Origin of the sequence: Micromonospora sp. NPDC005206 (genome assembly GCF_040608175.1) — a bacterium.
GTDB lineage: Bacteria > Actinomycetota > Actinomycetes > Mycobacteriales > Micromonosporaceae > Micromonospora.
The window spans coordinates 73,503-188,023 of the sequence record NZ_JBEXHU010000009.1 but is presented as its reverse complement, the minus strand read 5'-3'; the positions used below and the strand labels follow the sequence as shown (position 1 = coordinate 188,023).

The window sequence follows — 114,521 nt, the reverse complement described above, 5'->3', positions numbered from 1 at the left end:
TGGGACGCGACGGGAAGCGCCTGGGTGGTGCGGACGCTGCCCGCTAGAGTCGGGTCGTGGCGCTCGGTCTTCCCTCGGTACTCCCCAATCCGCAGCCGGCGATCGGGGAGCTCATCCGTGACCGTCAGCCGACCTTCTCGTTCGAGTTCTTCCCACCCAAGACCGAGGTGGGGGAGCGGCTGCTCTGGCAGGCGATCCGCGAGCTGGAGTCGCTGCGGCCGTCGTTCGTGTCGATCACCTACGGCGCGGGCGGCTCGACCCGGGACACCACCGTGTCGGTCACCGAGCGGATCGCCACCGACACCACCCTGCTGCCGATGGCCCACCTGACCGCGGTCAACCACTCCGTCGCCGAACTGCGGCACGTGATCGGTCGGCTCGCCGGGGTGGGGGTCCGCAACGTGCTGGCGGTGCGCGGCGACCCGCCGGGCAACCCGGGCGGCGAGTGGGTCCGCCACCCCGAGGGCGTGGACTACGCCGAGGACCTGGTGCGCCTCGTGCGGGACGCCGGTGACTTCAGCGTGGGCGTGGCGGCCTTCCCGTACAAGCACCCCCGCTCACCCGACGTGGCCAGCGACACCACGCACTTCGTCCGCAAGTGCCGGGCCGGCGCCGAGTTCGCGATCACACAGATGTTCTTCGAGGCCGACGATTACCTGCGGCTTCGTGACCGGGTGGCGGCCGCCGGCTGCGACACCCCGATCCTCGCCGGGGTGATGCCGGTGACGCAGATCGGCACCATCGAGCGGTCCGTGCAGCTGTCCGGGGCGCCTTTCCCGCCGGCGCTGGCGGCGCGCTTCGAGCGGGTCGCCGACGACCCGGAGGCGGTCCGCCGGCTCGGCATCGAGCAGGCCAGCGAGATGTCCCGCCGGCTGCTGGACGAGGGCGTGCCGGGGATCCACTTCATCACCCTCAACCGGTCCACCGCGACCCGCGAGGTCTGGCAGAACCTCAAGGCCGGCGTGCGGATGTGACCGCGGGGCCCGCGACACCTGATGCCCGGCACGACGGTTGATCCGTGGTGGGCACACAGCTGAACTGGGACCAGTACGCCACGGCGTGGGCGCGGTTGCACGGCGGGTTCGACCCCCGCACAGCCGCGCCGGTGGTGCGCGCCTGGCTGCGGCTCGCGTACCACGTCGGGTACGTGCTGGGCCGGCTGCGGGTCAGCCCCACGGCGGTCACCGTGGCCGGAGTGCTGCTCTGCTTCTGCGTACCGCTGCTGGTGACCCGGCCGGCGGACGGGCCGTTTCTCGGCGCGCTGTTCGTGCTGCTCGCCTCCGTGGCGGACAGCGTGGACGGGGCGGTGGCGGTGGCCACCGGCCGCACCACCCGGCTCGGCTACGTCTACGACTCGGTCGCCGACCGGCTCGGTGAGGTGGCCTGGCTGCTGGCGTTCTGGCTGGTCGGCGCGCCGGGCGCGCTGGTCGTCGCGGGCGGCGCGCTGTCCTGGCTGCACGAGTACACCCGGGCCCGAGCGGTCTCCGCCGGCATGCGTGAGATCGGCGCGGTGACCGTGGGCGAACGCCCCACCCGGGTCTCGGTGGCGCTGGTCGGGTTTTTGGTCGCCGGGCTGGCCGGGCTGATCGAGCCGGACCTGGCCGCCGGCACCATCACCATGGCGACCGCGGTGTGGGTGCTGCTGGCCGGCTTCGGTCTGGGGCAGTTGCTCTCCACCATCCGCCGCGCGCTGCTCGACGCCGGCTGACCCCCGCACCTACCAGGCTGGGCCGATCTCGTCGGCGACGATCTGCGCGGAGAGGGTCACCATCGGCAGCCCACCGCCGGGGTGGCTGGAGCCGCCCACCAGCCACAGCCCGTGCGCGGGACCCCGGTTGGCCGGGCGGAGCAGCCCTCCGGCGGTGCCGTAGATCGAGCCACCCGGCGCGCCGGTCGCCGCGTCCAGGTCGGCCGGGGTACGGACCTCCCGGAACAGCAGCCGGTCGCGGACGTCCACGCCACGTTCGGCCAGCACCGCCAGGATCCGGTCGGCGTACGCGTCGGCCAGCCCTGGGCGTCGCCAGTCGACCGCGCCCGTGGCGGTGCCCTGCCGGGCGGCGTTGACCAGCACGAACCACGCCTCGTGCCCGTCCGGGCGGGCCATCGGGTCGTCGGCCACGGTGACGAACACCGTCGGGTCGGCTGCCGGTCGGGCCCGTACGCCGCGCCCCGGATCGCCGAAGACCGCGTCGAACTCCGCGTCGTAGTCGCGCGGGAAGAAGACGTTGTGGTGTGCCAGCCCGGTGCTGCCGGAGACGCCGAGCAGCAGCACGAAGCCGGCCAGGCTGCGGTCGGCCAGCCCGGCCAGCCGACGCGCGTGCGGCAGCAGGTCGCGGTAGACGGTGAGCGCGTCCACGTTGGCGACCACCACGTCGGCGGGCACCGGCGCGGTGACGCCGGCGAGGCGTACCCCGTGCACCCGGCCGCCGGCGGCGTCGATCCGGGTCACCGTGGCGCCGGTCCGCACGACCACGCCGAGGTCCAGGCAGCGGGTCAGCAGCGCGTCGGCGAGCGTGCCCAACCCGCCGCGCAGGTACCAGCCGCCGAAGGTCAGCTCGGCGTAGGGGACCGCCACCAGGGCCGCCGGCGCCCGGCGGGGGTCGGCGCCGGTGTAGGTGGCGTACCGGTCCAGCAGCATCCGCAGCCGCGGGTCGGACAGGTGCCGGCGGCCCAGCCCGCGCAGGGTGCGGCCCGGGGCGATGGCGGCCAGGTCGCCGACACGCCAGGCCAGTGACGCGAGGTCGCGGGGGGAGTCGACGGTGCGTCGCAGGATGTCCCGCGAGGAGGCGTTCCACACCCGCGCCGCCCGGCGCCACAGCCGTTGCCAGTCGGCCGCCGCCCGGTCACCGAAGGCGGCCCCGATCCGGGCGGCGAACTCGACCGGGTCGGCGCAGGAGTCCAGCGCCGGGCCACCGTCTCCGAAGACGTGCCGGACGATCGGGTCCAGCGGCACCAGGTCCAGGTATTCGTCGAGCTTCGCCCCGGTCGCCTCGAACAGGTCGTGGAAGACCTCGGGCAGGGTGAGCAGGCTCGGCCCGGTGTCGAAGTGGAACGACCCGGCCGGGGTGTCGTGCACGTACCGGCCGAGCTTGCCGCCGACCGTGTCGGCCCGCTCGAGGACGGTCACCTGGTGCCCGGTGGCGGCCAGCCGGGCGGCGGTGGCCAGGCCACCCACCCCGGCGCCGACGACCACGATCCGCGCCATGCCGCGCCCTCCTAGCTGACCGGGCGGCCCCGCCAGGTCAGGCGGCGCTGCTTTCGCAGATGGTACGACCGCGAAGTCAGCCAACCGAGGACCACGACCGACACGGGGTGTGCGAGCGCGTCGGGCCACCACCGGCCGCCGGTAGCTCGGGCGGTGAGCACCCGCCCGGCCACCCCGAGCAGGTAGCCGGCCAGGCCCACGGCGGCCACCACCGGCGCGCCGGCCGCCAGGGCGATCACCGTGACCAGCGGCGGGGCGGTGTAGAGCAGCAGCAGCGACGCCACCACGGCGGCCGCCGCGCCCGGGTGCCCGAACGACGCCCAGAGCGACTTCGAGTACCCGTCGCGCAGCTGCGGCCAGTCGTCGTACATCCGACATGTGGCCAGCCGGGAGCCGTCGGCCAGGGCGATCCGCCCACCGGCCCGCTTGATCGCCCGGGCCAGCTCGACGTCCTCCAGGATCTTGTCGGCGACCGCGGCGTGCCCGCCGGCGGCGGTGTAGCCGGCCCGGTCCAGCACCAGGAACTGCCCGCCCGCCGCGGCCAGCGACGGCCGCGGCGAGCGCTCCATCGCGCGCAGCGGCAGGAAGGTCAGCCAGAGCCACTGCAACAGCGGCTGCACCAGGCGGTCGGCCGCCGTCGTCACCACGATCCGGGGGTACGGCGACAGCAGCGTCGCGCGGGCGGCGCGCAGCTCGGTGACGGCCGCTGCCACGGCGTGCGGGGCGAGCACCACGTCGGCGTCGACGAAGACCAGCGCGGTGGCCGCCGGGTCGGCCCGGGTGGCCAACTGCCAGCAGGCGTGCGGTTTGCCCAGCCAGCCCGGCGGCGGCGCGACCCCGGTGAGCAGGGTGACCCGGGGATCGCCGCCGGCCACCGCGCGGACCACGTCGGCGGTGCCGTCGGTGGAGCCGTCGTCGAGGACCACGATGCGGAGCCCGGGCACACCGCGCTGGGCGAGCAGAGCGCGCAGGCAGGGGGCGACCCGGGCGGCCTCGTCCCGCAGCGGCAGCAGCACGGCCACCGGCTCGCCGACCTCGTCCGGCCGGTCGGTGGGCCGGCGCAGCCAGCGCGAGGCGTTGACCCAGGTGTGCCCGGTCAGCGCGGCGACGGCGAGCAGCAGGGCGAACAGGACGATCATCGGGTCGCGTCAACGCCGGGGCGGTGCGGCTGGTGGCCCTCCCGGTGGATGTCGGGGGCCCGGCGGGCGCGCAGCAGGATCACCGCCAGCGGCACGGCGGTCACCGACATGCCGGCCGCGCCCCAGAGCGCCGAGGCGGGCAGGTCGAGGAAGACCGCGTGGGCCAGGATGCTGGAGAAGTACGTCCACAGGTAGAGCGCGATCATCGGGTGGTCCCGGTGGTCGGTGCGCTCGGCGTCCGGGCCGGCCAGCGGGCGGAGCGCGCTCATCAGCAGCACCGCGAAGAGCAGCCAGCCCAGGTAGTTGCTGACCGGGATGCCGGGCAGGCCGGGCAGCGCCGGGGTGGCGTCCCGCCAGACCCAGTACCCCTCGGCCACCATCTGCGGGTCGAGGAAGAGGTCCCAGGCGGCCAGCCCCAGCGTGGCCAGGGCGATGCGGCGTACCCGCCGCAGGGCCGGCGAGCCGGTGCTGCCGCCGGTCAGCCGGACCGCCGCCAGCCATGCCGGCCAGGCCATCCACGTCCAGGCCAGCGGGATGATCAGCGGCACCCCGGCCAGCTTGGGGCCGAGCTCGCCGGAGTAGTCGTAGCTGCCGAACGGTACGCCTGTGGCCACCCCGATCGCCTCGATCGCGAACCCGCCACCGGTGGCCACGGCGACCAGCGCCACCGCGGCCCGGGGCCCCCGGCTGAGCAGCGCGTGGCCGACCGACAGAAGGCAGCCGAGCACGACGGTGGCCACGGTGAGCCCGGCCCGGGTCGCGCCGGTGGTCAGCGGGTAGCAGATCTGGGCGAGCACCAGGACGGCGAGCAGCGTCCAGGAGATGCCCCGCCGGGTCATGACGCCGGGCGCTCGAGCGGCAGATCCCGGCCGAGCACGCCGAACGGCCGCTCGTCGCCGGGGAAGTGGAAGTCGCGCAGGACGTCGACGAAGCCGAACCGCCGGTACAGCCGCCAGGCCCGCGAGGTCTTCTCGTCGGCCTCCGGGGTGGACAGCAGCGTGGTGTCGCCCTCGGCCATGGTGAGCAGGGCGCGCAGCTGGCCGGCGCCCAGGCCATGCCCCTGCGCCGGCGGCCGGACGTGCAGCTCGACCACCTCGAAGCAGTGGGTGAGCCAACGCTGCCGGGTCGGGGCGTCCAGCGCCCGGTGCACCTGGTCGTGCCACCACTGCCCGGGGCCGCCCAGGTAGCCGTAGCCGAAGCCGGCGAGGTGACCCTCGCTGGTCAGGCTGGCCACGGCCCGGAACCCGGGCCGGCGGACGTGGGTGGCGATGTAGCCGCGCCGGGCCTCCAGCAGATCGGTGCGGTATCCCATCGCCTCGCCGTAGACGGTCACCACGTCGTCCAGCCGCCGGACGAGATCGTCCGGCGTCCAGCGCACCAACCTCATGCCCGTCCACCCTTCGCCGTTCCCGGGTCGCCGTCGGCGACCCACCCGAGCACCGTCCGGTCGCCGACCACGTCGCGCACCTCGAACCGTGCGAACAGCTCCTCGGCGTACCAGCCCGCGGTGGGGGTTCGCATGATCGCCGCCCGGTGCTCCGGGTGACGGTACGCGAACGCCACCAGGTCCGCCGGGTCACGCCACACGCTCACCGTGCCCTGCCAGCCCAGCGGCGCCTCGCCGACACCGAACCGGGCCAGCAGCCCCGGCGCGTCGCGCAGGGCGGCGGCGACCGGGGGGATCGCCCGCCAGAAGGTGGCCGCCCGGCGGGCCCGCAGCCGGGCCCGGGTCAGTGCCAGCACCGGGCCGGTGACCCGGCCGCCCGACGGCTCGCCGAACGGCCGTTGACCGGACCACTCGCCCCGGCTGCTCAGCGGCCGCAGGTCGACCCGGGCGTGGGCGCGGGCGATCCGCCCCCAGGCGCGGCCGACCGGCGAGTCGTCGAAGCCGTCCGCCGCGGCGGGGGAGTCCCAGACGGTCAGCGCCGCCCACCGGGTCAGGTCGGCGTCACCCGGCCCGAAGCCGGTGCCCGTCCCGGTGCCCAGCAGCTTGCCGAACCGGACGCCCGGCAGGGCGCGCAGCCGGCCCGGGTCCATCGCCATCCGGGTCAGCGCCCGGGGCAGCGCGCCGCGGGAGGTCCGCCACACGTGCAGGGTGACCAGATCCGGAACGGCGCTGCTCACGCCACCGCTTCGCGGCGGCGCGAGCGCATGGCTGCTGTGCCTGCTGGTTCGCTCGCTCCGCTCGCTCACGCCACCTCGGCCGGGGCGCCGGCGGTGACCCGCAGCAGCTCGGCGTAGGTGGTCGGGAAGACCGCCTGCGGTACGCCGCCCGCGGCCCAGATCTCCGGGTACGCCTCCAACGCGGTGTCCACCAGGGTGCGCAGCGGTCGGGGGTGCCCGAGCGGGGCGACCCCGCCGATCGGCTGCCCGGTGTGCGTCCGGACGAACTCCGGGGTGGCTCGACGCAGCCGGGTGACCCCGATCGACGCGGCCAGGCCGGCGGTGTCCACCCGGTGCGCGCCGGAGGTGAGCACGAGCAGCGGCGCGTCGTCCGCGTCGAAGATGAGCGAGTTGGCGATCTGGCCGACCTCGACGCCGAGCGCCTCGGCGGCCGCCGAGGCGGTGTGCACCGCGTCGGGCAGCAGGCGGACCGTGCTGGGCTGGCCGGCGCCGTCGAGCGCGCCGGAGCCGTCCAGCGCGTCCTGCACCGCCCGTACGTTCGGGTGTGGCTGCATGTCGCCATTCTTCCCGGTCCGCAGTGCCGGGTTCACCCCGGTGCACCGGGCCGGCGCGTCACACGTTGCATTTTCGTCGGAGGGGAGGTGTACTGTCAGCAGCAGTTAGAACGAGTGTTCGATTGCCTCGAACGCCCGTTCCAACCAGCCGGGGCGCGGTGTTTCGCGGCGCCAGCTCCGGCCGGTGCGGCTCCGCGGGCCGCACCTGGGTTTCCGGGCAGTCGCGAGCCCGGTCCCGACAGGCAGGAGCGTCGCCCGCCGCCCACGACCCCCGGGCGGCGGGCGACGAACCCGCCGGTACGCCGGCCGGGTGTGGTGTGGGGAAGCATCCACACCCGGCCGGCCACACCCGGTGCGTCTTCCTCCGCACCATCCGACCTCGGCATCCCATCGGCGGCACCAGTGCGCCGAGGTAACGCCCCGGCCAGTGGAGGAGACAGTCCATGCCGACCAACCCGGCTCAGGCACCGACGGTGCCGGCGCACGTGCTGCCGCACCGCACCCCCGCCCAGCTCCTCACGTTGGCCCGGCGCGGGCTGGTCGAGGCCGGCCAGACCCGACCCGACGGCCTGCGCTACGCGGCCGCCCACCTGGCGGCGCTGCGTGCGGCCGCCGCACTCCTCGCCGCCCGTGCCCGACCCGCGCCGAGCCGGCGCAACCGGATCACCAGCGTCTGGGTCCTGCTCTGTGCCGTCGCCCCCGAGCTCGACGAGTGGGCCAGGTTCTTCGCCGCCGGCGCCGGCAAGCGGGCCGCCGCCGAGGCCGGCATCCCCCGGGTGGTCAGTGCCCGGGAGGCCGACGACCTGCTCCGCGCGGCCGAACAGTTCGTCACGGTGGTGGAGACCGCGCTCGGCGTGGCTCACCAACCGGCCCTGGACGGCCTCGCCGCATGATCCCGCCGTGACGCCGACCGCCCGGCGGGGGGAGTCGGGCGGCCGGCGTCACGGCGTGCCGGTCCTGATCTGATCCACAGCAACGACGGGGGGTTGGTCCGATGGCGGGCCGCATGGTGGTCGGTTCCGCCGCACTGGCCGATCTGGTACGCCCGGCGAGCGCACCCGACCCGGTCGGCGGCGGCCACCGGGTGCTGCCGGTGGCGCCCGAGCTGACCGGCCTGCTGCCCAACCGGGGCCTGCGTCGGGGCAGCACCATCGCGGTCGCCGTCGGCCAACCCCGGCGCAGCGGGGACACCTCGCTGGTGCTGGCCCTGCTCGCCGAGGCGTCCCGGGCCGGCTCGTGGTGTGCCGTGGTCGGCGTGCCGACGTTCGGCGCGGGCGCGGCCGCCGAGTTGGGCATCGCCCTGGACCGGCTGGCCCTGGTGCCGAATCCCGGCCCCGAGTGGGCCACCGTGGTCGCCGCGCTGATCGACGGGGTGGACGTCGTGGTCACCGCCGTGCCGGCCGCGGTCTCCGCGTCGGTCGCCACCCGGCTGGCCGCCCGGGCCCGGCAGCGCGGCAGCGTGCTCGTCCCGTACGGCCGGTGGGACGGCGCGGACGTGACGTTGCAGGTGGTCCGTGGGGTCTGGGAAGGGCTCGGGTCGGGCCGGGGTCGGCTGCGCCGCCGGGAGGTCACCGTCTCGGCGCGCGGGCGTGGGGCGGCCGCCCGACCCAAGGAGATCAAGGTCTGGCTTCCCGGTGACGAGCTCACCCGGGTGATTCCTCGTACGGTGTCGACCGCGACCCGTCCGGCGCTCACTCTGGTCGGCGCGGGGTGACCGACTCGCCGACACGGACCCTGCTGCTGTGGTGCCCGGACTGGCCGGTGCTCGCCGCCGAGATCGTCGACGGGGTGCCGGCCACCGGCCCGGTCGCCGTGCTGCACGCCAACCGGGTGGTCGCCTGCTCCGAGCGGGCCCGTGCCGAGGGGGTGCGCCGGGGGCTGCGCAAGCGGGAGGCGCAGGGCCGCTGCCCGCAGCTCACCGTCGTGGAGTACGACCCCGGCCGGGACGCCCGGGCGTTCGAGCCGGTGGTCGCCGCGGTGGAGGAGCTGGTCGCCGGCGTCGAGGTGGTCCGCCCCGGAGCCTGCGCGGTGGCCGCCCGGGGCCCGAGCCGTTACCTCGGCGGCGAGGAGGCGGCCGCCGAGCGGATCATCGAGCACATCGCCCAGTCGTGTCTGGTGGAGAGTCAGGTCGGCATCGCCGACGGGGTATTCGCCGCGGGGCTGGCCGCCCGCGCCGGCCGGGTGGTGGCGTCGGGCGGGACACCGGAGTTCCTGGCCGGGCTGCCGGTCGAGGCGCTCGGCCGGTCGGCGCTGGCCGACCTGCTGCGCCGGCTGGGGGTGCGGACCCTCGGCGACTTCGCCGCGTTGCCGGCCGGCGACGTGCTGGCCCGGTTCGGGTTCGACGGCGCACTGGCCCACCGGCTGGCCGCCGGGCGGGACCACCGCCCGCTCGCCGTCCGGCGGCCGCCGGCCGACCTGACGGTGACCGCCGAGCACGACGAGCCGATCGACCGGGTCGACGCGGCGGCGTTCGCCGCCCGCGCGCTGGCCGAGCAGCTGCACGACCGGCTGGCCGGGCACGGGCTGGCCTGCACCCGGCTCGGCATCGAGGCGGTCACCGCGCACGGGCAGGAGCTGCACCGGGTGTGGCGGCACGACGGCCTGCTCACCGCAGCGGCCATCGCCGACCGGGTGCGCTGGCAGCTCGACGGTTGGCTCTCCGGCAGCAACGGCCGGGCCGGTGCCCGAGCGGTCCGGCCGACGGCCGGCATCATCCGGCTGCGGCTGATCCCGGACGGGGTGATCGCCCAGGCCGGCCTGCAGTCCGGCCTCTGGGGGGAGGCCGGCGAGGAGCGGGAGCGGGCGCACCGGGCGTTGAACCGGGTGCAGGGCATCCTCGGCCCGGAAGCGGTGGTCACCGCGGTGCTCGGCGGCGGGCGGTCCCCGGCCGACCAGGTGCGACTGGTGCCGTGGGGCGACGAACGGGTCCCCGCCCGCGCCGGCGCCCCGCCCTGGCCAGGCCAGCTTCCCCCGCCCGCGCCGGCGGTGGTGCTGGCCAGCCCGCTCGCGGCGACCGTGCAGGACGCTGCCGGCGAGCCGGTGGTGGTCAACGCCCGGTTGGCGGTGAGCGCCCCACCCGCACGGCTGCTGGTGGGCACCGGCCGGCCGGCGGAGATCGTCGGCTGGGCCGGGCCGTGGCCGGTGGACGAGCGCTGGTGGGTGCCGGCGGAGGCCCACCGCCGGGCCCGGTTCCAGATCGGCCTCGCCGACGGTACGGCCCTGCTGCTCGCCGTCGAGGCCGGGCAGTGGTTGGTGGAGGCGATCTATGACTGAGCTGGTCCTTGTCCGCTCCAGGCCGGAGGCGGATGCCCCGGTGAGCGATATGACTGTGAGGCATATTTATGACTCTCAGGTATATCGCTCACCGCCCCTCTCGCCGCCGGAGCCAGCCGGATGAGCTTCCACAACCCGAAGATGCCCTGGTCGGAGCTGGAACGGGTGCTCTCCGGCCGGGCCGACGACAAACGGGGGAGCCGGGGCGAGCGGCACCTGCACGTGGTGGACCCGCTCGCCGTGGACGCCGACGGCGGGGACTCCCCGGCCTGGAGCCGCCGGCGCGAGCAGTACCAGCCGCCGGAGCTGGCCCGCCCCGACGGTGTGGTGCCCTACGCGGAGCTGCACGCGCACACCAACTTCAGCTTCCTCGACGGCGCCAGCCATCCGGAGGAGCTGGCCGAGGAGGCGGCCCGGCTGGGGCTCACCGCCCTCGCCGTCACCGATCACGACGGCTTCTACGGTGTGGTCCGCTTCGCCGAGGCGGCCCGCGCGCTGGCCCTGCCGACCATCTTCGGCGCGGAGCTCTCCCTCGGGCTGCCCGGTCCGCAGAACGGTGAGCCCGACCCGCACGGCGCGCACCTGCTGGTGCTCGCGCACGGCCACGAGGGGTACGCCCGGCTGGCCACCACCATCGCCCGCGCCCAGCTGCGCGGCGGGGAGAAGGGCCGCCCGGTCTACGGGGAGCTGGAGGAGGTCGCCGCCGAGCTGCGCGACCACGTGCTGGTGCTGACCGGCTGCCGCAAGGGCCACGTGCCGGCGGCGCTGCTCACCGAGGGGGTGGACGCGGCGGCCCGCGAGCTGGACCGGCTGACCGCGCTCTTCGGCGCGGAGACGGTGGCGGTGGAGCTGACCGACCACGGCCACCCCGTCGACGCCGACCGTAACGACGCGCTCGCCGACCTGGCCGCCGCGGCCGGGCTGCCGACGGTGGCCAGCAACAACGTGCACTACGCCAGCCCCGGCCGGCGGCGGCTGGCCACCACGGTCGCCGCCGTCCGGGCCCGGCGCAGCCTGGACGAGATCGACGGCTGGCTGCCCGCGGCGGCCACCGCCCACCTGCGCAGCGGCGCGGAGATGGCGGCCCGGTTCGCCGCGTACCCGGGCGCGGTGGCCCGGGCCGCCGAGTTCGGCGCCGAGCTGGCCTTCGACCTCCAACTGGTCGCGCCGCAGCTGCCGGCGTACCCGGTGCCGCCGGGGCACACCGAGATGAGCTGGCTGCGCAAGCTGACCGCCGACGGGGCGCGGGAGCGCTACGGTCCGCCGCAGGCGCACCCGACGGCGTACGCGCAGCTCGACCACGAGCTGAACATGATCGAGGAGCTGGGCTTCCCCGGCTACTTCCTGGTGGTCTACGACATCGTCGCGTTCTGCCGTGCGCAGGACATCTACTGCCAGGGCCGGGGTTCGGCGGCCAACTCGGCGGTCTGCTACGCGCTGCGGATCACCAACGTGGACGCCGTCCGGCACCGGTTGCTCTTCGAGCGTTTCCTCGCCCCGGAGCGGGACGGCCCGCCGGACATCGACGTGGACATCGAGTCCGACCGCCGGGAGGAGGTGATCCAGCACGTCTACACCCGCTACGGCCGGGAGCACGCCGCCCAGGTCGCCAACGTCATCTCCTACCGGCCCCGGTCGGCGGTGCGGGACGTGGCCAAGGCGTTCGGCTTCTCACCCGGCCAGCAGGACGCCTGGAGCAAGCAGATCGACCGGTGGGGTTCGGTCGCGACGGTCGACGTCGAGGACATCCCCGAGCAGGTGGTCGAGTACGCCAACGAGTTGCAGACGTTCCCCCGGCACCTGGGCATCCACTCCGGCGGCATGGTGATCTGCGACCGGCCGGTGATCGAGGTCTGCCCGGTGGAGTGGGGGCGGATGCCCGGGCGCAGCGTGCTCCAGTGGGACAAGGACGACTGCGCGGCGGTCGGTCTGGTCAAGTTCGACCTGCTCGGCCTCGGCATGCTCTCCGCGCTGCACTACGGCTACGACATGATCGGCATGAGCCTGGACCTCGGCGACATGACGCTGGACGACCCGGAGGTCTACGACATGCTCTGCCGGGCGGACTCGGTCGGGGTGTTCCAGGTGGAGAGCCGCGCCCAGATGGCCACCCTGCCCCGGCTCAAACCCCGCGAGTTCTACGACCTGGTGGTCGAGGTGGCGCTGATCCGGCCCGGCCCGATCCAGGGCGGCTCGGTGCACCCGTTCATCCGGCGCAAGAACGGCCTGGAGCCGGTGACCTTCGCGCACCCGCTGATGCGCAACGCGTTGGAGAAGACCCTGGGCGTGCCGCTGTTCCAGGAGCAGCTGATGCAGCTCGCCATCGACCTGGCCGGCTTCGACGCGGCCGAGGCCGACCAACTGCGCCGGGCGATGGGCGCCAAACGCTCGGTCGAGCGGATGACCCGCATCGCCGACCGGCTCTACGCCGGGATGGCCGAGCGGGGCATCACCGGCGAGCTGGCCGACGACGTCTACCGCAAGCTCACCGCGTTCGCCAGCTACGGCTTTCCGGAGAGCCACGCGATGAGCTTCGCCTACCTGGTCTACGCCAGCTCCTGGCTCAAGCGCTACCACCCGGCGCCGTTCCTGGCCGCGCTGCTGAACGCCCAGCCGATGGGCTTCTACTCCCCACAGACCCTGGTGGACGACGCTCGCCGGCACGGGGTGGAGGTACGCCGCCCGGACATCAACGCCAGCGGGTCGAAGGCGGTGCTGGAGTCCACCCCGGACACCCGGTGGGGCAGCGGCCCGGGGGAGCCGCCGCACGCCTGGGGGCTGGGCGGCCCGGCGGTCCGGCTCGGGCTGTCCGGCGTGCGGACCCTCGGCGCCGAGGTGGCCGAGCGGATCGAGGCCGAACGGGCGACCGGTGGACCGTACCGGGACATGCCGGACCTGGCCCGGCGGGTCGGTCTCACCGCCGCGCAGCTGGAGGCGCTGGCCACCGCGGACGCGTTCGCCTGTTTCGGGCTGACCCGGCGGGAAGCGCTCTGGGCTGCCGGCGCGGCGGCCCAGGACCGGCCGGGTCGGCTGCCCGGCACGGTGACCGGCGCGGCGGCACCCACCCTGCCCGGGATGGAGGCGGTGGATCGGCTGGTCGCCGACGTGTGGGCCACCGGGCTGTCGCCGGAGAGCCATCCGGCCCGGTTCATCCGGGGTCAGCTCGACGTGCTCGGCGCGGTGCCGATCGCCCGGCTCGGCCGGGTGGAGCCCGGGCAGCGGATCCGGGTCGGCGGCATCGTCACCCACCGGCAGCGCCCGGCGACCGCGGGCGGGGTCACCTTCCTCAACCTGGAGGACGAGACCGGGATGCTCAACGTCACCTGCTCGCCGGGGCTGTGGCAGCGCTACCGGCGGGTGGCCCGGACCAGCGCCGCGCTGGTGGTCCGTGGGCGGCTGGAGCGGAACGAGGGGGTGACCAACCTCGTTGCCGACCGGCTGGACGCCATCGAGCCACCGGTCAGCCCCGCATCCCGTGACTTCCGCTGATTCAGTGATCCACATTACGGTTTCCGGCGCCGCCGAGCGGGAGACTCGTGCCGAGCGGGCAGAGCGGCCCGTGAGCCATGAGGGGAATGAACAGCGATGGGGAATCACACGTACACCGGTGGAATCGCCAACTCCCGGCGGACCCGGCTCGGCGCGGGCTGGATGCCGTCGCACCTCGCCGACCCTCGCGAGTACGAGGTGACCAACGGTCCGGTCGCCAACGAGCGGCGATCCCGCGCGGAGGACGAGGTCGAGGGCGGCGAGTCCTGACCGATGGACCGGGTGACTAGGCTCGACCGGGTGGAGCAGACCCGAGGCCGGTTCACCGGGCCGCCGCTGACCCCCCGTACCGCCGTGATCTGGTCGGTGCTCCGCGCCGAGCTGGACCGGCGCGGCGACGCCGAGCTCACCGTGCTGGACGTGGGCGGCGGCACGGGTGGCTTCGCCGTCCCGCTGGCCCGCGCCGGGCACCGCGTCACCGTGGTCGACGCCAGCCCCGACGCGCTGGCCGCGCTCACCCGCCGGGCCGCCGAGGCCGGGGTGGCCGACCGGATCGCCGCCGTGCAGGGCGATGGGGACGCCCTCGCGGGGCTGGTCGAGCCGGCCGGCGTCGACCTGGTGCTCTGCCACGCCGTGCTGGAGGTCGTCGACGACCCGGCGGCGGTGGTGGCCGCGCTGGCCACCGCGCTGCGCCCGGGCGGCGCGGCCAGCGTGCTGGTGGCCGGCCGGGCCGCCGCCGTGCTGGGCCGGGCGATGAACGGTCACCTGGACGTCGCGGCGGCGCTGGCCGCCGACCCGGCCGGCACCGCCGGACCACGGGACACGCTGCGCCGTCGCTACGACGCCTCGGGCGCCGCCGCGCTGCTCGGCGCCGCCGGGCTGGTGGTCGAGGAGATCCACGGGGTACGCGTGCTGGCCGACCTGCTGCCGGCCGCGGTGGCCGACGGGCAGTCGGCCGCGCTGGTGGAGCTGGAACGGGTGCTCGCCGCCCACCCCCCGTACCGGGATCTGGCCGCCCAGCTGCACCTGTTCGCCCGCCGGCCGGCATGACCGCCCTGCCGGGTGGGGCGCCGGCGCCGCTGGCCGTCCTCGATCCGGGTCACGGCGGGGGGCGCCTCGCTGACGTGCTGCCCAGCGCGCTGGCCGTGTTGGGCGTGCCCGGGTCGGCCGATCCGCTCGGGCTGGTCCCCGCGCTGGCCGGGGTACGCCGGGTCGCCGTGCTGCTGGTCGACGGGCTCGGCTGGTATCAGCTGCCGACCGTCGCCCCGTACGCGCCGATCCTCGCCGGGCTCGCCGCGACGGTGGGCCGGCCGCTCATCGCCGCTTTCCCGTCCACCACCCCGACCAGCCTGGCGACCCTCGGCACCGGCGTCGCCGCGGGCGCGCACGGGGTGCTCGGCTTCACCGTGCGGGTGCCCGGCACCGACCGGGTGCTGACCCACACCGACTGGGCCGCCGACCCGTCGCCGCTGCGCTGGCAGCCGGTGCCCACCCAGCTGGAACGCGCCCGCGCCGCGGGGGTGGCGGTGACCGTGGTGAGCCGGCCGGAGTTCGGCGGCAGCGGGTTGACCCTGGCCGCCAACCGGGGTGGCGACTTCCGGGGTGCAACCGGCGTGGACGCCGTGGCCGCCACCATGCTGGCCGCGCTGGCCGCCGGCCCCGGGCCCACCCTGGTCTCCGGCTACCACCCCGACCTCGATCGGCACGGCCACCTCGGCGGGGTCGACTCGGCGCCCTGGCGGATCGCCGCCAGCGAGGTGGACGCCCTGCTCACCCGGCTGGTCGACGGGCTGCCGCCGGACGCGGCGCTGCTGGTGACCGCCGACCACGGCCAGCTCAACGTGCCCATCACGCACCGCTTCGACCTGGACACCGATCCGCGGCTGCGCGCCGGTGTGCGGCTGGTGGCCGGCGAGGCCCGGGTGCGTTACCTGCATGTCGTACCGGGTGCGCTCGACGACGTGGTGGCCGCCTGGTCGGCGGTGCTCGGTGGCGCGGCGCGGGTCCGCACCCGGGACGAGGTGGTGGCCAGCGGCTGGTTCGGGCCGGTGCCCGAGGAGCACCTGGGTCGCATCGGTGATGTGGTGGTGAGCTGCAACGACACGTACGCGGTCCTGGCGACCCGCACCGAGCCGCCGATGGCGTCCCGGCTGGTGGCGTACCACGGGTCGGACACCGCCGCCGAGCTGACCGTGCCGCTGCTGGTGGTCTGCGGCTGAGCGACGGGTGGCACGCCCCGTCGGTCGCTGGTGATGTCGTACCCCCGGGTTAACCTGCCGGGATGGGCCGCAGCCAATCGTTGCCCCGGGGCGGCGATCCGCGCTTCGGGCCGGACGCCGACGACTCCGGCAGCCCGATCCTGCACGTCGACATGGATGCCTTCTTCGCCGCCGTCGAGGTGCGTCGCCGGCCCGAGTTGCGGGGCCGACCGGTGGTCGTCGGCGGCGTCGGGCCGCGCGGCGTGGTCAGCTCGGCCAGCTACGAGGCCCGCCGCTACGGCGTCCGTAGCGCGATGCCGACCAGCCAGGCCCGGGCCCGCTGCCCGAACGCGGTCTATCTGCCACCGGATTTCACCGCCTACACCCCCGCCTCCCGCGCCGTCATGCAGATCTTCCGGGACGTCACTCCGCTGGTCGAGCCGCTCTCCCTCGACGAGGCGTTCCTCGACGTGACCGGAGCCCGTCGGCTGTTCGGCTCCCCGGCCGCCATCGCCCGGCTGATCCGCCGCCGGGTCGCCGACGAGCAGGGGCTGACCTGCTCGGTCGGGGTGGCGCCGAGCAAGTTCGTCGCCAAGCTGGGTTCCACCCGGGCCAAGCCGGACGGCATGCTGGTCGTGCCCCCGGGGCAGGTGCTCGACTTTCTGCACCCCCTGCCGGTGGACGCGCTCTGGGGGGTGGGGGAGCGCGCCGCCGAGTCGCTGCGCCGGCTCGGCCTGTCCACCGTCGGCGACCTCGCCGAGGCCCCGGTGGGCATGCTCCGCCGGGCGGTCGGTGCGGCATCGGCGGCGCACCTGCACGAGCTGGCCTGGGGGCGGGACCCCCGCCGGGTCAGCCCTGAGCATGTCGACAAGTCGATCGGCGCCGAGGTGACCTTCGACGCCGACGTGGCCGACCCGGTGGAGATCCGCCGCGCCCTGCTCGCGCTCAGCGCGAAGGTCGGCGTCCGGTTGCGCGGCTCCGGGCAGGTGGGGCGCACCGTGACACTCAAGGTGCGGCTGGCCGACTTCCGCACCGTCAACCGCTCCCGCACCCTCGGCGTCCCCACCGACACCGCCCGCGAGATGTTCGACACGGTCTGGGCGCTCTACACCGCGCTGGACCCGGGCGAGCGGATCCGGCTCGTCGGTGTCCGGGTGGAGGGGCTCGCCCCGGCGCTGGGCGCGCCCCGCCAGCTCACCCTCGGCGCGCCCGAGCGTGGCTGGCGTGAGGCGGAAGCTGCCGCGGACGCCGCTGCTGCCCGATTCGGGCGGTCCGTCATAGGTCCGGCCAGTCTCCTGGGCGACCGTGACCCCCGTCGAAACGAAAATCCACCCCACCGGTAGGTCGTCCCGCTTTCCGACGCGCGACCCCCCTCGTAGACTTGCGGGTAAGCAGCCGGTTGGCTGCCACGGTCTGTCGGCCCGAGTGGGCCCGACCAACGTGACCGGGGAGGAGTGCCGTGCCGCTCTCGGAGCACGAGCAGCGGCTGTTCGAGCAGATCGAGCGGTCGCTTGCCGAGGACCCCAAATTCGCCTCGGCCGTGCGCGCCAGCGATCCGCGCTTCCACGCGCGGCGTCGCCTGCTCGTCGCTGCTGGCGTGATAATCGCTGGCTTGGCTCTACTGGTCTATGGCGCGGTGATCAAGACTCCACCGCTGGCGGTGGCGGGCTTTGTCGTCATGCTGGCCTCGGCCGCGTTCGCGGTGCAGTCGCACCGGCGGGCGCAGTCACCCGACCTGCACGTGGTGGGTGGCACGACCAGTCGTCGCCGTCCCCGCGGCGGCCGATCCGGTCGTCGGCCGTCGATCCTGGACCGCATGGAGGACAGGTGGCGGCAGCGCCCGGAGGGGCACCGCTGAGCCGGTCCCGCCGCTGAGGCGGGCCGTACGCCGCGACGAGCGGGTCGCCGGGATCAGTCCCGGCGACCGCTGACGTATCCGTGTGCCCATCGCACCGTAGGCGAAGCCGTGCGGCTTCCGGCGACCACCCGAAATCAAGTGACCATGAGGGCACCGCGGGGCGGAGAGCCCGGATGGCCCGGGACGACGGCCGATGGACCGCCACCCCGAGCCGGACGGACGTCGCTCAGCGGGCCGCCCGGTCGGCCAGCAGCCGACGCGGATTCCAGCGGAGCAGCCGGTACCGGGCCCGCCCGGTCAGCGCCACCATCCGGCCGGAGTTGTCCGCCAGGGCGGTCCGCCAGCGCAGCAGCACCGACGGCGGCAGCACGGTGGCGAGCAGTCGGGTCCGGCGGTTCGCCCGGGCGGCGAGCGCACCGCGGACCGCGCGCAGCGCCGGCACCAGCGGTTCACCGGTCAGCGGATCCCGCGCGTAACGGGCCCGCTCCTCAGCCCGGCCGAGCAGCCGCGCCGCGCCGACCGCCGCGGTGTCATCGCTGAAGGTCTCCCGGACCAGCCGGTCCGCGGTCGCCCGGGGTGTTTCGGTCCGGTCGACCCGGACCTGGAAGTCCACCAGCGTGTCGAGCAGCTCCGCCCAGGCGGCGTGCGCGTCCGCGCGAGCCCGGTTGGCATCCGGCCCGACCACCATCACACGCGTCCCGTCCACCGACGCGGTGTCGTTCGGAGCGGCGGTCATCGCAGCGTCCGCCGCCCGGCCACCCCGCCGTCGGCGCAGCGCCAGCCGGCGCAGTGCCGGCACCGCCAGCAGTGCCAGCAGGGCCAGCAGACCCGCCGTCCACCACGGCCACACCGGCGGCTGATCGGCCGGCGTCTCGCCGGCGACGGAGAGCCCCGAGTCGAGGTCCCGATCGGCGTTGTCCGGACCGGCCGGGCCGCCCGACGCGCCGGGGTCCGCCGTGGCGCCCGAGGTGCCGGGGTCTGGGCTGGATGGTTCTGGCGCGTCGATGTCCGGTGCCCAGGCCGACCGGGTCGAGCCCGGCACACCGTACGACGGCGTGGCGTCGAACGGCACCCAGCCGACCCCGTCGAAGTAGACCTCGGTCCAGGCGTGCAGGTTGAGGTTGGTCAGCGTGTAGGTGTCGCCGTCCCGCTTGCTGCCGTTGGTGAACCCGAACGCCACCCGGGCCGGGATGCCGGCGCTGCGCACCAGCCAGGCCATCGCCGCGGCGTACTGCTGGCAGTAGCCGACCTTGTTGGTCAGGAAGTTGACGATGTCCTCGCCGCTGCTGCCGCTCTCGGTGCTGAGCCGGTAGCTGAACCCGTTGTCCGCCGAGAAGTGCTGGTAGATCGCCAGCACCCGGTCGTAGTCGGTGCGCTTGCCCTGGACCAGGCCCTTGACCAGCTCCTCAACCTCGGGCACCGCCCCGGGAGTGGCGGTCAGCTGCCGGCGTACCGGATGGTCGGCCGGCAGCGGCTGTGCGGCCCGCAGCGCCGCCGGGGTGTACGTCGAGCGGATGTAGTCGAAGGAGTACTTCTTGCCCCGGGAGTTGTCCCGGTTGGAGAAGACGACCTGCTGGTTGGGGTCGTAGAGCCAGTTGCCGTTGAGGTCCTCGGTGCGCACCGGCTCGGCGTACACCGGCATCAGGGACATGCTCAGGCTTTTGGTGACCTCGACGGTCGCCTGGTAGCGGGCCTGCTGGACGCCCGGGCCAACCCGCTCGGTCGGGTCCGGCAGGTCCCGGTTGACCGGCCGGCCAATGGGGTTGCGCGCCTGGAACCCGTTCGTGCGCAGCTCGTCCGCGACGGCGTAGCGCAGGTAGAACGGACTCGGCTCGGACGTGGTCACCTTGACCAGGTCGGCCACCTCGGACTGGTTGAGCTGGCCGGCGAGCGAGGCGAACAGGTCGATCCGGCCCGATGAGCCCGCACCCGCGCGGCCGTTGCCGTTGCCCGTGCCGCCACCGAGCGTGTCGAGCAGCCCGCCCGTCATGCCCGGCACGGCCAGCGGCAGCGCCACGGCGATGGCCACCCCGACCACCGCGAGCCGGCGGCCGGCGGCGGCCAGGGGCGAGGCCTCCCACACGTCGACGTCGCGGCCGTCGCCGGTGAACCGGCGGCCGAACCGGCGGACCCGGTCGACGTTGTCGGTGACCAGCAGCCAGAGGTACCCGGCGGCGCCCACCACGAACGGCACCGGGGGGACGCTGTCGACGTAGACGGCGACCGGCACCGAGTAGATCGCGAGCATCGGCAGCCCGGCCAGGGCGGGCCGGCGCAGACCCACCGCCAGCACATCGACCAGTACGGCCACCCCGCCGACGCCGAGCACGGTGATGAACAGCAGGGGGTCGGTGTCCGGTACCTCCACGCCGTACGAGCGCATGTCCTGCATGGAGCCGGTGAACAGCTCGGCGAAGTACCCGAACGTGCCCGGCGTGGGCAGGAAGGTGAGCAGCTCCCCGCCGCTGGGGAACAGCCAGGTCAGGGCGAGCACCAGGGCGGCCAGCATGCCGAGGACCTGACCCCACAGCGGCGCCCGGACGAGCCGGGTCAGCGCGGCGACCCCGGCCACTATCGCGACCGCGATCGCGGACTGGACGAGCCACGTCCAGCTCTGGAAGATGGCCGACAGCGGGGCGGCGGCGAGAAGGGTGGCGGCGGCCGCCACCGGACCGATGTTCCGACTGGCGATCATGAGGGGAGCCTTCCGTTCATCGCACGCCGCCGGCGACCGTCTCGGCCAGCGCGGCGCGCAGGGCGAACCCCTGCGGGCCCCGGCCGGCCTGCGGCCAGAGCGCCGGCAGTCGGCTGCCGTGGTCGACGCCGACCACCCGCCAGCCGCTGTGCAGCATGGCGAGCGCGGCGGCGCCGTGCACGTGCTCCGCCTCGGCCCGGGCCTTCTCGGGCAGGCTGAGCCAGGTGGAGCTGTTCAGCAGGAAGCCGACGCAGGTGGCGCCGTTGCCCCGCAGCCCGGCCAGCAGCTCGGCCTCGGCCACGCTCACCGCGCCGAACAACCCGATGATCAGACCGCCGTCGGCGCGCTGCCGGACCCGCTGCACCAGGCCGGCCACCTCGGCCCGCTGGTCCAACCGGACCTCGGCGAGGTGGTCGAGCAGGGCACCGTCGCCACCGGCCTCCGAGGCGTCCACGTCGACCCCCGAGCCGGTGACCAGCCGCAGCTTGTAGCCGGCCTGCCGCAGGTGTACCGCGATGCTCGCGGCTGCGGAGACGGCCCACTCGAAGCTCGCCGTCGGCCCGTCGCCGCGGTGGCCGTACGCGCGGGTGTCCAGCACGACCGTGGCCCGGCTCTCCCAGGGCTGCTCCTCGCGGCGCACCATCAGCTCACCGGTGCGGGCGGTGGACTTCCAGTGCACCCGGCGCAGGTCGTCGCCGCGCCGGTACTCCCGGGTCGCCGCGTCGTCCTCGCCGTGCACCGCCACCGAGCGGGCCCGGCTGTCGCCGCTGCCGGCGTACTCACCGGGGAGCCGGACCGACGGCAGCGGAGTGACCTGCGGGATGACCGTCAGGTGGTCGGTGCTGGGGAACGCCCGGCTGAGCTCACAGAGACCGAACGGGTCGGTCATCCGGACCACCAGTGGGCCCACGTCGTAGCGGCCCCGCACGTCGGCCCGCACGGTGTACGCCACCGAGCTGGCCTGGTGCGCGCCCAACCGCTCCAGCACCACCCGGGGCCGGCTGCCCAGGGCGTACGGCAGCCGGTCCTCCAGCAGCAGGGTGCCGGTCGGCAGCCGGGAGAGGTTCTGCAGGCGCAGCACCACCCGGGAGTTGGCCCCGACCGGCACACGGTGCGGATCCAGCGATCGGTTGCAGGCCAGCTTGTAGCGGCTGCGCCCGACGTAGGCGGCGGCCAGCAGCGGCAGGATGCCCAGCAGCACGGCCACCCGGAGCAGATCCTTCTCGCCCAGGATGCCGGCCGAGATCGCCGCCGCGACCGCGGCGGCGAGGAACGAGCGCCCGCGGGTGGTCAGCCCGCGCAGCCCGGCACGCACGTCACGGCCTCCGCGGCTCGTAGGGCGCGCGACCGTTGCCGGTGGCGGGCCGGGTGTCGTAGGGGGAGCGCTGCCGGTCGTGTGGCAACGGCAGTCGGTGCACCAGCTCGGAGACGATCGCGTCGGTGGTGCGGCGGGCGAGCTGGGCGTCGGCGGTCGGGATGATCCGGTGCGCGAGCACCGGCACCGCGAGAGCCTGCAGATCGTCGGGGAGGACGTAGTCGCGCCCCTCGAGGGCGGCGACCGCCCGGGCGGTGCGCAGCAGCTGCAGGGTCGCCCGGGGGGAGGCGCCCAGACGCAGGTCGGGGGCTTCGCGGGTGGCGGTGACCAGGTTGATGGCGTACTGCTTTACCGCGTCCGCGACGTGCACCTTCCGGACCGTGGCGATGAGCTGCCGGACGATGTCCGCGTCGGAGACCGGACGCAGCTCGTTCAGTGGGTCCGTGGCGCCGTGCCCGTCCAGCATCGCCAGCTCGGCGCCGGCGTCCGGGTAGCCCATCGCGATCCGGGCGGTGAACCGGTCGCGCTGCGCCTCGGGCAACGGGTAGGTGCCCTCCATCTCGATCGGGTTCTGGGTGGCGATGACCATGAACGGGGTCTGCAGCTGGTATGTCACCCCGTCGACCGTGACCTGCCGCTCTTCCATGCACTCCAGCAGCGCCGACTGGGTCTTCGGCGAGGCCCGGTTGATCTCGTCGCCGACGACCAGGTTGGCGAAGACGGCACCGGGGCGGAACTCGAAGTCGTGCGTCTCCTGGTTGTAGACGCTGACGCCGGTGACATCGCTCGGCAGCAGGTCGGGGGTGAACTGGATCCGCCGCACCGTGCAGTCGATGGACCGCGCGAGGGCCTTGGCCAGCTTGGTCTTGCCGACGCCGGGGACGTCTTCGATGAGGAGGTGGCCCTCGGCGAGCAGGACGGCCAGGGCCAGCCGCACGGTGGCGGTCTTACCCTCGATGACCTGCTCGATGTTGGCCACGATGGCCTCGCTGGCGGCGCGGAACTCGTCGTGCGGCAGCAAGCCGCCCACCTCGTCCCAGGTCTGTTGTGTCACGGGCCTCCTCCTCGTCGCCGTCACTGCAGCTCTGTATAGAGCACCTGGACCCGCCGTTGGGTTCGCGACGTCGAGCCTCGTTTGCCGCAGAAATCTCACTGGCCTCTCAGGCTAACCATGTTTGTCGTTAACGCCGACCCCCGCAGGTAGTCCGTCGGTTACGCACCGATATTCGCCAACTCGGGCGATCGGACCCGGCTCGTCCCGGGCCACGCCAGCCAGGCCCGGCGGCGAGGTACACTGCCGGGCATGGCCGGAGCTTTCCTGCTTCTTACCGGGCCGTGCTGATGCGCTGAACGCGCGACAGCACGGCGGCCCCTCCTGCGCGAGGGGCTTTTTTGTGCCCGTCGCCGGCCGGCCCGGTGGCGCCGAGACGAAGCGAAGCTGAGCGAGGAGAGACCATGAGTGAGGCAGCCGCACCGGCGGGCGACATCCCCCCGTTCCGGTACACCGCGGCCCTGGCCGACGAGATCGAAAACCGTTGGCAGGACATCTGGGCGCGCGAGGGCACGTTCCACGCCCCGAACCCGACCGGCCCGCTGGCCGACCCGGACCACCCCCGGGCCGGTGCGGAGAAGCTGTACGTGCTGGACATGTTCCCCTACCCCTCCGGCGCCGGCCTGCACGTCGGCCACCCGCTGGGCTACATCGGCACCGACTGCTTCGCCCGCTACCAGCGGATGGCCGGGCGCAACGTGCTGCACGCGATGGGCTTCGACGCGTTCGGCCTGCCCGCTGAGCAGTACGCGGTGCAGACCGGCACGCATCCGCGGACCACCACGGTGGCGAACATCGAGCGGTACAAGGCGCAGCTGCGCCGGCTGGGGCTGGCGCATGACGAGCGTCGCTCGGTGGCCACCATCGACACCGACTTCTACCGCTGGACCCAGTGGATCTTCCTGCAGATCTTCAACTCCTGGTACGACCGGGACGCCGGGCGGGCGCGGCCGATCGCCGAGCTGATCGCCGAGTTCGAGGGCGGTAACCGGCCGACTCCGGACGGCCGGGCCTGGGCCGAGCTGAGCATCGCCGAGCGCCGGCAGGTCGTCGACGACCACCGGCTGGCGTACGTCTCGCAGGCCCCGGTGAACTGGTGCCCGGGGCTGGGCACCGTGCTGGCGAACGAGGAGGTCACCGCCGACGGCCGCTCCGAGCGGGGCAACTTCCCGGTCTTCAAGCGCAACCTGAAGCAGTGGATGATGCGGATCACCGCGTACGGTGACCGGCTGCTGGACGACCTGGGCAGCCTGGACTGGCCCGAGGCGATCAAGCACTCGCAGCGCAACTGGATCGGCCGCTCCACCGGCGCGCACATCGACTTCCCGACCGCCGGCGCGCCCGTGCGCGTGTTCACGACCCGGCCGGACACCATCTTCGGCGCCACCTACATGGTGCTGGCGCCCGAGCATGAACTGGTCGACACGCTGGTGCCGACCGCCTGGCCGGAGGGGACGCGGGACGCCTGGACCGGCGGGCACGCCAGCCCGCGTGCGGCCGTCGAGGCGTACCGCAAGGCGGCGGCGGCCAAGACGGACATCGAGCGGCAGGCCGACACCAAGGAGAAGACCGGCGTCTTCATCGGGGCGTACGCCACCAACCCGGTCACCGACGGGCAGATCCCGATCTTCATCGCCGACTACGTGCTGGTCGGCTACGGCACCGGCGCGATCATGGCGGTGCCCGCACAGGACCAGCGGGACTGGGCGTTCGCCGAGGTCTTCGAGCTGCCCATCGTGCGGACCGTGCAGCCGTCGGAGGGCTTCGACGGTAAGGCGTACACCGGGGACGGTCCGGCGATCAACAGCGCGGCGCCCGAGCGCGGCCTGGACCTGGACGGCCTGGGGGTCGCCGACGCCAAGTCGACGATCATCGCCTGGCTGGAGGCGAACGGGCACGGGGCCGGCGCGGTGACCTACCGGCTGCGCGACTGGCTGTTCTCCCGGCAGCGCTACTGGGGTGAGCCCTTCCCGATCGTCTACGACGAGACCGGCGCGGCGATCGCCCTGCCGGACGAGATGCTGCCGGTCGAGCTGCCGGAGGTGGACGACTTCTCGCCGAAGACGTTCGACCCGAACGACGCCGACTCGAACCCGGAGACGCCGCTGTCGCGTCGCCGCGACTGGGTCGAGGTGGAGCTGGACCTGGGTGACGGGCCGAAGCGCTACACCCGGGAGACCAACGTGATGCCGCAGTGGGCCGGCTCCTGCTGGTACGAGCTGCGCTACCTGGACCCGACCAACAGCGAGCGGTTCGTCGGCGCCGAGAACGAGCGGTACTGGATGGGCTCGCGCGGCGAGGGCGACTGCGGGGGGACCGACCTGTACGTCGGCGGCGCCGAGCACGCCGTGCTGCACCTGCTGTACGCGCGGTTCTGGCACAAGGTGCTGTTCGACCTGGGGCACGTGTCGTCGTTCGAGCCGTTCCGCAAGCTGTTCAACCAGGGCATGATCCAGGCGTACGCGTACACCGACTCGCGCGGCAGCTACGTGCAGGCCGAGGAGGTCATCGAGCGCGACGGCGCCTACTACCTGGACGACGTGGTGGTCAACCGCGAGTACGGCAAGATGGGCAAGTCGCTGAAGAACGTGGTGACCCCCGACGACATGTGCGCCGCGTACGGCGCCGACACGTTCCGGGTGTACGAGATGTCGATGGGCCCGCTGGAGGTGTCCCGCCCGTGGGAGACCCGGGCGGTGGTCGGGTCGTACCGGTTCCTGCAGCGGGTCTGGCGGGCGGTGATCGACGAGGAGACCGGTGCGCTGCGGGTCACCGACGAGCCGGCCGACGAGGCGACCCGCCGGCTGCTGCACAAGGTGATCCACGGGGTCCGCGGCGACATGGACGGCATCCGGTTCAACACCGCGATCGCGAAGCTGATCGAGCTGACCAACGGGCTGACCCGGCTGTCGGCGACGCCGCGCGAGGTGGCCGAGCCGCTGGTGCTGATGGTGGCGCCGTTCGCCCCGCACGTCGCCGAGGAGCTGTGGCGTCGGCTGGGCCACGACACGTCGCTGACGTATGTGGACTTCCCGACGGCCGACCCGGCGCTGCTGGTGGTGGACACGGTCACCTATCCGGTGCAGATCAACGGCAAGGTGCGTGGCCGTATCGAGGTTCCGGCCGACTCGTCCGAGGAGACCGTCCGCGCGGCCGCGCTGGAGGCGGTGGCCGCCGCCCTGGCCGGTAAGGAACCTCGCAAGGTCATCGTCGTCCCGGGCCGGGTGGTCTCGGTCGTCGCCTGACACTGTGACGAGCGTTATGACTCAGAGGTATAAATATGCCTCTGAGTCATAACGCTCTCCGGCGCGCACGCGCCGCCGGGCGCGGCACGCCGCCTCCGCGGGCGCGGCAGGCCGGTTATTCGACGTGCGGCACCGCCTCAGGCGGTCAACGCCGTGACCACGGCGGGGCGGTGGGTGAGCAGCCAGTCCTGCCAGCGGCGTACCCCCTCGACCGCGCCCAGGTCGCGCAGTCGGCGCATGGCCGGCTCGTCGCGGTCGGCGCCGGCGTCGATGGTCCGCCAGGTGCTCTCGATCTGGTCGAGCATCAGGCCCACCAGCTCGTGGCGAGGCAGTGCCGGACGGACGGGCGCGCCGCACGCCGCGTCGTAGGCGTCGCAGAGCACGCGGCACCGCCGGCCCAGCTCGGTCGGATCGGCGCCCTCGCCCAACGCCGCCCAGTGCCAGCCGGCGAACGCCACGTCCTCGATCCTTCGGCCCGGCCGGGCCAGGTCCCAGTCGAGGAAGGTCACCGGCAGCGGTCCGGCCGGGGAGTCCCGGTACACCGTGTTCTTCGGGGACAGGTCGCGGTGGCACACCGTCTCGGCGTCGCCGGCCAGCGCGGTGCCCGCACACGCGTCGTGCAGCCGCCGGATCAGCTCGGCCAGCCGCACCAGCGCCGGGTCGGCGAAGAAGGTGGGATCCTCCCGGTCCCGCCACGGCACCCGACCCGCGACGTAGCTGAGGATCTGCCGGCCGTGGGCGTCGACGCCCAGGTAGTGGGGCGCGAGGTCCGCGTCCACCCCGGCCAGGTGGCGCAGCAGCGCGCCGACGAAGTCCAGGTTGGCCGGCGGCGTACGCCGTACCGTGTCACCGACCCGGACCACCTCGGCCACGAAGCCGCCCGCGAGCCGCTGCTCGCCGGGCCCGTCGGTCCGGCTCACGGTCGGCTCACCACCGGCCGGCGCCGCCGCTCGGCGCGCCACCACCGGGAGATCAGCACCACGCTGGCGATCAGGCCGAGGCTGGCCGGGGCGGCGGCGTACCAGTTGATGTGGCCGGGGGAGCTGACCGCCGCGCCGATCGCGGCGTAACCGAAGGCGGTCGGGGCGGAGGCGATCACGCTGCCGGCCAGGAACGGCAGCATCCGGGCTCCGGTGGTGCCGTAGCCGTAACTGACCAGCCCGAAGCCGGCGATCGGCAGCAGCCGGACGGTGATCACGCCGAGCACGCTCTGTCGGGCGAACCAGCCGTCGAGGCGGGCCAGCCGGCCGCGGACCCGCTCGGCGACGAACTCCCGGCCGAGCAGCCGACCGACCGTGAACCCGACCGCCGCCGCCACCAGCGCGGCGCCCAGGGCGTACGCGGCGCCCTCCAGCGGACCGAAGATGGCGCCGGCGGCGAGCGTGATGAACGTCCGGGGGACCAACGCGACCAGCAGCAGCGCGCCGCCGAGGACCGCCGCCACCGGGGCGAGGTCGCCGAGCCGGTCAGCCAGCTGCGGCAGCCGCGCCGGATCCGGCCGGGGCGCCAGGAGCAACAGCAGCGCGCAGACGCCGATCAGCAGCACGAGCAGGGCGAACCGGACGGCCGACGGCTGCCGGAGCAGCCGCCGGACGGCCCGGATCATGCCCGGGCGGCGGCCACTGCGGCGCGGCGCTCGTTCCGGAGCCGGTCCGACCAGGTGTCGTCCAGCGGCGGGAGCTGGTGCGCGCCGGTGGCCCAGCGCAGCAGCAGGTCGGCCAGGGCCGGGTTGCGGGCCAGTGCGGGCCCGTGCGAATACGTGCCGAGCAGCTTGCCGCGCCAGGCGCCCTCGGTGCTGCCGTCGTTGCCGACCCCGGCGGTCACCCGGGCCAGCGGCGCGACCTCCGGGCCGAGGTGGGTGCGGCCGCCGTGGTTCTCGAAGCCGGTCAGCGCGGGCAGGCCCAGCCGCGGATCGATCTCGCCGGCCAGCTCGCCGACGGCCCGGCTCGGGCCCCGGTCGGACTGCAGGTCGAGCAGCTCAAGGCCGCGGCACTGCACACCCTTGGCGAAGAACGACATGCCGAGCAGCTGGTAGCCGGCGCAGACGCCGAACACCACCGAGCCCTGGGCGACCGCCCGGTGCAGACCGCCGTCGGCGATCAGCCGCTGCGCGCCCAGCGCCTGCGGACCGTCCTCGCCGCCGCCGACCAGGTAGATGTCGGCGGTCGCGGGCAGCCGCTGGTCGGAGCGGACCTCCATGACCTCGACCGGCATGCCGCGCTGGCGCGCCCGTTGGGCGAGGATCAGGGCGTTGCCCCGGTCGCCGTAGGTGGAGAGCAGGTCGGGGTAGATCCAGACGATGCGCAGGCTCTCAGTTGACACGGTCCAACTCCGCTCGGATGTCCTGGAACGCGGTGTAGTTCGCGATGACCTCCAGCCGCCCGGGCGGGACCGACCGGATCGCGTCGTCGAAGGTGCGCACGTGCTGGAACGGCACGTCGTTGACGTTCAGCCGGACCGCCAGGTCGTACGCCCGGTCGCCGGTGATCAGCACCTGCCGGCCGCGCAGCGGGGCGAAGTCGACGTCGAAGAGCCAGGAGGTGTCCAGCCCGTCGGGGTCGCGCGCGTTGATGGAGAGCAGGGTGGGCGCCTCGTCGGCCATGTCGAAGGCCTCCAGCCAGCTGGCCGGGTTCTTGGCCAGCAGCAGCCGGATGTTGCGCCCGTCCTTGTCCACCTGCGCGTAGCGGCCGGCGACCGACGTGACGATGCCGAGTCGGGACACCGCGTCGACCGGGCGGACGCCGAACTCGGCGGCCACGGCCAGCGCGGTCGCCGCGTTGCCGAGGTTGACCTTGCCGGGCAGTTGGAGGGAGACCTTGTGCCAGGCGCCGGTGGGGTCGAGCACGCCCTCGTCCTCGACGACCCACTGCGGCTCCGGCCGGCGCAGTGCGCAGCCGGTGCACCACCACTGGTCGCCGGAGCGCTGGATGGTGGAGCCGCACTCGGGGCAGACCCAGGAGTCGTCGTGCCAGCGCTGGCCGGCGCTGAACCAGGTCACGTGCGGCGGGTTGATGCCGCGGGCGGGGTCGGCCGGCGGGGTGGCGGCCCAGACGACCATCGGGTCGTCGGCGTTGGCCACCACCCGCACGTCGGTGTGCCGGACCAGCGCCGCGCGCCAGAGCTGCGCCATCATGGCGACCTCCTTGGCCCGGTCGAGCTGGTCGCGGGAGAGGTTCAGCAGCGCGACCACGTGCGGCTCGGTCGCCTCCAGCACCTGGGCGAGGTAGTGCTCGTCGACCTCCAGCACCGCGTACGGGGTGCTGCCGGCCTTGGCGAGCGCCGAGGTGTGCCCGCTGGGCATGTTGGCGCCGAACGAGTTGGTGGCGACCCGGCCGAGCACGCCGACCGCGGCGGCGGCCAGCCGGGTGGTGGTGGTCTTGCCGTTGGTGCCGGAAACGAGCGCGATCGCGCGCCCGGCCGACAGGTGGGCCAGCAGGTCCGGGTCGATCTTCAGCCCGATCCACCCGCCGATCACCGAACCGTCGCCACGGCCGGCCGCCCGGGAGAGCGCCGCGGCGGTCCGTGACACGGAGCTGGCCACCTTGGCCCGTAGGGGCATTTTCGCGTCCGTCACGCGAGCGAGGTTACCGGACCACCCACCCCACCAGATCGCCGCCGACGGCGAACCGTTCGGTTGTGGTGCGGACTCGGGTGGCCGAGTCGGCTTCCACCGGACGGAGTCGATCAATGTCGGAAAGCGGACCACGCCGGGCGGCGGTCCGGGCCCTCCACTCCGCCCCACCCCCTGTGACGTGCGGTTTTGCCCACGGATAGGGCGCGCCACGCGGTCGATTCTGGTTGCAGGTGGAGGGAAGTGGAGTAGAGTGGGGCCCAATGGTGAGGCCGGGAGGGCTCACCGGCCCGGGGGGTCAGCGGCGCCGCGAACGCCGCTTAAGGGCGAGGGGGTAGGGCCGGTGTTTCTCGGCACCCACACTCCGCGCCTGGACGACAAAGGCCGGTTGATCCTTCCGGCCAAGTTCCGGGACGAGCTGGCGGGGGGTGTCGTGATCACCAAAGGGCAGGAGCGCTGCCTCTACGTCTTTCCGACGCCCGAGTTCCAGCGGATCGCGGAGCAGTTGCGCGCGCAACCGATGACGCACAAGGCGGCCCGGGCCTACAGCCGGGTCTTCTTCGCCAGCGCGCACGACGAGGTGCCGGACAAGCAGGGCCGGGTCACGATCCCAGCCCACCTGCGGGCGTACGCCGCACTCGACCGCGACCTGGTCGTGATCGGCGCGAGCACGCGGGTGGAGATCTGGGACCGGGTCGCCTGGGAGACCTACCTCGCCGAGAGTGAAGACGACTTCGCCGACATCGAGGAGGGGGTGCTGCCCGGCGGTCTGTAGGGCGGGACGGCGCCCGACGTACTGCGAGATCTCCAGCCGCTTTCGAGTTCCTGGCATCCCTTCCCCGGTGCCAGGCGCACGATCCAGTCATCGGGCCGAGCCCGGTGCCCGGCGGGAGCGGATGGGGATCTGGCGGTACGACGGCGGCGCCGTCCGACGGCAGGCGCATGAACGAACGGACGTTTCAACCAGTGGGGGTCATCATGGGGGAGCTGCGCGGCACGCACGTGCCGGTGCTGCTCGAGCGGTGTCTCGAGCTGCTGGCCCCCGCGCTGGGTCGGGGCGGCCGGACGGTGCACGTCGACGCGACGCTCGGCCTGGCCGGGCATGCGGAGGCGGTGCTGGAGGCGCACCCGGAGACGGTCCTGATCGGGCTCGACCGGGACACCGAGGCGCTCGCCCACGCACGGGTCCGGCTGGCCCGTTTCGCCGACCGGGTGCACCTGGAGCACGCCGTCTACGACGAGCTGCCCGAGGTGCTGGACCGGCTGGGCTATCCGGGCATCGACGGGATCCTGTTCGACCTGGGTGTCTCGTCGCTGCAACTAGACGCGCCCGACCGCGGGTTCGCGTACGCCCAGGACGCTCCGCTGGACATGCGGATGGACCAGACCCGGGGGGTGACCGCCGAGGAGGTGGTCAACACCTACGGCCATCCGGACCTGGCCCGGGTGCTGCGGGTCTACGGCGAGGAGAAGTTCGCCGGCCGGATCGCCTCGGCGATCATCCGGGAGCGGGAACGCGCCCGGATCACCTCGTCCGCGCGGTTGGCGGAGCTGGTCAGGGACTCCATTCCGGCACCAGCCCGACGAACGGGCGGACACCCGGCAAAGAGAACGTTTCAGGCTTTGCGGATCGAGGTAAACAAGGAGCTGGCAGCGCTGGAGTCAGCGCTGCCGTCCGCGCTCGACGCACTGACCGTGGGCGGTCGCATGGTGGTCCTGTCCTACCACTCGCTGGAGGACCGGCTCACCAAGGTGGCGCTCGCGGACCGGGTCCGCAGTAAGGGCCCGATCGACCTCCCGGTCGAACTGCCCGGGTCCGGTCCGACGTTCCGGCTGCTCAGCCGGGGCGCCGAACTGCCCGGGGAGGCGGAGGTCGCCGCGAACCCGCGAGCCGCCTCGGTGCGGTTGCGGGCCGCGGAGCGACTCGACCCGAACGCGACACAGCAGGGGCGGACCGACCGCGAACGGTCCCGCCGACGGGTGAAGGCGATGCACCAACCGGGGACGGGGTCCGCGGGATCCGTGGGGGATCCAGGGACGCCGGGGGACGACAGAGGGACGGATGTAGAGGGGGAGGGACATGAACATTGACAAGCGCGAGCGTCGGGACGTCACCGGCGCCGGGCAGCGCACACCGCGGTCGGGGGGCCGGACCGCGGCGGAGCGGGCGCCGCGCGGGGGCAACGGTACGCCACGCATCGATCGAGTGAACCGGCAGGGGGAGGCTCGCGCCCGGGGGGCGCGCGAGTTCCCGACCCAGGGCACCGCCGCGCTGCGCCCGGCCGCGAAGGCCGGCGTAGCCGCCACCGCCCGCCCGCCCCGGCTGCGGGTGGCGCCACCGCCTCCGGTGTCGGTGCCGCGCGCGCCGTTCGCGGCGCTGATCGTGGTCCTGGTGGTCGGCGGGGTGCTGGGCATCCTGGCGGTCAACACCAAGATCAACGAGAATGCGTTCCGGCTGGAGAAGCTGCAGGAGCAGCAGGCCCGGCTGGACCTGGAGAAGCAGCAGCTGGACAAGCAGATCGCCGAGGCCAAGGCGCCGGGCAACCTGACTGCCCAGGCGCGACGGCTGGGCCTGGTGGACGCCGGCGAGCCGGCGTACATCCGGCTGCCGGACGGCCGGACCATCGGCGTACCGAAGCCGGCGACCGGCGAGCCGTCGGTGACCAGCCAGCAGGGCTCTGGAGGCTGACCCGTGCCACCGAGGTCGGACGAGCCGCGCCGGGATCCCAAGGGGTCCCGGCGCGGCTCTTCACCTGACGCCGGCCCCAGGGACGGGGAGCCGCGCGCCAGCGAGCCGGGCATGGGGGGCATCTCCGGCGCCCGGGCGTACACCCCGAGGGGTCGGACCATCCGCGAGGAGCGCGGCACGCCGCCGCGCAGCGGGGGCGCCGAGCAGCGGCGTACGCCGCGCAGCACCCGGTCCGGCGACCCGTTCCGGCCGGCGTTGCAGGTGCTCGACGGAGGCCGGGCCGCCGCCCGTTCCGGCCGGCGGGACGCCCCGGCAGCGGGACGCGGCGGGGTCGTGCGCACCGTCGCGCCCCGTACCCCCCGTGGCCCGGCCGGCGACGAGCCGCCGCCGCGCCGACGGACCACGCCGCGCGCGCCGCGCCGCGCCGACCGCCCGGCGGCCCGGCGGCCGTCCCGCAAGCCGCCGCGACCGCCGAAGCTGGCCGACCCGCGGCTGCGGCTGCGACTCGGCACCGCCCTGACCCTGGCGCTGTTCGCCGCCATCGGGATCCGGCTGATCTTCCTTCAGGCGGTGGACACCCCGGCGTACGCCGGCGGCGGCGTCGCCGACCGGACCCGCACGGTCGAGCTGCCCGCGCCGCGCGGCGCGATCTACGACCGCACCGGCGAGCCACTGGCGCACAGCGTCGAGGCGCGGTACGTGTTCGCCGACCCGACCGAGATCGAGGACTCCGCCGCCACCGCGAAGGCGCTCTCCCCGCTGCTCGGCATCCCGGCGTCGAGGCTCACCGAGCTGATGAAGCCCCGCAAGCTGGAGAACGGCAACCCGTCCCGGTTCGAGTACCTGGCCCGGGGGGTGGAGATCCCGAACGCCAAGCAGGTGCTGGCGCTCGAGCTGCCCGGCATCGGGGTGCACCGCGACGAGCGCCGCGAGGTGCCCGGCGATGACCTGGCGGCCAACCTGATCGGCTTCACCAGCCAGGACATGGTCGGGCTGGAGGGGCTGGAGGCCCGCTACGACGAGCTGCTCGCCGGGCAGGACGGCAAGCGGGTGTACGAGGCCGGCCTCGGTGACCTCGCCGCGCCGATCCCGGGCGGCTACAGCCGGACCACGCCGGCCAAGCCGGGCAGCTCGATAGCCCTCACCACCGACCGTGACCTGCAGTTCCGCACGCAGCAGATCCTCAGTGCGGGGATGGGGCAGCAGCGCGGCGCCACGGCCGCGGCGGTGATCATCGACGTGCCCACCGGCGAGGTGCTGGCCCAGGCCAGCCACCCCACCTACAACGCGGCGAAGCCGATCCCGAGCGATCCGGTCGCCCGGGAGGACGCGGCGACCAGCTTCGTGGTCGACCCCGGCTCGGTGCACAAGGCGATCACGTTCGGCGCGGCGTTGCAGGAGGGGGTGATCACCCCGGACACCACGCTGCCGATCGCGAACAGCATCAAGAAGGGCGACACCTGGTTCTCCGACACGCACTTCGCCAACGGCCGGCGGATGAGCGTGCCCGGGATGCTCGCCTACTCGTCGAACGTCGGCACCATCACCATCGCCGACAAGCTCGGCCGGGACCGGTTGATCGACTACCAGAAGCGGTTCGGGCTTGGCCAGCCCACCGGTGAGGGGGTGCCCGGCGAGGCCAGCGGCCGGCTGCTGCCGGCCGACGAGTGGAGCGGGTCGTCGGCCGGGTCGGTGCCGATCGGGCACAGCGTCGACGCCACGCCGCTGCAGATGGCCGCCGCGTACGCCGCCATCGCCAACGACGGCACGTACGTCCAGCCGCACCTTGTCAAGGAGACGATCGGCCCGGACGGCAAGCGCACTCCCGCGCCGGCCCCGGTGACCCGCTCGGTGCTCAGCCCGCAGAACGCGGCGGCGCTGCGCACCATGCTGGAGGCGGTCACCACGGTCGACGGCGCCACCGGCGTGGGCGCGGCGGTGCCCGGCTATCGGATCGCCGGCAAGACCGGCACCGGCTGGCGGCTGGTGGACGGCAAGAAGCAGCCCGGCGAGGTGTCCTCGTTCATCGGCATGGCTCCCGCGGAGAAGCCCCGGTACGTGATCGCCGTCTTCGTGTACGCGCCCGCCGGTGGGGGTGCCGCCATCGCCGTGCCGGCGTTCCGCGACATGATGCAGTTCACGCTGCGTCACTACCGCGTACCGCCGTCCACCGGCGGCTCGGCGCCCAAGTTCGTGGTCTATCCGCGCTGAGCAGCGACGGCGAGACATCATCGGTGAGTGCCGAAGAACCACCGGGGCGGCTGTGCGGCCGGAACCGTGCGACCGGGTAGGGTCTGACGCCGTGCCCGGCAATCCACGTCCACGTACCGTGACCGGAGTCCGGCTCGGTGATCTCGCCGTCCGGCTCGCCGTCGACCTGCCGGCGGACGCCGCCGGGGTGGTCGTCACCGGGGCGACCCACGCCAGCCAGGAGGTCCGCCCCGGCGACCTGTACGCGGCGCTGCCCGGCGCCCGCCGGCACGGCGCGGAGTTCGCCGCCGGCGCCGCCGCGGCGGGCGCGGTGGCTCTGCTGACCGACCCGGCCGGCGCCGAGCTGGCGGCGGAGACCGGCCTGCCCGCTCTCGTGGTGCCCGACCCCCGCGCGGTGCTCGGCGAGCTGGCCTCGGCCGTCTACGGCGACCCGACCGCGGAGCTGACCGTGATCGGCGTGACCGGCACCGCCGGAAAGACGTCCACGGCATACCTGATCGAGTCGGGGCTGCGCGCCGCCGGGCACACCACCGGGTTGATCGGCACCGTCGAGACCCGGCTCGGTGACCTGGTGATCGACAGCGTTCGCACCACCCCCGAGGCGACCGACCTGCACGCCATGCTGGCCACCGCCCGCGAGCGGGGGGTCACCGCGGTGGTCATGGAGGTCTCCAGCCACGCGCTGGCCATGGGCCGGGTGGGCGGTGTCCGGTTCGCCGTCGGCGGTTACACCAACTTCGGCTCCGACCACCTGGACTTCCACGCCGACAGCGCCGACTACTTCGCCGCCAAGGCGCAGCTCTTCGACGGCCGGTGCGCGGTCGAGGTGCTCAACCACGACGACCCGGCGCTGAAGCCGCTGTACCGGCCGGCCACGATCAGCTACTCGGCCGCCGGCGACCCGGCCGCGACCTGGTGGGCCGACGGCGTGGATGGCGAGGGGTACGCCCAGCGGTTCACCGCGCACGGCCCGGACGGTGTGGTCCTGCCCGCCGGGGTGGCGCTGCCCGGGCGGCACAACGTCGCCAACGCGCTGCTGGCCATCGCCGCGCTGGTCGGCGCCGGGGTCGACCCGGCGATCGCGGCCGCCGGCGTGGCCGCCTGCGGCGGTGTGCCCGGCCGGCTGGAGCTCGTCGACGTCGCCGGGCCGGTGCGCGGGGTCGTCGACTACGCGCACAAGTCGGACGCGATCGTGGCCGCGCTGGCCGCGCTGCGTGAGTTGAGCGCCGGCCGGCTGATCTGCGTGATCGGTGCCGGCGGAGACCGGGACCGGGGCAAGCGGCCGGTGATGGGGGCCGCCGCCGCGGAGGGGGCCGACGTGGTGCTGGTGACCGACGACAACCCGCGCACCGAGGATCCGGCGGAGATCCGCGCCGAGGTGCTCGCCGGGGCGTACCGGGCCGGCACGGCCGCCCGGATCATCGAGGTGGCCGGTCGCCGGGCCGCGATCGACGAGGCCGTCCGGCTGGCCGCGCCGGGCGACGTGATCGCGCTGCTCGGCAAGGGTCACGAGCGAGGCCAGGAGGTGGCGGGCGAGGTGCTCCCGTTCGACGACAGCATCGAGTTGGCCGACGCGCTGCGGGCCCGCTTCGGGGACCTGGCGGGTCAGCGGTGATCGCACTGAGCCTGGCCGAGGTGGCCGCGGCGGTCGAGGGGCGGCTGGTCGCCGCCGACCCGGCCGCCACCGTCACCGGGCCGGTCGAGTTCGACTCGCGCAAGGTGGGGCCCGGGGCGCTCTTCGTGGCCTTCCCGGGTGAGAAGGTCGACGGGCACGACTACGCGGCCGGGGCGATCTCGGCCGGCGCGGTGGCCGTGCTCGGCACCCGCGAGGTGCCCGGTGTGCCGATGGTGCTGGTCGCCGACGCGTTGACCGCGATGGGCCGGCTGGCCCGCGCGGTGGTGGACCGGCTGCCCGGGCTGACCGTGATCGGCCTGACCGGCTCCTCCGGCAAGACCACCACCAAGGACCTGATCGGCCAGCTCACCGCCCGGCTCGGGGCCACGGTGGCGCCGCCCGGCTCGTTCAACAACGAGCTGGGGCACCCGCACACCGCGTTGCGCGCCGGGCCGGACACCCGCTACCTGGTGCTGGAGAAGGGCTCGCGCGGGGTGGGGCACGTGCGCTACCTGTGCGAGATCGTCCCGCCGCGGATCTCCGTGGTGCTCAACGTCGGGACGTCGCACATCGGTGAGTTCGGCTCGCAGGAGACCATCGCCGTGGCCAAGGGGGAGCTGGTCGAGGCGCTGCCGCCGGAAGGGCTGGCGGTGCTCAACGCCGACGACCCGCGGGTGGACGCGATGGCCAGCCGCACCCGGGCCCGGGTGGTCCGCTACGGGGAGGCCCCGGACGCCGACGTGCGGGCCGAGGACGTCACGCTGGACGACCGGGGGCGCGCGTCGTACACCCTGGTCGTCCCGGAGGGGAGCGCGCCGGTGCGCCTCGGGCTGACCGGCCGCCACCAGGTCTCCAACACCCTCGCCGCCGCGGCGGTCGCCCGGGAGCTGGGCATGCCGCTGGCCGAGCTGGCCACGGCGCTCGGCGAGTTGGGGTTGGTCTCCACCCGGCGGATGGACGTCTTCGACCGCCCCGACGGGGTGACCGTGATCGACGACTCGTACAACGCCAACCCGGCCTCGATGTCGGCGGCGCTGAAGGCGCTCGCCACGCTCGGCCGGGATCGGCGTACGGTCGCGGTGCTCGGCTACATGGCCGAGCTGGGGCCGTTCGAGCGGGACGGCCACGCCGAGCTCGGCCAACTCGCGGCCGAGCTGGGTGTCGACCGGCTGCTCGTGGTGGGCGAGCCGGCTGCGCCGATCCATGAGGGCGCGACAGCGGTAGGGAACTGGGGAGGAGAGTCGGTGCTGCTCACCGATCAGGCGGCGGCCGTCGAGGTGCTGCGGGGCGAGCTACGGCCGGGCGATGTCGTCCTGGTCAAGGGCTCCCGGTACCGGACGTGGGAGGTGGCCGACGCACTGCGCGCCGACGGCACCCCCGGAAACGGAGCTACCGCGTGAGGGCGGTCATCGTCGCCGTCGGGGTGGCCTTCATCGTCTCGCTCTTCTGCACCCCGATCGCGATCAAGGTGTTCGCCCGGCTCAAGGCCGGCCAGCCGATCCGGGCCGAGGGCCCGGCCATGCACCAGACCAAGAAGGGCACGCCGACGATGGGCGGCGTGGTCTTCATCCTGGCCACGGTGATCGCGTACGTGGCCGGGCACCTGGCCCTGACCACCCTGCCGGACGCGCAGATCGCCCAGGTCGAGCCGACCATCACCGCGCTGGTGCTGCTGGGACTGATGGTGTTCTCCGGCGCGGTGGGCTTCCTCGACGACTTCCTCAAGGTGCGCAAGCGCAACAGCGCCGGGCTGAACAAGCGTGGCAAACTGCTCGGCCAGATCCTGGTCGGCGCGGTCTTCGGCGTGGTGGCGCTTTACTTCCCGAGCACGATGACCGACGCGTCGGGCGCGGTGACGAACACCGAGACGGTGGGCAGCACCACGCTGAGCTTCATCCGGGACATCGACGCCCTGGAGGTCAGCAAGATCGGCGCGGTGATCATCTTCATCTTCGTGGTGATGGGCGCGACGAACGGGGTGAACCTCACCGACGGCCTGGACGGTCTGGCCACCGGCGCCTCGGTGATGGTGCTCGCCGCGTACGCGTTGATCGCGTTCTGGCAGTACCGGCACTGGTGCGCCGACCCGAGCTACACCCAGTCGTACTGCTACGCGGTCCGCGACCCGTTGGAGATCGCGCTGATAGCCGGCGCCGCCGCGGGGGCCTGTGTCGGCTTCCTCTGGTGGAACACGTCCCCGGCGCGGATCTTCATGGGTGACACCGGTGCACTGGGGCTGGGCGGCCTGATCGCCGGCATGGCGATGTCCACCCGGACGATCCTGCTGCTGCCGATCATCGGTGGGCTCTTCGTGATCATCACGATGTCCTTGGTGATCCAGATCATCTCCTTCCGGACCACCGGTAAGCGCGTCTTCCGGATGTCGCCGTTGCACCACCACTTCGAGCTGGCCGGCTGGAGCGAGGTCAACATCGTGGTCCGGTTCTGGATCATCGCCGGCATCGGGGTGGCCATCGCGCTGGGCCTGTTCTACAGCGAGTTCCTCGCCAACATGACCTGACCGGCGCGCGCCGGCCACCCCACCTCGGCCCCCGGTTCCGCCCACGGCGGACCGCCGGGGGCCGAGGCGTGTCCGCCCGACACGCCGGGGGCGCCGGTGTGGGCGTGCCCGGCGCACGAAGCGGTGATGATGTCCCGGTGGGGGAGGAACCAGGCACCGAGGACAGGACAGCCGGCCGGCCGCGGCGGTCACCGGGTGCGTCGCGTACCGCGGCGCCACGTGGCCCGGACGACAAGCGCGGCCCGGACGACAAGCGCGGCGCCGAGCCGGGCGGGGGGCCGCGCGCGCCGGACCCGGTCGCTGCCGCGCCGCTGCGCGGGCTGGACGCGGCCGATGGGCTCGCGGCGCTGCGAGGCCTGCTGGACCGGCCGCTGGCCTCCTACTACCTGCTGCTGTCCAGCGCCGGCCTGCTGCTGCTGATCGGGCTGACCATGGTCTTCTCGGCGACCAGCGTGAAGGACTACGCCGAGGACGGCAACGCCTCGGCCTCGGTGACCAAGCAGGCCATCTTCGCGGTGATCGGCATCGGGGTGTTCTGGGCCTGCCAACGGTTGCCCGCCAGCACCTACCGATCCCTGGGTCGGCCATTGCTGATCACCTCGGTCGCACTGCTGCTGGTGCTGAACCTGCTGGTCGCCTACGCCCGGCTCACCGGTCAGCGGTCGGCCGGGTTCGGGCCGGTCGAGGCGCGACTGAACTGGCTGTTCGTCGGCGGGATCCAGCTCCAGCCGTCCGAGCTGGCCAAGTTCGCGATGGTGCTCTGGGGTGCGTACCTGGTCGCCCGCAAGGGTGCCGCGCTGGGTTGGTGGCGCGAGCTGGCCACCCCGCTCTTCCCGGTGGTCGGCCTGCTCTTCGTCCTGGTCGGTTACAACGACACGGGCACCATGCTCTGTCTGCTGGCCCTGGTGGTGGGTCTGCTCTGGGCCGCCGGCGTCCGGATGCGGGTCTTCGGCGTGCTGACGGTGGTCGGTCTGCTCGGCGTCGGCCTGCTCATCGCGGTGGCATCGCTGGGCGCCGGCTCCGGCGAGCAGGGCGAGGAGAACTACCGCTTCGCCCGGCTGGCCATGTTCTTCAACCCGCCGGACCCGGAGAAGTGCAAGCTCGACGGCTGCCTCCAGTTCTACCAGGGTCGACTGGCCATCGAGCACGGCGGCTGGTTCGGCGTCGGGCTGGGCAAGAGCAGCCTCAAGTGGGACTGGCTGCCCGAGGCGCACAACGACTTCATCTTCGCGATCATCGCCGAGGAGTTGGGCGTGATCGGCTGCGTGGTGGTGCTCAGCCTGTTCGCGGTGCTCGCGTACACCGGGCTGCGGATCGCCCGGCGGGTCGACGACCCGTTCCGCCGGCTCGCCGCCGCCGCGGTGACCACCTGGCTGGTGAGCCAGGCCGTGATCAATATCGGTGGGGTGGTCGGGCTGCTGCCGATCACCGGCCTGCCGCTGCCGTTCATCTCCGACGGCGGAAGTGCCCTGGTCGTGACGTTGGCGGCGATCGGCATGCTGGCGTCCTTCGCGCGCGCCGAACCCGATGCGGCCAGAGCACTGCATGCCCGTCCGCCGGCCCGGTGGGTCCGACTACTCTGGGCCCCGTTGCCGCCGCTTCCCGGTCGGCGTCGCCGGCCGGCGACGCCGTCGGCTGGCCGAGGGTCCGTGCCCCGGTCCCGCGAACGGCGACAGGACGACCAGGCCGCACCGCGCGGGGTCCGGCAGGACCGGCGCCGCGGGGGTACGGCGAGCGAGAGGAGACGCTGATGGGTCCGCTGCGTTCGGTGGTGCTCGCGGGAGGTGGCACCGGGGGGCACGTCTACCCGCTGCTCGCCTTCGCCGACTGCCTGCGCCGACACGACCCGGGCGTCCGGATCACCTGCCTCGGCACACCACGCGGCATGGAGAACGAGCTGATCCCGCCGCACGGCTACGACCTGCGGCAGATCCCGGCGTACCAGCTGCCCCGGTCGGTCAACATGAACCTGGTCCGCACCCCGGGCCGGATGTGGACCGCGGCGCGCGCCGCGGGCAAGGTGATCGACGAGGTGCGCGCCGACGTGGTGGTCGGCTTCGGCGGGTACGTCTCGGTGCCGGCCTACCTCGCCGCCTGGCGCCGGGAGCTGCCCATGGTGATCCACGAGGTGAACGTGCCGGCGGGTGTGGCCAACCGGCTGGGCATGAAGTTCACCAAGAACGTCGCGGTCGGGTTCCCGCACCAACCGGTCCAGGCCGAGGCGCTGCGCGACGCCACCGTGGTCGGCGTGCCACTGCGCCGCAACATCGCCACACTGGACCGGTACGCGCTGCGCAACGCCGCCCGCGCGCACTTCGGGCTCCGCCCCGACCTGCCGGTGCTCTTCGTCGCCGGCGGTTCGTCGGGCGCCCGCTCGATCAACCTGGCGGTCTCCGGGGCGGCCAAGGAACTGGCCCGCAACGGCGTGCAGGTGCTGCACGTGATGGGCGCCCGCAACGAGCCGGTGCCGATCCCCACCGACCTGCCGGTGCCGTACGTGACGCTGCCGTACCTGTCGGAGATGGAGCTGGGCTACGCCGCCGCCGACCTGATGCTGGGCCGGGGCGGGGCGATGACCTGCGCCGAGGTGGCCGCGATCGGGTTGCCCACGATCTACGTGCCGTACCCGCACAGCAACCAGGAGCAGAAGCGCAACGCGCTGCCCGTGGTGGAGGCCGGCGGTGGGCTGCTGGTCGACGACACGGAGCTGACCCCGGCCTGGCTGGAGCGCACCGTCATCCCGCTGATCCGTGACCCGCAGCGGCTGTACGCGATGGGCGCCGCGGCGGCCGCCTACGGGCGGCGCGACGGTGACGAGGCGCTGCGTTCGTTCGTCATCCAGGCGGTGGCCCGATGACCGCGCAGTTCACCCCGGCCGGCACGCTGACCGCCGAGGACCTGGGCGCGGTTCACCTGATCGGAGTGGGTGGGGTGGGCATGCTCGGCGTGGCCCGGCTGCTGCTCACCCGGGGCATCCGGGTGTCCGGCAGCGACCTGCGTGAGTGGCCCTCGCTGGCGGGGCTGCGGGCGCTCGGCGGCACCATCTACCTCAGCCACGAGGCGACCAACCTCGATGGCGTGGACACCGTCGTCTACTCCTCGGCCATCTCGCAGGACCACCTGGAGCTGGTCGAGGCCCGCCGTCGCGGTCTGCGGGTGCTGCACCGCTCGGAGGCCCTCGCGGCGGCCATGACGGGCCGCCGCGCGATCGCGGTGGCCGGCACCCACGGCAAGACCACCACCACCTCGATGGTGACCATGGTGCTCCAGCAGGCCGGGGTGGACCCGTCGTTCGTGATCGGCGGGGAGATCTCCGAGGTCGGCTCGGGCGCCCACCACGGCACCGGTGAGCACTTCGTGGTCGAGGCCGACGAGAGCGACCGCTCGTTCCTCATCTACCGCCCGTACGTCTCGATCATCACCAACGTCGAGGCGGACCACCTGAACACCTACGGCGACTACGCGACGCTGGAGGCGGCGTTCGTCGAGTTCGCCCGGCTCACCGACCCGGACGGGTTCATCATCACCTGCGCCGACGACCCGGGCGGGCGGCGGCTGGCGGAGACCCTGCGCGCCGAGGGGCGGCGGGTGCACACGTACGGCGAGGCGGCCGACGCCGACCTGCGACTGACCGAGATCGTCTCGTCCGCGCGCGGGGTGCGCTACCTGGCCGCGATCGACGGCCGGTCGCTGGGCGAGTTCCGGTTGCCGGTGCCGGGGCGGCACATGGGGCTGAACAGCGCCTCCGCGGTGCTGGCCGCGTACCTGCTGGATCTGCCGCTGCCGGCGGCGGAGGCGGCGCTGGCGGTCTTCCCCGGCGTGCGGCGGCGCTTCGAGCGCAAGGGTGTCGCGGACGGCGTGCTGGTCTACGACGAGTACGCCTACCACCCGACCTCGATGACGCTGGCGTTGCAGACGCTGCGTGAGGTGGCCGGGGAGGGGCGGCTGATCGTGGTCTTCCAGCCGTACCGGCTGTACCGCACCCGCGACTCCCAGGCGGAGATCGCCGAGGCGCTGGCCATCGCCGACGAGGTGGTGCTGCTGGAGGTCTTCGGGCCGGGCGAGCTGCGCCAGCCCGGTGAGGGCTCGGCGGCGCTGATCGAGGCGGTGGCGCTGCCCGCCGACCGGAAGGTCTTCGTCGACTCCTGGGAGGAGGCGCCGGTCGAGGTGATCCGCCGGGCCCGCGAGGGCGACGTGGTGGTGACCATGGGCGCCCCGCCGATTTCGCTGATGGGTGACGAGCTGCTGGCCGGCCTGCTCGCGCGCGCCGGCTCCGCGCCGACCGCGACCGTCGACCCGGTGGCCCCCGCCCCCGCCCCCGCGGTCGGTGGTCCGGTGCCCGGCGGGGCGACCGCCGGTGGCGACGGAGCGGCCCTCGGTGGCACCGCCGCACCGGACGGCGCGGCGCCCACGGCCGGATGAGCCCCGGCCCGGCCCGAGGGCGGACAAGCGCCGCCGACGGCGGCGCTGCGCGACGCGGTCCGGTCCGGCGCTGGCAGCTGGTCCGGGCCGGCCGTGACGCGGTCCCACCGTCGACCCGCCGGTTCATGGCCCGGGCCCGCCAGCGCCGGATGCGCGCGGCGCTGCCGTGGGCGGTGGCCGCCGGGGTGCTCGCGCTGGCCGGGCTGGTCGCCTGGACGGTGCTCGGCACCGGGCTGTTCGGGGTCCGCGAGGTGAAGGTGGAGGGTGCCGGCCTGGTCACCCCGGTGCAGGTGCGCGATGCGGTCGGGGTGCCGGACGGGGTGCCGCTGGCCCGGGTGGACCTGGCCGCCGCCGCCCGGCGGGTCGGTGCGTTGGCGCCGGTGGAGCGGGCCACGGTGTCGCGGGACTGGCCGGGCGCGCTGGTGGTCCGGGTGACCGAGCGGACTCCGGTGGCGGCGGTGCCGCAGGGGGAGGCGTTCGCCCTGGTCGACGGGGCCGGGGTGGCGTTCCGGACGGTCGCCCGACGCCCCGCCGAGCTGCCGTTGGTGAAGGTGGCTCGACCGGCCGCCGACGATCCGGGCACCCGGGCCGCGCTCGAGGTGCTCGTCGCGCTGACCCCGCAGCTGCGTGGCGAGCTGGTGGACGTGACCGTGGAGGGGTTGGCTCGAATCAGCCTGCGGTTGCGCGGTGACCGGACGGTGGTGTGGGGCGACGCGACCCGGAGCACGGACAAGGCCCGGGTGGCCACCGCGCTGCTCGGCGAGGACACCGACCGGATCGACGTGAGCGCACCGGATGTGGTGACCTTCCGCTGACCGAGGGGCTTGCCGCGAGGTGCGGAAAGGTGACTCGTTGCGCTCCGGGCGGCGACACGCCGGTCGGGTCCTTGGCTCATCGCGCGGCGGCGCTTACGTTGCCCCGAAGAGGATCAGTGGTTGACATAACTGTAAGCCTCTAGTAGAGGGTGATGGTTCAGCTCTGATCCTCGCTGGTGACAGCTGTCGTCGGCCGCTGGTCTGGCCACGCCGTACCCGGTCGGCCGAAGCCAATCTCGAAGGAAAGGACCGGAGATGACACCTCCGCACAACTACCTGGCGGTCATCAAGGTCGTCGGCATCGGGGGCGGCGGCGTCAACGCCGTCAACCGGATGATCGAGGTTGGGCTCAAGGGCGTCGAGTTCATCGCGATCAACACGGATGCCCAGGCGCTGCTGATGAGTGACGCGGACGTCAAGCTGGACGTCGGCCGGGAGCTGACCCGGGGGCTGGGCGCCGGCGCCAACCCGGACGTCGGCAAGAACGCCGCCGAGGACCACCGGGACGAGATCGAGGAGGTGCTCAAGGGCGCCGACATGGTCTTCGTGACCTGCGGTGAGGGCGGCGGCACCGGCACCGGTGGCGCGCCCGTGGTGGCGAACATCGCCCGCAAGCTCGGCGCGCTGACCATCGGTGTGGTGACCCGGCCGTTCTCCTTCGAGGGTAAGCGCCGTCAGGTGCAGGCCGAGTCCGGAATAGACGAACTCCGCAACCAGTGCGACACCCTGATCGTCATCCCCAACGACCGCCTGCTGGCGCTGGGCGACCGCGGCATCAGCATGATGGACGCGTTCCGCACCGCCGACCAGGTGCTGCTTTCCGGTGTGCAGGGCATCACCGACCTGATCACCACCCCGGGTCTGATCAACCTGGACTTCGCCGACGTCAAGAGCGTGATGAGCGGTGCCGGCAGCGCGTTGATGGGCATCGGCAGCGCCCGCGGCGAGAACCGCGCGGTCGAGGCGGCCGAGGCGGCCATCTCCAGCCCGCTGCTCGAGCAGAGCATGGACGGCGCCCGCGGCGTGCTGCTCTCCATCGCCGGCGGCTCCGACCTGGGCCTGTTCGAGATCAACGACGCGGCCCAGCTGGTCACCGACGCGGCCCACCCGGACGCCAACATCATCTTCGGCGCCGTGATCGACGACGCGCTCGGTGACGAGGTGCGGGTGACGGTCATCGCGGCGGGCTTCGACGGGGGAGCGCCGGCGTACAAGGCGGCCGAGCCGGCCCGCAAGACCAACACCAACCAGCCGGCGGCGCAGAGCGCCCCGGTCCCGGCACCGGCCACCATGCCGGCGCCGACCCAGTCGCCGCGCCGGGTGCTCTTCGACGACGTGGACGTGCCCGACTTCCTCAAGAACGGGTCCTGAGCACCGCCGATGACCGACAGCTCAGCCACGGTACGACCGGACCGGCGCGCCGAACTCGCGGCCGGCCTGGCCCAGGTCCGGGCCCGCATCGCCGACGCCTGCGCCAGCGCCGGCCGGGATCGTGCCGACGTCACGATGATCGCGGTCACCAAGACCTACCCGGCCAGCGACGTGCTGGCGCTGGCCGGGCTCGGGGTGACCGACGTGGGAGAGAACCGCGACCAGGAGGCGGCCGGCAAGGCCGCCGAGGTCGCCGCGGCCGGGGTGAGCCCGCGCTGGCACTTCATCGGCCAGTTGCAGCGCAACAAGGCCCGCTCGGTGGTCCGGTACGCCGACGTGGTGCACTCCGTCGACAGTGTCCGGCTGGCCCGGGCGCTGGCCACCGCGGCGGCCGGGCGGGAGCGACCGCTGGCCGCCCTGATCCAGGTGAGCATCGACGGCGACCCGGCCCGGGGCGGCGCGTTGCCGGGCTCGGCCGACCCGGGCGTCGGGTTGGAGCCGGTGGCCGAGGCGGTCGTCGACTCGCCGACGATGCGGTTGGCCGGCCTGATGGCGGTGGCGCCACTGGGTTGGGCGCCGGAGCGGGCCTTCGCCCGGCTGGCCGAGGTGGCCGAGGCGTTTCGCTTGGTCCATCCGGGAGCGGTCGCGTTGTCCGCCGGAATGAGCGGCGACCTGGAAATCGCGATCCAATACGGCGCGACACATGTCCGCGTCGGTAGCGCGTTGCTCGGAATGCGCCCCACGCTGCGGTAGCCTGACCGCGAGAGAAGCAAATTACATCAGTGTTGTTTCAGGAACGGCGTCTCCCAGTCGGGGGTCGTGGCGCGCGACGCGAATCGCGCGCCAGGGGGATTGCCGTTCCGGTCCGATGGGCATGTTTGTCCACTCGCGACGGGCGACATGGCACGGGGGCGCGTGCCGCACGGCGGACGGAAGGGCGCGGGATGGGTGCACTGCGCAAGGCGGGGGTCTGGCTCGGTCTGGTCGAAGAGGACGATGAGCGGGCCTACGACGACGGTGGCTACGACAAGGGTGGCTACCGCGACTCGCGTTACCGGCAGAGCCGGTACGCCGAGGAGTTCGCCGACGAGGACGACGAGGACACCGAGGAGCCGCCGGCTCCCCGGCCGCGGGCCGGCGAGCGGAGTCGGCTCTCCGAGCGTTCGAACGGGCGGGTCGGTGACTCCGACCGGGGCGACGGCGAGCGTCCGGAGCGGGTCGAGCGGTCCAGCGTCCGGTCGATCACCAGGTCCTCGGCTGGCGAGACCTCCGGCGCGCTGACGTACCACACCCGGGACAACCTTGCCCTCGCGCCGCAGGTCACGGCACGGGAGCGGGCGCCCGAGGAGGAGCAGCGTTACCAGATCACCACGCTGCACCCGACCACGTACCGGGAGGCGCGCACCATCGGTGAGCACTTCCGCGACGGGGTTCCGGTGATCATCAACCTCACCGAGATGGATGAGGCCGATGCCCGCCGTCTGGTTGACTTCGCCGCCGGGCTGGCGTTCGGGCTGCGCGGTACGATCGAGCGCGTGACCAATCGGGTGTTCCTGCTCTCACCGGCCAATGTCCAGGTCACCGCGGAGGACAAGGCCAAGATCGCTGAGGGCGGCTTTTTCAGTCTGAGTTGATCGCCCGACCCGAGGGACGTCGCTGACCGTGTTGTCGATCTTGCTGCAAGTGTTGTACCTGATCCTTTATGTCTTCCTGCTCCTTCTTCTGTCCCGGTTTGTGCTGAGCGCCGTCCTGCAGTACGGCCGCCGGTGGCAGCCGGGGCGCAGAGCATCGGCGGGACTGGAATCCGTGTGGAGCGTCACTGATCCCCCTCTCAACGCGTTGAGGCGTGTGATCCCTCCGCTGCGAATTGGTACCGTGAGCATTGACCTGGCCTCCCTTGTGCTCCTGGTTATCCTGTTCGTGCTGATGGAGTTCGTGTTAGGGCCGTCGATCAGGGCATCTGCCTGATGACCGACGCGCTTTCGCGGCCGCAACTGACCCGAGGAGTTTCGATGCCGCTGACCCCGGCCGACGTACACAACGTCGCCTTCAAAAAGCCGCCGATCGGCAAGCGGGGGTATGACGAGGAGGAGGTCGACGCTTTCCTGGACGAGGTTGAGCGCGAGCTCGCCCGTCTCATCGAGGAGAACAACGAGCTGCGCGCCCAGGTGGAGCGCGGCGGCCGTGGCGGTGCCCCCGCCGGCCCCGGCGGCGACGCCCGACTCGCGGCGGAGCTCAACGACGTCAAGGCACAGCTGGACCGGGTGCAGCGCGACAAGGCAGCGGCCGAGCAGGCCGCCCGCGCCATGCAGTCCGAGCTGGAGCAGGTCCGCGCGACCGGCGGCCCGGGTGCGGTCACCGGTGACGGTGAGCAGCAGGCCCTGCGGGTGCTGATGATGGCCCAGCGCACCGCCGACGACCACGTGTCCGACGCGCGTCGCGAGGCCGACCAGCTCCTGTCCGAGGCCCGCGGCAAGGCCGAGGAGGTGACCCGCGAGGCTCGCGCGAAGGCCGACGCCCTGGAGCGGGACGCCCGCCAGCGGCACCAGGAGGCCATGGGCGGCCTGGACGCCAAGCGCACGGCGCTGCAGAAGCACATCGAGGAGCTCAAGCAGTTCGAGCGCGAGTACCGCACCCGGCTCAAGGCGTACCTGGAGAGCCAGCTGCGTGACCTCGACGGTCGCGGCCAGGGCCTCGAAGCCGAGATGACCCGCTCCGAGGCAGGCCGGGTCGCCGGCGGCAACGGGCTGGCCGCCGCGGGTCTCGCCGGTTCGTACGGCGGCGGGCGCTCCGGCGCCCTCGAAGCCGGACGCTGAGCACCGGCCGGCGATCGCTGTCCGCAGATGGTGACGGTCGCCGGCCCCGCCTGGACGGTACGACGCGGCGGGGGTGAGCCGTGATAGTCGCGAGTCTCCTGCTCATCCTCGTCGCGGTGGTGCTACTGGTGCTCGGCCTGGCCGGTGGTTCCAGCATTATGTTGATCATCTCCATCGCGGCCAGTCTGCTGGCCGCCGTGGCGTTGGTGGTGGGCGCCCGCCAGGCAGCCGCCAACCGCGTCATGGCGGAGCCCGGCCGGACCGGCCGGCGGAGCCCCGGAGCACCCCGCACGGCCAACCAGGCCGGGCCGGGAGTCGCGTACGGGCCGCCGCTGGTCGAGCCGGAAGTGCCAATCCAGCACATGCCCACGACGGTCGGTACCGGCGGCACCGGGTGGCGGCAACCACCCGAGCCGCCGGCCGACCAGGGGCCACCGTTCGCGACCGCCGACCACGCTTCCAACGCCTCGTCCGCCAGTCAGGCGTCGCCCTTCCCGGCGCCGGCCGACGAGGCGTCCGGCGTCGATGCGCCAACGGCCGATGGCATGAGGGACGAGGAGCCGGCCGCGCAGCCGGTCACCCCCGCCGAGGCGGCCCGGGTGGCCCGGCTGCCCGACCCCGTCCAGGTGGTGGACGGTCGCCCCCGCTACCACCTCGCCAGTTGCCCGCACCTCGTCGGCCGGGCGTCGGAGACGCTCCCGGTCGCCGAGGCCGTCGAGCTCGGCTTCACCCCGTGCGCGCAGTGTGCGCCGGCCACCGCCCTGCTCGCCGACGCCCGACCGATCTGAAGCGGCACCGGTGCCCGCGCAGGACACGCTCACCGTGGCGGTGCGGGTGAAGCCCGGCTCCTCCCGGGACCGGGTCGGGGGCCGGTTCGACGGCCCGCACGGCCCGGCCCTGGTGATCGCGGTGCACGCCCCGGCCGTGGACGGTCGGGCCACCGAGGCCGCCCGCCGGGCGTTGGCCGGCGCGTTGGGCGTCCGGCCGGCTTCGGTGTCACTGCGTACCGGCGCGGCCAGCCGGGACAAGCTGTTCCTCGTCGACCGTCCCGGCCCGGAGCTGTCCGGGGTGCTGCGCCGGCTGCGCGACGGATCCGTGGGGTGAGGAACGTCCGGGCCAGGCAACCGTGACGCCCGGGCTGGATATCGCGCTGCTGCTCGGCGCGGGGGTGCTGCTCGTGGCGGTCGGCGCGGTCCGGCTCTCCACCCGGCTCGGGGTGCCCAGCCTCCTGGTCTACCTGGCGCTGGGCGTGGCGATCGGCGAGGCCGGGCTGGGCATCCGCTTCGACGACGTCGAGCTGACCCGGACCCTCGGCTTCTGCGCGCTGATCGTGATCATCGCGGAGGGTGGCCTGACCGCCCGGTGGAGCACGTTGCGGCCGGTCCTCGGGCTGTCCGCAGCACTGTCCACGGTGGGTGTGGTGGTCAGCATCGTGCTGGTCGGCGTCGCCCTGCACCTGCTGCTCGGGCTGGACTGGCGGCTGGCGCTGCTCTACGGCGCGGTGCTCTCCTCCACCGACGCGGCCGCCGTCTTCGCGACCCTGCGCCGGCTGCGCCTGCCGCCCCGGCTGGTGGCGACGCTGGAGGCCGAGTCGGGCATGAACGACGCCCCGGTGGTGCTGCTGGTGGTGCTGCTGTCCCACCGGGGCTTGTCGCACCCGTGGTGGTACGAGGCCGCCCTGGTCACCTACGAGCTGGGTGTCGGGGCCGCGGTGGGGGTCTGCGCCGGTGTCGCCGGCACCTGGGCGCTGCGCCGGGCGGCGCTGCCCTCGGCCGGGCTGTATCCGATCGCCGCGGTGGGGATCACGGTGTTGGCGTACGCCGCGGGAGCGGTGCTGCACGCCTCGGGGTTCCTCGCCGTCTACGTAGCCGGGGTGCTGCTGGGCAACGCCCGGCTGCCGCACCGGCAGGCGATCCTCGGCTTCGCCGATGGGCTGGCCTGGCTCGCCCAGATCGGTCTGTTCGTGCTGCTCGGGCTGCTGGCCTCGCCGGGCCGGCTGGACGCGGCGGTGCTGCCGGCGGTGGTCGCCGGGCTGGCGCTGGTGCTGCTGGCCCGGCCGCTGTCGGTGGTCGTGTCGGCGCTGCCGTTCCGGGTCGGCCTGCGCGAGCAGGCGTTCCTGTCCTGGGCGGGGCTGCGCGGGGCGGTGCCGATCGTGCTGGCCACCATTCCGCTCTCCGAGCGGGTGCCCGGCGCGGAGCGCCTCTTCGACGCGGTCTTCGTGCTGGTGGTGATCTTCACGCTGGTGCAGACCGGGACGCTCGGGCCGCTCTCCCGCCGGCTGCGGATCACCGCGCCGGCCGAGGCCACCGAGATCCACGTGGAGACCGCCCCGCTGGAGCGGATGCGGGCCGATCTGCTCCAGTTGGAGGTGCCGACGGGCTCGCGGTTGGCCGGCGTGCACGTCGACGAGTTGCGGCTGCCGCTGGGTGCCTCGGTCACCCTGGTGCTGCGGGACGGGGTGGGTTTCGTGCCCGGTCCGGACACCCGGCTGAAGACCGGCGACAGCCTGTTGATCGTCGCCACCGGCGGGGTACGCGACGCCGCCGAGCGCCGGTTGCGGGCCGTCAGCAGGCGGGGTCGGCTGGCCCGGTGGTTTGGTGAGTACGGCGATGAGGCGGACCTTTGATCTGCTAGCGTTCCTTTTGCCCCAGTTAGGCAGGGCTCGGGGCTCTTAAGCGGTGCGACGGTGCGGCACGTTGTCGGACGCCTGTACGTTCCGTATTCTTGCCAACCTCCGGAGTGCGCGGCCATCGTCGCCGCGCGCCCCTTTTCGTACATAGGGGACGCCCTGGTCGGCGCCCCCTGACCAGGTGCCGCGGTCCACGCGGTTCCGCGGCCGAGGGAGCGACCCATGGCGAAGCCAGCCGACACCAGGACCGCCGGCCGCAAGCCGGTGGCCAAGGCCACCCGCAGCGCGGCGGAGACCGAGAAGATCCGGGCGGCGTTGGCGGCGCGGCGGGACGAGCTTCGCGCCGAGTACGATCAGACGCTGAGTGAGATCACCGAGCTGCAGCGCGATCGGCTGACCGACTTGGCCGGGGACGACCAGGCCGACACCGGCACCAAGACGCTCGAGCGGGAGCAGGAGATCTCTCTCGCCAACAGCATCCTGGAAAGGATCACGCAGGTTGAGCGCGCCCTGGAGCGCCTCGACGAGGGTGGTTACGGCTGGTGCGAGCGGTGCGGCAACCCGATTCCGGTCGAGCGCCTCGCCGCTTTCCCGTCGGCCACCCTGTGTGTGACGTGCAAGCAGCTGGAGGAGCGGCGCTGAGGTCCGCTCCCCGGCGGCGATGAGACGGTGAGCGATCACCGCCGAGACTGTCGATGGGGAGCGCATGACCGCAGTACCGTCCGCCGAACCCGGCCGTACCGACCCGGGCGGCGACAAACCCCGGCCGAGGGCCGTCGCGATCCTCGCCGGGGTCGCCCTGGTGGCCCTGCTGGCCGACCTGGTCACCAAGCACCTCGCGCTGGCCACGCTGACCGACCGGGAGCCGGTCCGGCTGCTCGGCGGGGTGGTCTATTTCAGTCTGACCCGCAACAGCGGTGCGGCGTGGAGCATCGGCGCGGACCACACCTGGGTCTTCCCGCTGATCACCATCGGGGTGGTCGGTTGGATCGTCTGGATGGCGCTGCGGCTGCGGTCGCTGCCCTGGGCGATCTCCCTCGGGCTGGTGCTCGGCGGCGCGCTGGGCAACCTCGTCGACCGGATCTTCCGGGCGCCCTCCCCGTTCCACGGGCACGTGGTCGACATGGTCAGCCTCTTCGACCCGTACGGCCAGGTCTGGCCGGTGTTCAACCTTGCCGACAGCTCGCTGGTCTGCGGTGTGCTGCTGGCCGTGCTGCTGGAGTTGACCGGCCGCCAGCGTGACGGCCGACGGGTCGGCCGCGACGGCGACCCCGCCGACGCGAGCGCCACCCAGGACGCCGACCAGCGGGAGCGGGCGTGACCTCCGCGTTCGCCGCCGGCGGCGACCACCGTTCACTGCCCGTGCCGGACGGGCTCGACGGGATGCGCCTGGACCAGGCGGTGTCCCGGCTGTTCGGGCTCTCCCGTACCGCCGCCGCGGCCCTGGTCGATGCCGGGGACGCGCTGGTCGACGGCACCGCCCGGGCCAACTCGCACAAGGTCAAGGCCGGCTCCTGGCTGGACGTCACGCTTCCCGCGCCGGTCGCCCCGCCGATCGTGGTGCCGCAGGCGGTGCCGGGCCTGCGGGTCGTGTACGCCGACGACGACATCGTGGTGGTGGACAAACCGGTCGGCGTGGCCGCGCACCCGAGCCCGGGCTGGACCGGCCCGACGGTGATCGGCGCCCTCGCCGCGATCGGGCACCGCATCTCCACCAGCGGCGCCGCCGAACGGCAGGGCGTCGTGCACCGGCTGGACGTGGGCACCACCGGGATCATGGTGGTGGCCAAGAGCGAGCAGGCGTACACCGCGTTGAAGCGGGCCTTCAAGTACCGCGAGGTGGACAAGGGCTACCACGCGGTGGTGCAGGGGCACCTGGACCCGCTGCGCGGCACCGTCGACGCGCCGATCGACCGGCACCCCACCCACGACTACCGCTGGGCCGTGGTCTCCGGCGGCAAGCCGAGCATCACCCACTACGACACGCTGGAGGCGTTCCCGGCGGCCAGCCTGGTCGACGTCCGCCTGGAGACTGGCCGCACCCACCAGATCCGGGTGCACTTCTCAACCCTGCGGCACCCCTGTGTGGGCGACCTCACCTACGGCGCCGATCCCACCCTGTCGGCCCGGCTTGGGCTGGCCCGACAGTGGCTGCACGCCCGCGAGTTGAGCTTTCTGCACCCCCGAACGGGGGACGAGGTCCGGTTCGTCAGCGACTACCCTGACGACCTGGACCGCGCGCTTCAGATCCTGCGTGACTGAGCGGCGACCGCCCGACACCGATCCGACGAGGGGATCCCGCCCGTGCGCGCCGGCGACCTGCTGCGGCAGCTGGACCAACGGCTGCTGCCGCCGCTGACCCGGGCCGTGGCCCGGCTGGGCGACCGGTCGGCGCGGTCCGGGGTGCTCACCTGGGCCGCGCTGCTCTCCTCGGCGGCGGTGTTGGGCACCGCGGTCTGGGCCGTCGACGACGCTCCGGTCGGCGACCGGACCGTGGGCGAGGTGACCCGGGTCGGGGTGGTCGACGGCGACTCCGTCCCCGGCTACCTGCGGTCCGCCGCGGCCGACCTGGCCGCGCTGCCCACGGCGGCCCCGGCCACCGGGGAGGGGACCTACGCCCTGGTCACGCTGGATGCGTACCTGCCGCCGCAGCGACTGGCGGCGGTGCTCGGCGACGTGTCGGTCTCGACGGTGTTCGGGCGGGTCCCGCTGCCCGGCCGGCAGACCGAGATCGTCAAGATTCCCGCGCTGCGGGTGCCGGACGACGTGGTCGCCGGAATGGCGCAGGTGGCCGCCCGCAAGGACGCCGAAGCCGCGGACTACCGGGCGAAGGCCGCCGCGGTGAGCGGCGACGGCGCGGACGTGCGGGAGCTGCGCGAGCGGTACGCCAGCGGTGCGGCCGTGGCGGCGGCCGAGGCGGCCGGGTACCGGACCGGCTGCGCCTGCGTGTACGCGGCGGTGGTGCGGGCGGCGCCGGTGGCGCTGCGCGGTGTGGCGACCCGGCCGGACGTGCGGGCGGTCGACCCCGCCCCCGAGGTGTACCGGCTGGACCGCACGGTCTTCACGCCGCCACTGCCCGAGCAGCAGGACGTGGTCCGCCCGCCGGCCGACACCGGGCCGAGCGCGGAGCCGACCCCGGAGGTGCCGGTTGAGTCGCCGCCGGTCGCGCCGGTGCCCTCGGCAACGATGGGCGAATCGTCGGAACCCGCACCGGTCGTGACGATCCCATCACCCGAACCGTCGACGACCGGTCCCACCGAGTCGGCCCCGCCGAGCGTCACCACCTCGCCGGACGCCACCGGCACCGGGCCACCGACGCCCTCCCCGTCGTGATCTGCGCCGGGTGGTGTGCGTGCCGTGGTGTGGTCCGAATAGGGTTTCCTTCGTAGCCTGTCAGACGGAGATCGATGGCGCTGGGAGGGCGGGCCGTGGAGGGCAGTGAGACCGGCTGGGGCCGGCCGGCCGAACCAGCGCCGAGGTGGCGGGCGCTGCTGGACCGCGCCCGGCACGGCGCCCGCGCCCCCGAGCAGACCGAACCGGAGCGGCGAGCCGACGAACCGCCGCCGGATCCGTTGCCGCGGCGCGCGGCCCCCGACGGCTACGCCGGGCGGGCGTCGGCCATCGGGCATCCGGCCGAGCTGTCGTACGGCGCGGACCCGGGTTACCGGGCCGAGGCGACCTACCGGGTCGACCCCGCCTATCGGGCCGAGCCGGCGTACCGGCCGGAGCCGGACCACCGGGGCGAGCCGGGTTACCGGGCCGAGCCGGCGTATCGGGCCGAGCCGGCCTACCGCGCCGAGCCCGCGTACCGCGCTGAGCCGGCGTACCGTCCGGAGCCGGGCTATCGGGCGGAGCCGGCGTACCGGCCCGAGCCCGAGCCGCCGTCCCGCCAGGCCGAGCCGGTCGAGTCGCGTTACGCGATGCTGGACAACGGTTACCGGCACGGCAACCCGCCGGTGGAGTCCCGGTACGCGCTGCTGGAGACCGGTTACCAGCCGGAGACCGGCTACCCCGTGCCCCCGCCGTCCCCGTCCGCCCCGCCGGTCACGCCGCCGCCGGCCCCGCCGGTCGTCCCACCGCCCGCTCCGCCGATCAGCTCGGCCATCGCCGAGCGCGGCTACCCGCCGCGTATCGAATGGCGTCCGCAGGGCGTCGACCAGGAGTTGGAGCGGGCCACCGGGGTGCTCCGCCGCGACCTCGGCACTCCGCGGGTGTTCGCGTTCGCCAACCCCAAGGGCGGGGTGCACAAGACCACCGCGACGGTGCTCGCCGCGGCCACGGTCGGCAGCGTGCGGGGGCGGGGCGTGCTGGCCTGGGACGACAACGAGCTGCGCGGCACCCTCGGGCTGCGCGCCGGCAGCGCCCGGCACGCCCGGACCATCCGCCACCTGATCACTGAGCTGGCCCAGATCGAGATCCTGGAGGGCTCGACCCTGCTGGAGCGGCTGGACGACTTCCTGCGGCACGCCTCCGACGGCTCGTACGACGTGCTCGCCGGCGAGGAGAGCCCGCGCTTCGCCCAACGGCTGGACCAGTTCACCGTTCGGCGGGTGCTGGAGCTGCTGCGGCGTACCCACGACGTGGTCTGCGTGGACACCGGCAACAACGTGGAGAGCGCCAACTGGCGCACCGTGATGCAGGCCGCCGACCAGTTGGTGGTGACCACCGTGCCGCGTGAGGACGCGGCGTTCAGCGCCGACTGGATGCTCGACCTGCTGCACGAGGAGGGCATGGGAGAGCTGGCCGACAACGCGATCACGCTCATCTCCTGCCCCACGCCGGGCCGCTCCGCCCTGCAGGACGACCTGGAACGGCACTTCGCCACCCGTACCCGCGCGGTGGCCGTGGTGCCCTACGACCCGGCGCTCGAGACCGGGTCGTCGATCGAGTATCACCAGCTCCAGTCGGAGACCAGGCAGGCGTGGCTGCGCGCCGCCTCGGTCATGGTGGAGCCGTTCGCCCGCTGACCGGAGGCGGTGCGGTCACGTCATCGGGCGGGAGCGCGGATGACCGTGCACGGCCCGGGCGGCGAGCTGAGAGGATCATCGGGTGAACCCCGACAGCCCCGAATCCGACCGGCCCACGCCGCCCGGCGTCGAGTCGTCCGCGCCATCGACACCGGCCGACCCGGTAACGGACCAGCGTGCCGGCGGGGGGCCACCGGACGTGGACGCGGATTTCGGCGCCGTCCCGGCCGATCCGCCGCGCAGGCCGGCGCGGACCGGGGTGACGGTGGCCGGTGTCGTGCTCGCGCTGGCCGTGCTGGGTGCGCCGCTCGGGCTGCTCTGGGCCGCGCTCGCGCCCGACACCCCGGTGCTCAAGACCGCTGAGGGCGCGATCTACGCCGAGCCGCAGCCGGAGCAGCCGATCGCCGCGGACGGCTGGTTCAGCCTGCTCGGGCTCGCCTTCGGGGTGCTCGCGGCGCTCGGCCTGTGGTTCGTGCTGCGCCGCCGGCGCGGCCCCGTCGGGCTGATCGCCGCCGTGCTGGGCGCGCTGGCCGCCGCGCCGGTGGCCTGGCAGGTGGGTCGGCGGATCGGCCTGGCGACCTTCGACCGGCTGCTGGACACCGCCCCGGCCGGCCAGGCCTTCACCAAACCCGCCGACCTGCGGGCCGGCGGCGTCGACTGGTTGCTCGGCGTGCTGCCGGTGCCGCACGGCAACCTGCTGCTGCCGGCGTTCGGTGCCGCGATCACGTACACCCTGCTGGCCGGCTGGTCGCGCTGGCCGTCGCTGCGCCCGGAGCCGGAGCCCGACCCGACCGCGTTCAGTTGGGTGTCGGCGGGGACGCCAGCTCCGCCAGCGGCACCGGAACCGCCCGCACCTGACGCAGCAGAGCCGCCTCGCGGTTGAGCAGCCGCAGCTCGGCGCGGAGCCGGGCGGCGGTGTCGTCGATCGCCAGGAGCCGCTGCCGGTCGTCCACGGTCAGCGCCGCGGTCGCCGCCACGAGGTGGGAGAGCACGGTCGGGTCCTCGGGGAGCTGCTCGGAGATCTCCTCCGGGTCGGACCGGACCAGGCCCAGGTATTGCCGGAACACGGCGATCACCCGGGCGGCCAGCAGGTCGGCCACCTCGTCCGGCCCGGCCGGCTCGGGCAGCCACTCGACCTCGGCGGTCAGGTACGGCGCGGAGCTCTCGTCGACCTCGGCGATCCGGAACCGGCGCCGCCCGACCGTGACGATGTCGAAGCCCCCGTCGGCCAGCTCGGTCACCTGGCGCAGCTCGGCGGTGCAGCCGACCTCGTGCAGGGTGACCTCGCCGCCGGCGGGTGTGGGCCGGGCGCCGGGACCGGCCGGCGCCACCTCCCAGCCGGCCTGGATGGCGACCACCCCGAACTCGCGCGAGGCGCCCTCGGGCAGGCCGACCAGGTGCCGGACCAGGGCTCGGTAACGCTCCTCGAAGATGTGCAGTGGCAGCACCAACCCGGGAAAGAGCACCGTTGCGAGCGGGAACACCGGCAGCCGTGCGGTCACAGGTGGAGCCTAGCCAATCTCGCCCACGTCGGCGTGGCCCGGCTCACCGTCCCGGCGGACGGGCGGCCCGGGTGCGCTCCGGTCCGGCCGCCTAGACTCGCAAGGGTGCTGAATCGGATCGACCTGCGCAATGGTCTCGGTGACCCGCGCCGCCTGCTGCCCCGTGCCCAGCTCGACGTGTCGGTTGCCGTCGAGCGGATCCGGCCGCTCGTGGAGGCGGTCCGGGAGCATGGGTACCCGGCGATCCGGGAGGCCAGTGAGCGGTTCGACGGCGTCTCCCCGGAGGTGCTGCGGGTGCCGGTCGAGGCGATCGCCGAGGCCGAGGGGGTGCTCGACCCGGACGTGCGCGCCGCGCTGCTGGAGTCGATCAGCCGCGCCCGCCGGGTGCACGCCGACCAGCGGCGTACCGAGCACACCACCCAGGTGGTGCCCGGCGGCACGGTCACCGAGCGGTGGCTGCCGGTCGACCGGGTCGGGCTCTACGTCCCCGGTGGGCTGGCCATGTACCCGTCGACCGTCGTGATGAACGTGGTGCCGGCCCAGGCGGCCGGGGTGCGCTCGCTGGTGGTGGTCAGCCCACCGCAGAAGGACAACGGCGGCCTGCCCGACCCCCGGGTGCTCGCCGCGTGCGCGCTGCTCGGCGTCGACGAGGTCTACGCCGTGGGCGGCGCCCAGGCGGTGGCGATGCTGGCGTACGGGGCGGCGGTGGATCCGGCGGGCGACGCGCGCTGCGAGCCGGTCGATCTGGTCACCGGCCCGGGCAACATCTGGGTGACCGCCGCCAAGCGGCTGCTGCGGGGCGTCGTCGGCATCGACGCCGAGGCCGGTCCGACCGAGATCGCCATCCTGGCCGACGACACCGCCGACCCGGCGCACGTGGCCGCCGACCTGATCAGCCAGGCCGAGCACGACCCGCTCGCCGCGAGCGTGCTGGTCACGCCGTCGGTGGCGCTGGTCGAGGCGGTCGAGCGGGAGCTGGCCCGGCAGGTGCCGGCGACCAAGCACACCGAGCGGGTCACCACGGCGCTGACCGGCGAGCAGAGCGGCGTGGTCCTGGTCGACGACCTCGAGGCCGGGCTGCGGGTGGTCGACGCGTACGCGGCCGAGCACCTGGAGATCCAGACGGTCGACGCCCGCGAGTGGGCGCTGCGGGTACGCAACGCCGGAGCGATCTTCGTGGGTGCCTGGTCGCCGGTGTCGCTCGGCGACTACTGCGCCGGCTCCAACCACGTGCTGCCCACCGGCGGCTGCGCCCGGCACTCGTCGGGGCTGTCCGTGCAGTCCTTCCTGCGCGGCGTGCACCTGATCGAGTACACCCAGGCCGCGCTGCGCGAGGTGGCCCCGCACGTGGTCACCCTGGCCACCGTGGAGGACCTGCCCGCGCACGGCCAGGCCGTCCGGGCCCGCTTCCCCGGGGGGTCGGCGTGAGCTCACTCGACGACCTGCCGATCCGCGACGACCTGCGCGGGCTGTCGCCGTACGGCGCGCCGCAGCTGGACGTGCCGGTGCGGTTGAACACGAACGAGAACTCCTACCCGGTGCCGGAGCCGGTGGCCGACGCGATCGGCAAGGCGCTCGCGGCCGAGCTGCGCGACCTGAACCGCTACCCGGACCGGGACGCGGTGGCGCTCCGCGCCGACCTGGCCGGGTACCTCGGGCACGGGCTCACCGTCGAGCAGGTGTGGGCGGCCAACGGCTCCAACGAGATCCAGCAGCAGCTGCTCCAGGCGTTCGGCGGTCCGGGCCGCAGCGCGCTCGGCTTCGTGCCGGCGTACTCGATGCACCCGCTGCTGGCCCTCGGCACCGGCACCCGGTGGGTGCCGGCCCGGCGCGGCGTCGACTTCGGGTTGACCGCCGACGAGGCGGTGGCCCAGGTCCGTGAGCACCGGCCCGACGTGGTCTTCCTCTGCTCGCCGAACAACCCCACCGGCACCGCGCTGGCCCCGGCGGTCATCGCCGCCGTGCTGGACGTCGCGCCCGGCATGGTGGTGGTCGACGAGGCGTACGCCGAGTTCGCCCGGCCCGGCACGGTCAGCGCGTTGGCCGTGCTGCCGGGGCACCCGCGGCTGGTGGTGACCCGGACGATGAGCAAGGCGTTCGGCTTCGCCGGCGGACGACTGGGCTACCTGGCGGCCGACGCGGCGGTGGTGCAGGCGGTGCAACTGGTCCGGCTGCCGTACCACCTCTCCGTGCTGACCCAGGCCGCCGCCCGCGCGGCACTGGCCCACCGGGACGCCCTGCTCGGTACGGTGAGCGCGATCATGGCGCAGCGGGACCGGATCGTGGCGACGCTGCGTGGTCGGGGGCTGCGGGTGGCCGACAGCGACGCCAACTTCGTGCTCTTCGAGGTGGGCGGCGACCAGGGCGCCGCCTGGCGCGCACTGCTGGCGCAGGGGGTGCTCGTCCGCGACGTCGGCCTGCCCGGCTGGCTGCGGGTCACCGCCGGCACCCCCGCCGAGACCGACGCCTTCCTTTCTGCGATGGAGACATTCTGATGAGCCGGACCGCCCGGGTGGAGCGGATCACCAAGGAGACCAAGGTCCTCGTCGAGATCGACCTCGACGGCACCGGCACGGCCGAGATCAGCACCGGGGTCGGTTTCTACGACCACATGCTGCACCAGATCGCCCGGCACGGCGGCTACGACCTGACCGTGCGCACCGTCGGCGACCTGGAGATCGACGCGCACCACACCATGGAGGACACCGCGCTCGCCCTGGGCGCCGCGTTCGACCAGGCGCTGGGCGACAAGGCCGGCATCCGGCGGTACGGCTCGGCGACCGTCCCGATGGACGAGGTGCTGGTCCGGGCCGCCGTGGACCTGTCCGGCCGGCCGTACGTGGTGCACGACGAGCCGGCGCTGGCGCCGTACATCGGCCCGGTGTACCCGACCAGCATGACCCGGCACATCTGGGAGTCCTTCGGCCAGGCGGCCCGGATCACCCTGCACGTCGACGTGCTGCGGGCGTCCCTGCCGGGCGGCAACCCGGACGCGCACCACGTGGTGGAGGCGCAGTTCAAGGCGGTCTCCCGGGCGCTGCGCGAGGCCACCGCGATCGACCCGCGGGCGGCGGGCGCGATCCCGAGCACGAAGGGCGCTCTCTGATGCGCGTGTTGCCGACGCTGTTGCTGATCCTGGCCGGGGTGCTGGTGGGCGGGGTGTGGTCGCTGTACCGGCAGGGCGCGCCGCAGGCCGCGGTGGTGGTCACCGCGCTCCTGGCCGTGTTGGCCACCGCTGGCGGGGTGCTCTGGCTGCTCCCGGACTCGGGCTCATGACCGGCGTCGTGGTGCTCGACTACGGCTCGGGCAACCTGCGTTCCGCGGAGCGGGCGCTGGCCGCCGCCGGCGCGGACGTGCGGGTGACCGACGACCTCGCGGCCGCGGCCGCGGCCGACGGTCTGGTGGTGCCGGGGGTGGGCGCCTTCGCGGCGTGCATGGCCGGGATCGAGGCGCTCGGCGCCGGCCCGGTGATCGCCGAGCGGGTGGCCGCCGACCGACCGGTGCTCGGCATCTGCGTGGGCATGCAGGTGCTCTTCGAGCACGGGGACGAACACGGTGTGGTGACCAAGGGGCTCGGTCTGCTGCCGGGCGGGGTGACCCGGCTGGCCGCGACCCGGCTGCCACACATGGGCTGGAACACGGTCCGGGCGCCCCGGGACTCGGTGCTCTTCGCGGGCATGCCGGCGCAGAGCAGGTTCTACTTCGTCCACTCGTACGCGATGGGTGACCCGGCGGCGCTGGCCGCGACCGGCGCCACGGTGACCACGGCCCACCACGACACCGATTTCGTCGCCGCGGTGGAGCGTGGTCCGCTCTCGGCGGCACAGTTCCATCCGGAGAAGTCCGCCGACACCGGTGCCGCGCTGCTGCGTAACTGGCTCGCCACGCTGCCCAGTGGTGGCTGAGCGTCGTCGCCGCCCGGCGCTCGCCCGGCGGGGGTCGCGGTGAGCCGGGAACGGGCGCGCCGCCGGGCGGAACGCGAGGCCGAGCAGGCCCGGGAGCGGGCGGTCCGGCAGCGCCGGGTGGCCCGCCGGCAGCGTCGCCGGGCGGTGGTTCGCCGGTTGACGCCGCAGCTGCGGCGGGGCCGGTCCGGTCGGTTGGCCCGGCACACCCGGGGCGAGCGTGCCGCTATCGTGCTGCTCACCGGGGCGGCGCTGATCCTGATCTGGACGTTCGTCGACGATCTGGCGCTGCGCATCGCGCTGATCGTGCTGTTGCTGCTCGTACTGCCGGCGGTCGTGGTGATCGCCCTGGACCGCCGTACCTGATCGAGGAGAAGACGTGAGCCTCACCCTGTTACCCGCCGTGGATGTCGCCGACGGCCGGGCCGTCCGGCTCGTGCAGGGCGCCGTCGGTAGCGAGAGCATCTACGGCGACCCGCTCGACGCCGCACTGGCCTGGCAGCGCGACGGCGCAGAGTGGATCCACCTGGTGGATCTGGACGCGGCGTTCGGACGGGGCACCAACGCGCACCTGCTCGCCGAGGTGGTGCGCCAGCTCGACGTGCAGGTGGAGCTCTCCGGCGGCATCCGGGACGATGAGTCGCTACGTGCGGCGTTGGGCACCGGGGCGGCCCGGGTGAACATTGGCACCGCGGCCCTGGAGGACCCGGTCTGGTGCGACCGGGTGGTCGGGGAGTACGGCGACCGGGTCGCCATCGGGCTGGACGTGCGTGGTCGTACCCTCTCGGCGCGTGGCTGGACCCGTGACGGCGGTGACCTGTACGAGGTGCTGGAGCGGCTGGACAAGGCGGGCGCCAGCCGGTACGTGGTCACCGACATCACCAAGGACGGCACCATGCGCGGGCCGAACCTGGACCTGCTGCGCGAGGTGTGCGGCCACACCGACGCTCCGGTGATCGCGTCCGGCGGTGTGTCCACACTGGACGATCTGCGGGCGCTGGCGACCCTGGAGCCGCTCGGGGTGGAGGGTGTGATCGCGGGCAAGGCGCTCTACGCGGGCGCCTTCACGGTGGCCGAGGCGCTGCGGACGCTGGCCGAGGTGTAACAGCCACCCGGCTCGGACCGTGGTCACGACCGCACCGCGACCAGATCGGTTGTGCACAACTTAATTGTGGGCTACGGTTCAGCGGTGACCGATGACCTGGTGCTGCGCCGGCAGGTGTGCTTCGCGCTCTACGCCGCGTCGCGCGCCCTGACCGACGTCTACCGGCCGATCCTCGACCGGTTCGGCCTGACCTACCCGCAGTACCTGGTGCTGCTGGTGCTCTGGGAGCGCCCCGACGACGCCCCCACGGTCTCCGAGCTGGGCGCCGAGCTGCGGCTGGACTCCGGCACGCTCTCGCCGCTGCTCAAGCGGCTGGAGGGGGCGGGCCTGGTGGTGCGGCGGCGGTCGGCGCGCGACGAGCGACGGGTCGAGGTGGGCCTCACCGAGCAGGGCCGGGCGCTGCGGCAGCAGGTGGACGAAATCCCGCTGCAGATCGCCCGGGCCACCGGGCTCGACATCGCCGAGCTGGTCGCGCTGCGCGACACCCTCACCCGGGTCACCGACACCATCCAACGACAGAAGGAGCAGTGACCATCATGCAGGTGCTCTACACCGCATCCGCCACGGCCAGCGGCGACGGCCGGGACGGCCACGTCGAGACCTCCGACGGCACGTTCACGCTCGACCTGGCCGTGCCGAAGGAGATGGGTGGCGCCGGTGGCGCAGCGAACCCCGAGCAGCTCTTCGCCGCCGGCTACGCGGCCTGCTTCCACGGCGCGCTGCGGCTGGTCGCCCGCCGGGCCAAGGCCGACGTGACCGGCTCGGTCGTCGCCGCCGAGGTGGGCATCGGCCCGAACGGCAGCGGCGGGTTCGGGCTCACCGTGCAGCTCGTCGTCGACCTGCCCGCCGTGCCCCGCGACGCCGCCGAGCAGTTGGTCGAGCAGGCACACCAGGTCTGCCCGTACTCCAACGCCACCCGCGGCAACATCGACGTCGCGCTGACCGTCCGCGAGTCCCTGACCGCGTGACGTCGCGGACCCAGGCCCCGACCGCGACGAGAGGACGACCACCCCGTGACCAGCAACCGTGAGATCCACCTGGCCAGCCGCCCCCAGGGCTGGCCCGTTGAGGAGAACTTCCGGCTCGTCGAGACCGACGTCCCGACGCCCGGCCCGGGCCAGATCGTGGTCCGCAACCAGTACCTGTCGGTCGACCCGTACATGCGTGGCCGGATGAACGACGTCAAGTCGTACGTGCCGCCGTTCGCGCTCGACGCGCCGCTCGACGGCGGTGCGATCGGCGAGGTGGTGGCCAGCGAGGCAGCGGACGTCAGCATCGGCGACACCGTGCTGCACGGGCTGGGCTGGCGGGAGTACGCGGTGCTCGACGCCACCGCCGCCCGCCGGGTCGACCCGAGCCTGGCACCGGTCAGCGCGTACCTCAGCGTGCTGGGTATGACGGGCCTGACCGCGTACGCCGGGCTGCTGGAGGTGGCCGCGATGAAGCCCGGCGAGACGGTCTTCGTCTCCGCCGCGGCCGGCGCGGTCGGCAGCCTGGTCGGCCAGATCGCCAAGCTCAAGGGCGCCGGCCGGGTGATCGGCAGCGCCGGCTCGCCGGCCAAGGTAGAGCGACTGCGGGCGCTGGGCTTCGATGCCGCCTTCGACTACCACGACGGGTCGGTCCGCGACTCGCTGAAGGCGGCCGCCCCGGACGGCGTCGACGTCTACTTCGACAACGTCGGCGGCGATCACCTGGAGGCGGCGATCTCGGTGCTGAACCTGCACGGTCGGGCCGCCATCTGCGGCATGATCGCGCAGTACAACGACACCGAGCCACCGGCCGCACCACGCAACCTGGCGCTGGTCATCGGCAAGCGGCTCACCCTGCGCGGCTTCCTGGTCCGCGACCACGAGGACGTGCGCGAGGCGTTCGTCCGTGACGTCGCCGGCTGGCTGCGCGAGGGCCGGCTCTTCTACGACGAGACGATCGTGGACGGCATCGAGAACGCCCCGGCGGCGTTCCTCGGCCTGCTCCGCGGCGACAACCTGGGCAAGATGCTCGTCCGGGTGTAAGGAAGGGCCCCCTGTTAACGCCTGCGGTATAGGAAGGGCCCCTTCCTAACACGCACAGCACCAAACGGCACCCGCGGTGGCCGGCCACACAGGCCGGCCACCGTCGTGTCGCAGGGGGATAGGCTGGCGGGCATGACGGTGGCGGTGCGGGTGATCCCCTGTCTGGACGTGGACGCCGGGCGGGTGGTCAAGGGGGTCAACTTCCTCGACCTGCGTGATGCCGGTGACCCGGTGGAGCTGGCCGCCGCCTACGACCGGGCCGGCGCGGACGAGCTGACCTTCCTCGACGTCACCGCGTCCTCCAGCGACCGTGGCACGATGCTCGACGTGGTGCGCCGCACCGCCGAGTCGGTGTTCATCCCGCTGACCGTCGGCGGCGGCGTCCGGCAGGTCGCCGACGTCGACACGCTGCTCCGCGCCGGCGCGGACAAGGTCGGCGTGAACACCGCCGCCATCGCCCGGCCGGAGCTGATCGCCGAGATCGCCGACCGGTTCGGCCGGCAGGTGCTGGTGCTCTCCCTCGACGTGCGCCGGGCCCCGGCCGGCACCACGCCCAGCGGCTTCGAGGTCACCACGCACGGCGGCCGGCGCGGCACCGGGATCGACGCGGTGCACTGGGCGCAGCGGGGGGCCGAGCTGGGCGCGGGGGAGATCCTGCTCAACTCGATGGACGCCGACGGCACCAAGGCGGGCTTCGACCTGGCACTGATCGGCGCGGTACGGGCGGTGGTGGACGTGCCGGTCGTGGCCAGCGGTGGCGCCGGCGAGGTGGCCCACTTCGCGCCCGCCATCGGTGCCGGGGCGGACGCGGTGCTCGCCGCCAGCGTCTTCCACTTCGGCGAGCTGACCGTGGCCGAGGTCAAGGACGCACTGCGCCGCAGCGGCCACCCGGTGCGCTGAGCCCCCATCAGTGCCCTCCGGAGTGACCCTCCGGTGAACGCCGGGGTGTGGGAATCGAGCGGACCGCGTACTCCTGGACAGCCGCCGCGTGGTCGGCCTCGTCCAGGTTCCACTCGGCGCTGCCCGGCGCGTGCCGGCGGCTCAGCACGCCCTGGACGGTGTCCACCATGGTCGCCACACCGGCGCGTGGCCGGGAGCGCCAGAGCTGCTCGCCCTCGGCGGTGATCCGGAACCAGCCGTCGGCGACGCTGACCAGACCAGCGCCGACCAGCCGTCGGACGGCGGCCTCCACCTCGTGCCGCTGCGGGATCGCCTGGTTGAGGTGATCGGCGGTGGAGAGCACGTCGGCCAGGCGGACGCCCTCCGGACGGCGGCTGGTGGCGGACCGACGGTGCCGCCCGGCCCCGCTCGCGATCACCAGCGACACGAAGATCCAGGCGTCGGTCCAGCGCCAACCGTTCTCCCCCATGCAGAGATGATGACGGCGAGCGTCGCGGAAGGGAACACCAACCCACCAACCGACCGCCTCCACCACCGGCGCGTGCCGGTGCGCGGACCGTCGGTGAACGCTCAGCCCGCCGGGGCCACCGGCGTGACGGCTCCCGGCGCGGTGGCCGAGGGGTCGGGCACGCCGGGCAGTGGGTCGGGTGCCGCGGGGTGCTGTTCGGGCACCGCGAACAGCGGGATGAAGAGCTGCGCCAGCGGGCCGATGGCCAGCGCGTACGCCACGGTGCCCACACCGACCGTGCCGCCCAGCAGCCAGCCCAGCGCCAGCACGGTGACCTCGATGACCGTGCGCACCAGGCGGATCGAACGGCCGGGTCGGCGGGCCACGAAACCGGTCATCAGCCCGTCGCGTGGGCCGGGGCCGAGCCGGGCGCCGAGATAGAGACCGGTGGCGGCGCCGTTGGCGACGATCCCGGTGATCAGCAGCGCGATCCGGACGCCGAGCGGGCCGCCGGCCGGCAGCAGGGCCAGCGTGGCGTCCACCACCAGGCCGATCACCACCACGTTGCTGACCGTGCCGAGGCCGGGGCGTTGCCGCAGCGGAATCCAGAGCAGCAGCACCAGCGCGCCGACCCCGATGGTGACCGTGCCGAAGGAGAGCCGGGTCAGCTCGGCCAACCCCTGGTGGAACACGTCCCACGGGTCGAGGCCCAGGTCGGAGCGGATCATCAGAGCCATGCTGATCCCGTACAGGGTCAGCCCGGCGTACAGCTGGGCCAGCCGTCGCGCAGGCCGGTGCCGCAGATTGCCAATCAGTGCCATGCATGCCACCCTAGGTGCCAATCCTCCCGGAGGAAGAAGCCAATATCGGAGGAGTGGCCATGACAGCTCAGGTGCGCGGCGGCCAATTGGCCCGTCTGCTCGGGCAGTGGCACGCCCTACCGGGTCGTCGCCGCAGCCCCGACTACGCCGCCCTGGCCGGCGCGGTGCGCGGGCTGCTCGCCGACGGCCGGCTGCCGCTCGGCGTCCGCCTGCCGGCGGAACGGGAACTGGCCGAGGCGCTGCGGATCAGCCGGACCACGGTCACCGCCGCGTACCGGCAGCTGCGCGAGACCGGGCACCTGGCCAGCCGCCGGGGAGCCGGCAGCTGGACCATGCTGCCCGGTAACCACCGGGTGGCCAGCACCGGACTGTGGACCCCGCTGGACGACCGGGAGATGATCGACCTCGGCGTCGCCGCGCTGGCCGCCCCGCCGCAACTGCTGGCGGCCGCCCGCGCCGCCGCCGAGGACCTGCCCCGCTACCTGGGCGGGGCCGGCTACCACCCCACCGGGATCATCGAGCTGCGCGAGGCGGTGGCCGACGGGTACGCCGCCCGGGGCCTGCCCACCTCGGCCGACCAGATCATGATCACTAGTGGCACCCAGCACGCGCTGGACCTGGTGCTGCGACTCGCCCTGGCCCCCGGCGGCAGCGTGCTGGTCGAGTCACCGACCTACCCCAACGCGCTCGCCGCGCTGGCCGGCCGGCGCGCTCGCATCGCCACCCACGGCCTGGCCGCCGACGCCGGTTGGGAGTCCGACCTGCTACTGGGCAGCCTCCGGCAGACCCGACCCAAGCTGGCCTACCTGATCCCGGAGTTCCAGAACCCGACCGGGCACCTGATGCCGGCGTCGCTGCGCGAGCGGGTGGTGGCCGCCGCCCACGCCGTCGGCACCGACCTGGTCATCGACGAGTCCTTCGTGGACCTGCCGCTGGACGGCACCGAGCTGCCCCCGCCGACGGCCACCTTCGACCGGCACAGCCGGGTGGTCAGCATCGGCGGGATGAGCAAGCCGTACTGGGGTGGCCTGCGGATCGGTTGGGTACGCGCCTCCGCCCCACAGGTGCAGCGGCTGGCCGCCGTCCGGGTCGGCGTGGACATGGCCAGCCCGGTGCTGGACCAACTCGTCGCCGTGCACCTGCTCGCCGACGCGAAGGCCATCGTCGCGGACCGCCGCGCCCAGCTCGCCGCCCAGCGCGACGCGCTGCTCGGCGCGCTGGCGCACCGGCTGCCGGACTGGCGGATCACCGTGCCACGCGGCGGCGTGACGCTCTGGGCCGAACTGGACGGCCCGGTCTCCAGCGCGTTGGCCCGGGCCGCCGAGGACGTCGGCGTCCGGCTGGCGCCCGGCCCCCGGTTCGGCCTGGACGGCACCCTGGAGCGCTTCCTGCGGCTGCCGTTCACCCTGCCCGCCGCGGACCTCGTCGAGGCCGTCGGGCGGATCGCCGCAGTCCGCTACGACCTGGACCGCACCGGCCGGCAGCGATGGAGCGAGCCCGCCGTCATCGCCTGAGACCGTCGCCCCGAGCGCAAGCCCCGGCTGGGATCGCCGTCACGTCGTCGCGGGGGCCTCGCCGGTCCGCCTGGACTGCGAGACTGTGCGCCGTGACGATTGGCGGTACGACGCGGCGGACGCCGCGGATGCGGGCGATGACCGAGGGCTCCACGGTGACCCCGCTGGAACTCTTCTTCGACCTGGTCTTCGTCTACGCGCTCACCCAGGTAACCGCGCTGATGGCGGACGACCTCACCGGTGCCGGCCTGCTGCGGGGCCTGCTGCTGCTGGCCCTGCTCTGGTGGTGCTGGTGCTGCTACGCCTGGCTGGGCAACACGGTGCGGGCCGACGAGGGCCTGGTGCGGGTGGTGCTGTTCGCCGTCATGGCCACCATGTTCGTGGTCGCGGTGACCATCCCGGAAGCGTTCGACGACCTTCCCGGCGGGCTCTCCGGCCCGGTGGTCTTCGCCGCCTGCTACCTGGTCGTCCGGGTGCTGCACCTGGTGCTCTACTACTTCGCGGCACGTGGTGACGCCGGGCTGCGCCGTCAACTGCTCCGCGCCGCCCTGCCGATGCTCGCCGGGGCGCTGCTGCTCTTCTCCGCCGCGGTGGTGCCGCAGCGGCTGACCGACTCACCACAGCAGGTCGACACGATCCGCACGGCTCTCTGGGTGCTCGCACTCGCTGTCGACTACGGCGGGATCATGGCGATCGGGGCGCGGGGCTGGCAGATCTTCTCCGCCGCCCACTGGACCGAACGGCACGGCCTGATCATCATCATCGCGCTCGGCGAGTCGCTGGTGGCCATCGGCGTGGGGGTCACCGCGCTGCCCATCTCCTGGCCGATCATCGTCGCCTCGGTGCTGGCCATCATGGTCACCGCCGCGCTCTGGTGGGCGTACTTCGACGTGGTGTCGATCGCCGCCGAGCGGGTGCTCCACCGGGCCGAGGGCGCCGCCCGCGCCGCGCTGGGCCGCGACTCCTACACCTACCTGCACCTGCCCATGGTGGCCGGCATCATCCTGCTCGCCCTCGGCTTCAAGAAGGTGCTGTCGTACGTGGGGGACGGCACCGAGCACGAGCTGAGCGACCCGCTGCACGGGCTGGGACTGCTGGCCCTCTACGGCGGCGTGATCCTCTACCTGCTGGGCCACCTCGGCTTCCGGCTGCGCAACATGGCCTCGGTCAACTGGCCTCGGGTGGCGACGATGCTGCTGCTGGTGGCGCTGCTGCCGGTGGCCGACCACCTGCCGGCGCTGGCCGCGCTGGGCCTGCTGGCCGCCGTCTGCGTCGGAATGGTGGTCGCCGAGGTGCGGCTGTTCGGCGCTGCCCGCCGCGAGCTGCGGGACTCCTTCCTCGCGGAGCACGGCGCGGGCGCGGCTCCGGGCGACTGACCGGAGCAGGCGGCGCGGGTGGGTGGCGGAACACAGCGGTGCACGGCACCGGTCGCGGCGGCCGGCCAGACGCACCGGCGGGCTGCGCACCCGTGAACGCCGGCAGCCCCGAGACCTGATCGGTGCGGGGCCGCCGGCGGTCGAGCTCAGGGCTCGTCTCAGAGTTCGGCGAGGGTGCCGGCGTACATCTTGTCGATCTCGGCGGCGAAGTTGCTCTCCACACCGCGCCGCTTGATCTTCAACGACGGGGTGATCTCGCCGTCCTCGATGGTCAGGTCGCGCGGCAGGATCGCCACCTTCTTGATCGTCTCCCAGCGGTTGAGCTTGGCGTTGAGCTGGGCGACGTACTCCTCGACCATCGCCTTGGCCTCGGGCGAGGTGACGATGGCCGAGTAGTCGCGGCCCTCCAGCGGGCCGCCGGCCACCCACCCCCGGATCGCGTCCGGGTCCAGCGTGACCAGCATCGTGCAGAAGTTGCGGGCCTGCCCGACGACGACCGCCTGCGAGGTGTACGGGCAGATCGCCTTGAACATCCCCTCGATGTGCGAGGGCGCGATGTACTTGCCGCCCGAGGTCTTGACCAGGTCCTTCTTCCGGTCGGTGATCCGCAGGTAGCCCTGCTCGTCGAGGCTGCCGATGTCGCCGGTGCGGAAGAACCCGTCCTCGGTGAACGCGGCGGCGGTCTCCTCCGGCAGGTTGTGGTAGCCGCGCATCACCGGCCGGCCGCGGACCAGGATCTCCCCGTCGGTGTCGATCCGGCACTCCAGGTCGCCCATCGCCCGGCCCACCGTGCCGATCCGCAGCCCGGAGGGCGGGTTGACGAAGTTGCCGGCGCTCGTCTCGGTCAGGCCGTAGCCCTCGGAGATCGGCAGGTTGGCGGCGGCGAAGAAGGTGGCGATCTCCGGGCTGAGCGGAGCCGCGCCGGAGACCAGGACCCGCATCCGGCCGCCCAGGCGGGCCTGGAGCTTGCTGAACACCAGCTTCTCGGCCAACCCGTAGCGCAGCTTCAGCCCGGCGGGCACCGGCTTGCCGGCCTGCTCCAGGGTCACCTTCTCCTTGCCGACCCGGACGCCCCAGGCGAAGATCTTCGCCTTCGCGCCGCCGGCGCCCTGCGCGGTGGTCACCGCCTTGTTGTAGACCTTCTCGAACACCCGGGGAGCGCCGCACATCAGCGTCGGCCGGATCACCGAGAGCAGGTCGACCAGCTTGTCCACCCGCCCGTCGACGTAGGTGGGCAGGCCCACGTGGATGGCGCCGCAGAGCAGCGTCTTGCCGAACGAGTGGGCCAGCGGCAGCCACAGGTACTGCAGGTCGTCGTCGCGGAGCAGCCCGACCTCGGCCTGCGCCACGGCCTCCCAGCACCAGCCGCCGTGCAGCAGTTCGACGCCCTTGGGCCGGCCGGTGGTGCCGGAGGTGTAGATCAGGGTGGCCAGGTGCTCCGGACCGATGCCGGCCACGAGCATGTCGATCAGATCCGGCTCGGCGGCCAGCGCGCGGGCGCCCCGCTCCTCCAAATCGGCGAGGGTGAGCTGGGGGACTGCGGCGGTCTCGTCGGCGGCGCCGTCGAGGAGCACCACGTGGGTCAGCGCGGGCAGGTCGGCACCGGCGATCTTGGCGGCCTGGGCCGGGTTCTCCGCGAAGAGCACCTTCGAGCCGGAGTCGGCGATGATGTAGGTCGCGTCCGCCGGCTCGGTGGTCGGGTAGACGGTGGTGGTCGACCCGCCGGCGCACATGATGCCGAGGTCGGCGATCACCCAGTCCAGGCGGGTGTTGGCGAGGATCGCGACGGGATCCTCCTGGCCGACGCCCAGGCCGTGCAGGCCGGCGGCGACCGCCTTGGCGCGCTGGCCGACCTGCTCCCAGGTCAGCCAGACCGGGCCCGACTCGTCGGGGGCCGGGTAAGCGAACGCGTGCCGGTCGGGGGTGGCCGCCACGCGCTTGAGGAACATGTCCGGGATGGAGCGGTACGGGACATCGAGAGCCATCGCTGTAGCCGCCTTCGGGGGTGGTGGCGTGACGATCGTCACGTCATAGTGGTTACCGAAGGGTATTGCCTGTCGCCGGGCATCGGCTAGCCCCGGTGATCGTCCGGGCCCCCCGTCCCGCCATCCGGTACGCCGGATCAGGCGTAACGGGCGGCCACCAGTGACCAGTCGTAGGTTGCCCGGATCCAGTTGCGCCGGGCGGCGAGCGCCGGGCGCAACCCCTCGTCCCCGCTGGCGAGCAGCGTGTCCTCCGCGGTCAGGTACGCCGTCAGCCCCTGGTTGAACCGGTCGGCCGCGGCCCGCAGCGCGCCCGGTTCGTCCGTGCCGGTCTCCTGGGCGATCACGGTCACCAGGTTGTGCGCGTCCGGGTCGGCCCGGCTCTCCTTGCCGTAGGAGAAGAGGTCGTTGCACCAGCAGACCAGGTCCACCGCCAGCAGGTCCAGGGCGGCCAGCGCCGGGTCGGCGTGCCGGCTCGGCTCGGGCGGCTCCTCCGACGCCAGGTCGGTCAAGGTGAGGCAGGGGTGCACGCCGCCGATGTGTCGGCGCAGTTGGACGTACTCCGCGACCTCGGGAACCCGTCGGCGCTCCCGGTTGGTCGCCTCCCAGAGCAGCGCCAACAGGTACTCCCGTACCTGGCTGACGAACCGCAGCAGCAGTGTCGGGCGGTCGTGCAGCCGGGTCCGGCGGCACAGGTCGTGCAGCGCGTCACCCAGCGGCCCCGCGGTCGGCGGCACGACGTCGGGGTCACCGCACCGGTCCAGCACGTCGAGAAGGGTGCCGATCGCCGGCGCCAGCCGGCCCGGGTCGGCGCCGAGGCCGTCCTCGTCGCAGGCGTCGTCCATCACGAAGAGCCAGGAGATCAGGTCGGTGAGCAGCCGCAGCCCGTCCGCCGACCCGTCGGGGGAGGCTCGCCCGGCCAGGCCGGCGGCGTCCGCCCGCTGCAGCCGATGGACCCGATGGCTGGAATCGATCAGCCCGAACGCGCGCGCCCACTCGACGCTCTCGTCCGCCACTCGATCCGTGGCCTCGTGGCGCCCTACGGGAAACGGGGGCTCCCGCAGCGCCGAGATCGCGAAAGTCCGCACAATGTGCCCCCACTCGTGCCGCCCCGGCGCGGAACGGCGCGGTGAAGCGTACGGGAGCAGGGATCGTTATGCGTCGCTGGGCGCGATGCTTTCCACGAGCGAGGTCGTGACCGTTTAGGTGCAGAGAGTTACAATCCCAGGCTGGCGTTGCGGAGCAGTCGCGCGGACGCCGCCGAGCCGTCCAACTGGACGCGGGCCACCCGCTGCCGGCCGGAAAGGAACAGGGTCAACTCGGCCGGGGCGCCGACCACCCGCAGCCGCTCGCCGCCGCGGCCGACGGAGATCTCGCCGTACCCCGGCGCCTGTACGTAGAGGTCCGCCGGAAAGCGGCGCAGAGCCAGTCGGGCCAGCGGGGCGGCCCGCCTCCACAGCGCGGCCTGCAGGCCGGGCGGCAGCTCGCGCGGCAGCCACCCCGACCCGGCCCGCCGCACGTCCTCGTGGTGGATGAAGAACTCCAGCATGTTGGCCAGTTCGTCGGTCACCGGGTTGCTGACCGGGCTCCACACCGGTGGTCGGCGCACCTGCGCCACCAGGTCGGCGTAGGGCCGGGCGGCAAGACGGCGCCGGACCCGTTCGGCGTACCCGCGCAGCGGGGCCAGCAAAATCCCGCCGGCCGCGTCCGGGCGGCGCTCCCGCAGCACCAGGTGCGCGGCGAGATCGCGGGTCGCCCAGCCCTCGTTGATCGTCGGCGCGTCCGGCCCGAGGGCCAGCAGAAGATCCGCCAGCGCCTCGCGCTCGGCTCGGGCGTACCGCATTGCCCGATCGTAGGCCCACGGGCCCGTCGGCGCCCGCCGGCGGACGCCCGGTCGGCAGAACCGATCTCGTCGCCCTCGGATACGTGATGGTCGACATATGCGGTCCGAGTCGGCAGGGGTGGTCCTGACCGGTAAGGATGAGGGAGATAATGATGGCTTACGGCGGGGGAGAGCGTGGCGAGCAAGACAAGTCGGGATGTGCTCGGCCGGGGGCTGGGGGTTCTCCGGCAGGCGATCCGGGAGCAGCCACGGATCTTCACGGTGGCGGTGGTCGGCAGCGTGCTGTTCGGCTCGATGGTCATCGTCAGCGCGTACGTGGTCGGCGGGGTCGTCGGCGACGTGGTGGTGCCGGCCATCGCGCGGGGCGAGGTGGCCACCGGCAGCCTGGCACTGGCCGCGATCGCCCTGTTCGGCATCAGCGTGCTGCGGGTGGTGGGCATCTTCGGCCGCCGGCTCGGCGCCGGTTACATGCAGTACCGCCTCCAGGCCGCGTACCGCCGCCGGGTCACCCGTCGCTACCTGGACCTGCCGCTGTCCTGGCACCACCGCAACGCCACCGGCACCCTGCTCTCCAACGCCAACTCGGACGTCGAGGCGGCCTGGTATCCGATCGCGCCGCTGCCCTTCGCGGTCGGCACCCTGGTGATGCTGGTCGGCGCGATCGTCTCGCTGTTCGCCACCGACTGGGCGCTGGCCCTGGTCGGCCTCGCGGTCTTCCCCGCGCTGTTCGCGCTCAACGTGGTCTACTCCCGCCGGATGGCGCCCAGGCAGGCCCGGGCGCAGCGGCTGCGCGCCGAGGTCAGCGGCATCGCTCACGAGAGCTTCGACGGCGCCCTGGTGGTCAAGACGATGGGCCGGGAGGCGCAGGAGACCGCCCGATTCGCCGGCCGGGCCGGTGAGCTGCGCGACGCGCTGATCTCGGTCGGCCGGCTGCGCGGCGTCTTCGATCCGCTGCTGGAGACGCTGCCCAGCCTCGGCACCCTGGCCGTGCTGGTGGTCGGGGCGTTCCGGCTGCGCCAGGGCGCGATCAGCGTCACCGAGCTGGTCAGCGTGGCCTTCCTCTTCACCGTGCTGGCCTTTCCGGTGCGGGCCATCGGCTGGGTGCTGGCCGAGCTGCCGCGCAGCGTCGCCGGCTGGGACCGGGTCCGCCGGGTGCTCGACGCCACCGGCGAGATGCCGTACGGGCGGCGGGTGCTCGACCCGGCCACCTCGGGCCCGGCCACCCTCAGCTTCACCGACGTGCACTTCTCCTACCCGCCGGCCGAGGCGCACCAGCCCGGCGTGCAGGTGCTCGGCGAGGTGGGCTTCACGGTGCCCGCCGGACGGACGGTGGCCCTGGTGGGGCCGACCGGCGCCGGGAAGTCCACCATCGCCTCGCTGGCGGTGCGCCTGGTCGACCCGGACGCCGGCATCGTCACGCTGGACGGCGTGGACATGCGCGAGCTGACCGCCGCGTCGCTGGCCGGCACGGTCGCCCTGGTCGCCCAGGTGCCGTTCGTCTTCGACGACACGGTCCGCGCCAACATCGCCCTCGACCGGCCGGGCATCGACGACGAGGACGTCTGGGCGGCACTGCGGCTGGCCGAGGCGGACGGGTTCGTCGCGGCGCTGCCGGAGGGTCTGGACACGATGGTCGGTGAGCGGGGCACCTCGCTCTCCGGCGGGCAGCGGCAGCGGCTCACCCTGGCCCGCGCGCTGGCCGGCCGGCCGCGCCTGCTGGTGCTCGACGACGCGACGAGCGCGGTGGACCCCCGGGTGGAGGCGGCCATCCTGGCCGGGCTGCGCTCGTCGGCGGGTGAGCCCGGCGTGCCGGCGGCGTCGATCCTGGTGGTGGCGTACCGCCGGGCCACCATCGCACTGGCCGACGAGGTCATCTACGTGGAGCAGGGGCGGGTGATCGCGCGGGGCACGCACAGCGAGCTGTTGGCCACCGTGCCCGGCTACGCCGACCTGGTCACCGCCTACGAGCAGGCGGAGGTCGACCGCGCGCAGGAGCGTCCGTACGAGGACGAGGTCGCGCCGCTGCCCTCGGGCCTGGAAATCGAGGTGGACCGGTGACGACAACGGCGAGTACTGATGAGCGGGACGAGCGGGTCGAGACGACCTGGCAGACCCTGCGGCGAGGGTTGTCGCTCTCGCCGGAGCTGCGGACCGGGCTGGCGGGCACCCTGGCCCTGGCGCTGGTCTACATGGTGGGCCGGGTGGCCGTGCCGGTCGCCGTGCAGCAGGGCATCGACCGCGGCATCGTCGGCGGTCTGAACCTGAACTTGGTCTGGTCGGTGGTGGTGATCACCGCCGCGATCCTCACGGTGACCACGCTCTGCGGCTACCTGATGATGCGCCGGTTGTTCACGGTCAGTGAGACGGCGCTGGCCAACGTGCGGACGAGGGCGTTCCGGCACGTGCACGACCTGTCGATGCTGCACCAGCAGTCGGAGCGGCGCGGCTCGCTGGTCTCGCGGGTGACCAGCGACGTCGACCAGATCACCCAGTTCCTCCAGTGGGGTGGGGTGATCCTGCTGGTCAACCTCGGCCAGCTGGTGGTCACCACGATCGTCATGCTGGCGTACTCCTGGCAGTTGACCCTGGTGGTGCTGGTGGCGTTCCTGCCGGCGGTGTTCATCATCCGGCAGTTGCAGCGTCGCCTCGGCGCGGCGTACGCGACGGTGCGTCAGCGCACCGGCACGCTGCTCGGCGCGATCGGCGAGAGCGTGGTGGGCGCGCCGGTGATCCGGGCGTACGGCATCGCGGGGCGCACCGCGCGGCGGCTGGACGACGCGATCGACAGCCAGCGCCTGGCGCAGCAGCGGGCGATCCGGATCAGCATCGTGGGCAGCTCGGTCGGCGAGCTCGCCGCCGGGGTGGCGCTGGCTGGCGTGGTGGTGCTCGGGGTGACGCTGGGGGTGGACGGCACGCTGTCGATCGGCCAGCTGACCGCGTTCCTCTTCCTGGTGACGCTCTTCATCCAGCCGGTGCAGATCGCCACCGAGGTGCTCAACGAGGCGCAGAACGCGATCGCGGGCTGGCGCCGGGTGCTCGACGTGCTGGACGTCGCCCCGGACGTGGCTGACCCGGGGGAGCAGGGGCGGGAGCTGCCGGGCGGGCCGCTGGACATCAGGTTCGCCGGGGTGCGGTTCGCCTATCCGGGCGGTCCTCCGGTGCTGCACGACATCGACCTGGACATCCCGGCGAAGAGCCGGGTGGCGGTGGTCGGCGAGACCGGCAGCGGCAAGACCACCTTCGCCAAGCTGCTGACCCGGTTGATGGATCCGTCGGCGGGCGCCGTGCTGCTGTCCGGGGTGCCGCTGGCGGAGGTCCGGTTCGACTCGCTGCGCTCGCGTGTGGTGATGGTCCCGCAGGACGGGTTCCTCTTCGACGCGACGGTGGGGAACAACGTCCGGTTCGCCCGGCCGGAGTTGACCGACGAGCAGCTCAGCGTCGCCTTCACGGAGCTGGGCCTGGCGGACTGGTTGGACGGCCTGCCGGCCGGCCTGGACACGCCGGTCGGCGAGCGCGGTGAGGCGCTCAGCGTCGGGGAACGGCAGCTGGTCGCGCTGGCGCGGGCGTACGTGGCCGACCCGGACCTGCTGGTGCTGGACGAGGCGACCAGCGCGGTGGACCCGGCGACCGAGGTGCGCCTGCAACGCACTCTGGACGCGGTCACCCGAGGTCGGACCACCCTGGCCATCGCGCACCGGCTCTCCACGGCGCAGGCCGCCGACGAGGTGATCGTGGTGGATCGGGGGCGGGTCGTGCAGCGCGGCCCGCACGACGAGCTGGTCCGCGACGCCGACTCGGTCTACGGCCTGCTCTACGCCTCCTGGCTGGAGCAGACCCGGTAACGGAGCGGTACCCACCTGCGGCTTGATGGCTGGACGCCGCCGGCCGGGTGCTCTACGCTCCGGGTTAGGTAAGCCTAACCTCTGAAGGAGGTCGCGCCATGCGGCCCAGCCCCGCCGAGATCGTTCGTACCCTCGTCGCCGGCCGGCTGCCCGGTCTCGTCCACCTGGCCCACCGGCCGGGCCCGCACCACGCCCGGCACGTGACCGACGCGGACGGTCGGGTGCTGCTGCTGGTCCCGGTGGCCAGCCACCTGGCCGCCGCGCTGCGGCCGGCCGCCGGGGGCAGCGACGTCGCGGTGGTGCTCGACGTGCTCGACCTGCCGCCCGCCGCCGGCGCACCGGGGCTGGGACGGGCCTGGGTCTCCGGCTGGGCAGCCGAGCTGCATGGCGCCGAGGCCCGCCGCGCGGCGGTCGACTTCGCCGCGGTGGAGCCGACCGGCGACCTGCTCGACCTGGGGCGTCCGGTTCCGGCTGTTCCGCTTCGAGGTGGTCGAGGTCCGCTGGGAACGCGCCGGCGTCGTGCAGCGGATCGACCCGGGGGAGTACGCCGAGGCCGAGCCGGACCCGGTGCATCCGGTCGAGGCGCGGCTGCTGGCCGACCTCACGGAGCGCGACGCCGGCCAGGTGGCCGCGTACCTGCGCCGGCAGCTCGGGTTGACCGAGCAGACCCCGGACGGGCCGCCCCGGGTGGTGCGCATCGACCGCTACGGGCTGGTGGTCGCTCTCGGCCGCCCCGGCGCCCGGCGGCGGGTCCGGCTCGCCTTCCCGTGCCCGGTGGCCGACCCGGACGATCTGGTCCGGCTGCTGCCGCCGCTGCGCCACCGTGCCGAGGTCCGCCCGCCGGGCTGACCACTCGCCGGAAGCGCTGACGGTCTAGCTCGGCAGCGGCCCGGTCAGGTAGCGCTGCACGGTCGGGCCGATGGCCGCGACCAGCGTCTCCGGGTCGGCGGAGGCGACCGGCTCCAGCCGGATCACGTGCCGCATCATGCCCAGCCCGATCAGCTGGGTGGCGACCAGCGAGCCGCGTAGCGGCAGCTCGGTCGGCTCGACGTCGAGCTGGTCGATCACCCGGCGCAGCACCTGCGTCGTGATGAACTCACGCAGCAGTCGGGCCGTCCACTCGTTGCTCACCGCGGAGCGCAGCAGGGCCACCCCGGCGCTGCCGGCCGGCGAGTCCCAGACGCCGAGGAAGGTGCGGACCAGCCGTACGCCGATGCCGTCCTGGCCGCCCGCGAGCACCTTCGGCACCACCTCTCCCGGGTCGACCGGGAAGTTCATCGCGGCCAGGAAGAGCTGGTCCTTGCTGCCGAAGTAGTGGTGCACCAGCGCCGGGTCCACCCCGGCGGTGCCGGCGATGGCGCGGATCGAGGCGGCGTCGAAGCCGCGCTCGGCGAACGCCGCCCGCGCCGCGTCGAGGATCGCCTCGCGGGTGCCCTGATTGCCGGGTCGCCGGCCGGTCCGCCGCGCCATCGCCGCCCTTCGTTCGCCCGCCGGTCAGCCGCTGCGCCGGCGCAGGGTGGCCGCCGCGAGCACCAGCGCCAGCACCACCGCGCCGAGCACCACCACCACGTCCCGCCACATCGTCCCGGTCGGCTCGGCGTTGGCGCCGACCTCCTGCAACGCCTCGACGGCGTACGACAGGGGGAAGGCGTCGCTGAGCGCCTGGAGCCAGCCGGCCATCTCGTCGCGGGCCACGAACAGCCCGCAGAGCAGCAGCTGGGGGATCACCACGACCGGCAGGAACTGTACTGCCTGGAACTCGGTGCGGGCGAAGGCGCTGCAGAACAGCCCGAGGGCGACGCCGAGCACGGCGTCGATCACGGCGATCCCGATCACCAGCCCGCTGCTGCCGGCGGTGTCCAGGTCGAAGATCCAGTACGCCACCCCGGCGGCGACGGCGGCCTGCGCGGCGGCGGCCAACCCGAACGCGATGCCGTAGCCGAAGAGCAGGTCGAGCTTGCCCAGCGGGGTGGTGAGCAGTCGCTCCAGGGTGCCGGAGGTGCGCTCGCGGAGCATGGCGATGCTGGTCACCAGGAACATGATCACGAACGGGAAGATGCCGAGCATCACCAGCGCGACCCGATCGAACGTCGACGGCTGCCCGGGCGGGGTCGGCTGGTCGGCGTACATGAAGTAGACCAGGGTGAGCAGGGCGGACGGCACCGCCACGAGCAGCGCGATGGTGCGCCGGTCGTGCCGGAGCTGGCGCAGGATGCGGCCTGTGGTGGCCGCCAGGATCCGCGGGTTCATGACATGCCTCCAGTTCGCGGCCGCGGGACCCGCGGGCCGGGTGCTCTCCTCGCGTTCACGACGCGTCCCGTCCGGCCGTGGCGTCGGCGGGGCCCGCCGCCTCCGCGGGACCCGGCTCGCCGGCCCGGATCAGCCGCAGGAACGCCTCGTCGAGGTCGTCCACGCCAGCGGCGGCGCGGATCGCGGCCGGGCTGTCGTCGGCGATCAGCCGGCCCTCCCGGATCAGCAGCAGCCGGTCGCAGCGGGCCGCTTCGTCCATCACGTGGCTGGACACCAGCAGGGTGGTGCCCGTGGCGGCCATCGCGTGGAACCGGGCCCACAGGTCGGCCCGCAGCACCGGGTCCTGACCGACGGTGGGCTCGTCGAGGATGACCAGCTCGGGCTCGCCGACGAGGGCGCAGGCCAGGGACGCCCGGCTGCGCTGGCCGCCGGACAGGGTGCCGACCAACTGGCCGGCCGCCCGGGCCAGCCCGACGTCGCTGATCGCCTGGTCCGCCTCGGCGCGACCCCGCCCGTGCAGGGCCGCGAAGTATCGGGCGTTCTCCCGCACGGTCAGGTCGGCGTAGATGCTCGGCGCCTGGGTCAGGTAGCCCACCTGGTGCCGCAGCGCGGGCGAGCCGGCCGGCTGGCCCAGCACGGTGACCGTCCCCCCGGTGACCACCTGCACCCCGACGACCGCGCGCATGAGCGTCGTCTTGCCGCTGCCACTGGGGCCGAGCAGCCCGGTCACGGCACCGCGCGGGACGGTGCAGCTGATGCCGTCCAGCACCCGCCGCCCGCCCCGGTCGACCTTCAGGTCGCGGACCGCTATCGCGTCGTCCATCACGTACCTCCGGGGAAACTCATCAGCTGTTGAACTCAACGCTAGATGAGATACCGGCGCCGGCGCAACGATCGACTCCCGCGTATCGCCGCGCCGAGTGTGAGAACGGGCAGTAGCCCCCGGACCGGACATCAGGTCCGGCAACGGGCATTGCGCACCGATGGGGCGTACGGCACGATGACGCCGTGGATCACGCTCCGTTACCGGACAGCGGGTTTCTCGAGGACTGGGCCGCGCGGTTGCGGCAGGCGGCCGAGCGACCTGTCGTCGGCATCCTCCTGCGCGGAAGTCACGCCCGGCGGGCCGCCACCGCGCACAGCGACGTCGACCTCGACGTGCTGGTCGGCGGCGCCCCGTACGAGGCCCGCAGGGCGTACCTGGCCGAGTCCGCGGGCCGGCTCACCCACGTCTCGGTGGCCGCGCGGGACGTCCGCTCCTGGGTGCACCGGCTGGGTGAGCCGGCCGACTGGGCATTCGGGCTGCCGGTCACCGCACCGGCGCGACTGCTCTGGGCCGACCCGTACTGGCGGCGCCGAATCGACCTTCCGGTGCTCTGCCAGCCCGCCGAACCGCCCCGGCTGGAGGAGCTGATCGCCACGCTGGGTAAGGCTGCCGCCGCCCGGGCCGCCGACGACCGCCTCGGGGTCCGGCTCGCCGTGGCCGACCTGGCCCGGCTCTGCCCCTCCGTGCTGCGCCCGGCCAACCCGTCGGTACGGGTGTTCTCCCGCCGGGCGGCCTTCGCGGCGGCCCTGGAGCTGCCGGTCGCCCCGCCCCGCTACCGGGACGACATGCTGCTCTGCCTCGGGCTGCGTCCGGGCTCCACCGGGCAGCTCTGGGCGGCCGCCGTGCGACTGGTCGCCGGAACGCTGCCGCTGATCCGCCCGTACGCCGAGCAGATCGCCGAAGCGGCCGGCAGCGACCTGGCCGACGCCCTGGTCGACGGCCGGCTGGACCGTTACGTCGCTCAGCTGGCCCGGCCCTCCAGCCACCCGCCGCAGCCTCGGCGGGAGCCGTCGCTGGTACCCGCGCCGCGTGCGGGACAATGGGTCACTGTGCCCGTACCTGACGCGCCGGTGACCGGCGTCCCCAGCGATCCGACCGGCCCGACGGCGCCCGTGCCGGCCTGCCCGTCCCAGCTCGACCCGGCCATCGCGGCCCGCCTGCGCCGCACCGCCGACGGCCTGGTCGCGGCCGTGGTCCGCGCGCACGACACCGGCGAGGTGCTGATGGTCGCCTGGATGGACGACGAGGCGCTGCACCGCACCCTCACCACCGGCCGGGCCACGTACTGGTCGCGCAGCCGGCGCGAGTACTGGGTCAAGGGCGCCACCTCCGGGCACCACCAGTACGTCCGCTCGGTGGCGCTGGACTGCGACGGGGACGCGCTGCTGGTCAGCGTGGACCAGGTCGGCGCCGCCTGCCACACCGGACACCGGACGTGCTTCTTCACCGAGCTGCCCGTCACCGGTTCCGAGGCACGCGCATGACCGACGGCGCGGTGAGCCCCGACCTGGCCACCTTCACCGAGCTGGCCGCCCACTGGCGGGTCGTGCCGGTCACCCGGCGGCTGCTGGCCGACGCGGAGACCCCGGTCGGGGTCTACCGCAAGCTGGCCGGCGGGCCCGGCACCTTCCTGCTCGAATCCGCCGAGCAGGGCGTCGGCTCCGCCGGCATGGCCTGGTCGCGGTACTCGTTCATCGGGGTACGCAGCAGCGCCACGCTGGTCGCGCGGGACGGCGTGGCGAGCTGGCTCGGCCAACCGCCGGCCGGGCTGCCCACCGATGGTGATCCGGTGCGGGTGCTGCGGGAGACCGTCGCGGCTCTGGCCGGCCCTTCCGGCGACCCGTCCAGCGGCCTGCCGCCGCTGACCGGCGGCATGGTCGGCTACCTCGGCTACGACCTCGTCCGCCGCTTCGAGCGGCTGCCCGAGCTGACCGAGGACGACCTGGGCGTGCCGGAGCTGGGCATGATGCTCGCCACCGACCTGGTGGTGCTCGACCACTACGACGGTTCGGCCCTCCTGGTCGCGAACGCGGTGCTGCCGCCGATGGACGCTCCGGGCCGCGCCGCGGAGGTCACCGCCGCGTACCACCACGCGGTGGGCCGGCTGGACGCGATGACGACCGCGCTGTCCCGGCCCATCCCGCCGATGATCTCCACCGTCGAGCGCCCGCCGGCCGGTGAGGTGCTCTGCCGCACCCCGGACGGGGGCTACCCGAAGGCGGTGGAGGCGGCCAAGGAGGCGATCCGGGCCGGCGAGTGCTTCCAGATCGTGCTTTCCCAGCGCTTCGAGCGGTCGACGCACGCCGATCCGCTGGACGTGTACCGGGTGCTGCGCACCAGCAACCCCAGCCCGTACATGTACCTGCTGCGCTTCGACGGTTTCGACATCGTCGGTTCGTCGCCGGAGGCGCACCTGAAGGTCACCGGCGGTGCGGACGGGCGGCGCCGGGCGCTCCTGCACCCGATCGCCGGCACCCGGCCGCGCGGCGGCACGCCGGCCGCCGACGCCGGGCTCGCCGCCGAACTCCTCGCCGACCCGAAGGAGCGCGCCGAGCACGTGATGCTGGTCGACCTCGGCCGCAACGACCTGGGCCGGGTCTGCCAGCCGGGCAGCGTGGAGGTGCCCGAGTTCGCCACCATCGAGCGGTACAGCCACGTGATGCACATCGTCTCCACCGTGACCGGCACGCTGCGTGACGATCGCACCGCGTTCGACGCGCTCGCCGCGACGTTCCCGGCCGGCACGCTCTCCGGTGCGCCGAAGGTGCGGGCCATGGAGATCATCGAGGAGCTGGAGCCGGTCCGCCGCGGCCTCTACGGGGGCACGGTCGGCTACTTCGGCTTCGGCGGCGACCTGGACATGGCGATCGCCATCCGGACCGCGTTGATCCGTGACGGCCGGGCCTACGTGCAGGCCGGCGCGGGGGTGGTCGCCGACTCGGACCCGGCCGCGGAGGACCAGGAGACCCGCAACAAGGCCGCCGCCGTGCTGGCCGCGATCGCGGCCGCCGAGACGTTGCGGCCGGCCCGGTGAGCGCGAGGAGTGCAGCGCAGCGGAGCCCCGCAGTCGCGAACGAAAGGTGGGCCCGGTGAGCGCGAGGAGTGCAGCGCAGCGGAGCCCCGCAGTCGCGAACGAAAGGTGGGCCCGATGACCGGCCCGACGCAACCGCCGGACCGGGCCGTGGCGGGTCGGCGTCAGCTGACGTACGCCGTGCTGCTCTGCCTGGCCGGCGCCGGCCTGGCGCTGTGGGCGTCGACCCGGAGCTGGTCGGTTGAGCTGACCGCCCGCCCGGCGCCGCTGCCGCCGGTCCGCGACGCCCGTAGCGGCGCTGCTCTGCTGCCGTGGCTGCCGGCGCTGGCCCTGGTCACGCTGGCCGGCGCGGGCGCGGTGCTGGCCACTCGCGGCCGGGCGCGGCGGCTGCTGGGCGTTCTGCTCGGCGCGCTCGGTCTGGCCGTGGCGGCCGGCGGCGGGTACGGGCTGGTCACCGGCCTCGACGGCGTGGTTAGCCGGCAGTGGCCGGCGCTCTGTCTGCTCGGCGGCCTGCTGGCCGTGGCGGGTGGCGGGTGGACCGCGCTGCGGGGCGGCGGCTGGCCGGCGATGGGCGCCCGGTACGAGCGGCCGGCGCGGACCAGCACGCAGGGCCCGCCTCCGGAGGCCGGACCGGCCGGACCGATGGCCGGGCGGCGAACCACCGAGGCGTGGGACGCGCTGGACCGGGGCGAGGACCCCACGGCCGGCTGACCTGACGGCCGGTGTGGCCGGGCGTCAGCCGACCGGCTGACGCTCCCGCTGCTGGCGGCGGGCGGCGGCGCGGGCGGCGGTCAGCTCGGCCACCAGCCGGTCCAGTTCGGCGCGCTGGTCGGCGCGGGCCCGGTCGGCGCAGACCGCCTCCCAGGCGTTGCCGCGCGCGGTCCGCATCCGCCCCTCGCCGACCACGGCCCGTTCAAGTGTGTGCACCACCCCCACGGCGAGCGATGCCACCGTCCGAGAGAGGGTGGTCAGCCCGATGCTCGGGGTCGGCTCGGAAATGCTCATGGTCACCTCGCACGAGGAGTTGGCGACGGTCGGGCAGGCGCGGCATCGAGTCTGCCTGAGGACGATGCTGGCCGGCTGACGTTTCGCCGGAGTGACCGCCCGGTCAACTGTCCCGCCTCGGCCGTGACCAGGCACCGGCCGTTCGGCCTTGAGCTTGCTCACAGCATCGACAATTATCATTGTTGTCGCTGGTCGGGTGGCATGATCGATGGATTGACGCCGGAGGTGGCGCTGAGTGACATCCCCTTCACGGCAAGTCGGCCATTATGCCGCAGGCCTTTTCGTGAGCAGCGCCATACCCCCGGCTCCCGGCTCAGGTCGGCTGCCCCTAGCATCGGCCCATGACACCCGGAGAGGGGAGTCCGATGGTGACTGATGAGCATGCGCACGCGGAGGGGGACGACGCCGGTCAGGCAGCGTCCGTAAGCGTGCTCGACGAGATCCTGGCTGGCGTACGCGAGGACGTCGCCCGGCGCCAGGAACAGGTTCCGCTGGAGCGGATCCGTGAACTGGCTGCGGCGGCGCCGCCGCCGCTGGACGCGTACGCTGCGCTGCGCAAGCCCGGCGTCGCGGTGATCGCCGAGGTGAAGCGCTCCTCGCCGTCCAGGGGCCGCCTGGCCGAGATCGCCGATCCGGCCGACCTCGCCGTCGACTACGCCTCCGGCGGAGCGCGGGCGATCAGCGTGCTCACCGAGGGCCGCTGGTTCGGCGGCTCGCTGGACGACCTGGCGGCCGTCCGGGCCGCGGTCTCCGTGCCGGTGCTGCGCAAGGACTTCGTGGTCTCCAGCTACCAGGTGCACGAGGCGCGCGCGCACGGCGCCGACCTGGTCCTGCTGATCGTCGCCGCGCTAGAGCAGAACGTGCTGATGGGCCTGCTGGAGCGGATCGAGTCGCTGGGCATGACGGCGCTGGTCGAGGTGCACGACGAGGAGGAGGCCGACCGGGCCCTGGAGGCCGGCGCGCAGGTGATCGGGGTCAACGCCCGTGACCTGCGTACCCTGGAGGTCGACCGGTCGGTGTTCGAGCGGATCGCGCCCGGCCTGCCCAGCAGCGTCGTCAAGATCGCCGAATCTGGCGTCCGCGGCCCGCACGACCTGATCCGGTACGCCTCCGCCGGCGCCGACGCGGTCCTGGTCGGTGAGGGCCTGGTCACGCAGAAGAGCCCCCGGGAGGCGGTGGCCGAGCTGGTCAACGCCGGCAATCACCCGGCAACGCCCCGGCCGGTGCGCTGACCTCGCACCGGTCTGACGCCCCACCGAGAGGATGTCCGATGAGCAGCGACGCGCTGGCCCCGGCGGCCGGTACGCAGCCCGACTCCGCCGGCCACTTCGGCCGCTTCGGCGGTCGATTCGTGCCTGAGGCCCTGGTGGCCGCGCTGGACGAGCTCAACGAGGCGTGGCGCACGGCGATGGCGGACGAGTCCTTCCGGGCCGAGTTCGGCGCGCTGCTGCGCGACTACGCCGGTACCCCGTCGCTGCTCTACGAGGCCCGGCGGTTCTCCGCGAAGGTCGGCGCGCGGGTGCTGCTCAAGCGCGAGGACCTCAACCACACCGGGGCGCACAAGGTGCGCAACGTGCTCGGCCAGGCGCTGCTCACCAAGCGGATGGGCAAGACCCGGGTGATCGCGGAGACCGGCGCGGGCCAGCACGGCGTGGCCACCGCGACGGCCGCCGCCCTGTTCGACCTGGAGTGCGTGGTCTACATGGGCCAGGTCGACACCGAGCGGCAGGCGCTCAACGTGGCCCGGATGCGGATGCTGGGCGCCACCGTCATCCCGGTCACCACCGGCTCGCGCACCCTGAAGGACGCGATGAACGAGGCGATGCGCGACTGGGTGGCCAACGTCGACGAGACGCACTACCTGATCGGCACGGCCGCCGGGCCGCACCCGTTCCCGGCGATGGTCCGCGACTTCGTCCGCGGCATCGGCGACGAGGCCCGCCAGCAGTGCCTGGACCTCACCGGCGCCCTGCCGGACGCGGTCACCGCCTGCGTCGGTGGCGGTTCCAACGCCCTGGGCATCTTCCACGCCTTCGTGGGCGATGAGGACGTGCGGCTGTACGGCTTCGAGGCCGGCGGCGACGGGGTGGCCACCGGCCGCCACGCGGCCAGCATCACCGGCGGCTCTGCGGGTGTGCTGCACGGCACCCGCACCTACGTGCTGCAGGACGCCGACGGGCAGACGCAGGAGTCGCATTCGATCTCCGCCGGGCTGGACTACCCGGGCGTCGGGCCCGAGCACGCCTGGCTGCACGACACCGGCCGGGCCAGCTACCAGCCGGTCACGGACGACGAGGCGATGGCCGCGTTCGAGCTGCTCTGCCGCACCGAGGGGATCATCCCGGCGATCGAGAGCGCACACGCGCTCGCCGGCACCGTCACCCTGGCCCCGAAGCTCGCCGCCGAGCTGGGCCGGGCGCCCACCATCGTGGTCAACCTCTCCGGGCGGGGCGACAAGGACGTGCACACCGCCGGTGACTACTTCGGCATCCTCGACAAGGAGCGGTGAATGAGCCGGATCGGGGTGGCCTTCGACAAGGCACGAGCCGACGGGCGGGCCCTGCTGGTCGGCTGCATGCCGGCCGGGTTTCCGACCGTCGAGGGCAGCATCGCGGCGATGACCGCGATGGTCGAGGCCGGCGTCGACGTCATCGAGGTGGAGATTCCATACTCCGACCCGGTGATGGACGGGCCGGTCATCCAGAAGGCCAGTGACATCGCGCTGGCCGGTGGGGTACGCACCGCGGACACGCTGCGGATCGTCGAGGCGGTCGCGGCCACCGGCGCCCCGGTGGTCACGATGACCTACTGGAACCCGGTCGAGCGCTACGGCGTGGACGCGTTCGCCCGCGATCTCGCCGCCGCCGGCGGGACGGGCCTGATCACCCCGGACCTCATCCCCGACGAGGCGGACGAGTGGCTGGCCGCCTCGGACGCACACGGGTTGGACCGCACCTTCCTGGTCTCGCCGTCGTCCACCGACGCCCGCCTGGAGATGACCGTGCGGCACTGCCGGGGCTTCGTCTACGCCACCGCTGTGATGGGTGTGACCGGGGCTCGGGCGCAGACCTCCGACGCCGCCCCGACGCTCGTCTCCCGGGTACGCGCGGTCACCGACCTGCCGGTCGGTGTCGGTCTGGGCGTGGGCACCGGTGCGCAGGCCGGCACCGTCGCCGGGTACGCCGACGGAGTGATCGTCGGCAGCGCGCTGGTCCGCTGCGTGCTCGATGCGCCCTCCGAGGCCGACGGACTGACCGCCCTGCGCACCCTGAGCGCCGAGCTCGCCGAGGGCGTCCGCACACCCACCCGTTGACCGCTGGGCGGCCTCACATGAGTGACGCCTCCCGGGCAGGTGACCACGGGTTACCTCGCGCTCCGGAGCGGTCAGGGCCGAAGTGACGGGTCCGTCGCCGCCTCGCCACGTTGCTCCGGTGGCTGCCCCACGACCGGCCGTCCGTCGTGGCCGGGCACTGGCTGGCCGTCGTGGCCGCGCAGCACGCCGGAGAGGCCGGCGGCCGCGTCGGTGACGGCGGCCCGGGTGAGTGGGGTGACCGACTCGGGCAGCGCGGCGGGGGCGTGCCAGGACAGCCGGCAACCCGGCGGCGGGTCGGCGACCGGTCGGACCTCGGCCGCGCGGGCCCGGAACACGTGCACCAGGACGTCCGGCAGCGGCCCGGCGCGCCCGGCCGGCTTGCTCGCCGCGGGACTGGTCAGGTGGTAGACGCCGACGAGGTCGAGCAGCTCGATCTCCCAGCCGGTCTCCGCGCGAATGTCCCGCAGCGCCGCCTGGACCGGGCTCTCCGCCGGGCGCAACCGCCCACCGGGCAGCGCGTACCGGCGATCGCCCCGGCCCTGCCGGCAAAGCAGCACCCGGCCGGCGTCGTCGGTGACGACTGCGGCGACCGCCCAGGTGAGCGTGCTCATGGACAAAGAGCGTACGGCGGTGCAAACCAGAAGTCACCGAGATGCGGGCGCAGCCGGCCCGGGGTGCCGCTTCGGGGGTGCGCAGCGGTAGCGTGTGCACCCGTGACCCTCGCCTCGCTGTCCCCCCAGGCGGCCCTGCCCAGTCCCAGCACCGCGGTCTGGCAGCTCGGGCCGGTGCCGATCCGGGCGTACGCACTGTGCATCATCCTCGGCATCGTGCTGGCCTGCTGGGTGACCGAGCGTCGCCTGCGTCAGCGCGGCGTCGCGCCGGGAGCGGTGCTCGACATCGCCGTCTGGGCGGTGCCCACGGGCATCATCGGCGCCCGGATCTACCACGTGATCACCTCCCCCGAGAAGTACTTCGGGGCCGGCGGTGACCCGATGAAGGCGTTCGCCATCTGGGAGGGCGGTCTCGGCATCTGGGGCGCGGTCGCCGGTGGCGCCATCGGCGCCTGGATCGCGGCCCGGCAGCTCGGGATCCCGTTCGGCGTGGTGGCCGACGCGCTGGCCCCCGGGCTGCCACTGGCCCAGGCGGTCGGCCGGTTCGGCAACTGGTTCAACAACGAGCTGTTCGGCGCCCGGACCACCCTGCCGTGGGGCCTGAAGATCCACCGGATGGACCCGGACAACCCGGGGCACGCGCTGCGCGACGACGCCGGCCAACCGATCCTCGAACCGGGCCTGTACCAGCCGACCTTCCTCTACGAGGCGCTGTGGAACCTCGGCGTGGTCGCTCTGGTCCTCGTCCTCGACCGGCGGCTGAAGCTCGGCCGGGGCCGGGCGTTCGCGCTCTACGTGATGGGTTACACCGCGGGCCGGTTCTGGATCGAGCTGATGCGCACCGACGAGGCGAACCAGATCCTCGGCGTACGGCTCAACGTGTGGACGGCCGCCCTGGTCTTCCTCGGCGCGTTGATCTACTTCGTGCGGGTCCGCGGCCCCCGGGAGTACCTGATCCCGCTCGGTGCGGCGGCGACGCCGACCCCGCCCACCACGTCCGACCTGTCCCAGGTCGACCTCTCCGAGCGGGAGACGGCGGCCCGCGCCGCCGCGCCGGAGGGTTACCGCGTGGTCAGCGAGGAGCAGTACCAGGCCTGGCGGGACAGCGGCGTCGTGCCGCCCGAGCCGGCCGCCGAGGGCGACGACCGGCCCGACGACGGCGAGCCGCTCGGCGGGGCGGTGCCCGGCGACGAGCCGCCGGTCGACGACCAGACGGCGGACGGTACGCCGGAACCCCGCGACGACCGGGCCGACGCCGCGGGCGCGCGCCCCGCCGACCGGGACAGCTGAGCGGGGGCGGCACCGATGCGAAGCGCGGTGGTCGTCGGCGCCGGGGTCGGTGGCCTCGCGGTCTCCGGCGCGCTGGCCCGCTCCGGCTGGCAGGTCACCCTGCTGGAACGCGCCGAGCGCGTCCGCCCCGAGCCGACCGCCGTGGTGCTCTGGCCCAACGGTGTCCGCGCCCTGCAGGCCCTCGGTCTCGGCGCTGGCCTGGCCGCGATCGCCACGCCGTTGCCCGACGGCGGGGTCCGGCGCCCGGACGGGCACTGGCTGGTGCAGCCCCGGCCCATCCCGGCCGACCGGATGCCGGTTGTGGTGCACCGCGAAGACCTGCACGACGCGTTGATCGCCGGGCTCGGCGACCGGGTCGAACTCCGCACCGGCGTGACCGTGCGCCACGTCCGGGCCGAGCCGGGCGAGCGCCCGGCCGTCGGCGACGGACGGCACACCATCGAGGCGGACCTGGTCATCGCCGCCGACGGCACGGACAGCGGCATCCGCCGCCAACTCGCCCCCGAATCCCGGGTCGTCAGCTCCGGCTGCGCCGCCTGGCGGGCCGTCATTCCCTGGTACCGGGCACCCCGCCTGCCCGCCGACCAGCCGCTCGCCGGCGAGGTTCTCGGCGCGGGCTACCGGTTCGTGGCCACCTCGCTCGGTGAGCGCGGCTCCTCGGGCGGATCCACCCGGGGCGGCATCTACTGGGTGGCCACCGCCGCCGGCGCGCCCCGCCCCGAGCCGCCGGAGACCCAGCTCGCCCTGCTGCGCCGCTGGTACGCCGGCTGGCCGGAGCCGATCGGCGCGTTGCTCGACGCCACCGACCCGGCGGACCTGGTCCAGCAGGAGGTCCGCGAGCTGCGCCCGCTGCCCCGCGCGTACGGCTTCCCGGCCGGGCCGGGCGGGGTGGTGCTGCTCGGCGACGCGGCGCACGCCATGCCGCCGCACCTCGGCCAGGGCGCCTGCCTCGCCTTCGAGGACGCCGCCACGCTCGCCTCCCTGCTGCGCGAGGCACGGCTGCCCGACGCCGTTCAGGCGTACGACCGGGTGCGCCGCCCCCGGACGGCGACCGTGGTCCGGCAGACCCGGCGGATGTCGGCGGTGCTCCAGACCCGGGGCCGGCTGGCGCTGCGCGCCCGGGACGCCGCCCTCGGCACGATCAACTCGCGGTTGCTCTCCAGCGCCGCGGCCTCCGCCGCCCAGTGGCGGCCACCCGCCTGATCCGTCAGGGGATGAGCGCGGTGGGCTCGGCGATGCAGGCGGTGCCGATTCGACGGAAGCCGACCCGCAGGTAGACCCGGGCGATCTCCTCGCTGCCGGCGGAGAGGAAGACCAGGTCGGTGCCCGCCGCGAGCAGCTCCCGGGCGATGGTGGCGGTCAGCGCGGCGCCCAGCCCGCGCCGCCGGGCGGCCGGCAGGGTGGCCACCCCGGCGATCTCGGCGACGTCGTCCACCCGCATCGCCATGCCGCCGGCCAGAGCGCCCTCGGTCGGCGTGCCGGCCAGCGCGGAGATCCGCCGGCCGTCGGCGACCCTGGTCCGTTCCTCGTCCAGCGCGGCCAGCTCCAGCTCACTGATCGCGGCGTCCCGCTCGGCCGGGCCGGCGTCGCCCGACGCGGTGCCTGCGGCGGCGAACGACACCGCGGCGACCGCCCGCCGGGCGGCCACGTCGGCGGCGAAGCCGGGTGAGTCCGCCGCCAGCACCCGCACCGGTACGTCGGAGAGCGTCGCCGGGTCGGGCAGCGCGGCCGGGTCGAGCACCATCAACGGCGCCTCCAGCACGCTCAGCCCCGCCGAGCGGGCCACCGCCAGCAGCTCCGGGGTCGTCTCGTGCACCCACTCGAACGCTTCCGGCAGGCCCAGCTCCCGCTGCCGTTCACGGACCGAGGTGATGTCGGCCAGCGACGGCGGCTCGGTCGCGTCGAGCCGGGGCCGGGCGTAGAACGGCCAACCGGCGCCGTCGCGGACGAACAACGCCAGACCGCCATGCTCCTGCACAGCCGCGACGTCGCGGGGCACCGCGTCGTAGAAGCGTTCCAACCGGCCGAAGATGTCCTTGTGCAGCGGATCCACCGCGCGAGACTACACGTCCCAGACTCTGGACGGTGTGATCAATCTTGAGTGGCCTTGCGGCCCCCGCCCTAACGTAGACTCAATAGACCCACGGGCCGACGTCGTCCCCACCATGCTCCAACCTGAGTGACGACAGGAGGCCCGGTGGCTCAGCCGTACCCGCGCAAGTCACAGCCGTACCCGCACAGCCCGCAGGCGTCCCCGACGCCCGGCCCCCGCCCGTCCGCCCAGGGCCTCTACGACCCGGCGCAGGAACACGACGCCTGCGGAGTGGCCTTCGTAGCGGACCTGCACGGCCGGCGTTCACACGCGGTCGTCGCGAACGGGCTCGGCGCGCTCTGCCGGCTGGACCATCGGGGCGCCCGCGGCGCGGAGCCCAACACCGGCGACGGCGCGGGCATCATGATCCAGGTCCCGGACGCGTTCCTGCGCGCCGTGGCGGACGTCGCGCTGCCACCGGCCGGCGAGTACGCCACCGGCCTGGTCTTCCTCCCCGACGATGACGCGGCGGAGGCCCGCGCCCGCCGGGTGGTCGAGAAGTACGCGCTCGTCGAGGGCGCCGACGTGCTCGGCTGGCGGGACGTGCCGACCGACCCGACCGGGCTCGGCGAGACCGCCCTGGCGGCGATGCCCCGGGTCCGGCAGCTCTTCCTGGCCGCGCGCCGGCTCACCGGCTCGCCTGCCGGGCCGGCCGGTTCCGCGCTGCGCGACGTCGAGCTGGACCGGGTGGCGTTCTGCCTGCGCAAGCAGGCCGAGCGGGAGACCGCCGAGCGGGGCGTGCCGGCGTACTTCCCGTCGCTGTCCAGCCGGACCATGATCTACAAGGGGATGCTCACCCCCGACCAGTTGCCGGCGTTCTACCCGGACCTGCGGGACGATCGGGTGCACAGCGCGATCGCGCTGGTGCACTCCCGGTTCTCCACCAACACGTTCCCGTCCTGGCCGCTGGCGCACCCGTACCGGTTCATCGCGCACAACGGCGAGATCAACACGATCCGCGGCAATCGCAACTGGATGCAGGCCCGCGAGGCGCTGCTGCGTTCGCCGAACGTGCCCGGCAACATCCGACGGGTCTTCCCGGTCTGCACCCCCGGCGCCTCCGACTCGGCGAACTTCGACGAGGTCCTGGAACTGCTGCACCTGGCCGGGCGGAGCCTGCCGCACGCGGTGCTCATGATGATCCCCGAGGCCTGGGAGAACGACCCCGGCATGCAGCCGGACAAGCGCGCCTTCTACCGCTTCCACGCGAGCCTGATGGAGCCGTGGGACGGCCCGGCGTCGGTGGCCTTCACCGACGGCGAGATCGTCGGCGCGGTGCTGGACCGCAACGGGCTGCGCCCGGGGCGCTGGTGGCGTACGGACGACGGGCTGGTGGTGCTCGGCTCCGAGGCGGGCGTGCTCGACCTCGACCCGGCCCGGGTGATCGCCAAGGGGCGGCTCCAGCCCGGGAAGATGTTCCTGGTCGACACCGTCGCCGGTCGGATCGTGCACGACGAGGAGATCAAGTCCGAGTTGGCCGCCGCGCAGCCGTACGGCGAGTGGCTGCACGCCGGGCTGATCGAGCTTGACGACCTGCCGGCCCGCGAGCACACCGTCTACACCCACGACTCGGTCCGTCGCCGCCAGCAGACGTTCGGCTACACGCAGGAGGAGCTGAAGATCCTCCTCGCGCCGATGGCCCGCACCGGCGCCGAGCCGCTCGGCTCGATGGGCACGGACACCCCGATCTCGCCGCTGTCCACCCGGCCGCGGCTGCTCTACGACTACTTCCACCAGCTCTTCGCCCAGGTCACCAACCCTCCGCTGGACGCCATCCGGGAGGAGTTGGTGACCAGCCTGGCGTCGACGATCGGGCCGGAGGGCAACCTGCTCGACCCGGGCGCGGCGAGCTGCCGGCAGATCGTGCTGCCGCACCCGATCATCGACAACGACGAGCTGGCGAAGATCCTCTCCATCGACGACGACGGCGACCTGCCCGGCTTCAAGGCGGTCCGGGTCTCCGGGCTGTACCGCATCCGGGAGGGCGCCGCCGGGATCAAGGCGCGACTGACCGAGATCTGCCGGCACGTCTCCGAGGCGATCGAGGACGGCGTCCGCATCCTGGTGCTCTCCGACCGGGACTCCAACGCCGACCTGGCGCCCATCCCGTCGCTGCTGCTCACCGCCGCCGTGCACCAGCACCTGGTCCGCGAGCAGACCCGCACCCAGGCGGCGCTGATCGTGGAGTCCGGCGACTGCCGGGAGGTGCACCACGCGGCGGTGCTGATCGGCTACGGCGCGGCGGCGGTCAACCCGTACCTGGCCTTCGAGTCGGTGGAGGACATGATCGCCACCGGCGCGCTGGTCAACGTGGAACCGGCCGCCGCCGTACGCAACTACGCAAAGGCGCTCGGCAAGGGCGTACTGAAGATCATGTCGAAGATGGGCATCTCGACGGTCTCCTCGTACTGCGGGGCGCAGGTCTTCGAGGCGGTCGGCCTGGACACCCGGCTGATCCAGCGCTACTTCCGGGGAACCCCCAGCCGGATCGGCGGGGTGGGGCTGGCCGGCGTCCACGCCGAGGTCGCCGCCCGGCACGCGCTGGCCTGGCCGCCGGCGGGCACTCCGGCCTCCGACCGGCTCGAGGTCGGCGGCGAGTACCAGTGGCGCCGCGAGGGTGAGCTGCACCTGTTCAACCCGGAGACGGTCTTCCTGCTCCAGCACGCCACCCGCAGCCGGCAGTACGACATCTTCCGGCAGTACACCGCGAAGGTCGACGAACTCGCCGCGCGGGCGGGTTCGCTGCGCGGGCTGTTCACCCTACGTACCGGCGTTCGACCGGCGGTGCCGATCGAGGAGGTCGAGCCGGCGACCGAGATCGTCAAGCGGTTCGCCACCGGCGCCATGTCGTACGGGTCGATCTCCGCCGAGGCGCACGAGACGCTCGCCATCGCGATGAACCGGCTGGGCGGCAAGTCCAACACCGGCGAGGGCGGCGAGGACGTCGAGCGGCTGCACGACCCGGCCCGCCGCTCCGCGGTGAAGCAGATCGCGAGCGGCCGTTTCGGCGTCACCAGCGAGTACCTGGTCAACGCCGACGACCTCCAGATCAAGATGGCCCAGGGCGCCAAGCCCGGCGAGGGCGGGCAGCTGCCCGGCAACAAGGTCTGGCCGTGGATCGCCCGGACCCGGCACGCCACCCCGGGCGTCGGTCTGATCTCCCCGCCGCCGCACCACGACATCTACTCCATCGAGGACCTCGCCCAGCTGGTGCACGACCTGAAGTGCGTCAACCCGGCCGCCCGGGTGCACGTCAAGCTGGTCAGCGAGGTCGGCGTCGGCACCGTCGCCGCCGGGGTGGCCAAGCTCAAGGCGGACGTCATCCTGATCTCCGGCCACGACGGGGGCACCGGGGCGTCCCCGATGAACTCGCTCAAGCACGCCGGCACCCCCTGGGAGCTGGGGTTGGCCGAGGCGCAGCAGACGCTGCTGCTCAACAAGCTGCGCGACCGGGTCACCGTGCAGGTCGACGGCCAGCTCAAGACCGGCCGGGACGTCCTGGTCGCGGCGCTGCTCGGCGCGGAGGAGTTCGGCTTCGCCACCGCGCCGCTGATCGTCGCCGGCTGCGTGATGATGCGGGTCTGCCACCTGGACACCTGCCCGGTCGGCATCGCCACCCAGAACCCGGTGCTGCGGGAGCGGTTCACCGGCACCCCGGAGTTCGTGGAGAACTTCTTCCTGTTCCTCGCCGAGGAGGTCCGCGGCTACCTCGCCGAGCTGGGTTTCCGCTCGATCGAGGAGGCGATCGGCCAGACCGAGCTGCTCGACGTGGCCCCGGCGGTGACGCACTGGAAGGCGCACGGGCTGAACCTGGCACCCGTACTGCACCTGCCGGAGCTGCCCGCCGGCGCCGCCCGGCGGGGGGTGCGCGCCCAGGACCACGGCCTGGAGCACGCCCTCGACAACGAGCTCATCGCGCTGGCCCGTCCGGCGCTGTCCGAAGGCGCGCCGGTGCGGGTCGAGGTGGCGGTGCGCAACGAGCACCGCAGCGTCGGCGCCATGCTCGGCGGCGAGGTGACCCGCCGCTTCGGCGGTGCCGGCCTGCCCGACGACACCATCGAGTTCGTGCTGCACGGCACCGCCGGGCAGTCGTTCGGCGCCTTCCTGCCGCGTGGGGTGACCCTGCGGCTGCACGGCGACGCCAACGACTACGTGGCCAAGGGCCTCTCCGGCGGACGGATCATCGTCCGTCCGGACGCCGCCGCGCCGTTCCTCGACGCCGACGCCGAACCGGGGGCGCGGGCCGAGGACCAGATCATCGCGGGCAACACCATCCTGTACGGGGCCACCGCGGGTGAGGTCTTCCTGCGCGGCCGGGTGGGGGAGCGCTTCGCGGTGCGCAACTCCGGCGCGGTCGCCGTGGTCGAGGGCGTCGGCGACCACGGCTGCGAGTACATGACCGGTGGGACGGTGGTGGTGCTCGGAGCGACCGGCCGCAACTTCGCCGCCGGGATGTCCGGCGGCACGGCGTTCGTGCACCAGTTGGACCGGGCCCGGGTCAACGTGGAGCTGGTCGACCTGGCGCCGCTGGGCGAGCAGGAGCAGGCGCTGCTGCACGAGTTGATCCAGCGGCACGTGGCCGAGACCGGCTCCGCGGTCGCCGAGGAACTGCTCAAGCGCTGGCCGGAGGCGGTGGCGGAGTTCACCGCGGTGGTGCCCCGCGACTACCGCCGGGTACTGGAGATCATGAGGGCCGCCGAAGCCGCCGGCCGCGACGTCGACGACGCGGTGATGAGCGCACTCAGCGCGCCGTCATCCGCACCGGTACCGCCCTCTCCCCGGGTGGCGGCCCAGGAGGTGGCTCGTGCCTGACCCGAACGGTTTCCTGCGCTACGACCGGCGACTGCCGGCCCGCCGCCCGGTGCCGGTGCGGATCGGCGACTGGCGCGAGGTGTACCCGCCGGCCGGCGAGGACCTCGTACGCGAGCAGGCCACCCGCTGCATGGACTGCGGCATCCCGTTCTGCCACAGCGACACTGCCGGCTGCCCGCTGGGCAACCGGATCCCGGACTGGAACGACCTGGTCCGCACCGGCAACTGGGACGCCGCGGTGGAGTCGCTGCACGCCACCAACAACTTCCCGGAGTTCACCGGCCGGCTCTGCCCGGCACCCTGCGAGGCGGCCTGCGTGCTCGGCATCGCCGGCGGCCAGCCGGTGACCATCAAGCAGGTCGAGGTGGAGATCGCCGACGCCGCGGCGGCGCGCGGGTTCGCGCCTCGCCCTGTGCCGGCGCCGTCCGGCCGGTCGGTCGCCGTGGTCGGTTCCGGGCCCGCCGGCCTGGCCGCCGCCCAGCAGCTGGCCCGCGCCGGTCACGCGGTGACGGTGTACGAGCGCGACGACGCGATCGGCGGCCTGCTCCGGTACGGCATCCCCGACTTCAAGCTGGAGAAGCGGCACATCGACGCCCGGCTGGCCCAGCTCGCCGCCGAGGGGGTGCGCTTCCGCACCGGGGTGAACGTCGGGGTGGACGTCACCGCCGAGCAGTTGCGCGCCGAGCACGACGCGGTGCTGCTGGCCTGCGGCGCCTTGCAGGGCCGGGACACTCCGGAGACCCCGGGCCGGGCGCTGCGTGGCGTACACCAGGCGATGGCGCACCTGGTCGCCGCGAACCGTGTGGTCGCCGCCGCGGCCGCGGCCGGTGCGGACCGCCCGTCCGTCGCGGTGCTGCCGGACGGCACCCCGATCGACGCGGCCGGCAAGCACGTCGTGATCATCGGCGGTGGTGACACCGCGGCCGACTGCCTCGGCGTCGCGCACCGGCAGGGCGCGGCCGGCGTGCACCAGCTCGACCTGTACCCGCAGCCGCCGCGAGAGCGCGACGAGGCGCGGGACCCGTGGCCGACCTGGCCGTGGATCCTGCGCAGCTACCCGGCGCACGAGGAGGGCGGCGAGCGGGTCTTCGCCGTGGCGGTGCAGGAGTTCGTCGACGACGGCACCGGTCAGGTGCGGGCGGTGCGGATCGCCGAGGTGACCGTGGAGAAGCGCGACGGCCGGCGGGTGGTCACCGTGGTGCCCGGCTCGGAGCGGGAGCTGCCGGCGGACCTGGTGCTGCTGGCGATCGGCTTCGAGGGCACCGAGCAGCAGCCACTGCTGGCCCAGTTCGGGGTCACCCGTAATCCCCGGGGCGCCGTCGACGCAGGGGACGACTGGCAGACGGGAGCCGACGGAGTGTTCGTCGCCGGTGACATGCACCGCGGCGCTTCGCTGATCGTCTGGGCCATCGCCGAGGGGCGTGCCGCCGCCGCCGCCATCCACGGCTACCTCGGCGGTCCCGGCCCGCTGCCGGCCCCGGTCGCCCCGGCCGCGCAGCCGCTCGCCGCGCGCTGACCCAGGGCGTAACCGGAATATCTGGCCGGCGCGGGTGTCTACCGCGCCGGCCGGTCGGGGTGGGTCGGTGAGGCCGGTCACGAATATGGGCAGATCGGTTCAACTGCCGCAAGAATTGTCGGCTGCCGGGCCGCGCCGCGATCGGGCGTGATCATCATGCTCGATCGCACGGGAGGGTTCGTCGTGGCCAAAGGTGCCACCTTCGCCGCGCTGCGCCACCGGAACTACCGGATCTGGGCGCTCGCCGGGTTCGTCTCCGTCATCGGCACGTGGATGCAGGTCCTCGGAGTCAACTGGTACGTGCTGAAGGAGACCGGCTCGGCGACATCCATGGGTTTCGCCGTGCTGCTCCAGGCCGCGCCCACGCTGCTGCTCAGCCTCTGGGGCGGTGTGCTGGCCGATCGGGTCCCCGCCCGCCCTCTGCTGATCACCGCCCAGGTGGCCCACGCGACGCTCGCCGCGGGGTTGGCGGCGGTCGCCCTGACCGGTGTCGGCGGCCTGCCGCTGATCTTCACCATCTCCCTGCTCACCGGCGCCGTCTCGGCGATCGAGGGCCCGGTGATGGGACGTTGGTCCTCCACGCTGGTGGACCGGGAGACACTCGGCAACGCGCTGGCGCTCGGCTCGCTCACCAACTCCGCCGGCCGCATCCTCGGCATGAGTCTCGGCGCCGTCGTGGTGGCCGCCGTCGGCCCCGCGCTGCTCTTCGGCATCAACGCGGTGAGCTTCCTCGCCGTGGTGGTGGCGCTCTTCGGCGTACGCCAGGGGGCGTTGCACGGCCACCAGGTGGCGGCGCCGGACGGCGGCCGGAGCCACGGCGGCGTCCGCGCCGGGTTCGCCTACCTGCGCGGGCAGCCGGTGCTGCTGCTCGCCCTCGCCCTGGCGTTCGTGCTCGGCAGCCTGGGACGCAACTACCAGGTGACGATGGCGGCGATGAGCGAAGGCCCCCTCGACGCCGGGGCGTCCGGCTACGGCCTCCTGTCGACCGTCTTCGCGGTCGGGACGGTCCTGGGTGCGCTCGCCGCGGCCCGCCGGCGTGACCTGGGCTACCGGACCCTGGTCGCCGCGGGCCTGCTGGCCAGCACGCTGCAGATCGTCGCCGGTCTCGCTCCGGGCACCTGGAGCTTCGCGGCGGTGATCCTGCCGATCGCCGCCGCCGCGGTGGTCATCGACACTACCGTCGGCACCCGCGCCCAACTCGACACCGACGGCGCGATGCGGGGTCGGGTACTCGCCGCGCTAGCGGTCACCGGCTCGGTCTCCGCCGCGGTCGGCGCGCCGCTGCTCGGCTGGCTCTCCGAACACGCCGGGCCCCGGCAGACGCTCGTCCTGGCCGGATCGGTCGCGGCGATCGCCACCGTGGCGGCGGCGGTCGCGCTGGATCAGCAGCGCGGTCGCCGGCTGCGGCCGGGGCTCACCCTCGCGCTGGTCGTGCCGCCGCTGGGGCGGCCGGTACGGCGGGTGGTGCGGACGGCGGCCCGCATCGCCCGGCCCGCCGTAGCGGTCGGCGGCGGCCCGTTGACGCCGCGGCCGGTCCCGACACCGGCCGGCGACAATCGGCAAGCCGTCGGGGTGTGCTCGGCCGATCTGACCGATCCGGCTCTCGCGCCCACCTGCCGCTGAGACAGCGGCCCGATCCGGGTGCCGCCGAGGCTGTCCGGGCGGCACTGGTGCGTGCCTGTCGAGCTGCCCCAGATCTGGACCGGCGTCGTCCGTCCGGGTGCCGGACCCGGCACAGGCGGTTCAGCCCCGCGTGACCGTGCCGGCGCTCGTGCCGGTTTCAGCCGCGCCCCGTTTGTGGGGCAGCTCGACAGGCGCCGTGCAGGCTGGTCGGGGGCCGGGGCTGTCGCGCCCCATGACCCGGCCGGCCGGGAGGCTCGCCCGCTCGGGCGGCGGGCCTCCCGGCCGACGTCGGGGCTCAGTGCGCCAGCAGTCGGTGCGCCTCCTGGATCTTGGTCCAGGACTTCGGCTCGGCCGGTGGGGCGGCGGCCTTGCGCGCGGCCGAGGCCACGTCGGGCCGGCCGGCGGTGAACAGCCAGGTGGTGAAGAGCTCGTCCAGGTCGAGCCCGGAGATCCGCTCGGCCAGGGCCTGGAACTGCGCGACGGTGCCGTTGCCGTACCGGCGTTCGGCGGTCCAGGCCGGCAGGATCTCGAAGAACGCGTCGTCGCCGACGGCCAGCCGCAGCTGGTGCAGCGTCATCGCGCCCCGGTCGTAGACGGCGTCGTCGAAGACCCGGTCGGCACCCGGGTCACCCGGTAGCACCTGCCAGAACTCCGAGTCCGCCGGGTAGCTGGCGTAGGTGAAGTCGAAGAGCTCCTGCGCGGTGCCCTCGCCCTGCTCCTCCGACCAGAGCCACTCGGCGTACGAGGCGAAGCCCTCGTTGAGCCAGATGTGGCGCCACTCGGCCACCGAGACCGAGTCGCCGAACCACTGGTGGGCGTTCTCGTGTGCCACCACGTACGTGTTGGCGCCGCGCCGCCAGAAGCCCGGGCCGTACACCGGTCGGGTCTGCGTCTCCAGTGCGAAGCCGATGCCGTCCACCGGCCCGGCCACGCCGCCCTGCGCCTCGAACGGGTACGGCCCGAAGATCCCGCTCTCCCAGTCGACGATCTCGGCGGTCCGCTCGATGCTGGCCCGGGCGGCCGGGCCGAGCGCGCCCAGCGAGGTGCTGTACGCGTTCACCACCGGCTGGCCGCTCGGCGTGGTGTCGGTGACGATGTCGTACTGGCCGATGGCCATGAAGGCCAGGTAGGTGGCGGTGGGGGAGGTGGTCCGCCAGCTCCACCGGGTGCGGTTGCCGGCTTCGGCCAGCGGCGGTCGCGGCTGCACGCCGTTGCTGATCACCTCGACGCCGGTGGGCACCGACACGGAGATGTCGAAGGTCGCCTTGTCCAGTGGGTGGTCGTTGCTCGGGAACCACCACCACGCGGACTCCGGCTCGTTGACGGCGAGGGCCCCGTCGTCGGTACGCGTCCAGCCGGTGTAGCCGCCGACCAGTGTCTCGGACGGGATGCCGGCGTAGCGCACCACGATGGTGAGCTGCTGGCCCCGGGTCACCGTGCGGGACGGCGTGACCACCAGCTCGTGCGCGCCCGCGGTGCTGGTGGTCGCCACCCAGCCGTTGACCCGTACCGACTCGACGTCGAGCAGGAAGTCCAGGTTGAACCGGGAGAGATCCTCGGTCGCGGTGGCGAGGATCGTGGTGGTGCCGGTGAGCAGGTCGGTGGCCGGGTCGTAGCGCAGCCGGACGTCGTAGTGGGAGACGTCGTAGCCGCCGTTGCCGTAGTCGGGGAAGTAGCTGTCGCCCAGCCCGGGGGCGCCGGGTTGCGGCGCGAGCGTGACGGTGGGCCGGCCCCAGGCCGTCGGGGCGGCCTGGCCGGGAGCGCCGGCGAGCATGGTGCCGGCGGTGGTGAGGGTCAGGGCGGCGGTGGCCGCCGTGAGGACTCGTCGCACGAGGTGGACTCCCTCCATCGGGGTGGTTCGCCCCGCCAACCTAATCGACAACTGTGAACGCCGTGGGCCCGGCGCGCGGGTCGACCGGCTATTCCATCGATCTACGTATTTCGATAGCATTACCGCCTGGTAACAACCGTTCCACCCCTGGCCACGCGCGCGGTCGCAGGATCCCACCACCCCTGTCCTGTGGAGGTCCGTCATGCTCCACCGCCCGCTGGCCCGCGCCCTGGCCGCGCTGGTCGCCGCGTTCACCGCCGCCCTCGGCGCCGTGCTCGTCCCCGGCACCGCACAGGCCGCCGCCGTCAACTACGTCGCGCTCGGCGACTCGTACTCCTCCGGCGTCGGCGCCGGCCCGTACGACTCGTCCAGCTGCCTGCGCAGCCAGAAGTCGTACGCCCCGCTCTGGGCCGCCGCCCACGGCGTGACCAGCTTCAGCTTCCCGGCCTGCGGCGGCGCGGTCACCGCCGACGTGCTCAACAGCCAGGTCAACGCGCTCAGCAGCGCCACCACCCTGGTCACCATCACCATCGGTGGCAACGACGCCGGCTTCGTCAACGTCATCACCAGCTGCCGGTTCGGCAGCACCTCGTCCTGCACCAACGCCGTCAACACCGCGAAGTCCTTCGCCACCTCGACGCTTCCCGGCCGGCTGGACGCCACCTACACCGCCATCCGCAACCGGGCACCGAACGCCCGGCTGATCGTCCTCGGCTACCCGAGGCTGTTCGAGACCGGCTCCTGCGGTTGGTTCGCGATGAGCACCTACAAGCGCACGATCCTCAACGAGGCCGCCGACGTGCTCGCCTCGGTCATCTCCGGTCGGGCCAACGCCGCCGGCGCCACCTTCGCCGACACCCGGCCCTACTTCGCCGGGCACGGTGTCTGCGCCGGCGACCCGTGGATCAACGACATCTCCGGGATCATCGAGGCGTACCACCCGGACACCGACGGCTACCGCTACGGCTACCTGCCCGCACTGAACGCGGTCACCGGCTGACCCGTACACCCCTCGCGTGGCGGCCGACGGTCCACCCCGGACCGTCGGCCGCCACGCGTCGCGCCGCGTCGGTACTGTCCCGGTGTCACCGCCGTCCGTTAGGGTTTCGGCGAACCGGACAGCCGTGGCGTGGGAGGCAGAGCGTGGGCAGGCTCGCGTCGGCGTACGGGCAGGCGGTCACCGCCCACCGAGCGGCCCGGGCGCACCTGGACGCCGCACGAGGCGCGCTCGGCACGGCAGGGGCTTCCGCCGCGCCGGTCGGCGCCGGCGAGCTGGTGGCCCGACTGGCCCGGGTCGGCGGCGCGTTGGCCACCCCCACCCCCGGCGCGACCCCGCTGACCGACGCGCCGGCCCCGGTCCGGATCGGCGAGACGTCCACTCCGGACGGCGGTTTCCCGGTGCTGCTGCCGCTCGGCGGCGGCCACCACCTAGCGCTGGACACCGACGCCCGGGACCCCCGGGTCGCCGGGCTACTGCGGGCGCTGGTGCTGCGGCTGGTCGCCACCGCCCCGGCCGGTCAGGTCCGGGTGGTCGGCATCGACACCGCCGCGCTGGGCGCCACCTTCGGCCCGTTGCGCCCGCTGCTCGACGCCGGGGTGCTCGACCCGCCGGCCACCGGGGAGGCCGAGGTGGCCGCCCTGCTGGACGCCGCCGAACAGCACGCCCGCGCCGCGCAGCACGCCGACCCCGATGCCCGGCAACTGCTGGTGGTGGTCGCCACCGCCGCGCCGCCGCCGCGCGAGCTGGCCCGGCTCGCCGCGCTCACCCACGCCGGCCCGGCCGCCGCCGTCTGCGTGCTGCTCGCCGGCCACCCGTCCCGGCTGCCGGGCGAGACCTCGCCGCCGCTGGGCGGCACCACGGCGGTCCGGCTCAGCGAGCGGTACGCGCAGGTCGGCGACCCGCCGAACGCCCCGTTCAGCGCCGACGGCGGCGGTCTCGCCGCGCCGGTGCTGCTCGACGGCGACCCCCCGCCGGCCTCGGTGCGCGCGCTCGCCGAGCACCTCGGCGCCGCCGCCCGCCGCACCGACGCGCTGCACTTCGCCGAGCTGCTGCCCGAGCGGCGCTGGGCCGAGTCCGCCGCCAACGGTCTGCGGACCGTGATCGGCCGGGCCGCCCGCGCCCCGCTGACCGTCGCGTTCGACACTCCACTGACGGTCGCCTTCGACGACGCAACACCGCACTGGCTGGTCGGCGGGCGTACCGGCGCCGGCAAGACCGTCTTCCTGCTGGACGTCCTCTACGGGCTGGCGGCCCGCTACTCCCCGGCCGAGCTCCAGCTCTACCTGCTCGACTTCAAGGAGGGCGTGAGCTTCACCGAGTTCGTGCCCACCGGGCGTGACCCGTCCTGGCTGCCGCACGCCCGTGCCGTCGGCATCGAATCCGACCGGGAGTACGGCCTCGCCGTGCTGCGTGAGCTGCGTCGGGAGGCCCAGCGCCGGGCCACCGCACTGAAGCGGCACGGCGTCACCAAGCTCGCCGACCTGCCCCGGGACAATGCGCTGCCGCGCATCGTGGCGGTCGTCGACGAGTTCCACGTGCTGCTCGCCGGCAACGACGCGCTGGCCCGGGAGTCCGTCGACCTGCTGGAGGAGCTGGCGCGCAAGGGTCGCTCCTACGGCGTACACCTGGTGCTGGCCAGCCAGAGCATGACCGGCATCGAGGCGCTCTACGGGCGGGCCGAGGCGATCTTCGGACAGTTCGCGCTGCGGGTGGCGCTGCCCGGTGGTGGCGGGGTGCTCGACCCGCTCAACGACGCCGCCTCGGCCCTGCCGATCGGATCGGCCGTGGTCAACACCGCCGCCGGCGCGGTCGGCGCCGACACCGTGCTGCGCTTCCCCGACGCGCACGCCGCCGCGGCCGACCTCGCCGCGCTGCGCCACGAGCTGTGGGAGGCCCGCCCGCCGGGCGCGCGGGCGCCCGCGGTCTTCAAGGGGTACGAGGCTGCGCGGGTCGAGGACGACCCCACCTTCGCCGGGCTGCGCCCCGGTGGCCGGCGCCCGATGGCCCTGGTCGGCCGGACGGTCGACGTGCACGGCACCACCGCGCTGTTCCTGATGGACGCCACCCCCGGCCGGCACCTCGCCGTGGTGGGCACCGCACCGGCCGGCGCGGACGTGCTGCGCGCCGCGACACTGAGCCTGGCCCGCCAACACGCCGCCGACGACGCCCGGTTCCTGCTGGCCTCCCTGGTCACCGCCGCCGACCCGGTCGCCGACGAGACCGAAACCGCGCTGCGCACGGCGGGCCACCCGGTGCAGCGCGTCGACGCGGCCGGGCTGCGCGACCGGATCGCCGCGCTGGCCGACGCGCCCGCCGCGCGCGAATACCTGGTGGTGTTCGGCATGGACGCCGCCGCACCGGTGCTGGGCGCGGCCGACCCGGTCACCTTCCGCTCCGGCCTGGACGACCTGCGCACCGTACTGCGACAGGGCCCCGCCCAAGGGGTGCATCTGCTGGGCTGGTGGCGCGGCCTGCGCCGGCTCGCCGACGACCTCGGCGGCACGCAGAACCGCGACGACATCGCGTGCCTGGTCGCGCTCAACGTGCCCGGCACCGACCTGGCCCTGCACATCGGGGTACACGACCTCGCCTACACGCCCCGCGCCGACCGCGCGTTGCTGGTCGACCGGCACGACCACCGGACGAGGCTGATCGTGCCGTTCGCCCGCGATGGGCACGAGCCGGACGGGGAGCAGTGACGGTGTCCTTCGAGGAGTACGCGGCGCTGGCCCGCCAGCTCGCCGAGCAGCGCCGCGCCGGCGAGCGGGACGCCGCGGTCGAGTCCGAGCGCCGCCGCGACCTGCACGCCGCCGCCGACTACCTGCACCAAAGGCTGACCGCCCAGGGGCACCGCCTCGACCAGCTCGGCCGGGCGATCGGCGTCGACGAGCCGGCCGCCGCCCCACCGCCCGCGCCGAGGCACCCGGATCCCACACCCGGATCGGGGGACGGGGGACCCGCCGGCGCAGCCGACGCGCCGGGGCGGGCGGATGTCGGGGCGTACCCCGAGGTGCCGGCGGTGCCGGCGCGGCTGGCGCTGCCGACGGCGGTGAGCCCGGCGGGCGCCGGGGTGCCGGCGCAGCGCGCGGCGGCGGTCGACCCGGCAGTTGAGTTGGAGCTGGCCCGGCGGATGGCCGACGAGGCCGACCGGCACGGGCAGCAGGCGGAGCTGCTGGCCCAGCGGCCGGAGCTGCTGCCCACCTGGTCGCCGCTGGCCCGCGCGGTCGCCGTCTACGCCGGGTGCGGTGCCGCCGCCGGGGTGCTCATGCTGGCCCTGGTGCTCGCCTCCGGGGTCGGCCTGGTCGACGGGTTCACCCTCGGCGCGTGGATCTGTGCCGGGCTGCCCGCGCTGGCGTTCTTCGGGGGTTACCTGGTGCTCGGCCGATGGGGCCGGCCCGCCATGGTCGCCGGCACCCCGCCGCGCTACCTGCCGCTCGGGTTCCTGATCTGCTTCCTGCTGGTGCCGATGGCCTACTGCGGCTACCTGCTGGTGTTCCGCACCCTGCGCTGAGCCGTCGGCGGGTCCAGCCCAGTCCAGCCCGGGCGTGATCCACTCAATATCGCCGACATCGGGGTATCCGAGCCGTTGGGATACCCCGACATCGCCGCCTCGCAGAGGGGACAGGACGCTGTACCTCCCCGGCCATCCACTGTGTTCGCCCGGGTGCCGTAGTCTCGCGCCCCGAGCGCTATCGGTACGCAATCCGCGTGGCAGACCGAGGCTCTGGCTCGTCACGCCTCGACGTCTCGCACATGGCAGGTCGAAAGGTTGGTCAGGGAATTGCAAGGACAGACGTCCACCAACGTTGAGCCGGATTCGGCACGGGACAGGGCGCTCACGACGCCGGTGGAAGCCGACGCCGCCGTGGGGACCGATCGGGAGGCGGAGCTGACGGTTGTCGCGGCGTCGCAGCAGGCCGGCCCCGGCGCGGTCGTCGCGGGTTTCGGGCTGATCGCCGTCGGCTCTGTCGCCGGCTGGATGATCTGGCGTAGCGGCGCCGCCGCGGCGAAGATCCAGCCCAAGGACACCACCGCCGTCTTCCTCACCCTGTTGGTCTTCGCCGCGGCGGTCGAGCGGATCCTGGAACCGTTCTCGCGATGGCTGCCGGGACGTGCCGCCGAGGCCGCGTTGACGCGGACGGTGGCCGAGGTGAACGGCCGCGTCGACAGCCCGACGGAGGCCGACCGGGAGGCGGTCGCCGTGGCCACGGCCGCGGTGGCGCGGGCGAAGGCGAACCGCACGATCGTCGCGTGGGGTCTCGCGAGCGGGTTGGCCACCGTGGCGTCCAGCGCCGGCGGGTTCTACGTTCTGCACGCGGTCGCGGGGTCCGACTGGAACGGGGTGGCGGTCTGGGTCGATGCGATCGTGACCGGTGTGATGGTCGGCAGCGGCACCAAACCACTCCACGATCTGATCAACCGGGCGCAGAACGGGACGCCGTCTCCCTAAAGCGCCGCCCGGCGTCCTGTCGCCTGTTCGGGCAACGGCCCTCGCACCCAACCGCCAGCGCGGCCAGGCCGGCGTAAACGGGGCTCAACGCTCGCCAGCACTCCGTGACCGCGTCCTGCCAGGGCAGCCGCCGGCCGGGTGGTCCTGCCCCGTGCAACTGGGCTCCGGCCCGGTCGGCGGCGGCAATCGTCGCCAGCCACGCGTCGCGCAGGTCGTCCACAGTTTCAGGGTTCATTCGCCCGCCTCGGCATTGGACTTGACCAGGAGGGCGAAGCGCACGTCGGGGCAGGGGTAGTCCGCGCCGCATCCGCAGAGCCAACGTCGCACCACGCGGGGTGGGTGGGCGAAGAGGATGTCGTCCGCGTCCTCGACGTCCTGATCGGACACGAGGCGGTGGCGTTGTTCGGGCCGGGTCGGAGGGGCGCTCGGGTGTTCGTCGGGTTGGTCGGGCATTCCGGGGCCTCCCGCCGGGTCGGTCTCTTTGCTGCTCATGGCACTTGCGTCGGGGTGGCGTGTGGGCACGCCCCGGCACGCCCGGCCGGACGGGGGGACCGACCGGCCGGGCGCTCTCTGCGGTGGGAAAGAACCAACTCCGGGGTTGCAGACCTGGGAGTCGGTCGATGGGAAGCGTATATAACAGGTCATGTACGCGCAAGCACCGGCCGCACATTGCTTGCTATACAAAGTTGCTCGTGATCGAATGGCGGGGCAGACCTGGGAGACACCAATGCCCGCCAAAGCCAAGTGGGCGCTGATCGCCGATGGCATCCGCGCTCAGATAAAGTCCGGCGAACTCGCGCCGGGCGACAAGCTGCCCTCGACCTCCGAGTTGTGTCGTCAGCATGACGTCTCGGCCATCGTCGTTCGCCAGGCCATCAACGCGCTCAAGATCGAGGGCTTGGTGGAGGGTGTCGGTGGCGTCGGAGTGTTCGTCGCTGAGCGCTGAGTGCACCCGATCCCCGCGCACCGCGTGAGATCTTGGAAGGAAATGGCCCTTTGAGGGGCGGGTTTCCGTCCAAGATTCACTACTCCTGCCGGCGCGAGTGAGCGATCACCCGGTCGCGCTGGGTGCGGGGATCTCGTACGCTCCCTTGTGGTCTTCACCGGTGCGGGTGGTGGAGGCGATGGTCGACCAGGGGGAGGATGCGCGTGAGCGCAGCACAGATCATCGCGAGGTTGGCGGCGGCGTCGCAGAAGCTGGACGAGGCGAAGGCAAAGACGGCAGCGGCAGCGCAGGACGCGGCCGAGGCGCGGGCGCTCGTCGCCGGAGCGCTGGAGGGTGTTGCCGCCGGCCCGCTGATCGGCATGATCGACACGTACCGCCAGGCCCTCGCGCAGGCGTCTCAGGGCGGCGACCCCGCCAAGCAGCACGTTCAGGAGACGATCGCCAAGGTCCGGGCGCTGGGAAACTGACCACGGGTGGCGGCGCCGAATGCGCTACCCGCCTGGTCGGTCAATCACGGCGCAGGATCCTTCGCGGCACTCGAAGCGCGTTCGACGACGACGACGGGGATCTCGCGGTCGGTGTCCTTCTGGTAGCGGGCGTACGTCGGAAAGACCGCCGTCATGACCGGCCACAGCCGGGCCCGTTCCTCGGCCGTCGCGGTGTGCGCCCGCCCGGCGAACCGGTCCGCGCCGACCTGGATCTCCACCGTCGGGTCGGCACTCAGGTTCAGGTACCAGGCGGGATGCGTTGTCGCGCCGCCGTTCGACGCCACCAGCAGGTAGCTGTCGCCGTCCCGGCCGTAGATCAGCGCGGTACGCCGTAGCTTGCCCGACCGGCGGCCCCGCGTGGTGAGCAGCAGCGCGGGGTAGCCGTGGTACCTGCCACCGTCGGCGCCGTCGCTCTCCACGTATCGCCGGATGTGGCTGGCGACCCAGCCGACCGGACTGTCCTCGATGGTCTCGTGCTGCTCCGCCGCGGTCACCGGACGAGCCTAGCCGTGCAGGGGCTGCGCGGGTGGCCCCACGAGCGCGATCAGCCGCGTGAGCGCGGCAGGCAGCACTTCTTGTACTTGCCACCCGAGCCGCACCAGCACGCTTCGTTGCGGCCGGGCGGCCAGGTGACCGGACCCACCTCGTCGAGGCTGTCCGCGTACTCGTCGAGGGTCTCCTCGTCGGTGGGGTCGCTGCCCTCCTGCTCGGCGAAGGAGGCCAGCCCCGCGATGGAGCCGGCGACCACGCCCAGGTCGCTCGCACCCAGCTCGGCGGCGTTGGCCAGCGCGCGTTCGACCTGGGCGCGGTGCTCGTCCCAGGTGGCGGGGTAGCTGTCGGCCAGCGCGGGCCAGTGCACCAGCAGCGCGTCGAACTCCGCCCGCGGCCAGAACAGCAGCGTCGCCGGGCCGTCGTCCAACGCGTCGAGCGCGTGGTCGCTCGCGGCGCGCAGCCGGTCGGCGAGGTTGTCGTACTCGTCGTGGGGGAGGCCCATCTCCTCGCGCAGGTCGTGCCGCCGCTGGGTCAGCCCGTAGATCATGGCGGCGGCCTCGTCTTGCGCATCCTCGGACTCATGCTGCTGGGTCCGGGTTCGCTCCATGATCGCGTCCAGCGCGCCGGTGAGCCACTCCAACGCCGTCTCGGCGTGGCCGGCCTCCGCCAAGTCGTCGACCAGGTACGTGGCGTCGGGATCGGTTTCCAGCAGTGGACGCAGGGCGGTCAGCTCGGCCAGGCCCTCGTCCTCGCGGCCGAGGCGCAGCAGCAGGCCACCGCGCATCGATCGCGCGTACGCGTCGTCCTCCGGCTGCTCGGCGATGGCGCGGGTGGTCAGCGCCAAAGCGTCGGCCAGGTCACCCGCCTGCACCAGGATGTCCGCGGCGACCAGCAGCGCGTACCCGGTGTCGTCGGGGTCGGCGACCCGCCCCTCGTCGACGGCGCCGACCAACTCGGCGACCAGTGCGGCCGGGTCCGGGCTCTTCGCTCCCAGGGCACCGATCTCGTCGATGCGGTCGGCGGTCAGCAACTCGGACGTGGGCATGGGCTCATCCTGAGGACGGGGAACGGGCGGGAAGCGGCCAGCGTACTCCCGCATTCGACGGAAACACCGGAGCCCGGGACGGCGGACCGCCCCGGGCTCCGGTGGTGTGTCAGCGGGTCGCCGGCATGGTGGCGAACTCGCCGGCTAGCTCCGACTCGACGATCGTCGCGGTGGACGGCCGGCGACCGGACGACGCGCGCCGGGCGGACGGGACGGCCAGGGCCGCGAGCGCGGCGGCGAGGGCGATCGCGGTGAGGACGAGAAACCCCGTCGTGAAGCCGGCCTCCCGGGGCAGTCCGTTGGCCTGCGGGTGGGCGGTGATCACGCCGCTGACCACGGCGGCGCCGATCGCGCCGCCGATGGTGCGGATGTTGGCGTTCATGCCGGTGGCCACGCCGGTCTGGCTGGCGGGCACGCTGCCCACGATCAGGTTCGCCATCGAGGCGAAGGCCAGGCCGATGCCGAGGCCGACCAGGCCGCCGGCGATCGCGACCTCCCAGCGGGTGTCGTGCGCGGCGGCCAGCATCGCGGAGGCGGCCACGTTGAACGTGGCGCCGGTGGCGAGCTGCGCCTTGGCGCTGAAGACGGACTGGAGCCGGCCGGCGACCAGGCCCGCGACGAACATCGCGACCAGCATCGGCAGCATGAGCAGGCCCGCCTGGCTGATGCTGGCGCCGAAGCCGTAGCCGGCGGCGGTGGGGGTCTGCACGAACTGCGGGAGGAACGCGTACACGGAGAACATCGACGCGCCGTAGAGCAGGGCGACCAGGTTGGTGGTCCAGACGCCGGGCAGCCGCATCATCCGCATGTCGATCAGCGGGTTGGCGGAGCGCACCTCGGCGACCAGCCAGCCGACCAGGAGCACCACGGCGAGCGCCAGCAGGCCGAGCACCCGGGGAGAGGTCCAGCCCCAGGCCGCGCCCTGGCTGATCGGCAGCAGCAGCGCGACCAGCCAGCCGGAGAGCAGCAGGGTGGCCCGCCAGTCGATCCGTCCGGGGGTACGCACCGGCGACTCGGGCACGAACAGGTACGCGGCGAGGGCGGTCAGCCCGACCACGACCATCGGGATCCAGAACAGCCAGCGGTAGTCGAGGGTGCTGACGATCGGGCCGGCCAGCACGACGCCGAGGCCACCGCCGGCGGCGACGATCGCCGAGATGGCGGCGACGGCGCCGGAGACCCGCGCGGCGGGGAACTCGTCGCGGATGATGCCGAACGACAGCGGGAAGACCGCGCCGCCGATGCCCTGCACGATCCGGGCGATGATGAGGACGCCGATGCTCGGCGCGATGGCCGCCAGCAGGCAGCCGAGGGCGAGTGCGGCGAGCGAGACGACCAGCATCCGCTCCTTGCCGACGATGTCCCCGACCCGGCCGAGGATCGGCGTGAAGATCGAGGCGGAGAGCAGGTACGCGGTCAGTACCCAGGTCACGGTGTTCTGCGAGGTGTGCAGGTCCTGCTGGATGGTCGGCAGCACCGGGGTGATCAGCGACTGGAGCATCGCGAAGAACCCGGCACCGGCCGCGAGCACGGTGAAGGTGAGCCGACGCGAGCTGCGTCGGGATGTCACTGCCACGAGAGAGAACTCCCTGATTGCGGTACGGAAGGAGGTTTGTCACCCGCCGTGCGGAGGCGGGCGGGCTGTCGGGCCCGGGCGATCGGGTGGCCAGGCGGATCGGGCGGTCCCGAGGTAAGCTAACCGGAGGCAGGCCTCCGGGATTCCGGAGGGGTGCCTCCACAAAGCTAGCGGAGGCTTGCCTCCGGATGCAACCAAGGTGAGGTGACGCACGTCATGACCAGCCCGGGGCAGGCGCCCGAGGTTTTCGCCCGGCGGCCGAAGCGGGCCGACGCGCGACGCAACTACGACGCGCTCATCGCCGCCGCCCGCGACGCGTTCGCCGAGCACGGCGCCGCCGCCTCGCTGGAGGACGTGGCCCGGCGAGCCGGGGTGGGCATCGGCACGCTCTACCGCAACTTCCCCAGTCGGCGGCACCTGTTCGAGGCCGTCTACGTCGAGGAGGTCCGGGCGCTGAGCCGGTCCGCCGCGGACCTGGCCGAGCTGCCCCCGTGGGACGCCCTGGTCGCCTGGCTGCACCGCTTCGTCGCGTACGTCGCCACCAAGCGGGCGCTCGCCGAGCAGTTGCTGCACGACTCCGAGATCTTCCGAACCTGCCGGACGGAGATCTACGCCGCGGGTGAGCCGCTGATGAGCCGCGCCCAGGCGGCCGGCGTGGTCCGCGACGACGTCGGCTTCGACGACGTGGTGCGGCTGATCAGCGGGCTCACGATGGCCCAGTTCCCGTCACCCGAGCAGCGCGACCGGGTGCTCGGCGTCGCCCTGGACGGGCTGCGCCCGCCAGCCTCGCTGCGCTGACCCCCGCCCCCGCCGGTTACCGGTCGACCAGCAGCAGCCACTCGTCGTCGAGTCGCCGCACGGTGGTGCCGGCGGGCCAGGCATGCCCGCCGTCGACCGCCGCCCGGGCCTGGTCGACCTGCGGTGGCTGGCTCAGCCACGCGCCGTCGAAGCTGGCCGGGCCGTGGAACCGGGCCCGCCCGAAGTTCGCCGGCCCCTCGAACCGGGCCTGCTCGAACAGCGCGTCCCGGCCGAACACCGTCCAGCGGAACAGCGCCATGTCCGCGAACCGGGTCGAGCGGAAACCGGCGTGCCCGGCGAACTCGGTGTGCTCCATCGACAGGCCGCCGAGGAACGTGGCCTCGCGGAAGGTGGCCCCGTCGCCGAAGCGGGTCGCGTCGAAGCTGGCCGGTTGGCCGAAGCTCGCCCGGCGGAAGGAGACCGGGCCGTCGAAGGCCGCCCGCCGGCAGGACAGCCCGCCGCCGAACTCGGCCCCCTCGAAGCTCGCCTCCCCGCCGACGCGGGCGTCGTCCAGCACGACCTCCGCGTCGCCGGCCGCGAGATCGTCGAGGACCATGTCCCCGAAGGCCGCCCCGAGAGCGAGCCGCCCCCGGGCGATCACCCCGGCGAAGCTGGTGGCGCCGGTGAACACCGCCCCGGTGAAGTCCGCGTCGATGAGAGTGCACCCGGTGGCGTCGAAGTCGAGCAGCCGGGCCCCGGTCAGGTCCAGCCGGACCTCCGGCCAGTAGGCCGGGTCGGCCGCGCGCAGGTGCCGGGTGAGCACCCGTTGCGCGCTGCGCCGGACCTCCGTCTCGCGCGGCTCGTCGTCCGGCGCCGGCATCCGCAGGTACGCGCAGAGCACCGCCACGATCGTCGGGCGCTGCGCCGGATGGTCCTGACCGAGACGCTCCAACGCGTGCAGCCCACCGAGGCGTACCGCCGCGCTGTCGTTGCCGAGCAGCTCGACCGCCCGGGTGTAGAGCTCGGTCAGGCGGCGCTCGGCCGCGTCGTGCTCGGCCGCCCCGGCCTGCCGGTCCTGGTGCCGTTGCGCGGTTTCGGTCACCGACTCGGCGTGGGCCTGCACCCGGTCGCGGTGCGCCTGGTCCCGGGCGGCGACGCTCTCCTGGTGCCGCTGCGCGCGTTCGGTGATCCACTGCCGGCGGGCGGCGAGCAGGAGCGCCAGCGCGCCGCCGGTGCCGGCGACCACGGTCAGGCCGGTGCGGATCGCGTCGATGCGCAGCGTGGCGCGGGTGTCCGGTTGGCTGGCCCGGTCGGCCTCGGTGAGCAGCAGGTCCAGCACCAGCCAACCGAGGGCGGCGGCGACCAGCAGGCCGACCAGGACCAACCACCACGGCATCACCCGCAGCTGACGCTCGGTGGGTTCGTCGGCGGCCACGGCCACAGCATGCCATCCGCCGTGCCGCTGCGGGGTGCGCGCGGTCGGGTGGGCGTCCGATGTGGAGAGACGCCGATATGCCGGTTTGCGCCTCCGTCGGAACAACGGGTTACCGGCGCGTAACAAGTCATTGACGTTTCCAAATTGTTGCGCGCATCATCGTCGCACGGTCGACCGGACACCCCCACCCACCTGCCCGGCTCGCCGGGTGCCTCCCCCCGGAGGTTCCGCCATGCTGCTCCGAAAGACCGTCCTCGTCCTGTCCCTCGCCACCGCCGCCCTGGTCGCGTCCACCGCCACGGCGACCGCCGCCCCCGCCGCACCCGTGGCCGCGCCGGTGAACGCCGCCGCGGCGGCCAACCCGGTCATCGTGGTCGGCGGGCTCAGCTGCATCGCCGTCGCGTACGAGCCGATCGCCGCCCGACTGCGCGGCGACGGCTACCGGACCTTCATCTACCAGCTGCCCGGGCTGGGCCTCGGGGACATCCCCACCTCGGCCCGCGCCTTCGCCGGGTACGTCAACCAGGTGCGCGCCAGCACCGGAGCAGCGACCGTGGACGTGGTCGCCCACTCCGAGGGTGGCCTCGTCGCCCGCTACTACCTCAAGCGGCTCGGCGGCACCGCCACCGTCGGCCGGTACGTCAGCCTCGGCTCGCCGCAGTACGGCACCTACGTGGCGAACATCCTGGCGTTCCTGGGCCTGGGCAGCTGCGCCGGCATCGTGGCCTGCCAGCAGATGACCATCGGCTCCGCCTTCCTCGCCGACCTCAACGCCGGCGACGACACCCCGGGCGCGGTGCGCTACACCACCGTCCGCACCCTGCAGGACGAGCTGGTCCGGCCGACCGGGAACGCCGCCGTCAACGACGGTGCGACCAACGTGCTGATCCAGGCGTACTGCCCCCTGCGGGTGGTCGGGCACCTCGGCCTGGTGCTCGACGGCACCGCGTACACCATCGTGCGGGGCGCCCTCGTCGACGGCCCGGTGCGACCCAACTGCCTCGCCCTCTGACCGGCCGCGCGGGGGGGGGGGGGGGCGGCCGCCCCCCCGGGCCGGCCGGCGGGGGGGGGGCGGGGCGCTGCGGCGGCCGCCCCACCCGCAGCGCGGAAGCGGACACACCCCCGCCCGCC

Annotated in this window: 102 protein-coding genes and 2 pseudogenes; 73 read left to right on the top strand and 31 right to left on the bottom strand. The window is 73.8% G+C overall.

The features are described 5' to 3' along the window. Positions 1-56: 56 nt before the first annotated feature. Both metF and ABZU69_RS15720 read left to right on the top strand, forming a co-directional pair. Entirely contained in the window at positions 57-974 is a 918-nt protein-coding gene (gene metF / locus ABZU69_RS15725; RefSeq protein ID WP_354965026.1) for a methylenetetrahydrofolate reductase [NAD(P)H], read from the top strand. Between the two features lie 44 nt (positions 975-1,018). Next, entirely contained in the window at positions 1,019-1,708 is a 690-nt protein-coding gene (locus ABZU69_RS15720) for a CDP-alcohol phosphatidyltransferase family protein (RefSeq protein ID WP_354965025.1), read from the top strand. A gap of 9 nt (positions 1,709-1,717) precedes the next feature. On the opposite strand, the gene crtI is transcribed toward ABZU69_RS15720, so the two are convergent. The 6 genes from crtI to ABZU69_RS15690 form a co-directional block, all read right to left on the bottom strand. Continuing rightward, a complete protein-coding gene (gene crtI, locus ABZU69_RS15715) occupies positions 1,718-3,205 on the bottom strand; it encodes a phytoene desaturase family protein (RefSeq protein WP_354965024.1) in 1,488 nt (495 codons plus the stop codon). 11 nt (positions 3,206-3,216) lie between these two features. Further along, on the bottom strand, positions 3,217-4,344 hold the full coding sequence (locus tag ABZU69_RS15710; RefSeq protein WP_354965023.1) for a glycosyltransferase family 2 protein: 1,128 nt from the start codon (positions 4,342-4,344) through the stop codon (positions 3,217-3,219). After that, positions 4,341-5,183, bottom strand: coding sequence for a carotenoid biosynthesis protein (locus ABZU69_RS15705; RefSeq protein ID WP_354965022.1), 843 nt, complete (start codon positions 5,181-5,183; stop codon positions 4,341-4,343). The genes ABZU69_RS15710 and ABZU69_RS15705 overlap by 4 nt, the downstream gene beginning before the upstream one ends. Next, complete coding sequence (locus tag ABZU69_RS15700) at positions 5,180-5,731, bottom strand: GNAT family N-acetyltransferase (RefSeq protein ID WP_354965021.1); 552 nt, start codon at positions 5,729-5,731, stop codon at positions 5,180-5,182. The genes ABZU69_RS15705 and ABZU69_RS15700 overlap by 4 nt, the downstream gene beginning before the upstream one ends. Beyond that, the gene (locus ABZU69_RS15695) at positions 5,728-6,468 is read right to left on the bottom strand and encodes a monooxygenase (RefSeq protein ID WP_354965020.1); all 741 of its coding nucleotides are present in this window, start codon (positions 6,466-6,468) and stop codon (positions 5,728-5,730) included. Before ABZU69_RS15695 ends, ABZU69_RS15700 begins: the two co-directional genes overlap by 4 nt. Before the next feature lie 65 nt (positions 6,469-6,533). Further along, the gene (locus ABZU69_RS15690) at positions 6,534-7,022 is read right to left on the bottom strand and encodes a YbaK/EbsC family protein (protein WP_354965019.1); all 489 of its coding nucleotides are present in this window, start codon (positions 7,020-7,022) and stop codon (positions 6,534-6,536) included. Between the two features lie 443 nt (positions 7,023-7,465). Between ABZU69_RS15690 and ABZU69_RS15685 the strand changes: the two genes are divergently transcribed. The 9 genes from ABZU69_RS15685 to ABZU69_RS15645 all read left to right on the top strand — a co-directional run bounded on the left by ABZU69_RS15685 (position 7,466) and on the right by ABZU69_RS15645 (position 17,840). Next, positions 7,466-7,915 (top strand): SAV_6107 family HEPN domain-containing protein, encoded by a 450-nt coding sequence (locus ABZU69_RS15685; protein ID WP_354862373.1) that lies wholly within the window; start codon positions 7,466-7,468, stop codon positions 7,913-7,915. A 101-nt stretch (positions 7,916-8,016) separates the two neighbouring features. Then, a complete protein-coding gene (locus tag ABZU69_RS15680) occupies positions 8,017-8,736 on the top strand; it encodes a hypothetical protein (protein ID WP_354965018.1) in 720 nt (239 codons plus the stop codon). Further along, positions 8,733-10,295, top strand: a complete 1,563-nt coding sequence (locus ABZU69_RS15675) for a DNA polymerase Y family protein (RefSeq protein WP_354965017.1) — start codon at positions 8,733-8,735, stop codon at positions 10,293-10,295. The genes ABZU69_RS15680 and ABZU69_RS15675 overlap by 4 nt, the downstream gene beginning before the upstream one ends. Before the next feature lie 120 nt (positions 10,296-10,415). Next, the gene (locus ABZU69_RS15670; RefSeq protein ID WP_354965016.1) at positions 10,416-13,784 is read left to right on the top strand and encodes an error-prone DNA polymerase; all 3,369 of its coding nucleotides are present in this window, start codon (positions 10,416-10,418) and stop codon (positions 13,782-13,784) included. 96 nt (positions 13,785-13,880) lie between these two features. After that, entirely contained in the window at positions 13,881-14,054 is a 174-nt protein-coding gene (locus ABZU69_RS15665; RefSeq protein ID WP_354965015.1) for a hypothetical protein, read from the top strand. Positions 14,055-14,057: 3 nt separating this feature from the next. Next, the gene (locus ABZU69_RS15660; RefSeq protein ID WP_354965014.1) at positions 14,058-14,834 is read left to right on the top strand and encodes a methyltransferase domain-containing protein; all 777 of its coding nucleotides are present in this window, start codon (positions 14,058-14,060) and stop codon (positions 14,832-14,834) included. After that, positions 14,831-16,003 carry a nucleotide pyrophosphatase/phosphodiesterase family protein gene (locus ABZU69_RS15655; RefSeq protein ID WP_354965013.1) on the top strand — a complete coding sequence of 391 codons (1,173 nt, stop codon included), beginning with the start codon at positions 14,831-14,833 and terminating at the stop codon, positions 16,001-16,003. Before ABZU69_RS15660 ends, ABZU69_RS15655 begins: the two co-directional genes overlap by 4 nt. Positions 16,004-16,065: 62 nt before the next feature. After that, positions 16,066-17,325, top strand: a complete 1,260-nt coding sequence (locus ABZU69_RS15650; RefSeq protein ID WP_354965012.1) for a DNA polymerase IV — start codon at positions 16,066-16,068, stop codon at positions 17,323-17,325. A 116-nt stretch (positions 17,326-17,441) separates the two neighbouring features. Continuing rightward, entirely contained in the window at positions 17,442-17,840 is a 399-nt protein-coding gene (locus ABZU69_RS15645; protein ID WP_074313058.1) for a DUF3040 domain-containing protein, read from the top strand. A gap of 226 nt (positions 17,841-18,066) precedes the next feature. On the opposite strand, the gene ABZU69_RS15640 is transcribed toward ABZU69_RS15645, so the two are convergent. Genes ABZU69_RS15640 through ABZU69_RS15630 form a run of 3 tightly spaced genes read right to left on the bottom strand, consistent with a single transcriptional unit; the run spans position 18,067 to position 22,904 of the window. After that, positions 18,067-20,535 (bottom strand): DUF3488 and transglutaminase-like domain-containing protein, encoded by a 2,469-nt coding sequence (locus tag ABZU69_RS15640; RefSeq protein ID WP_354965011.1) that lies wholly within the window; start codon positions 20,533-20,535, stop codon positions 18,067-18,069. 16 nt (positions 20,536-20,551) lie between these two features. Continuing rightward, positions 20,552-21,850 (bottom strand): DUF58 domain-containing protein, encoded by a 1,299-nt coding sequence (locus tag ABZU69_RS15635; RefSeq protein WP_354965010.1) that lies wholly within the window; start codon positions 21,848-21,850, stop codon positions 20,552-20,554. A gap of 1 nt (position 21,851) precedes the next feature. After that, positions 21,852-22,904, bottom strand: coding sequence for a MoxR family ATPase (locus tag ABZU69_RS15630; RefSeq protein WP_354965009.1), 1,053 nt, complete (start codon positions 22,902-22,904; stop codon positions 21,852-21,854). 401 nt (positions 22,905-23,305) lie between these two features. Here ABZU69_RS15630 and leuS point away from each other — a divergent pair, with 401 nt between their 5' ends. Continuing rightward, positions 23,306-26,146: a leucine--tRNA ligase gene (gene leuS, locus ABZU69_RS15625; protein ID WP_354965008.1), complete on the top strand. Its 2,841-nt coding sequence runs from the start codon at positions 23,306-23,308 to the stop codon at positions 26,144-26,146. Positions 26,147-26,283: 137 nt separating this feature from the next. Here the strand turns inward: leuS and ABZU69_RS15620 are convergent, their stop codons facing one another. Genes ABZU69_RS15620 through ABZU69_RS15605 form a run of 4 tightly spaced genes read right to left on the bottom strand, consistent with a single transcriptional unit; the run spans position 26,284 to position 29,705 of the window. Beyond that, positions 26,284-27,066 carry a phosphotransferase gene (locus ABZU69_RS15620; protein ID WP_354965007.1) on the bottom strand — a complete coding sequence of 261 codons (783 nt, stop codon included), beginning with the start codon at positions 27,064-27,066 and terminating at the stop codon, positions 26,284-26,286. Further along, complete coding sequence (locus ABZU69_RS15615) at positions 27,063-27,752, bottom strand: VTT domain-containing protein (RefSeq protein ID WP_354965006.1); 690 nt, start codon at positions 27,750-27,752, stop codon at positions 27,063-27,065. Before ABZU69_RS15615 ends, ABZU69_RS15620 begins: the two co-directional genes overlap by 4 nt. Further along, positions 27,749-28,468, bottom strand: a complete 720-nt coding sequence (locus tag ABZU69_RS15610; RefSeq protein WP_354965005.1) for a glutamine amidotransferase — start codon at positions 28,466-28,468, stop codon at positions 27,749-27,751. Before ABZU69_RS15610 ends, ABZU69_RS15615 begins: the two co-directional genes overlap by 4 nt. After that, positions 28,458-29,705, bottom strand: a complete 1,248-nt coding sequence (locus ABZU69_RS15605) for a MurT ligase domain-containing protein (protein ID WP_354965125.1) — start codon at positions 29,703-29,705, stop codon at positions 28,458-28,460. Before ABZU69_RS15605 ends, ABZU69_RS15610 begins: the two co-directional genes overlap by 11 nt. A gap of 355 nt (positions 29,706-30,060) precedes the next feature. Here ABZU69_RS15605 and mraZ point away from each other — a divergent pair, with 355 nt between their 5' ends. From mraZ to ABZU69_RS15480, 25 genes are all read left to right on the top strand, one after another. Further along, positions 30,061-30,492 carry a division/cell wall cluster transcriptional repressor MraZ gene (gene mraZ, locus ABZU69_RS15600; protein WP_074313044.1) on the top strand — a complete coding sequence of 144 codons (432 nt, stop codon included), beginning with the start codon at positions 30,061-30,063 and terminating at the stop codon, positions 30,490-30,492. Positions 30,493-30,695: 203 nt separating this feature from the next. Then, on the top strand, positions 30,696-31,808 hold the full coding sequence (rsmH, locus tag ABZU69_RS15595; protein WP_354965124.1) for a 16S rRNA (cytosine(1402)-N(4))-methyltransferase RsmH: 1,113 nt from the start codon (positions 30,696-30,698) through the stop codon (positions 31,806-31,808). Then, entirely contained in the window at positions 31,798-32,406 is a 609-nt protein-coding gene (locus ABZU69_RS15590; RefSeq protein WP_354965004.1) for a hypothetical protein, read from the top strand. The genes rsmH and ABZU69_RS15590 overlap by 11 nt, the downstream gene beginning before the upstream one ends. A 3-nt stretch (positions 32,407-32,409) precedes the next feature. After that, the gene (locus ABZU69_RS15585; RefSeq protein WP_354965003.1) at positions 32,410-34,617 is read left to right on the top strand and encodes a penicillin-binding protein 2; all 2,208 of its coding nucleotides are present in this window, start codon (positions 32,410-32,412) and stop codon (positions 34,615-34,617) included. A 52-nt stretch (positions 34,618-34,669) separates the two neighbouring features. Next, positions 34,670-36,232, top strand: coding sequence for a UDP-N-acetylmuramoyl-L-alanyl-D-glutamate--2,6-diaminopimelate ligase (locus ABZU69_RS15580; RefSeq protein ID WP_354965002.1), 1,563 nt, complete (start codon positions 34,670-34,672; stop codon positions 36,230-36,232). Then, positions 36,229-37,632, top strand: a complete 1,404-nt coding sequence (gene murF / locus ABZU69_RS15575) for a UDP-N-acetylmuramoyl-tripeptide--D-alanyl-D-alanine ligase (protein WP_354965001.1) — start codon at positions 36,229-36,231, stop codon at positions 37,630-37,632. The genes ABZU69_RS15580 and murF overlap by 4 nt, the downstream gene beginning before the upstream one ends. Then, on the top strand, positions 37,629-38,753 hold the full coding sequence (gene mraY / locus ABZU69_RS15570) for a phospho-N-acetylmuramoyl-pentapeptide-transferase (RefSeq protein WP_354965000.1): 1,125 nt from the start codon (positions 37,629-37,631) through the stop codon (positions 38,751-38,753). Before murF ends, mraY begins: the two co-directional genes overlap by 4 nt. A gap of 311 nt (positions 38,754-39,064) precedes the next feature. Then, on the top strand, positions 39,065-40,504 hold the full coding sequence (locus ABZU69_RS15565; RefSeq protein WP_354965123.1) for a putative peptidoglycan glycosyltransferase FtsW: 1,440 nt from the start codon (positions 39,065-39,067) through the stop codon (positions 40,502-40,504). Beyond that, positions 40,504-41,610: an undecaprenyldiphospho-muramoylpentapeptide beta-N-acetylglucosaminyltransferase gene (gene murG, locus ABZU69_RS15560; RefSeq protein ID WP_354964999.1), complete on the top strand. Its 1,107-nt coding sequence runs from the start codon at positions 40,504-40,506 to the stop codon at positions 41,608-41,610. Before ABZU69_RS15565 ends, murG begins: the two co-directional genes overlap by 1 nt. Beyond that, positions 41,607-43,175 carry a UDP-N-acetylmuramate--L-alanine ligase gene (murC, locus tag ABZU69_RS15555; RefSeq protein WP_354964998.1) on the top strand — a complete coding sequence of 523 codons (1,569 nt, stop codon included), beginning with the start codon at positions 41,607-41,609 and terminating at the stop codon, positions 43,173-43,175. Before murG ends, murC begins: the two co-directional genes overlap by 4 nt. Then, on the top strand, positions 43,172-43,990 hold the full coding sequence (locus ABZU69_RS15550; RefSeq protein WP_354964997.1) for an FtsQ-type POTRA domain-containing protein: 819 nt from the start codon (positions 43,172-43,174) through the stop codon (positions 43,988-43,990). Before murC ends, ABZU69_RS15550 begins: the two co-directional genes overlap by 4 nt. A gap of 255 nt (positions 43,991-44,245) precedes the next feature. Beyond that, positions 44,246-45,361, top strand: coding sequence for a cell division protein FtsZ (gene ftsZ, locus ABZU69_RS15545; protein WP_089019751.1), 1,116 nt, complete (start codon positions 44,246-44,248; stop codon positions 45,359-45,361). A 9-nt stretch (positions 45,362-45,370) separates the two neighbouring features. Further along, the gene (locus ABZU69_RS15540) at positions 45,371-46,114 is read left to right on the top strand and encodes a YggS family pyridoxal phosphate-dependent enzyme (protein ID WP_354964996.1); all 744 of its coding nucleotides are present in this window, start codon (positions 45,371-45,373) and stop codon (positions 46,112-46,114) included. Positions 46,115-46,305: 191 nt separating this feature from the next. Beyond that, on the top strand, positions 46,306-46,995 hold the full coding sequence (sepF, locus tag ABZU69_RS15535; RefSeq protein WP_354964995.1) for a cell division protein SepF: 690 nt from the start codon (positions 46,306-46,308) through the stop codon (positions 46,993-46,995). 28 nt (positions 46,996-47,023) lie between these two features. Beyond that, entirely contained in the window at positions 47,024-47,329 is a 306-nt protein-coding gene (locus tag ABZU69_RS15530) for a YggT family protein (RefSeq protein WP_354964994.1), read from the top strand. A gap of 44 nt (positions 47,330-47,373) precedes the next feature. Beyond that, the gene (locus ABZU69_RS15525; RefSeq protein WP_210911619.1) at positions 47,374-48,177 is read left to right on the top strand and encodes a DivIVA domain-containing protein; all 804 of its coding nucleotides are present in this window, start codon (positions 47,374-47,376) and stop codon (positions 48,175-48,177) included. Positions 48,178-48,257: 80 nt separating this feature from the next. After that, complete coding sequence (locus tag ABZU69_RS15520; RefSeq protein WP_354964993.1) at positions 48,258-48,965, top strand: hypothetical protein; 708 nt, start codon at positions 48,258-48,260, stop codon at positions 48,963-48,965. 10 nt (positions 48,966-48,975) lie between these two features. Further along, positions 48,976-49,281, top strand: coding sequence for a DUF167 domain-containing protein (locus ABZU69_RS15515; RefSeq protein ID WP_354964992.1), 306 nt, complete (start codon positions 48,976-48,978; stop codon positions 49,279-49,281). Positions 49,282-49,303: 22 nt separating this feature from the next. Next, positions 49,304-50,803 carry a potassium/proton antiporter gene (locus ABZU69_RS15510; protein WP_354964991.1) on the top strand — a complete coding sequence of 500 codons (1,500 nt, stop codon included), beginning with the start codon at positions 49,304-49,306 and terminating at the stop codon, positions 50,801-50,803. A 225-nt stretch (positions 50,804-51,028) separates the two neighbouring features. After that, the gene (locus ABZU69_RS15505; RefSeq protein WP_354964990.1) at positions 51,029-51,448 is read left to right on the top strand and encodes a TraR/DksA C4-type zinc finger protein; all 420 of its coding nucleotides are present in this window, start codon (positions 51,029-51,031) and stop codon (positions 51,446-51,448) included. 64 nt (positions 51,449-51,512) lie between these two features. Further along, on the top strand, positions 51,513-52,127 hold the full coding sequence (gene lspA, locus ABZU69_RS15500; RefSeq protein WP_354964989.1) for a signal peptidase II: 615 nt from the start codon (positions 51,513-51,515) through the stop codon (positions 52,125-52,127). Further along, positions 52,124-53,068 carry an RluA family pseudouridine synthase gene (locus ABZU69_RS15495; RefSeq protein ID WP_354964988.1) on the top strand — a complete coding sequence of 315 codons (945 nt, stop codon included), beginning with the start codon at positions 52,124-52,126 and terminating at the stop codon, positions 53,066-53,068. The genes lspA and ABZU69_RS15495 overlap by 4 nt, the downstream gene beginning before the upstream one ends. Positions 53,069-53,110: 42 nt before the next feature. Beyond that, on the top strand, positions 53,111-54,139 hold the full coding sequence (locus ABZU69_RS15490) for a hypothetical protein (protein ID WP_354964987.1): 1,029 nt from the start codon (positions 53,111-53,113) through the stop codon (positions 54,137-54,139). Between the two features lie 74 nt (positions 54,140-54,213). Beyond that, on the top strand, positions 54,214-55,773 hold the full coding sequence (locus tag ABZU69_RS15485) for an AAA family ATPase (RefSeq protein WP_354964986.1): 1,560 nt from the start codon (positions 54,214-54,216) through the stop codon (positions 55,771-55,773). Between the two features lie 82 nt (positions 55,774-55,855). After that, entirely contained in the window at positions 55,856-56,656 is an 801-nt protein-coding gene (locus ABZU69_RS15480) for a DUF2567 domain-containing protein (protein ID WP_354964985.1), read from the top strand. On the opposite strand, the gene ABZU69_RS15475 is transcribed toward ABZU69_RS15480, so the two are convergent. Further along, positions 56,571-57,275: an LON peptidase substrate-binding domain-containing protein gene (locus tag ABZU69_RS15475; protein ID WP_354964984.1), complete on the bottom strand. Its 705-nt coding sequence runs from the start codon at positions 57,273-57,275 to the stop codon at positions 56,571-56,573. The two genes, ABZU69_RS15480 and ABZU69_RS15475, sit on opposite strands and share 86 nt — an antisense overlap. Before the next feature lie 105 nt (positions 57,276-57,380). On the opposite strand from ABZU69_RS15475, the gene hisD reads away from it, so the two are divergent. From hisD to hisF, 11 genes are all read left to right on the top strand, one after another. Further along, complete coding sequence (gene hisD, locus ABZU69_RS15470; RefSeq protein ID WP_354964983.1) at positions 57,381-58,703, top strand: histidinol dehydrogenase; 1,323 nt, start codon at positions 57,381-57,383, stop codon at positions 58,701-58,703. After that, positions 58,700-59,770 (top strand): histidinol-phosphate transaminase, encoded by a 1,071-nt coding sequence (locus ABZU69_RS15465; RefSeq protein ID WP_354964982.1) that lies wholly within the window; start codon positions 58,700-58,702, stop codon positions 59,768-59,770. Before hisD ends, ABZU69_RS15465 begins: the two co-directional genes overlap by 4 nt. Further along, positions 59,770-60,381 (top strand): imidazoleglycerol-phosphate dehydratase HisB, encoded by a 612-nt coding sequence (gene hisB / locus ABZU69_RS15460; RefSeq protein WP_354964981.1) that lies wholly within the window; start codon positions 59,770-59,772, stop codon positions 60,379-60,381. The genes ABZU69_RS15465 and hisB overlap by 1 nt, the downstream gene beginning before the upstream one ends. Further along, positions 60,381-60,551, top strand: coding sequence for a hypothetical protein (locus ABZU69_RS15455; RefSeq protein ID WP_354964980.1), 171 nt, complete (start codon positions 60,381-60,383; stop codon positions 60,549-60,551). The genes hisB and ABZU69_RS15455 overlap by 1 nt, the downstream gene beginning before the upstream one ends. Beyond that, the gene (hisH, locus tag ABZU69_RS15450; protein WP_354964979.1) at positions 60,548-61,180 is read left to right on the top strand and encodes an imidazole glycerol phosphate synthase subunit HisH; all 633 of its coding nucleotides are present in this window, start codon (positions 60,548-60,550) and stop codon (positions 61,178-61,180) included. Before ABZU69_RS15455 ends, hisH begins: the two co-directional genes overlap by 4 nt. A gap of 39 nt (positions 61,181-61,219) precedes the next feature. Next, the gene (locus tag ABZU69_RS15445; protein WP_089019766.1) at positions 61,220-61,543 is read left to right on the top strand and encodes a hypothetical protein; all 324 of its coding nucleotides are present in this window, start codon (positions 61,220-61,222) and stop codon (positions 61,541-61,543) included. Between the two features lie 13 nt (positions 61,544-61,556). Continuing rightward, positions 61,557-62,282 carry a bifunctional 1-(5-phosphoribosyl)-5-((5-phosphoribosylamino)methylideneamino)imidazole-4-carboxamide isomerase/phosphoribosylanthranilate isomerase PriA gene (priA, locus tag ABZU69_RS15440; protein WP_354964978.1) on the top strand — a complete coding sequence of 242 codons (726 nt, stop codon included), beginning with the start codon at positions 61,557-61,559 and terminating at the stop codon, positions 62,280-62,282. 84 nt (positions 62,283-62,366) lie between these two features. Then, positions 62,367-62,813, top strand: coding sequence for a MarR family transcriptional regulator (locus tag ABZU69_RS15435; RefSeq protein ID WP_354964977.1), 447 nt, complete (start codon positions 62,367-62,369; stop codon positions 62,811-62,813). Positions 62,814-62,818: 5 nt separating this feature from the next. Next, entirely contained in the window at positions 62,819-63,250 is a 432-nt protein-coding gene (locus ABZU69_RS15430; protein WP_354965122.1) for an organic hydroperoxide resistance protein, read from the top strand. A gap of 45 nt (positions 63,251-63,295) precedes the next feature. Continuing rightward, positions 63,296-64,294: an NADP-dependent oxidoreductase gene (locus ABZU69_RS15425; protein ID WP_354964976.1), complete on the top strand. Its 999-nt coding sequence runs from the start codon at positions 63,296-63,298 to the stop codon at positions 64,292-64,294. A gap of 132 nt (positions 64,295-64,426) precedes the next feature. Beyond that, on the top strand, positions 64,427-65,194 hold the full coding sequence (gene hisF, locus ABZU69_RS15420; RefSeq protein ID WP_354964975.1) for an imidazole glycerol phosphate synthase subunit HisF: 768 nt from the start codon (positions 64,427-64,429) through the stop codon (positions 65,192-65,194). Between the two features lie 7 nt (positions 65,195-65,201). On the opposite strand, the gene ABZU69_RS15415 is transcribed toward hisF, so the two are convergent. Together ABZU69_RS15415 and ABZU69_RS15410 are read right to left on the bottom strand one after the other, a co-directional pair. Then, positions 65,202-65,663, bottom strand: coding sequence for a hypothetical protein (locus ABZU69_RS15415; protein ID WP_089019770.1), 462 nt, complete (start codon positions 65,661-65,663; stop codon positions 65,202-65,204). Between the two features lie 101 nt (positions 65,664-65,764). Beyond that, entirely contained in the window at positions 65,765-66,463 is a 699-nt protein-coding gene (locus tag ABZU69_RS15410; RefSeq protein ID WP_354964974.1) for a hypothetical protein, read from the bottom strand. Between the two features lie 59 nt (positions 66,464-66,522). On the opposite strand from ABZU69_RS15410, the gene ABZU69_RS15405 reads away from it, so the two are divergent. After that, positions 66,523-67,977, top strand: coding sequence for a PLP-dependent aminotransferase family protein (locus tag ABZU69_RS15405; protein WP_354964973.1), 1,455 nt, complete (start codon positions 66,523-66,525; stop codon positions 67,975-67,977). A 137-nt stretch (positions 67,978-68,114) separates the two neighbouring features. After that, the gene (locus tag ABZU69_RS15400) at positions 68,115-69,353 is read left to right on the top strand and encodes a low temperature requirement protein A (RefSeq protein WP_354964972.1); all 1,239 of its coding nucleotides are present in this window, start codon (positions 68,115-68,117) and stop codon (positions 69,351-69,353) included. 158 nt (positions 69,354-69,511) lie between these two features. On the opposite strand, the gene ABZU69_RS15395 is transcribed toward ABZU69_RS15400, so the two are convergent. The 3 genes from ABZU69_RS15395 to ABZU69_RS15385 all read right to left on the bottom strand — a co-directional run bounded on the left by ABZU69_RS15395 (position 69,512) and on the right by ABZU69_RS15385 (position 73,178). Beyond that, the gene (locus ABZU69_RS15395; protein WP_354964971.1) at positions 69,512-71,338 is read right to left on the bottom strand and encodes a long-chain fatty acid--CoA ligase; all 1,827 of its coding nucleotides are present in this window, start codon (positions 71,336-71,338) and stop codon (positions 69,512-69,514) included. A 137-nt stretch (positions 71,339-71,475) separates the two neighbouring features. Beyond that, the gene (locus ABZU69_RS15390) at positions 71,476-72,351 is read right to left on the bottom strand and encodes a terpene synthase (protein ID WP_354964970.1); all 876 of its coding nucleotides are present in this window, start codon (positions 72,349-72,351) and stop codon (positions 71,476-71,478) included. Between the two features lie 200 nt (positions 72,352-72,551). Beyond that, entirely contained in the window at positions 72,552-73,178 is a 627-nt protein-coding gene (locus tag ABZU69_RS15385) for a TIGR03085 family metal-binding protein (protein WP_354964969.1), read from the bottom strand. Positions 73,179-73,352: 174 nt separating this feature from the next. Between ABZU69_RS15385 and ABZU69_RS15380 the strand changes: the two genes are divergently transcribed. The 3 genes and pseudogenes from ABZU69_RS15380 (at position 73,353) to ABZU69_RS15370 (ending at position 77,869) form a co-directional block, all read left to right on the top strand. Beyond that, positions 73,353-75,236 carry an ABC transporter ATP-binding protein gene (locus ABZU69_RS15380; RefSeq protein WP_354964968.1) on the top strand — a complete coding sequence of 628 codons (1,884 nt, stop codon included), beginning with the start codon at positions 73,353-73,355 and terminating at the stop codon, positions 75,234-75,236. After that, positions 75,233-77,020 carry an ABC transporter ATP-binding protein gene (locus tag ABZU69_RS15375; protein ID WP_354964967.1) on the top strand — a complete coding sequence of 596 codons (1,788 nt, stop codon included), beginning with the start codon at positions 75,233-75,235 and terminating at the stop codon, positions 77,018-77,020. The genes ABZU69_RS15380 and ABZU69_RS15375 overlap by 4 nt, the downstream gene beginning before the upstream one ends. 98 nt (positions 77,021-77,118) lie before the next feature. Beyond that, positions 77,119-77,869 (top strand): annotated as a pseudogene (locus ABZU69_RS15370) (DUF2470 domain-containing protein). Positions 77,870-77,893: 24 nt separating this feature from the next. On the opposite strand, the gene ABZU69_RS15365 reads toward ABZU69_RS15370, so the two are convergent. The 3 genes from ABZU69_RS15365 to ABZU69_RS15355 are packed head-to-tail and all read right to left on the bottom strand — an operon-like array spanning position 77,894 to position 80,093. After that, a complete protein-coding gene (locus ABZU69_RS15365) occupies positions 77,894-78,490 on the bottom strand; it encodes a TetR family transcriptional regulator (RefSeq protein ID WP_354964966.1) in 597 nt (198 codons plus the stop codon). A 24-nt stretch (positions 78,491-78,514) separates the two neighbouring features. After that, entirely contained in the window at positions 78,515-79,270 is a 756-nt protein-coding gene (locus ABZU69_RS15360) for an ABC transporter permease (RefSeq protein WP_354964965.1), read from the bottom strand. A 55-nt stretch (positions 79,271-79,325) separates the two neighbouring features. Next, entirely contained in the window at positions 79,326-80,093 is a 768-nt protein-coding gene (locus ABZU69_RS15355) for an ABC transporter ATP-binding protein (RefSeq protein ID WP_354964964.1), read from the bottom strand. Positions 80,094-80,278: 185 nt separating this feature from the next. Here ABZU69_RS15355 and ABZU69_RS15350 point away from each other — a divergent pair. The 4 genes and pseudogenes from ABZU69_RS15350 to ABZU69_RS15335 all read left to right on the top strand — a co-directional run. Beyond that, positions 80,279-80,965: pseudogene (locus ABZU69_RS15350) on the top strand (phosphoribosyl-AMP cyclohydrolase); the annotation flags it as partial. Between the two features lie 180 nt (positions 80,966-81,145). Then, positions 81,146-81,580, top strand: coding sequence for a phosphoribosyl-AMP cyclohydrolase (gene hisI / locus ABZU69_RS15345; RefSeq protein ID WP_354965121.1), 435 nt, complete (start codon positions 81,146-81,148; stop codon positions 81,578-81,580). After that, positions 81,577-83,130 carry an anthranilate synthase component I gene (locus tag ABZU69_RS15340; RefSeq protein WP_354964963.1) on the top strand — a complete coding sequence of 518 codons (1,554 nt, stop codon included), beginning with the start codon at positions 81,577-81,579 and terminating at the stop codon, positions 83,128-83,130. The genes hisI and ABZU69_RS15340 overlap by 4 nt, the downstream gene beginning before the upstream one ends. A 114-nt stretch (positions 83,131-83,244) precedes the next feature. Next, the gene (locus ABZU69_RS15335; protein WP_354964962.1) at positions 83,245-83,838 is read left to right on the top strand and encodes a Trp biosynthesis-associated membrane protein; all 594 of its coding nucleotides are present in this window, start codon (positions 83,245-83,247) and stop codon (positions 83,836-83,838) included. A gap of 24 nt (positions 83,839-83,862) precedes the next feature. Here ABZU69_RS15335 and ABZU69_RS15330 read toward each other — a convergent pair whose 3' ends face one another. Then, positions 83,863-84,132: a hypothetical protein gene (locus tag ABZU69_RS15330; RefSeq protein WP_210911902.1), complete on the bottom strand. Its 270-nt coding sequence runs from the start codon at positions 84,130-84,132 to the stop codon at positions 83,863-83,865. A 428-nt stretch (positions 84,133-84,560) separates the two neighbouring features. Here ABZU69_RS15330 and trpC point away from each other — a divergent pair, with 428 nt between their 5' ends. From trpC to trpA, 3 genes are read left to right on the top strand one after another with little or no spacing between them, the layout of a single operon-like run. Next, positions 84,561-85,364: an indole-3-glycerol phosphate synthase TrpC gene (gene trpC / locus ABZU69_RS15325; protein WP_354965120.1), complete on the top strand. Its 804-nt coding sequence runs from the start codon at positions 84,561-84,563 to the stop codon at positions 85,362-85,364. Between the two features lie 38 nt (positions 85,365-85,402). Beyond that, entirely contained in the window at positions 85,403-86,641 is a 1,239-nt protein-coding gene (gene trpB / locus ABZU69_RS15320) for a tryptophan synthase subunit beta (protein ID WP_354964961.1), read from the top strand. Then, positions 86,642-87,445: a tryptophan synthase subunit alpha gene (trpA, locus tag ABZU69_RS15315; RefSeq protein ID WP_354964960.1), complete on the top strand. Its 804-nt coding sequence runs from the start codon at positions 86,642-86,644 to the stop codon at positions 87,443-87,445. A gap of 71 nt (positions 87,446-87,516) precedes the next feature. Here trpA and ABZU69_RS15310 read toward each other — a convergent pair whose 3' ends face one another. Then, positions 87,517-88,056, bottom strand: coding sequence for an NUDIX hydrolase (locus ABZU69_RS15310; protein WP_354964959.1), 540 nt, complete (start codon positions 88,054-88,056; stop codon positions 87,517-87,519). Positions 88,057-88,158: 102 nt separating this feature from the next. Here ABZU69_RS15310 and lgt point away from each other — a divergent pair, with 102 nt between their 5' ends. Then, positions 88,159-89,346, top strand: coding sequence for a prolipoprotein diacylglyceryl transferase (lgt, locus tag ABZU69_RS15305; protein ID WP_354964958.1), 1,188 nt, complete (start codon positions 88,159-88,161; stop codon positions 89,344-89,346). A gap of 15 nt (positions 89,347-89,361) precedes the next feature. Then, positions 89,362-90,549, top strand: coding sequence for an FAD-dependent monooxygenase (locus ABZU69_RS15300; RefSeq protein WP_354964957.1), 1,188 nt, complete (start codon positions 89,362-89,364; stop codon positions 90,547-90,549). Positions 90,550-90,553: 4 nt separating this feature from the next. Here ABZU69_RS15300 and ABZU69_RS15295 read toward each other — a convergent pair whose 3' ends face one another. Further along, positions 90,554-91,390, bottom strand: a complete 837-nt coding sequence (locus ABZU69_RS15295; RefSeq protein WP_354965119.1) for a GNAT family N-acetyltransferase — start codon at positions 91,388-91,390, stop codon at positions 90,554-90,556. A gap of 153 nt (positions 91,391-91,543) precedes the next feature. On the opposite strand from ABZU69_RS15295, the gene gltB reads away from it, so the two are divergent. The 3 genes from gltB to ABZU69_RS15280 all read left to right on the top strand — a co-directional run bounded on the left by gltB (position 91,544) and on the right by ABZU69_RS15280 (position 99,389). Next, on the top strand, positions 91,544-96,250 hold the full coding sequence (gene gltB / locus ABZU69_RS15290; protein ID WP_354964956.1) for a glutamate synthase large subunit: 4,707 nt from the start codon (positions 91,544-91,546) through the stop codon (positions 96,248-96,250). Beyond that, complete coding sequence (locus tag ABZU69_RS15285; protein ID WP_354964955.1) at positions 96,243-97,766, top strand: glutamate synthase subunit beta; 1,524 nt, start codon at positions 96,243-96,245, stop codon at positions 97,764-97,766. The genes gltB and ABZU69_RS15285 overlap by 8 nt, the downstream gene beginning before the upstream one ends. A 183-nt stretch (positions 97,767-97,949) precedes the next feature. Continuing rightward, positions 97,950-99,389, top strand: a complete 1,440-nt coding sequence (locus ABZU69_RS15280) for an MFS transporter (protein ID WP_354964954.1) — start codon at positions 97,950-97,952, stop codon at positions 99,387-99,389. A gap of 295 nt (positions 99,390-99,684) precedes the next feature. Here the strand turns inward: ABZU69_RS15280 and ABZU69_RS15275 are convergent, their stop codons facing one another. Next, positions 99,685-101,220, bottom strand: coding sequence for a M1 family metallopeptidase (locus ABZU69_RS15275; protein WP_354964953.1), 1,536 nt, complete (start codon positions 101,218-101,220; stop codon positions 99,685-99,687). Between the two features lie 202 nt (positions 101,221-101,422). Between ABZU69_RS15275 and ABZU69_RS15270 the strand changes: the two genes are divergently transcribed. The 4 genes from ABZU69_RS15270 (at position 101,423) to ABZU69_RS15255 (ending at position 106,670) form a co-directional block, all read left to right on the top strand. Continuing rightward, the gene (locus tag ABZU69_RS15270) at positions 101,423-102,220 is read left to right on the top strand and encodes an SGNH/GDSL hydrolase family protein (protein WP_354964952.1); all 798 of its coding nucleotides are present in this window, start codon (positions 101,423-101,425) and stop codon (positions 102,218-102,220) included. 143 nt (positions 102,221-102,363) lie between these two features. Next, positions 102,364-104,919, top strand: a complete 2,556-nt coding sequence (locus tag ABZU69_RS15265) for an FtsK/SpoIIIE domain-containing protein (RefSeq protein ID WP_354964951.1) — start codon at positions 102,364-102,366, stop codon at positions 104,917-104,919. Positions 104,920-104,921: 2 nt separating this feature from the next. Then, the gene (locus ABZU69_RS15260) at positions 104,922-105,731 is read left to right on the top strand and encodes a hypothetical protein (protein WP_354964950.1); all 810 of its coding nucleotides are present in this window, start codon (positions 104,922-104,924) and stop codon (positions 105,729-105,731) included. A gap of 354 nt (positions 105,732-106,085) precedes the next feature. After that, positions 106,086-106,670 carry a hypothetical protein gene (locus tag ABZU69_RS15255; RefSeq protein WP_354964949.1) on the top strand — a complete coding sequence of 195 codons (585 nt, stop codon included), beginning with the start codon at positions 106,086-106,088 and terminating at the stop codon, positions 106,668-106,670. A gap of 231 nt (positions 106,671-106,901) precedes the next feature. Here ABZU69_RS15255 and ABZU69_RS15250 read toward each other — a convergent pair whose 3' ends face one another. Next, complete coding sequence (locus ABZU69_RS15250) at positions 106,902-107,162, bottom strand: hypothetical protein (RefSeq protein ID WP_354964948.1); 261 nt, start codon at positions 107,160-107,162, stop codon at positions 106,902-106,904. Between the two features lie 208 nt (positions 107,163-107,370). On the opposite strand from ABZU69_RS15250, the gene ABZU69_RS15245 reads away from it, so the two are divergent. Next, positions 107,371-107,616 (top strand): winged helix-turn-helix domain-containing protein, encoded by a 246-nt coding sequence (locus tag ABZU69_RS15245; protein ID WP_088949319.1) that lies wholly within the window; start codon positions 107,371-107,373, stop codon positions 107,614-107,616. Between the two features lie 203 nt (positions 107,617-107,819). Further along, entirely contained in the window at positions 107,820-108,083 is a 264-nt protein-coding gene (locus tag ABZU69_RS15240; protein ID WP_354964947.1) for a DUF6244 family protein, read from the top strand. A 44-nt stretch (positions 108,084-108,127) separates the two neighbouring features. On the opposite strand, the gene ABZU69_RS15235 is transcribed toward ABZU69_RS15240, so the two are convergent. The 3 genes from ABZU69_RS15235 to ABZU69_RS15225 form a co-directional block, all read right to left on the bottom strand. Next, a complete protein-coding gene (locus ABZU69_RS15235) occupies positions 108,128-108,598 on the bottom strand; it encodes a nitroreductase family deazaflavin-dependent oxidoreductase (RefSeq protein WP_354964946.1) in 471 nt (156 codons plus the stop codon). 50 nt (positions 108,599-108,648) lie between these two features. Next, positions 108,649-109,641, bottom strand: a complete 993-nt coding sequence (locus tag ABZU69_RS15230; protein WP_354964945.1) for an SEC-C domain-containing protein — start codon at positions 109,639-109,641, stop codon at positions 108,649-108,651. Between the two features lie 109 nt (positions 109,642-109,750). Beyond that, entirely contained in the window at positions 109,751-111,217 is a 1,467-nt protein-coding gene (locus ABZU69_RS15225; RefSeq protein ID WP_354964944.1) for an MFS transporter, read from the bottom strand. Between the two features lie 216 nt (positions 111,218-111,433). On the opposite strand from ABZU69_RS15225, the gene ABZU69_RS15220 reads away from it, so the two are divergent. Further along, positions 111,434-112,015, top strand: coding sequence for a helix-turn-helix domain-containing protein (locus ABZU69_RS15220; protein WP_354964943.1), 582 nt, complete (start codon positions 111,434-111,436; stop codon positions 112,013-112,015). A gap of 16 nt (positions 112,016-112,031) precedes the next feature. Here the strand turns inward: ABZU69_RS15220 and ABZU69_RS15215 are convergent, their stop codons facing one another. Next, positions 112,032-113,390 (bottom strand): pentapeptide repeat-containing protein, encoded by a 1,359-nt coding sequence (locus ABZU69_RS15215; RefSeq protein ID WP_354964942.1) that lies wholly within the window; start codon positions 113,388-113,390, stop codon positions 112,032-112,034. A gap of 232 nt (positions 113,391-113,622) precedes the next feature. On the opposite strand from ABZU69_RS15215, the gene ABZU69_RS15210 reads away from it, so the two are divergent. After that, positions 113,623-114,402 (top strand): alpha/beta fold hydrolase, encoded by a 780-nt coding sequence (locus tag ABZU69_RS15210; RefSeq protein ID WP_354964941.1) that lies wholly within the window; start codon positions 113,623-113,625, stop codon positions 114,400-114,402. The last annotated feature ends 119 nt before the right edge of the window (positions 114,403-114,521 follow it).

Bases quoted from the DNA above. Each gene is read 5' to 3' on its own strand.
- ABZU69_RS15410 (WP_354964974.1), bottom strand. From the start codon at position 66,463: ATGGCACTGATTGGCAATCTGCGGCACCGGCCTGCGCGACGGCTGGCC.
- hisH (WP_354964979.1), top strand. From the start codon at position 60,548: ATGACCGGCGTCGTGGTGCTCGACTACGGCTCGGGCAACCTGCGTTCC.
- ABZU69_RS15550 (WP_354964997.1), top strand. From the start codon at position 43,172: ATGAGCCCCGGCCCGGCCCGAGGGCGGACAAGCGCCGCCGACGGCGGC.
- ABZU69_RS15685 (WP_354862373.1), top strand. From the start codon at position 7,466: ATGCCGACCAACCCGGCTCAGGCACCGACGGTGCCGGCGCACGTGCTG.
- lspA (WP_354964989.1), top strand. From the start codon at position 51,513: ATGACCGCAGTACCGTCCGCCGAACCCGGCCGTACCGACCCGGGCGGC.
- ABZU69_RS15355 (WP_354964964.1), bottom strand. From the start codon at position 80,093: ATGGACGACGCGATAGCGGTCCGCGACCTGAAGGTCGACCGGGGCGGG.
- ABZU69_RS15250 (WP_354964948.1), bottom strand. From the start codon at position 107,162: ATGAGCAGCAAAGAGACCGACCCGGCGGGAGGCCCCGGAATGCCCGAC.
- ABZU69_RS15220 (WP_354964943.1), top strand. From the start codon at position 111,434: ATGACCAGCCCGGGGCAGGCGCCCGAGGTTTTCGCCCGGCGGCCGAAG.
- ABZU69_RS15505 (WP_354964990.1), top strand. From the start codon at position 51,029: ATGGCGAAGCCAGCCGACACCAGGACCGCCGGCCGCAAGCCGGTGGCC.
- ABZU69_RS15710 (WP_354965023.1), bottom strand. From the start codon at position 4,344: ATGATCGTCCTGTTCGCCCTGCTGCTCGCCGTCGCCGCGCTGACCGGG.
- ABZU69_RS15455 (WP_354964980.1), top strand. From the start codon at position 60,381: ATGCGCGTGTTGCCGACGCTGTTGCTGATCCTGGCCGGGGTGCTGGTG.
- ABZU69_RS15590 (WP_354965004.1), top strand. From the start codon at position 31,798: ATGAACATTGACAAGCGCGAGCGTCGGGACGTCACCGGCGCCGGGCAG.
- ABZU69_RS15365 (WP_354964966.1), bottom strand. From the start codon at position 78,490: ATGGCGCGGCGGACCGGCCGGCGACCCGGCAATCAGGGCACCCGCGAG.
- ABZU69_RS15415 (WP_089019770.1), bottom strand. From the start codon at position 65,663: ATGGGGGAGAACGGTTGGCGCTGGACCGACGCCTGGATCTTCGTGTCG.
- ABZU69_RS15540 (WP_354964996.1), top strand. From the start codon at position 45,371: ATGACCGACAGCTCAGCCACGGTACGACCGGACCGGCGCGCCGAACTC.
- ABZU69_RS15310 (WP_354964959.1), bottom strand. From the start codon at position 88,056: ATGAGCACGCTCACCTGGGCGGTCGCCGCAGTCGTCACCGACGACGCC.
- ABZU69_RS15605 (WP_354965125.1), bottom strand. From the start codon at position 29,705: ATGCCCCTACGGGCCAAGGTGGCCAGCTCCGTGTCACGGACCGCCGCG.
- crtI (WP_354965024.1), bottom strand. From the start codon at position 3,205: ATGGCGCGGATCGTGGTCGTCGGCGCCGGGGTGGGTGGCCTGGCCACC.
- ABZU69_RS15485 (WP_354964986.1), top strand. From the start codon at position 54,214: ATGGCGCTGGGAGGGCGGGCCGTGGAGGGCAGTGAGACCGGCTGGGGC.
- ABZU69_RS15230 (WP_354964945.1), bottom strand. From the start codon at position 109,641: ATGCCCACGTCCGAGTTGCTGACCGCCGACCGCATCGACGAGATCGGT.
- ABZU69_RS15340 (WP_354964963.1), top strand. From the start codon at position 81,577: ATGACCGACGGCGCGGTGAGCCCCGACCTGGCCACCTTCACCGAGCTG.
- ABZU69_RS15700 (WP_354965021.1), bottom strand. From the start codon at position 5,731: ATGAGGTTGGTGCGCTGGACGCCGGACGATCTCGTCCGGCGGCTGGAC.
- ftsZ (WP_089019751.1), top strand. From the start codon at position 44,246: ATGACACCTCCGCACAACTACCTGGCGGTCATCAAGGTCGTCGGCATC.
- ABZU69_RS15245 (WP_088949319.1), top strand. From the start codon at position 107,371: ATGGCGGGGCAGACCTGGGAGACACCAATGCCCGCCAAAGCCAAGTGG.
- ABZU69_RS15395 (WP_354964971.1), bottom strand. From the start codon at position 71,338: ATGGCTCTCGATGTCCCGTACCGCTCCATCCCGGACATGTTCCTCAAG.
- ABZU69_RS15690 (WP_354965019.1), bottom strand. From the start codon at position 7,022: ATGCAGCCACACCCGAACGTACGGGCGGTGCAGGACGCGCTGGACGGC.
- hisF (WP_354964975.1), top strand. From the start codon at position 64,427: ATGACGGTGGCGGTGCGGGTGATCCCCTGTCTGGACGTGGACGCCGGG.
- ABZU69_RS15640 (WP_354965011.1), bottom strand. From the start codon at position 20,535: ATGATCGCCAGTCGGAACATCGGTCCGGTGGCGGCCGCCGCCACCCTT.
- ABZU69_RS15330 (WP_210911902.1), bottom strand. From the start codon at position 84,132: ATGAGCATTTCCGAGCCGACCCCGAGCATCGGGCTGACCACCCTCTCT.
- leuS (WP_354965008.1), top strand. From the start codon at position 23,306: ATGAGTGAGGCAGCCGCACCGGCGGGCGACATCCCCCCGTTCCGGTAC.
- rsmH (WP_354965124.1), top strand. From the start codon at position 30,696: ATGGGGGAGCTGCGCGGCACGCACGTGCCGGTGCTGCTCGAGCGGTGT.
- trpB (WP_354964961.1), top strand. From the start codon at position 85,403: ATGAGCAGCGACGCGCTGGCCCCGGCGGCCGGTACGCAGCCCGACTCC.
- hisB (WP_354964981.1), top strand. From the start codon at position 59,770: ATGAGCCGGACCGCCCGGGTGGAGCGGATCACCAAGGAGACCAAGGTC.
- ABZU69_RS15400 (WP_354964972.1), top strand. From the start codon at position 68,115: ATGACCGAGGGCTCCACGGTGACCCCGCTGGAACTCTTCTTCGACCTG.
- ABZU69_RS15430 (WP_354965122.1), top strand. From the start codon at position 62,819: ATGCAGGTGCTCTACACCGCATCCGCCACGGCCAGCGGCGACGGCCGG.
- ABZU69_RS15680 (WP_354965018.1), top strand. From the start codon at position 8,017: ATGGCGGGCCGCATGGTGGTCGGTTCCGCCGCACTGGCCGATCTGGTA.
- ABZU69_RS15360 (WP_354964965.1), bottom strand. From the start codon at position 79,270: ATGAACCCGCGGATCCTGGCGGCCACCACAGGCCGCATCCTGCGCCAG.
- ABZU69_RS15270 (WP_354964952.1), top strand. From the start codon at position 101,423: ATGCTCCACCGCCCGCTGGCCCGCGCCCTGGCCGCGCTGGTCGCCGCG.
- ABZU69_RS15385 (WP_354964969.1), bottom strand. From the start codon at position 73,178: ATGCGGTACGCCCGAGCCGAGCGCGAGGCGCTGGCGGATCTTCTGCTG.
- ABZU69_RS15300 (WP_354964957.1), top strand. From the start codon at position 89,362: ATGCGAAGCGCGGTGGTCGTCGGCGCCGGGGTCGGTGGCCTCGCGGTC.
- ABZU69_RS15525 (WP_210911619.1), top strand. From the start codon at position 47,374: ATGCCGCTGACCCCGGCCGACGTACACAACGTCGCCTTCAAAAAGCCG.
- ABZU69_RS15615 (WP_354965006.1), bottom strand. From the start codon at position 27,752: ATGATCCGGGCCGTCCGGCGGCTGCTCCGGCAGCCGTCGGCCGTCCGG.
- ABZU69_RS15655 (WP_354965013.1), top strand. From the start codon at position 14,831: ATGACCGCCCTGCCGGGTGGGGCGCCGGCGCCGCTGGCCGTCCTCGAT.
- ABZU69_RS15670 (WP_354965016.1), top strand. From the start codon at position 10,416: ATGAGCTTCCACAACCCGAAGATGCCCTGGTCGGAGCTGGAACGGGTG.
- ABZU69_RS15660 (WP_354965014.1), top strand. From the start codon at position 14,058: ATGGACCGGGTGACTAGGCTCGACCGGGTGGAGCAGACCCGAGGCCGG.
- ABZU69_RS15665 (WP_354965015.1), top strand. From the start codon at position 13,881: ATGGGGAATCACACGTACACCGGTGGAATCGCCAACTCCCGGCGGACC.
- ABZU69_RS15650 (WP_354965012.1), top strand. From the start codon at position 16,066: ATGGGCCGCAGCCAATCGTTGCCCCGGGGCGGCGATCCGCGCTTCGGG.
- murG (WP_354964999.1), top strand. From the start codon at position 40,504: ATGGGTCCGCTGCGTTCGGTGGTGCTCGCGGGAGGTGGCACCGGGGGG.
- ABZU69_RS15705 (WP_354965022.1), bottom strand. From the start codon at position 5,183: ATGACCCGGCGGGGCATCTCCTGGACGCTGCTCGCCGTCCTGGTGCTC.
- ABZU69_RS15210 (WP_354964941.1), top strand. From the start codon at position 113,623: ATGCTGCTCCGAAAGACCGTCCTCGTCCTGTCCCTCGCCACCGCCGCC.
- ABZU69_RS15335 (WP_354964962.1), top strand. From the start codon at position 83,245: ATGACCGGCCCGACGCAACCGCCGGACCGGGCCGTGGCGGGTCGGCGT.
- sepF (WP_354964995.1), top strand. From the start codon at position 46,306: ATGGGTGCACTGCGCAAGGCGGGGGTCTGGCTCGGTCTGGTCGAAGAG.
- murC (WP_354964998.1), top strand. From the start codon at position 41,607: ATGACCGCGCAGTTCACCCCGGCCGGCACGCTGACCGCCGAGGACCTG.
- trpA (WP_354964960.1), top strand. From the start codon at position 86,642: ATGAGCCGGATCGGGGTGGCCTTCGACAAGGCACGAGCCGACGGGCGG.
- ABZU69_RS15405 (WP_354964973.1), top strand. From the start codon at position 66,523: ATGACAGCTCAGGTGCGCGGCGGCCAATTGGCCCGTCTGCTCGGGCAG.